The organism is Candidatus Limimorpha avicola, from assembly GCF_056978975.1.
The window spans coordinates 1-115343 of record NZ_DBMCYK010000002.1 but is presented as its reverse complement, the minus strand read 5'-3'; the positions used below and the strand labels follow the sequence as shown (position 1 = coordinate 115343).

92 protein-coding genes, 5 tRNA genes and 1 pseudogene (1 of these 98 running past the window's edge) are annotated in these 115343 nt (G+C 36.3%); 55 read left to right on the top strand and 43 right to left on the bottom strand.

From position 1 onward, the window contains the following. The 7 genes from ACZOVS_RS01660 to ACZOVS_RS01630 form a co-directional block, all read right to left on the bottom strand. Nucleotides 1–740: the 5' portion of a sodium/glutamate symporter family protein gene (locus tag ACZOVS_RS01660; protein WP_483995500.1), read on the bottom strand. It extends 694 nt beyond the left edge of the window; only the first 740 of its 1434 coding nucleotides appear in the window; it begins with the start codon at nucleotides 738–740; its stop codon lies off the left edge, out of view. A 641-nt stretch (nucleotides 741–1381) separates the two neighbouring features. Beyond that, nucleotides 1382–3397, bottom strand: coding sequence for an excinuclease ABC subunit UvrB (gene uvrB, locus ACZOVS_RS01655; protein WP_483995499.1), 2016 nt, complete (start codon nucleotides 3395–3397; stop codon nucleotides 1382–1384). Between the two features lie 25 nt (nucleotides 3398–3422). Beyond that, entirely contained in the window at nucleotides 3423–4541 is a 1119-nt protein-coding gene (locus ACZOVS_RS01650) for an endonuclease/exonuclease/phosphatase family protein (RefSeq protein ID WP_483995498.1), read from the bottom strand. Nucleotides 4542–4543: 2 nt separating this feature from the next. After that, nucleotides 4544–5449, bottom strand: a complete 906-nt coding sequence (locus ACZOVS_RS01645; RefSeq protein WP_483995497.1) for a rhomboid family intramembrane serine protease — start codon at nucleotides 5447–5449, stop codon at nucleotides 4544–4546. Further along, complete coding sequence (locus tag ACZOVS_RS01640; protein ID WP_483995496.1) at nucleotides 5439–6146, bottom strand: rhomboid family intramembrane serine protease; 708 nt, start codon at nucleotides 6144–6146, stop codon at nucleotides 5439–5441. Before ACZOVS_RS01640 ends, ACZOVS_RS01645 begins: the two co-directional genes overlap by 11 nt. Before the next feature lie 4 nt (nucleotides 6147–6150). Continuing rightward, entirely contained in the window at nucleotides 6151–7950 is a 1800-nt protein-coding gene (gene mutL, locus ACZOVS_RS01635; RefSeq protein ID WP_483995495.1) for a DNA mismatch repair endonuclease MutL, read from the bottom strand. A gap of 19 nt (nucleotides 7951–7969) precedes the next feature. Continuing rightward, a complete protein-coding gene (locus ACZOVS_RS01630; protein WP_483995494.1) occupies nucleotides 7970–8296 on the bottom strand; it encodes a hypothetical protein in 327 nt (108 codons plus the stop codon). Nucleotides 8297–8394: 98 nt separating this feature from the next. Here ACZOVS_RS01630 and ACZOVS_RS01625 point away from each other — a divergent pair, with 98 nt between their 5' ends. From ACZOVS_RS01625 to ACZOVS_RS01595, 7 genes are all read left to right on the top strand, one after another. Continuing rightward, the gene (locus ACZOVS_RS01625; RefSeq protein ID WP_483995493.1) at nucleotides 8395–8565 is read left to right on the top strand and encodes a cysteine-rich CWC family protein; all 171 of its coding nucleotides are present in this window, start codon (nucleotides 8395–8397) and stop codon (nucleotides 8563–8565) included. Nucleotides 8566–8676: 111 nt separating this feature from the next. Further along, nucleotides 8677–9699, top strand: a complete 1023-nt coding sequence (locus ACZOVS_RS01620) for an ABC transporter substrate-binding protein (protein WP_483995492.1) — start codon at nucleotides 8677–8679, stop codon at nucleotides 9697–9699. Next, nucleotides 9696–10730, top strand: a complete 1035-nt coding sequence (locus tag ACZOVS_RS01615; protein WP_483995491.1) for an iron chelate uptake ABC transporter family permease subunit — start codon at nucleotides 9696–9698, stop codon at nucleotides 10728–10730. The genes ACZOVS_RS01620 and ACZOVS_RS01615 overlap by 4 nt, the downstream gene beginning before the upstream one ends. Continuing rightward, nucleotides 10727–11476 carry an ABC transporter ATP-binding protein gene (locus tag ACZOVS_RS01610; RefSeq protein ID WP_483995490.1) on the top strand — a complete coding sequence of 250 codons (750 nt, stop codon included), beginning with the start codon at nucleotides 10727–10729 and terminating at the stop codon, nucleotides 11474–11476. The genes ACZOVS_RS01615 and ACZOVS_RS01610 overlap by 4 nt, the downstream gene beginning before the upstream one ends. Next, nucleotides 11473–13095 (top strand): amidohydrolase, encoded by a 1623-nt coding sequence (locus ACZOVS_RS01605; protein WP_483995489.1) that lies wholly within the window; start codon nucleotides 11473–11475, stop codon nucleotides 13093–13095. Before ACZOVS_RS01610 ends, ACZOVS_RS01605 begins: the two co-directional genes overlap by 4 nt. 6 nt (nucleotides 13096–13101) lie before the next feature. Next, nucleotides 13102–13518 carry an acyl-CoA thioesterase gene (locus ACZOVS_RS01600; RefSeq protein WP_483995488.1) on the top strand — a complete coding sequence of 139 codons (417 nt, stop codon included), beginning with the start codon at nucleotides 13102–13104 and terminating at the stop codon, nucleotides 13516–13518. Nucleotides 13519–13577: 59 nt separating this feature from the next. Beyond that, nucleotides 13578–14864, top strand: coding sequence for a hemolysin family protein (locus ACZOVS_RS01595; protein WP_483995487.1), 1287 nt, complete (start codon nucleotides 13578–13580; stop codon nucleotides 14862–14864). Here the strand turns inward: ACZOVS_RS01595 and ACZOVS_RS01590 are convergent. Continuing rightward, on the bottom strand, nucleotides 14846–15340 hold the full coding sequence (locus tag ACZOVS_RS01590) for a methylated-DNA--[protein]-cysteine S-methyltransferase (protein WP_483995486.1): 495 nt from the start codon (nucleotides 15338–15340) through the stop codon (nucleotides 14846–14848). The two genes, ACZOVS_RS01595 and ACZOVS_RS01590, sit on opposite strands and share 19 nt — an antisense overlap. A 187-nt stretch (nucleotides 15341–15527) precedes the next feature. Between ACZOVS_RS01590 and ACZOVS_RS01585 the strand changes: the two are divergent. The 4 genes and pseudogenes from ACZOVS_RS01585 (at nucleotide 15528) to ACZOVS_RS01570 (ending at nucleotide 19424) form a co-directional block, all read left to right on the top strand. After that, nucleotides 15528–17002, top strand: a pseudogene (locus ACZOVS_RS01585) (4Fe-4S dicluster domain-containing protein). 11 nt (nucleotides 17003–17013) lie between these two features. Then, nucleotides 17014–18423, top strand: coding sequence for an aldo/keto reductase (locus ACZOVS_RS01580; RefSeq protein WP_483995485.1), 1410 nt, complete (start codon nucleotides 17014–17016; stop codon nucleotides 18421–18423). A gap of 194 nt (nucleotides 18424–18617) precedes the next feature. Beyond that, nucleotides 18618–18691, top strand: a tRNA-Thr gene (locus tag ACZOVS_RS01575). Between the two features lie 52 nt (nucleotides 18692–18743). Next, complete coding sequence (locus ACZOVS_RS01570; protein ID WP_483995484.1) at nucleotides 18744–19424, top strand: alpha/beta fold hydrolase; 681 nt, start codon at nucleotides 18744–18746, stop codon at nucleotides 19422–19424. Here the strand turns inward: ACZOVS_RS01570 and ACZOVS_RS01565 are convergent. Together ACZOVS_RS01565 and ACZOVS_RS01560 are read right to left on the bottom strand one after the other, a co-directional pair. Beyond that, on the bottom strand, nucleotides 19421–20311 hold the full coding sequence (locus ACZOVS_RS01565) for a bile acid:sodium symporter family protein (RefSeq protein ID WP_483995483.1): 891 nt from the start codon (nucleotides 20309–20311) through the stop codon (nucleotides 19421–19423). The genes ACZOVS_RS01570 and ACZOVS_RS01565 overlap by 4 nt on opposite strands. Nucleotides 20312–20501: 190 nt before the next feature. After that, the gene (locus ACZOVS_RS01560) at nucleotides 20502–21626 is read right to left on the bottom strand and encodes a T9SS type A sorting domain-containing protein (RefSeq protein ID WP_483995482.1); all 1125 of its coding nucleotides are present in this window, start codon (nucleotides 21624–21626) and stop codon (nucleotides 20502–20504) included. A 248-nt stretch (nucleotides 21627–21874) separates the two neighbouring features. Here ACZOVS_RS01560 and ACZOVS_RS01555 point away from each other — a divergent pair, with 248 nt between their 5' ends. Beyond that, nucleotides 21875–23113 carry a M48 family metallopeptidase gene (locus ACZOVS_RS01555; RefSeq protein WP_483995481.1) on the top strand — a complete coding sequence of 413 codons (1239 nt, stop codon included), beginning with the start codon at nucleotides 21875–21877 and terminating at the stop codon, nucleotides 23111–23113. A gap of 188 nt (nucleotides 23114–23301) precedes the next feature. Continuing rightward, nucleotides 23302–23375, top strand: a tRNA-Arg gene (locus ACZOVS_RS01550). A gap of 90 nt (nucleotides 23376–23465) precedes the next feature. On the opposite strand, the gene ACZOVS_RS01545 is transcribed toward ACZOVS_RS01550, so the two are convergent. From ACZOVS_RS01545 to ACZOVS_RS01530, 4 genes are read right to left on the bottom strand one after another with little or no spacing between them, the layout of a single operon-like run. Next, a complete protein-coding gene (locus ACZOVS_RS01545) occupies nucleotides 23466–24629 on the bottom strand; it encodes a DNA recombination protein RmuC (RefSeq protein WP_483995480.1) in 1164 nt (387 codons plus the stop codon). 3 nt (nucleotides 24630–24632) lie between these two features. After that, nucleotides 24633–28001: an AAA family ATPase gene (locus ACZOVS_RS01540; protein WP_483995479.1), complete on the bottom strand. Its 3369-nt coding sequence runs from the start codon at nucleotides 27999–28001 to the stop codon at nucleotides 24633–24635. Continuing rightward, the gene (locus ACZOVS_RS01535) at nucleotides 28001–29242 is read right to left on the bottom strand and encodes a metallophosphoesterase family protein (RefSeq protein ID WP_483995478.1); all 1242 of its coding nucleotides are present in this window, start codon (nucleotides 29240–29242) and stop codon (nucleotides 28001–28003) included. The genes ACZOVS_RS01540 and ACZOVS_RS01535 overlap by 1 nt, the downstream gene beginning before the upstream one ends. Before the next feature lie 6 nt (nucleotides 29243–29248). Beyond that, nucleotides 29249–30853, bottom strand: a complete 1605-nt coding sequence (locus ACZOVS_RS01530) for an alpha/beta hydrolase fold domain-containing protein (protein ID WP_483995477.1) — start codon at nucleotides 30851–30853, stop codon at nucleotides 29249–29251. An 81-nt stretch (nucleotides 30854–30934) separates the two neighbouring features. Between ACZOVS_RS01530 and ACZOVS_RS01525 the strand changes: the two genes are divergently transcribed. Continuing rightward, on the top strand, nucleotides 30935–33253 hold the full coding sequence (locus ACZOVS_RS01525; RefSeq protein WP_483995476.1) for a glycoside hydrolase family 20 protein: 2319 nt from the start codon (nucleotides 30935–30937) through the stop codon (nucleotides 33251–33253). 10 nt (nucleotides 33254–33263) lie between these two features. Beyond that, nucleotides 33264–33743 carry an N-acetyltransferase family protein gene (locus ACZOVS_RS01520; RefSeq protein ID WP_483995475.1) on the top strand — a complete coding sequence of 160 codons (480 nt, stop codon included), beginning with the start codon at nucleotides 33264–33266 and terminating at the stop codon, nucleotides 33741–33743. 152 nt (nucleotides 33744–33895) lie between these two features. On the opposite strand, the gene ACZOVS_RS01515 is transcribed toward ACZOVS_RS01520, so the two are convergent. Further along, on the bottom strand, nucleotides 33896–36502 hold the full coding sequence (locus ACZOVS_RS01515) for an isochorismatase family protein (RefSeq protein ID WP_483995474.1): 2607 nt from the start codon (nucleotides 36500–36502) through the stop codon (nucleotides 33896–33898). Nucleotides 36503–36636: 134 nt separating this feature from the next. On the opposite strand from ACZOVS_RS01515, the gene ACZOVS_RS01510 reads away from it, so the two are divergent. From ACZOVS_RS01510 to ACZOVS_RS01495, 4 genes are read left to right on the top strand one after another with little or no spacing between them, the layout of a single operon-like run. After that, nucleotides 36637–37482: a prohibitin family protein gene (locus tag ACZOVS_RS01510; protein ID WP_483995473.1), complete on the top strand. Its 846-nt coding sequence runs from the start codon at nucleotides 36637–36639 to the stop codon at nucleotides 37480–37482. 51 nt (nucleotides 37483–37533) lie between these two features. Next, the gene (gene smpB, locus ACZOVS_RS01505) at nucleotides 37534–38004 is read left to right on the top strand and encodes an SsrA-binding protein SmpB (RefSeq protein ID WP_483995472.1); all 471 of its coding nucleotides are present in this window, start codon (nucleotides 37534–37536) and stop codon (nucleotides 38002–38004) included. 32 nt (nucleotides 38005–38036) lie between these two features. Then, nucleotides 38037–38534, top strand: a complete 498-nt coding sequence (locus ACZOVS_RS01500) for a thioredoxin family protein (RefSeq protein ID WP_483995471.1) — start codon at nucleotides 38037–38039, stop codon at nucleotides 38532–38534. 29 nt (nucleotides 38535–38563) lie between these two features. Continuing rightward, nucleotides 38564–40030, top strand: coding sequence for a hypothetical protein (locus ACZOVS_RS01495; RefSeq protein ID WP_483995470.1), 1467 nt, complete (start codon nucleotides 38564–38566; stop codon nucleotides 40028–40030). On the opposite strand, the gene ACZOVS_RS01490 is transcribed toward ACZOVS_RS01495, so the two are convergent. Then, nucleotides 40005–41708: a M23 family metallopeptidase gene (locus ACZOVS_RS01490; RefSeq protein ID WP_483995469.1), complete on the bottom strand. Its 1704-nt coding sequence runs from the start codon at nucleotides 41706–41708 to the stop codon at nucleotides 40005–40007. The genes ACZOVS_RS01495 and ACZOVS_RS01490 overlap by 26 nt on opposite strands. 161 nt (nucleotides 41709–41869) lie before the next feature. On the opposite strand from ACZOVS_RS01490, the gene ACZOVS_RS01485 reads away from it, so the two are divergent. Genes ACZOVS_RS01485 through ACZOVS_RS01475 form a run of 3 tightly spaced genes read left to right on the top strand, consistent with a single transcriptional unit; the run spans nucleotide 41870 to nucleotide 45967 of the window. Further along, a complete protein-coding gene (locus tag ACZOVS_RS01485; RefSeq protein ID WP_483995468.1) occupies nucleotides 41870–43798 on the top strand; it encodes an LTA synthase family protein in 1929 nt (642 codons plus the stop codon). Beyond that, a complete protein-coding gene (locus ACZOVS_RS01480; RefSeq protein WP_483995467.1) occupies nucleotides 43795–44685 on the top strand; it encodes a diacylglycerol/lipid kinase family protein in 891 nt (296 codons plus the stop codon). The genes ACZOVS_RS01485 and ACZOVS_RS01480 overlap by 4 nt, the downstream gene beginning before the upstream one ends. 1 nt (nucleotide 44686) lies before the next feature. After that, entirely contained in the window at nucleotides 44687–45967 is a 1281-nt protein-coding gene (locus ACZOVS_RS01475; RefSeq protein ID WP_483995466.1) for a mechanosensitive ion channel family protein, read from the top strand. Between the two features lie 3 nt (nucleotides 45968–45970). On the opposite strand, the gene ACZOVS_RS01470 is transcribed toward ACZOVS_RS01475, so the two are convergent. The 3 genes from ACZOVS_RS01470 to ACZOVS_RS01460 all read right to left on the bottom strand — a co-directional run bounded on the left by ACZOVS_RS01470 (nucleotide 45971) and on the right by ACZOVS_RS01460 (nucleotide 49362). Next, on the bottom strand, nucleotides 45971–46663 hold the full coding sequence (locus ACZOVS_RS01470) for a LytR/AlgR family response regulator transcription factor (protein WP_483995465.1): 693 nt from the start codon (nucleotides 46661–46663) through the stop codon (nucleotides 45971–45973). A 2-nt stretch (nucleotides 46664–46665) separates the two neighbouring features. Beyond that, nucleotides 46666–47745 carry a sensor histidine kinase gene (locus ACZOVS_RS01465; protein ID WP_483995464.1) on the bottom strand — a complete coding sequence of 360 codons (1080 nt, stop codon included), beginning with the start codon at nucleotides 47743–47745 and terminating at the stop codon, nucleotides 46666–46668. A 99-nt stretch (nucleotides 47746–47844) separates the two neighbouring features. Further along, nucleotides 47845–49362: a TrkH family potassium uptake protein gene (locus ACZOVS_RS01460; RefSeq protein WP_483995463.1), complete on the bottom strand. Its 1518-nt coding sequence runs from the start codon at nucleotides 49360–49362 to the stop codon at nucleotides 47845–47847. A 273-nt stretch (nucleotides 49363–49635) separates the two neighbouring features. Between ACZOVS_RS01460 and ACZOVS_RS01455 the strand changes: the two genes are divergently transcribed. The 7 genes from ACZOVS_RS01455 (at nucleotide 49636) to ACZOVS_RS01425 (ending at nucleotide 60488) form a co-directional block, all read left to right on the top strand. Beyond that, nucleotides 49636–50127: a lipocalin family protein gene (locus tag ACZOVS_RS01455; RefSeq protein ID WP_483995462.1), complete on the top strand. Its 492-nt coding sequence runs from the start codon at nucleotides 49636–49638 to the stop codon at nucleotides 50125–50127. Between the two features lie 309 nt (nucleotides 50128–50436). Next, nucleotides 50437–51777, top strand: a complete 1341-nt coding sequence (locus tag ACZOVS_RS01450) for a TolC family protein (protein WP_483995461.1) — start codon at nucleotides 50437–50439, stop codon at nucleotides 51775–51777. Nucleotides 51778–51807: 30 nt separating this feature from the next. Further along, entirely contained in the window at nucleotides 51808–52833 is a 1026-nt protein-coding gene (locus tag ACZOVS_RS01445; protein WP_483995460.1) for an efflux RND transporter periplasmic adaptor subunit, read from the top strand. 31 nt (nucleotides 52834–52864) lie between these two features. After that, the gene (locus ACZOVS_RS01440) at nucleotides 52865–55999 is read left to right on the top strand and encodes an efflux RND transporter permease subunit (RefSeq protein WP_483995459.1); all 3135 of its coding nucleotides are present in this window, start codon (nucleotides 52865–52867) and stop codon (nucleotides 55997–55999) included. 1 nt (nucleotide 56000) lies between these two features. Then, nucleotides 56001–56294, top strand: a complete 294-nt coding sequence (locus tag ACZOVS_RS01435; protein ID WP_483995458.1) for a PG0541 family transporter-associated protein — start codon at nucleotides 56001–56003, stop codon at nucleotides 56292–56294. 265 nt (nucleotides 56295–56559) lie between these two features. Then, complete coding sequence (locus tag ACZOVS_RS01430) at nucleotides 56560–58020, top strand: SLC13 family permease (protein ID WP_483995457.1); 1461 nt, start codon at nucleotides 56560–56562, stop codon at nucleotides 58018–58020. 11 nt (nucleotides 58021–58031) lie between these two features. Then, nucleotides 58032–60488, top strand: a complete 2457-nt coding sequence (locus ACZOVS_RS01425; protein WP_483995456.1) for an ATP-binding response regulator — start codon at nucleotides 58032–58034, stop codon at nucleotides 60486–60488. 2 nt (nucleotides 60489–60490) lie between these two features. Here the strand turns inward: ACZOVS_RS01425 and typA are convergent, their stop codons facing one another. After that, nucleotides 60491–62302 (bottom strand): translational GTPase TypA, encoded by a 1812-nt coding sequence (typA, locus tag ACZOVS_RS01420; protein ID WP_483995455.1) that lies wholly within the window; start codon nucleotides 62300–62302, stop codon nucleotides 60491–60493. A gap of 430 nt (nucleotides 62303–62732) precedes the next feature. Here typA and ACZOVS_RS01415 point away from each other — a divergent pair, with 430 nt between their 5' ends. Continuing rightward, a complete protein-coding gene (locus ACZOVS_RS01415) occupies nucleotides 62733–65432 on the top strand; it encodes a TonB-dependent receptor (RefSeq protein WP_483995454.1) in 2700 nt (899 codons plus the stop codon). A 35-nt stretch (nucleotides 65433–65467) separates the two neighbouring features. Continuing rightward, nucleotides 65468–66691 carry a hypothetical protein gene (locus tag ACZOVS_RS01410; protein ID WP_483995453.1) on the top strand — a complete coding sequence of 408 codons (1224 nt, stop codon included), beginning with the start codon at nucleotides 65468–65470 and terminating at the stop codon, nucleotides 66689–66691. Nucleotides 66692–66892: 201 nt separating this feature from the next. Here ACZOVS_RS01410 and ACZOVS_RS01405 read toward each other — a convergent pair whose 3' ends face one another. Next, on the bottom strand, nucleotides 66893–68254 hold the full coding sequence (locus ACZOVS_RS01405) for a hypothetical protein (protein WP_483995452.1): 1362 nt from the start codon (nucleotides 68252–68254) through the stop codon (nucleotides 66893–66895). A 571-nt stretch (nucleotides 68255–68825) separates the two neighbouring features. Between ACZOVS_RS01405 and ACZOVS_RS01400 the strand changes: the two genes are divergently transcribed. Continuing rightward, on the top strand, nucleotides 68826–70604 hold the full coding sequence (locus ACZOVS_RS01400) for an AMP-dependent synthetase/ligase (protein ID WP_483995451.1): 1779 nt from the start codon (nucleotides 68826–68828) through the stop codon (nucleotides 70602–70604). A gap of 294 nt (nucleotides 70605–70898) precedes the next feature. Then, a complete protein-coding gene (locus ACZOVS_RS01395) occupies nucleotides 70899–71480 on the top strand; it encodes a flavodoxin (protein ID WP_483995450.1) in 582 nt (193 codons plus the stop codon). A gap of 63 nt (nucleotides 71481–71543) precedes the next feature. On the opposite strand, the gene ACZOVS_RS01390 is transcribed toward ACZOVS_RS01395, so the two are convergent. The 3 genes from ACZOVS_RS01390 to ACZOVS_RS01380 form a co-directional block, all read right to left on the bottom strand. Next, nucleotides 71544–71948, bottom strand: a complete 405-nt coding sequence (locus ACZOVS_RS01390) for an A1S_2505 family phage non-structural protein (protein WP_483995449.1) — start codon at nucleotides 71946–71948, stop codon at nucleotides 71544–71546. 242 nt (nucleotides 71949–72190) lie between these two features. Continuing rightward, nucleotides 72191–72265: transfer RNA gene (locus tag ACZOVS_RS01385), tRNA-Pro, on the bottom strand. A gap of 9 nt (nucleotides 72266–72274) precedes the next feature. Then, nucleotides 72275–72361: transfer RNA gene (locus ACZOVS_RS01380), tRNA-Ser, on the bottom strand. A gap of 145 nt (nucleotides 72362–72506) precedes the next feature. Between ACZOVS_RS01380 and ACZOVS_RS01375 the strand changes: the two genes are divergently transcribed. From ACZOVS_RS01375 to ACZOVS_RS01350, 6 genes are all read left to right on the top strand, one after another. Continuing rightward, entirely contained in the window at nucleotides 72507–73601 is a 1095-nt protein-coding gene (locus tag ACZOVS_RS01375) for an alkaline phosphatase (protein ID WP_483995448.1), read from the top strand. Nucleotides 73602–73812: 211 nt separating this feature from the next. Then, on the top strand, nucleotides 73813–74073 hold the full coding sequence (locus tag ACZOVS_RS01370) for an RNA recognition motif domain-containing protein (protein WP_483995447.1): 261 nt from the start codon (nucleotides 73813–73815) through the stop codon (nucleotides 74071–74073). A gap of 101 nt (nucleotides 74074–74174) precedes the next feature. After that, nucleotides 74175–74248 (top strand) — tRNA-Arg (locus ACZOVS_RS01365). 480 nt (nucleotides 74249–74728) lie between these two features. Next, nucleotides 74729–75874: a DUF3078 domain-containing protein gene (locus ACZOVS_RS01360; RefSeq protein ID WP_483995446.1), complete on the top strand. Its 1146-nt coding sequence runs from the start codon at nucleotides 74729–74731 to the stop codon at nucleotides 75872–75874. Nucleotides 75875–75883: 9 nt separating this feature from the next. Further along, nucleotides 75884–76747 (top strand): dTDP-4-dehydrorhamnose reductase, encoded by an 864-nt coding sequence (gene rfbD / locus ACZOVS_RS01355; RefSeq protein WP_483995445.1) that lies wholly within the window; start codon nucleotides 75884–75886, stop codon nucleotides 76745–76747. Nucleotides 76748–76766: 19 nt separating this feature from the next. After that, entirely contained in the window at nucleotides 76767–78506 is a 1740-nt protein-coding gene (locus tag ACZOVS_RS01350; protein ID WP_483995444.1) for a phospho-sugar mutase, read from the top strand. Nucleotides 78507–78640: 134 nt separating this feature from the next. Here ACZOVS_RS01350 and ACZOVS_RS01345 read toward each other — a convergent pair whose 3' ends face one another. The 3 genes from ACZOVS_RS01345 to nth form a co-directional block, all read right to left on the bottom strand. Then, on the bottom strand, nucleotides 78641–79675 hold the full coding sequence (locus ACZOVS_RS01345; RefSeq protein ID WP_483995443.1) for a tetratricopeptide repeat protein: 1035 nt from the start codon (nucleotides 79673–79675) through the stop codon (nucleotides 78641–78643). An 8-nt stretch (nucleotides 79676–79683) separates the two neighbouring features. Beyond that, nucleotides 79684–80706, bottom strand: a complete 1023-nt coding sequence (recA, locus tag ACZOVS_RS01340; RefSeq protein WP_483995442.1) for a recombinase RecA — start codon at nucleotides 80704–80706, stop codon at nucleotides 79684–79686. A gap of 134 nt (nucleotides 80707–80840) precedes the next feature. Then, entirely contained in the window at nucleotides 80841–81494 is a 654-nt protein-coding gene (gene nth, locus ACZOVS_RS01335) for an endonuclease III (protein WP_483995441.1), read from the bottom strand. A 63-nt stretch (nucleotides 81495–81557) separates the two neighbouring features. On the opposite strand from nth, the gene ACZOVS_RS01330 reads away from it, so the two are divergent. Together ACZOVS_RS01330 and ACZOVS_RS01325 are read left to right on the top strand one after the other, a co-directional pair. After that, complete coding sequence (locus ACZOVS_RS01330) at nucleotides 81558–81821, top strand: putative signal transducing protein (RefSeq protein WP_483995440.1); 264 nt, start codon at nucleotides 81558–81560, stop codon at nucleotides 81819–81821. 116 nt (nucleotides 81822–81937) lie between these two features. After that, nucleotides 81938–83164 (top strand): hypothetical protein, encoded by a 1227-nt coding sequence (locus ACZOVS_RS01325; RefSeq protein ID WP_483995439.1) that lies wholly within the window; start codon nucleotides 81938–81940, stop codon nucleotides 83162–83164. 54 nt (nucleotides 83165–83218) lie between these two features. Here ACZOVS_RS01325 and ACZOVS_RS01320 read toward each other — a convergent pair whose 3' ends face one another. The 6 genes from ACZOVS_RS01320 to ACZOVS_RS01295 all read right to left on the bottom strand — a co-directional run bounded on the left by ACZOVS_RS01320 (nucleotide 83219) and on the right by ACZOVS_RS01295 (nucleotide 87063). Continuing rightward, nucleotides 83219–83515, bottom strand: coding sequence for a thioredoxin family protein (locus tag ACZOVS_RS01320; protein ID WP_483995438.1), 297 nt, complete (start codon nucleotides 83513–83515; stop codon nucleotides 83219–83221). A 215-nt stretch (nucleotides 83516–83730) separates the two neighbouring features. Next, nucleotides 83731–84135 (bottom strand): hypothetical protein, encoded by a 405-nt coding sequence (locus ACZOVS_RS01315; RefSeq protein ID WP_483995437.1) that lies wholly within the window; start codon nucleotides 84133–84135, stop codon nucleotides 83731–83733. Nucleotides 84136–84214: 79 nt separating this feature from the next. Then, nucleotides 84215–85150 carry a nucleotidyl transferase AbiEii/AbiGii toxin family protein gene (locus tag ACZOVS_RS01310; protein WP_483995436.1) on the bottom strand — a complete coding sequence of 312 codons (936 nt, stop codon included), beginning with the start codon at nucleotides 85148–85150 and terminating at the stop codon, nucleotides 84215–84217. A 68-nt stretch (nucleotides 85151–85218) separates the two neighbouring features. Beyond that, on the bottom strand, nucleotides 85219–85809 hold the full coding sequence (locus ACZOVS_RS01305; protein WP_483995435.1) for a DUF6088 family protein: 591 nt from the start codon (nucleotides 85807–85809) through the stop codon (nucleotides 85219–85221). A gap of 150 nt (nucleotides 85810–85959) precedes the next feature. Then, the gene (locus ACZOVS_RS01300) at nucleotides 85960–86541 is read right to left on the bottom strand and encodes a hypothetical protein (RefSeq protein WP_483995434.1); all 582 of its coding nucleotides are present in this window, start codon (nucleotides 86539–86541) and stop codon (nucleotides 85960–85962) included. Between the two features lie 9 nt (nucleotides 86542–86550). Then, nucleotides 86551–87063, bottom strand: a complete 513-nt coding sequence (locus tag ACZOVS_RS01295) for a hypothetical protein (protein WP_483995433.1) — start codon at nucleotides 87061–87063, stop codon at nucleotides 86551–86553. A gap of 431 nt (nucleotides 87064–87494) precedes the next feature. Between ACZOVS_RS01295 and ACZOVS_RS01290 the strand changes: the two genes are divergently transcribed. From ACZOVS_RS01290 to ACZOVS_RS01255, 8 genes are all read left to right on the top strand, one after another. Then, nucleotides 87495–88148, top strand: a complete 654-nt coding sequence (locus ACZOVS_RS01290; protein ID WP_483995432.1) for an ABC transporter ATP-binding protein — start codon at nucleotides 87495–87497, stop codon at nucleotides 88146–88148. 51 nt (nucleotides 88149–88199) lie between these two features. Beyond that, the gene (locus ACZOVS_RS01285; protein WP_483995431.1) at nucleotides 88200–90539 is read left to right on the top strand and encodes a tetratricopeptide repeat protein; all 2340 of its coding nucleotides are present in this window, start codon (nucleotides 88200–88202) and stop codon (nucleotides 90537–90539) included. 56 nt (nucleotides 90540–90595) lie between these two features. After that, a complete protein-coding gene (locus tag ACZOVS_RS01280; RefSeq protein ID WP_483995430.1) occupies nucleotides 90596–91876 on the top strand; it encodes an L-cysteine desulfidase family protein in 1281 nt (426 codons plus the stop codon). A 386-nt stretch (nucleotides 91877–92262) separates the two neighbouring features. Beyond that, nucleotides 92263–92958, top strand: coding sequence for a 4Fe-4S dicluster domain-containing protein (locus tag ACZOVS_RS01275; protein ID WP_483995429.1), 696 nt, complete (start codon nucleotides 92263–92265; stop codon nucleotides 92956–92958). A gap of 62 nt (nucleotides 92959–93020) precedes the next feature. Continuing rightward, the gene (locus ACZOVS_RS01270; protein WP_483995428.1) at nucleotides 93021–94088 is read left to right on the top strand and encodes a heterodisulfide reductase-related iron-sulfur binding cluster; all 1068 of its coding nucleotides are present in this window, start codon (nucleotides 93021–93023) and stop codon (nucleotides 94086–94088) included. A gap of 18 nt (nucleotides 94089–94106) precedes the next feature. Continuing rightward, nucleotides 94107–95162, top strand: coding sequence for an FAD-dependent oxidoreductase (locus ACZOVS_RS01265; RefSeq protein WP_483995427.1), 1056 nt, complete (start codon nucleotides 94107–94109; stop codon nucleotides 95160–95162). Then, a complete protein-coding gene (locus ACZOVS_RS01260) occupies nucleotides 95162–95491 on the top strand; it encodes a 4Fe-4S dicluster domain-containing protein (RefSeq protein WP_483995426.1) in 330 nt (109 codons plus the stop codon). Before ACZOVS_RS01265 ends, ACZOVS_RS01260 begins: the two co-directional genes overlap by 1 nt. After that, nucleotides 95491–97329 (top strand): heterodisulfide reductase-related iron-sulfur binding cluster, encoded by a 1839-nt coding sequence (locus ACZOVS_RS01255; protein ID WP_483995425.1) that lies wholly within the window; start codon nucleotides 95491–95493, stop codon nucleotides 97327–97329. Before ACZOVS_RS01260 ends, ACZOVS_RS01255 begins: the two co-directional genes overlap by 1 nt. 102 nt (nucleotides 97330–97431) lie before the next feature. Here ACZOVS_RS01255 and ACZOVS_RS01250 read toward each other — a convergent pair whose 3' ends face one another. Next, nucleotides 97432–99600, bottom strand: a complete 2169-nt coding sequence (locus ACZOVS_RS01250; RefSeq protein WP_483995424.1) for a RelA/SpoT family protein — start codon at nucleotides 99598–99600, stop codon at nucleotides 97432–97434. Between the two features lie 2 nt (nucleotides 99601–99602). Then, complete coding sequence (locus ACZOVS_RS01245; protein WP_483995423.1) at nucleotides 99603–99881, bottom strand: ATP-dependent Clp protease adaptor ClpS; 279 nt, start codon at nucleotides 99879–99881, stop codon at nucleotides 99603–99605. Nucleotides 99882–100179: 298 nt separating this feature from the next. Here ACZOVS_RS01245 and ACZOVS_RS01240 point away from each other — a divergent pair, with 298 nt between their 5' ends. From ACZOVS_RS01240 to ACZOVS_RS01225, 4 genes are read left to right on the top strand one after another with little or no spacing between them, the layout of a single operon-like run. Next, entirely contained in the window at nucleotides 100180–101703 is a 1524-nt protein-coding gene (locus tag ACZOVS_RS01240; protein WP_483995422.1) for an oligosaccharide flippase family protein, read from the top strand. A 53-nt stretch (nucleotides 101704–101756) separates the two neighbouring features. Continuing rightward, the gene (locus tag ACZOVS_RS01235; RefSeq protein WP_483995421.1) at nucleotides 101757–102752 is read left to right on the top strand and encodes a Wzz/FepE/Etk N-terminal domain-containing protein; all 996 of its coding nucleotides are present in this window, start codon (nucleotides 101757–101759) and stop codon (nucleotides 102750–102752) included. Nucleotides 102753–102760: 8 nt separating this feature from the next. Beyond that, nucleotides 102761–103717, top strand: coding sequence for a Wzz/FepE/Etk N-terminal domain-containing protein (locus tag ACZOVS_RS01230; protein ID WP_483995420.1), 957 nt, complete (start codon nucleotides 102761–102763; stop codon nucleotides 103715–103717). A gap of 9 nt (nucleotides 103718–103726) precedes the next feature. Continuing rightward, nucleotides 103727–105163, top strand: a complete 1437-nt coding sequence (locus ACZOVS_RS01225; protein ID WP_483995419.1) for an O-antigen ligase family protein — start codon at nucleotides 103727–103729, stop codon at nucleotides 105161–105163. Here the strand turns inward: ACZOVS_RS01225 and ACZOVS_RS01220 are convergent. From ACZOVS_RS01220 to ACZOVS_RS01185, 8 genes are all read right to left on the bottom strand, one after another. Beyond that, nucleotides 105153–106472: an FKBP-type peptidyl-prolyl cis-trans isomerase gene (locus ACZOVS_RS01220; RefSeq protein WP_483995418.1), complete on the bottom strand. Its 1320-nt coding sequence runs from the start codon at nucleotides 106470–106472 to the stop codon at nucleotides 105153–105155. The two genes, ACZOVS_RS01225 and ACZOVS_RS01220, sit on opposite strands and share 11 nt — an antisense overlap. A 199-nt stretch (nucleotides 106473–106671) precedes the next feature. After that, the gene (locus ACZOVS_RS01215) at nucleotides 106672–107715 is read right to left on the bottom strand and encodes an FKBP-type peptidyl-prolyl cis-trans isomerase (RefSeq protein ID WP_483995417.1); all 1044 of its coding nucleotides are present in this window, start codon (nucleotides 107713–107715) and stop codon (nucleotides 106672–106674) included. 2 nt (nucleotides 107716–107717) lie between these two features. Then, nucleotides 107718–108578 carry an FKBP-type peptidyl-prolyl cis-trans isomerase gene (locus tag ACZOVS_RS01210; RefSeq protein WP_483995416.1) on the bottom strand — a complete coding sequence of 287 codons (861 nt, stop codon included), beginning with the start codon at nucleotides 108576–108578 and terminating at the stop codon, nucleotides 107718–107720. Between the two features lie 14 nt (nucleotides 108579–108592). Then, nucleotides 108593–109876, bottom strand: coding sequence for an FKBP-type peptidyl-prolyl cis-trans isomerase (locus ACZOVS_RS01205; RefSeq protein WP_483995415.1), 1284 nt, complete (start codon nucleotides 109874–109876; stop codon nucleotides 108593–108595). A 4-nt stretch (nucleotides 109877–109880) separates the two neighbouring features. Next, nucleotides 109881–110432, bottom strand: a complete 552-nt coding sequence (locus ACZOVS_RS01200; RefSeq protein WP_483995414.1) for an FKBP-type peptidyl-prolyl cis-trans isomerase — start codon at nucleotides 110430–110432, stop codon at nucleotides 109881–109883. Further along, the gene (locus ACZOVS_RS01195) at nucleotides 110422–110877 is read right to left on the bottom strand and encodes an FKBP-type peptidyl-prolyl cis-trans isomerase (RefSeq protein ID WP_483995413.1); all 456 of its coding nucleotides are present in this window, start codon (nucleotides 110875–110877) and stop codon (nucleotides 110422–110424) included. The genes ACZOVS_RS01200 and ACZOVS_RS01195 overlap by 11 nt, the downstream gene beginning before the upstream one ends. 35 nt (nucleotides 110878–110912) lie before the next feature. Further along, nucleotides 110913–111935 carry a DHH family phosphoesterase gene (locus ACZOVS_RS01190; RefSeq protein WP_483995412.1) on the bottom strand — a complete coding sequence of 341 codons (1023 nt, stop codon included), beginning with the start codon at nucleotides 111933–111935 and terminating at the stop codon, nucleotides 110913–110915. Nucleotides 111936–112156: 221 nt separating this feature from the next. Then, complete coding sequence (locus ACZOVS_RS01185) at nucleotides 112157–112621, bottom strand: helix-turn-helix domain-containing protein (protein ID WP_483995411.1); 465 nt, start codon at nucleotides 112619–112621, stop codon at nucleotides 112157–112159. A 751-nt stretch (nucleotides 112622–113372) separates the two neighbouring features. Between ACZOVS_RS01185 and ACZOVS_RS01180 the strand changes: the two genes are divergently transcribed. Together ACZOVS_RS01180 and ACZOVS_RS01175 are read left to right on the top strand one after the other, a co-directional pair. Next, nucleotides 113373–114116 carry an META domain-containing protein gene (locus tag ACZOVS_RS01180; protein ID WP_483995410.1) on the top strand — a complete coding sequence of 248 codons (744 nt, stop codon included), beginning with the start codon at nucleotides 113373–113375 and terminating at the stop codon, nucleotides 114114–114116. Between the two features lie 160 nt (nucleotides 114117–114276). Continuing rightward, nucleotides 114277–114933: an AlbA family DNA-binding domain-containing protein gene (locus ACZOVS_RS01175; protein WP_483995409.1), complete on the top strand. Its 657-nt coding sequence runs from the start codon at nucleotides 114277–114279 to the stop codon at nucleotides 114931–114933. Nucleotides 114934–115343: the final 410 nt, after the last annotated feature.

Sequence of the window (115343 nt, the reverse complement as noted above, 5' to 3'; positions counted from 1 at the left end):
TTGTCAACAGACTCACTGTCAGGTATTTCATTTTTACTTTCATAATCAGCAAGAGTATTGACATGTTTATATTCAGTAGTGTTGACCTTCAATTTACCTTTTTTACGAAGAACATTCATGTAAATGACACCAACAACACTACCAACAATAAAACCCATAGCAGCGATAGACAATCCGAAATCGGCACCTGAGAAATTTATACCTTGTTGGGCTGCCTTTTCTGCATAAATAATTCCAAAATTTAGCGACTGTCCGGGTCCTTGACCATATCCCATAGGCAAAAGCAAACCGGCAGCATAGAAAATCTTACTTCCGAAATAAAACATCACCATGGTAATGACAAGTCCAACTATACCTTGAATTATATAAGTGTTCACCGTCAAGATTCCAGTCTCTATTACCGTCATGGTACTTGATTTAGACTCTATCTTATTATTCTTTAAAGCTAAAGCGACAAAACCTATACCCAAAGCATGATAAGTTATAATTTCCATCGACTGTTTATTAATCAAACCCGTCATACCCGGTATTGCTTTAAATATCAATAATAGGGCTCCACCAAGAAGAGCTGACGGCAGAAGACTTTTCCTTAAGAACGGCACTTGTCGTCTCAGAACATTTCCTAAAAGAAGCCCTATCGCAATAATTCCGATTTGTATAATCCAACTCCAAACTTCCGGTGTGGCAAACGACATCACCAAATTCGTTTTAGAGGCATCGCAAAGTATTATCAGATTCATGACAGTAGTGTTTTTTGCAAAGATAGTAAAAGTTTTTACTATTATAAACATTTTTAGGAAGAAATTACATTTTTAGAGAAAATTTAACAAATAAAAACAAATATAAGCCCTTGAAAGATATGAAAACCGAAAAAAACAACTAAAAAACGATTTGCTTTCAAGGGCGAGTGAAGACCCGACGCTGGGAACGTCATATTATTAATTAAACTGAAGCAAAAGTACATCTCTATCTGTAGAAAATACCGTCATCAACAAGTTATCGTTATTATATTTTAAGTTTTCGGAAAAATTCCTATATTTTTCGAACATTATCCGGTATTCTATGTTATAAAAAAAGAGCCGACTTTTGGGAATCGACTCTTTAGATTTTGGTCAAACATATTTTTCTCTTGAGAAATAAATGCACGTAAGACAAAAACAACAAAAATAACTCACATGCCGCATGTTTGATTCCAAAACAACCAACCAATTTCATTTGCAAAGATAAATTATTCGTACAACAAATTCATTAACAAATAAGTTAACGGTTGTATATTATAAGTTAACGGTTAATTTATTTACAAAATCATTTAAAAAACTTCACGTCTCATCGATAAATTCATCATTTTTGTTGATAAATGCCTTTAAAATTGCTAAAAACATCATTTTATTTTAAGACGTTCCTCTAAAGCGAGCATGATATCACGATATTTGGCAGCCGTCATAAAATCCAAATCTTTGACAGCTTTTTCCATTTTTTTCTTTGCATTGGAAATAGCTGATTTAATATCATTAAGAGAAGAATATGAGATATTTATATCTTCTGCAACAAGATTTGATTTCGACCCAACATTAGTATATTCAGCAGATTGTTGTTTTCCGAATGTCTCTGTCCAGGTATTGTCAATAGGTTTCACAATAGTTTTAGGTATAATGCCATGTTTGATATTATACTCAGTTTGTTTTTCTCTGCGTCTTTGTGTTTCATCTATTGTTTTACGCATTGATTCCGTTATTTTGTCAGCATACATAATAACCTTACTGTCTGCGTTACGTGCTGCACGACCGGCTGTTTGAGTAAGAGAACGTTCTGAGCGCAAAAATCCTTCCTTATCCGCATCGAGAATAGCAACAAGTTGAACTTCCGGTATATCCAATCCTTCACGCAAAAGATTGACGCCCACAAGTACATCGAAATCGCCTTTTCTAAGACCCATAATAATCTCAACTCTTTCCAAAGTATCGACATCGGAATGTAAATAGCGAGTCTTCACTTGCAAATTATTGAGATAGCGTGTCAATTCCTCCGCCATGCGTTTTGTGAGAGTTGTCACCAAAACCCTTTGATTATTAGCAATAACCCTATTTATCTCATTTAGCAAGTCATCTATCTGATTGAGGCAAGGTCTGACCTCAATGACAGGGTCGAGCAGTCCTGTAGGTCTAATAATCTGTTCGACATATACGCCTTCAGTCTTTTGCATCTCGAATTCCGCCGGAGTAGCACTGACAAATATTGTTTGACCTGTCAAAGACTCAAACTCGTCGAATTTCAAAGGTCTGTTATCCAAGGCAGAAGGGAGACGAAAGCCATATTCGACAAGCACCTGTTTACGAGATCTGTCGCCACCGTACATGCCTCTAATCTGAGGAACGGTAACATGACTCTCATCTATTATGGTAATAAAATCATCAGGGAAATAATCTATCAGGCAGAAAGGGCGACTGCCGGGACTTCTGCCGTCAAAATATCTTGAATAATTCTCTATTCCACTGCAATATCCAAGTTCCCTAATCATCTCAATATCATGATTTACTCTGTCCTCCAAACGTTTAGCCTCTTCTATCTTACCTATCTCACGATAATATTCCGTCTGTTTGAACATATCAAGTTGTATCTCATTGACGGCAGTCTTAATCTTGTCTTTAGAAGTCACAAAAATATTGGCAGGAAACAAAGTCACTGTTGACAACGATTCCATTCTTCTGCCATTGATTGGATCTATGGATTCTATTTCATCTATCTCATCATCCCAGAATATCACTCTGTAAGCAATGTCAGCATAACCCGGGAAAATATCCACAGTATCGCCTTTCACTCTGAATTTTCCTCTTGAAAATTCTATATCATTTCTACTATACAGCGAATTGGACAGTTGAAACAACAACTCATCTCTATTAATTTTTTGTCCCAATTCAATGTTTATCACATTTTTGCTAAAATCATCCGGGTTTCCAATGCCATAAATACACGACACTGAGGACACCACAATAACATCACGTCTTCCGGACAGCAAAGCCGAAGTTGCACTAAGCCGCAGTTTATCAATCTCGTCATTAATGGCAAGGTCTTTTTCAATATATGTATTGGTTTGAGGAATAAATGCTTCCGGCTGATAATAATCATAATATGACACGAAATACTCTACAGCATTTTCAGGAAAAAACTGTTTAAACTCACTATATAATTGTGCAGCAAGTGTTTTGTTGTGACTCAAGACCAAAGCAGGTCTGTTCAATTCAGATAGAAGTCCGGCTATTGTAAAAGTCTTGCCTGAACCCGTCACGCCCAACAAAGTCTGATAACGTTCCCCTTCAAGAATACCTCTTTTCAACTGTTCTATAGCCTGAGGTTGATCTCCGGTAGGTTTAAAATCCGATACGAGTTTGAAATTCATAACACATAAAAACTAATGTCATCAATCACTTTACGACATCACCAATAAGATTAAAAGTCATTACTATCGGATAATGGTCGGAAATTTTCTCTTTTATTATTTTAAATGATTGATTATCAATTTTATTATTATACCACACGTAATCAATTCTAAGAAAAGGGAGATTACCGCAATAAGTCTCCCCTATGCCTTTTCCTTTTTCAATGAAAGCATCGTGAAGTCCGGTACTACGAATTATATGATAAGTATAAGATATGGGGGTATCATTGAAGTCACCACACAATACAAAAGGCAACTCATCATCTTTAATATGACTCAGAATAAAATCGGTATCGGCTGTACGTTTTTTAAAGCCCATCATCAACTTTTTCAACAAAGACTTGCCATATACATCAGAACCATCGACATAGTTTTTTGCGTCATTGACAAAAGAAATCTCTTCCTTAGTTATAGAAAAAGATACAAGATGAACCATTTCTATCAAAAACGAACCTTTCTCTCCGGCATTTACAAGTTTCATAATACCGACCTTATTCTCATTATTAAATAAGGAAGTCTGTTGTATATCTTCCAAAGGATATTTTGAAAACAATATCTTGCCAACCAATTCTTCATTAAAATAAAAATAGTCGCATTTTATCTTTTGAGAAAACTCCCGAGCATTTTTATCATTCCAATATCCGCTTTCAATCAGACAAATGACATCCGGGTTCTGTTCATTAATAATCCTCACGAGATTATCTTTTACCTCTTCTTTAGTTTTTTCCTTTTTAATATCCATATAATTGCCCACATTATACGACATTATTTTAAACTCGCCTTCGGTTTTTTTTTCAAAAAAACTAAAACCAAAAGATTTCATGACACAAGGGACAGACAACATCAGGGCAAGAAGCGGAATCATGACAAACCTTCCGGCTCTAAGAAAAAGCAAGGAAACAAATACTATAATATTAACGATATAAACAGGCCAAAAAAGCAAAGAAAGACATGAAGTATAAACAAAAAGAGTAGGATCGACAAACGGATTGACAAGGCATACGAAAAGACATATAAGACACAATAATCCTATTATTACGAAAAAAGTAATGAACAATTTTTGAAAGAATGAATGTTCTTTTTTCTTTGTATTATTTGCCGGCATAATCAATACTTCTTACTTTGTTTAAACAAAAACTCTTTCTCAGAATCAGAAAGACTCGAGTATCCATATTTTGAGATCTTGTCGAGGATATCATCAATAGCCATCTGTTCTTCAGCTCTTTCTCTATTATATTGTTCATCGGTTTTAGGTCTTTTATTGTAATCAGGCGACTTAAAGGTTCCGGATTTATATCTTTTTTTATATTTGTGAGAATGAAATTTAAAAATAATATAAACATCAGTACCTTTCATCAGCAGCCAAGTATATAGGAAGCCCCAAAAAGCACCACCAAGATGAGCTATATGACCACCGGGATTGTTTCTGTTTATGCTAAGGAAATCCACCACCACCAAGATAATTGCCACCCATTTCATTTTTATTTTACCCAAGAACAATAAGTTAACGTCATAATTCGGTCTTATCGTAGCGGCTGACACCAGAACGGAAAGCACTGAAGCGGATGATCCCAATGCCACCGAGGCATATACGGCATCCTCAAAAACCGGGAAAGTATTATATGCAAGGATAAAAAACAGAGCACCCGTAAGACCACCAACAATATAAGTATAAACCAATTGCCGTTGAGACATGAACTGCAAAAAAATGACACCTCCGAAATACAGTACCAACATGTTGAAAAACAGATGACCAAAACCTTCCTGGAGAAACATGTAAGTAAATACAGTCCACGGACGGTGAGCGAGGGTGGCGAGATTGGCCGGCACAGCAAACCAGTCAAGCATCAACGAGGTGTTGTTTTTAGCGAAAAGCCATGTCAATACATTGACAAACATGACGACAATCCACACAACTATATTGATCAGCATAAGACGCGACAATGCTGATTTCTGTAAGAAAAAGCCTTTTATTCTGTCAAAAACATTATATTGAAACGGGTTATTCACCATAGTCGTAAAGTTTTCCTTTCTTTTTCCAATACAATATCAAAACCAAACCAAACAACATACCGCCTACATGAGCAAAATGAGCCACATTGTCGATAGAAGTAAAACCTGAAATCAACTCTAATATACCATAAAACAAGACAAACCATTTTGCCTTAATCGGAATAGCGAAATAGAGATAGATTCTCGAGTTGGGAAACATCATTCCGAAAGCGAGGAGGATGCCATAGACAGCGCCGGAGGCTCCGACGGTAGTCATCAGGTTGAGATACTCGTCCATGGAAACAATGGTATTCCCCATGTTAACATTATCATAACCCTGCAATGTAGTAATATATTGTATATACTGAACCAATTCCTGTGTAAGACCTGCACCTATGCCACACACAAAATAGAAAAGAAGGAAACGTTTGCCTCCCCAATAATTTTCAAGTGTATTGCCGAACATCCATAAAGCAAACATATTGAAAAACAAATGTGCAAAACTGCCATGCATGAACATGTAAGTAACAAGCTGAAAAGGTCTGAAGTCAGAAGCACCAATATAATGCAATCCAAGCATATCAGTAAGATCTATACCCCAAACCATTTCCATGGCAATAGTGGCAAGAAAAAACACACCGTTGATTATCAAAAGATTTTTAACAACATTAGGCAGTATTGAGAATCTTGTTGGTCGAAATTGGAAATTATCGTTCATAATATCAATTAAATCTTGTTTTTAATTCATCAGCAGTCAAAATGACATAAATCTTTTTGCCATTGGGAGCCACCTCAGGCACAGAGCAGGCAAACAAACTATCTACTATATTCTGCATCTCCTTTATTGTCAATGATTGTGATTCTTTAATGGCAATTTGAGATGACATGGTACGAGCAAGATTCAGTTTTCTATCAAACTGCAGATCATTCATATTTGTTTTATAATTCTCTAAAATCTTATCAATCAATGCTATAGTATCCATATCTTTAGAATCTGCCGGTGTACCGTTAATAATAAAAGTAGATACATTGACAGCATCAATTTGGAACCCCAATTTTTCAAGTTCAGGTTTCAATTCTTTAAGCAATGAAGCATCTTTGTTATTCAATGTCAAGTGCAAAGGGAACAATTCTTGTTGTGATGCACGTACTGAAGTCTCCATCTCCTTAAGATATTTCTCATACAATATTCTTTCATGAGCCAAATGTTGATTTATCACAAGGAGTCCTGATTTCATCGAAGTCACTATATAAGGTTGAAACTGAATATACAAGCTATCAGGAGTTTCAGTCGGAATGCTTTCTGCCGTCAAAGGAAGAGAAAAGTCTTCATTTTTATTCAAATCGTCATATAAAAGTCTCCAGTTATCGCCTTTGCTTTGATTTACAGGTTTGGTTTCCATAAAAGGATTATATAAATCATTATAATTTATCTTAGGCTGTATAGGTGATATTTTTTTATCGCTGACCAAAGCAAAGTCTATGCCTGTCTCATTAGGATTATCGGTAAAATCAATAGTAGGCGACAAATTGAACTGTCCAATCGCCTTGCGCACGGCTGAATGCATTATGGCATATATCAGTTTGACATTTTGGAAGTTGACTTCAGTTTTCGTAGGATGTATATTGATATCTATCTCTTTAGGGTCTATTTCAATATTTAGGAAATATCCCGGAAAACAATCCTGAGGTATCAATTCCTTATAAGCATTTTCCACCGCATGATGCAGATAAGAATGTTTTATAAAACGTTTATTGACAAAAAAATACTGTTCACCTCTTGTTTTTCTAAGAAATTCCGGTTTCACCACAAAACCTTTTATGGAGACGTTTTCTGTTTCTTGTGAAACAGACAAAAGTCGTTGGTCATAGTCTTTTCCCATCAACCCTACTATACGTTGTTTCAGAGAGCCTTTGTTAAGATGATATATTTTTTTGTCATTGCTTGTCAACGTAAAAACGATATCAGGGTGCATCATGGTTATTCTGAAGAACTCTTCTGTAATATGGCGCATTTCCGCCTCGTTTGTTTTCAAGAAGTTACGTCGAGCCGGTACATTAAAAAACAGATTTTTCACTGTAAAACAGCTACCTTTGGACATAGGTTTAAGTGTCTGGTCTTTAACCAAGGAGCCTTCTATCAGCACTTTGGTACCGAGTTCATCCTCTTCGCGTCGAGTCATCAACTCCACCTGTGCCACTGCCGCAACACTGGCAAGAGCCTCACCACGGAATCCCATGGTTCTAATGGCGAACAAGTCGTTTGCTTCTTTTATCTTTGATGTAGCATGACGTTCAAAACAAAGGCGTGCATCAGTATCAGACATGCCGCAACCGTTATCTACAACACATATCATGGTACGTCCTGCATCTTTGACAATGACGTCTATCTGAGTAGCACCGGCGTCAACAGCATTCTCCATCAATTCCTTAACAACAGAAGCAGGACGTTGTACCACCTCCCCCGCAGCAATCTGATTGGCAACAGAATCCGGTAATAACTTAATTATATCAAGAGACATAGTTTTAACTTCAATAATGCTATTTGGCACTCAACTTAAAAAACATGTTGACAAAATTTTCCACCAAAGGAGTCGCCAAAATAAAATACATAAGGAGAAAAATAATGACGAAATACACTAAAAATCTTATCCTTTTATAACGAGTGCCGGGCTTTTTCATCTTGTCATCTTCATCAGATGTTCCCCAAGAAGAACGCATCTTAAGCCTAAGTTTCTCACGATCAGATAATTGAGCGTCAGCACCCAACGCCGCTTTTCTTTTCTCCCAAGCCTCTTTCTCAGGATCATAATACCGCGGCTTATATTCGAATTTACGTGGTTCCGGTCTGTGAAATATATAAAACATATATCTATTATTTTAGTCCACAAAGATAAACATTTTTTGTATTTTTGCTCCCGTTTTAAATCCTTTTTATGTTTTAACATCATTTATTCAACAACATCATGCAGAAAACATGTCCAAAATGCAATAAAATATTTGAGTGTCAACATAATAGCACTTGCTGGTGTTGTCACTATTCATTACCGGATTCAATGAAAGAATATTTACATGCCCACTATGATGATTGCATTTGCGAATCTTGTATGTTAAAACTACTTTCTAAATTTTCATGAATTATGAGAAATTTGCATTTTGTATTTTTATCTTTCATTCTACTTTTATCATCATGTAGTAATAATAATACAAAACAATCTGTAAATGATAAAATTGACAATAATAATTTAATGTATTACTCTAAACTTGTTCATTTAGAAAAATATAAAGAAGGGTATGTTGTTGACATTAAAAATCCATGGTTAAAAGATACGCTTCTCGGTCATTTTTACATATACCCTGACAGTTTAGAATTACCGGAAAATCTTGAAAATAAAACTGTAATACGTACTCCAGTAAAATCCGCGGTGACATATTCATCCACACAATGGTCTGTATTTTTAAAACTTGATGAAATATCTCGTGTCAAAGGCATTTTGGAGAGCAATTTTACCAACAATAAAACCATAAAACAATTAATTGCAGACGGCAAAATAACAGATGTGGGATCTGAAGTCAACATAGATATAGAAAAAATCATTCATTTACAACCAGATATAATATTATATACGCCTTATCCAAACTCTTATGAAAATGTTTTGTCTTTAACAAATGCCATAGCATTTCCTTTCGCCGATTATCTTGAAAACGATCCTCTTGGACGTGCCGAATGGCTCAAAATAATCGCTGTAATTGTCGGAAAAGAAGATGTTGCAGAACAATGGTTCAATGGCATTGTGGAACGTTACAACTCATTAAAAGACAATTGCATTGACATCAACAACAGACCTGAAGTTTTTTCAGACCTTCCTTTTGAAGGACAATGGTACGTACCTGGAGGAAGAAGTTATATAGCCACTTTATTTAATGATGCCGGAGCCAATTATGTATGGAAAGACAACCAATCCTCCGGAAGTGTGCCAATCGACTTCGAATCTGTACTTATCAAAGCCGCTCATGCCGATTTCTGGCGTGTCATCAACTCTACAAATACACCTTTTACATACGATAAATTATTGGCAGAAAACGAGTTGTACAAACTTTTCGATGCTTTCAATAAAAAACAACTCATAGTTTGCAATATAAAAGAGACAGAGTATTTCGAACAATCACAATATCAACCTGACATATTGTTAAAGGATTTCATTTATCATTTTCATCCCGAAATAATAGAAGAAGATTATGAACCCGTATATTATAAACTATTGAAATGAGAACCAATATCATAAAAATATCCGGGATAATAATATTGGGAATTATGCTATTCATTCTCAACATGTTCATAGGCTCAGTCATAATACCGACAGATGAGTTTGTGGAAATATTATTAAATCCATCGGACAAGATAAATCCTATATATACCATTGTTTACAATTATCGCCTGCCGCAATCTGTCACTGCGTTGTTAGCCGGTGCTGCACTTGCAATAGCAGGACTTTTGATGCAGACATTATTCCGCAATCCGCTTGCAGACCCTTCCATGTTGGGAATCAGCAGCGGTGCGGGTCTTGGCGTTGCAATGGTGGTACTTGTCTCCGGTCTTGTCACCGGCTCTGCCATGTCCACGACAATATGGTTTCCAACCATAGGCATTTCACTATCAGCATTTTTAGGTGCTATCGCAGTTTTATTCGTCATCATGTCATTTGCCAACAGAGTGCGAAATATGTCAACATTGATAATAATAGGACTTATGATAGCCTATCTCACCGGTTCCATTACCGATATCCTTAAATATTTCAGCAACAAGGAAGACATTCATGCATTCGTGATATGGGGACTCGGCAGTTTCTCTGCAGTAGGCAGTTCAAAACTGCTAACTTTCAGCATCATTGTGACAACAGGTATCATCATGGCTTTTATCTTGTCGAAAAATCTTAATATAATGCTTCTCGGTGACAGTTATGCCGAAAATTTAGGACTCAACATCAAAAGAAACAACATCATGATAATACTCATTTCCGGATATCTCACTGCTGTAGTGACAGCTTTTTGTGGTCCCATTGCTTTTATTGGTCTTGCCGTGCCTCATATAGCAAGATTTCTTTTCAGAAGCAGCGACCACAGGATTCTGATACCTGCTACAGCATTGATAGGTATGGACCTTGCTCTGTTTTGCAATATAATAGCAAGATTGCCGGGTTTGGAAGGCAACCTTCCTGTAAATGCCGTGACAGCACTGATAGGTGCTCCTGTCGTGATCTGGGTTATCTTCGGCAAGACATCAAAACATGAAGAACAATGACGGAAATTGTATTAAAGACACGGGATTTATCGATAGGTTATGGCAAAAAAGTACTTAACAACGCCATTAACGCCACTTTGGAAAAAGGCGACTTTACAGCTCTTATAGGTCCTAACGGAGCCGGCAAATCGACATTGTTCAAGACTTTTTCAGGCACAATAAAACCTATTAATGGCGACATTGTCATGTTTGGAAAAGATATCAGGTCCTATACCCCCAAAGAACGTGCATCCTTGTTGTCCATAGTATTGACTACACGCCCTGATGAGATGTTTATGAAAGTGTACGATGTAGTGAAAGCAGGCAGATTTCCTTACACGAACCTGTTCGGAAAACTTCAGGAAAAAGACAGAAACATTATTGAAGAATCACTTGAAATAGTTGGTATTAAAATATTGAAAAACAGATATTTTAACACATTAAGTGATGGCGAAAAACAAAAGGTGATGATAGCAAAAGCCATAGCTCAGGACACTCCTCTTATATTACTCGACGAGCCCACTTCGTTTCTTGACTATCCAAGCAAGATAGAATTGTTCAACATCATGAGAATGCTCACTGAAGAGAAAAGAAAAACCATATTGTTCAGTTCACATGATTTGGAATTGTTGTTACGTTACACAAAAAAACTCTGGATACTTTCCCCCGATAAACCGTTTATATCAGGCAACCCGGAAAGCATGATCAACGACGGCATCATAAAAGAATATTTCAACCTGAAATCAAATGAATATCTAATAATATGAAAGTCAATATATTAATAATAACAACGGCATTAATCATGACAATGACATCATGCAAAGAGAAAGCAGACCTTATTTTAATTAATGGCAACATTTACACTGTTAACGACAACTTCGACAAAGCTACAGCCTTTGCAATAAGAAACGGCAAGTTTGTTTGCATCTCGAATGACAATGATATTTTAGAAAAATATACAAGCGATAATATCATTGACATTGAAGGCAAAAGTATTTATCCGGGATTCATTGACGGACATTGTCATTTTGCCGGATACGGAGAAAACAAAGTGCGTTATGCCGATTTACGCGACTGTCATTCATTTGATGAGGTTATCGAGCGCCTGAAACGGCATCAAAACGATTCGGAATGGCTTTTGGGGCGCGGCTGGGACCAAAATCTTTGGGAAGAAAAGGTTTTTCCAAACAACGAGATGATAAACAGCATTTTCCCAGATAAAAAAGTACTATTGACTCGAATTGACGGACACGCTGTTCTCGTATCTGACAACGTAATCAGCATGATGAATTTCGATAACGAAAATATTGACAATAATCAGATTGTCAAAGATAAAGACGGCAATTGCACCGGCATTTTACTTGACAATGCTGCCGATATGGCTAAAATGCTCGTGCCGCCTCTATCGAAATCTGAAAAAATCAAAGCATTGAAAATAGCAGAACATGACTGTATTGAACTTGGACTTACAGGTGTCACTGATGCAGGATTGGACATAGAAACAATAGAACTTATCGACAGTCTTCAAGAATGTGGCAGTATAAAAATGAAAATCAATGCGATGATAAATTCCGACGATGAAACCATGGATTATTTCATGAGTAAAGGCATCATTAGCAAAGAAAGATTAACTGTACGGTCAGTCAAGATTTACGCCGATGGAGCATTGGGGTCTCGCGGCGCCAAACTCATTGAGCCTTACCATGATGCTCCTGACACCGACGGTTTTATAGTTTTTAATGATGACTTTTACGACAATGTATGCAAAAAAGCATACGACAATGGTTTTCAGGTATGTATCCACGCCATTGGAGATGGCGGCGTAAGAAAATCCATAGATATTTATTCCAAATATTTAATAGGTCATAATGACCTCAGATGGAGAATAGAACATTCTCAAGTAGTACATCCAAATGACCTGAATCGTTATAATGAATACAACATTATACCTTCCATTCAGGCAACCCATTGCACTTCAGACATGCCATGGGCAGAAGAAAGACTTGGAGAACGAATCAAGACAGCATATATCTACAAAGACTTGCTTAAGCAAAATGGATGGATTATCAACGGTACAGATTTTCCGATAGAACAAATAAATCCTCTATACACCTTTTATGCATCGGTATCACGCAAAAATATTAACAATAAAGATATTAAAGGCTTTCAGTTAGAAAATGCTTTAAGTAGAGAAGAGACATTGAAATCAATGACCTTATGGGCAGCAAAAGGGTCTTTTGAAGAGAAATTCAAAGGCAGTATAGAGTGTGACAAATATGCCGATTTTGTAATTTTGGAAAAAGACATTATGACAATAGACAAAGACGAAATACCATACGTGAAAGTAAACAAAGTATTTATTAATGGTGAATGTGTAAAACAATAAAATATCATGAATGAAGACAAGTATATATACGAGCTTATATTAAAAGTAAGAGATTACGAATGTGATCAGCAAGGAATTGTAAACAATGCGAATTATCAGCATTATGCTGAATTTGCAAGACATGAATTTTTGGAACAGGAAGGAATTAGGTTTTCAGATCTTCACGAGCAAGGCATAGACCCCGTTGTCGCGCGCATTACATTGTCATACAAGACGCCATTACGCGGAGGCGATGTATTTGCATGCAGATTGTACATAAAAAAGGAATGCTTGAAATACGTGTTTTATCAAGACATATACAGATTGCCTGACAACAAGTTATGTTTAAAAGCAGTTGTAGAATGCGTATGCCTGATAAATGGCAAGATGAAAGAGTTTAAAATTTTTGATGACATATTTGAAAAATATAATAGACAACAATAAGTTCAACAAAATAATATTAGCATTTTTACGTTTAACAATAATAACAACCTCAATTTTTAATGGAAATTATTATCATCCTTGCGCTGATACTGCTTAACGGACTGCTCTCCATGTCAGAAATAGCCCTTGTATCAGTAAGAAAAAGTAAATTGGAAGCAGAATTAAAAAAAGGCAACAACAGTGTAAAGACTCTTTTCAACCTTATCGACAAGCCGGACCATTTTCTGTCAATGATACAAATTGGTATTACCTTGATAGGTATATTGACAGGTATGTTTTCCGGAGAATCCATAGCCGACAAACTTGGCGAATATCTGACAAGATTCAATATCTCTCCTGGTGTGGCTCTCAACATCGCCAAAACAATAATCGTTGTCATAGTGACTTATCTAACACTTATCTTAGGAGAACTCGTTCCTAAAATAATAGGTATGAATCGTTCTGAAAGTATAGCAAAAATCGTTGCCAAACCTATCAAACTGTTGTCTGTTATAGTATCTCCCATTGTATGGATTCTTTCAAAAAGCACCAATGCAGTAGTAAAACTTCTCGGTATAAAGAATAATGAAAACAAAGTTACTGAAGATGAGATAAAAGCTATTGTAAATGAAGGCTATAACGGAGGTGAGGTACAAGAAATGGAACGTGATATCGTGGAACGTGTCTTTCATCTCGACGACCTTTCCGCTTCGTCGGTTATGACACACCGCAACAATTTGGAATGGATAGACATCAATGACGATTTGGACAGAATACTTACACATACTGCAAAGACAATGTTCAGCATCTACCCTATCTGCAACGGTTCTCTCGATAATATCATTGGTGTAGTTTATTTAAAAGATCTATTCAGATTAAACCTTGAAAATAATTTATCTTTAAAAAGCATCATAAAACCATGTAATTTCATTCCTGAAAACAATAGTTTATATAGGGTTCTTGAATCTTTTAACCGTCAAAATGTAAAATACGGCATTGTCATAGATGAGTATGGAACCATCAACGGCATAGTGACATTGAAAGATATTATGGAAGTATTGTTTACCGAAGTATTCGAAGAAGATGTCAATCATCACGTAATACGTCGTTCCGACGGCACTTTGCTCGTTGACGGACAGTTGGCATTTTACGATTTCCTTAATATTCTTGACATTGAGATCGACAATGAAGATATGCAATACAATACCGTAGGAGGTCTTGTTCTCGACATCTTGGAACATATTCCAACAGAAACAGAAAAGATACATTGGAAAAACTATACCATAGAGGTTTTGGACATGGATGGAGCAAGAATAGATAAATTATTGGTATCCAAAGACAAATCAGATCAAACCGACTCAATCTGAAGCAAATAACGTTTTTTGTCTTCGCCACCGGCATAACCTGTAATTTTGTTGTTTGTCCCCAATACTCTATGACATGGTATTATCAAAGAGATAGGATTACGCCCGACAGCATTACCCACAGCACGTGCCGACAAGGAAGAGACAAAACCGAGTGATTTGGAAATATCACCGTATGTCATTGTTGATGAATAAGGTATGTTTTTTATTATATTCCAAACATTCTCTTGGAATACAGTACCTGTAGTCCGGATTTTGGGAGTGAAATCAGGATTGTTGCCGGAGAAATAAATATCAAGCCACAACATGGTATCGTCAAAGACAGGAAGATTTCTACGCTCAGACTTACCGGCTATTGTTGAACCAAAATATTTTTGTCCTACAAACCATAATCCTACAAGAGCAATTCCATCACTCGCCATTACAATGTCACCAATAGGAGTTTTGCAATTATTTGTAAATAACCCGTTTTTATACATTATGACACCACTATTTCAGTGCAAAAATAATCATAACAAACGTTAAAATCAAATAAAAAAACAATCACTGACAATAATTAAAAAAAATCACCATTATAGTGAACATACAACTCTAAAAATTACTATATTTGTAGATTTTTTGACTAAACCGTTTTGAGTAAATTACTGTTTTGATAAAGATAAAATTATGTTAAAGAAAATTCGTGTCACATTAGCCTGTTTTTTTTTCTTGCCATTAACTTGTTAATATTGGACTTTAGCGGTATTTTGCACAGTTATCTGAGTTGGCTTGCCAAGATTCAATTGTTGCCTGCTATTCTTTCCCAAAGTTTCATTATTGTCATATCATTGATTATATTGACATTACTTTTTGGAAGATTCTATTGTTCAATAATATGTCCATTAGGAGTATTTCAAGATTTATTTTCCTGGATAAGCGGTAAGGTCAGAAAAAAACGTTTCTCATACAAAAAAGGAAACAATATTGTAAGGTATATCATCTTAGTTGTTTTCGTACTATTGATTGTTTTAGGGTTAAACTCCATTGCAATTCTTATAGCGCCATATAGTGCATATACACGAATGGCGTCAAATATTTTCACTCCAGTATATCAAGGCATTAACAATATTTTAGCATATTTCGCCGAACGATTCGACAGTTATGCCTTTTATACCAAAGATATATGGATTAAAAGCATACCTACATTTGTCATCGCTGTTATCACATTCATCATCATTGTGACAGTATCATGGAAAGGAGGACGTGCTTATTGCAATACAGTGTGTCCGATAGGAACATTTTTAGGGTTTCTTTCAAGATTCTCATGGTTCAAAGTCAACATTGACGCAAATAAATGCAACACTTGCGGATTGTGTGAGAAAAACTGCAAAGCCTCATGTATTGACAGTAAAAATCACACAATAGATTATTCCCGTTGTGTGACATGTATGGACTGTATTGGCAGATGTCATAAGGGAGCCATAAATTTTTCCCATCTAAAGAAACAGGAAAATATAAAAGATACAACTGTCGATGAGTCACGCAAGACTTTTCTTGCCACATTAGCAGTACTTGCGACAGGAACAGCCATCAAGGCTCAGGAGAAAATTGTCGATGGAGGACTTGCCGTGCTTGAAGACAAGAAAATACCTGAGAGGAAGAACAAAATCAAACCTGCCGGTTCCCTCAGCAACAAAAATTTTGCACAACGCTGTATAGGATGTCAGTTGTGTGTTTCAGCATGTCCCAATGATGTACTGAGACCATCGACGGATTTGATAACCCTGATGCAACCTGAGATGTCCTACGAGCGAGGTTTCTGTCGTCCTGAATGTACTGCATGTTCCGAAGTATGTCCCACAGGAGCCATCATAAAGATTGACAAGCTTGAAAAATCGTCCATCAAGATAGGACGTGCAGTGTGGATAGGACGCAACTGCGTACCGCTTACTGATGGAGTGGAATGCGGCAACTGTGCAAGACATTGTCCTGCCGGAGCCATTCAAATGGTGCCTTCCGACCCGGAAAACACCTCATCCGTAAAAATACCCGTGATAAACGACGAGAGATGTATAGGTTGCGGCTCATGTGAATACAGATGTCCTGCAAGACCTTTCAGTGCAATTTATGTAGAAGGAATAGAACAACACAGAACAATATAAAATCAAGAGAAATGAGTGACAACAATATATCGAGAAAAGACTTCTTGAAAGTTTTAGGAGTTGGAGCTGCCGGTGCATTGGTGATGAATAGTTGCAAAGACAGAAACGACAGTAGTTCTCCATTAGTATTTTCTGAAGATGCCAATATGGGAGAAATGACATACCGCACCAACAGACACAGTAAGGACAAAGTCTCCATTTTAGGCTTTGGGTGCATGCGCTTCCAAACTATACCGGATCCCAATTCTGCCAATAACAATATTGTTGACCAAGAGATGGTTAACAAGCAAGTGGACTATGCAATGGAACATGGCATCAATTATTTCGACACCGCTCCGGCCTATTGCAGAGGCACATCGGAAGGAGTAATAGGGAAAGCACTGAAACGTTATCAGAGAGATAAATTCTTCATAGCAACGAAACTATCCAATTTCAGTCCCTCGACATGGAGCAGAGAGGCTTCATTGAATATGTATCACAACTCTTTCAAAAATCTGCAGGTAGATTATATTGACTATTATCTTTTGCATTCTGTCGGCAATGCGAGCCAGGATGCAGACGGATACCACACATTCAAGAAGAGATATATTGACAATGGTGTTCTTGATTTTTTGTTGGAAGAAAGGAAAGCAGGAAGGATACGCAACCTGGGATTTTCATTTCATGGAGATGTAAGAGTTTTTGATGAATTAGTGAGAAACAATGATAAATATCAATGGGATTTCGTACAGATTCAGATGAACTACGTTGACTGGAAACATGCTCATGATATCAATCCTGTCAACATTAATGCAGAATATCTATATGAAGAATTGACTAAACGCGATATTCCTGTCGTCATCATGGAGCCGCTTTTGGGAGGTCGCCTTGCCAATCTTCCGGATTTTCTCGTAGCACAGCTGAAACAGCAAAAACCAGAAAACAGCGTAGCTTCTTGGGCATTCCGATTTTGCGGTAGTTACCCCAACGTTCTTACGGTACTGAGTGGCATGACATATATGGAACATCTGCAAGACAACACTAAGACATACTCCCCACTCGAGCCATGTTCCGAAAAAGAATTAGCACTTCTCGAACAAATTGCAGAGACATACCTTAATTACCCAATAATACCATGCACAAGTTGTCAATATTGCATGCCATGCCCATACGGAATAAACATCCCCGAAATTTTCGTTCATTACAACAATTGCGTCAATGAGGGCAACATCCCTGAAAAATCAAGAAGCGAGAATTATGACAAGGCAAGAAGAGCCTTTTTGATTGGATATGACAGAAGTGTCGAGAAATTCAGACAGGCTGACCATTGCATAGGCTGCAGACAATGTGAGTCGCATTGTCCTCAAAGCATAAAAATATCGGAACAACTGCATCATATAGATCATTTGGTTGAACAATTGCGGCAAAACAATATCCTTTGAAGTTAAACTTAATTTCATGATGAAAGGATATTATATTTTCTTTTATCAAAGACACCATTACATCTATTAAGAACAGGTGATGTCTTTGTTATAAAAACAGACAATTATAAAAATAATATTTTACTTGCAATGTATCGATAAAACATGTAATTTTGCAGTGCTTTATCCGAAAGGGAAAAGTTCCATGACAGAATGCCGGTGTAGCTCAGTTGGCCAGAGCACGTGATTTGTAATCTCGGGGTCGGGGGTTCGAATCCCTCCACCGGCTCTTTTATATTAAACATCAGATAGAACAATCATTTTGATTGTTTTTTTATTATATGGATATACATCTTTATCATATCGACAAAGGGAAAGGCAAGCCATTGATATTATTGCATGGTAACGATGAAGACCACACCTATTTCAAGCATCAGATAAAATTTTTCTCCGAGAAATGCCGAGTCGTGGCAATTGACACAAGAGGACACGGAATGACAGAGCGAGGCAACGCTCCTTTTACACTGAAACAATTTGCAGAAGATTTAAGAGATTTTATGGATGAGAAAGGCATAGACAAAGCCGACATTCTCGGATTTTCCGACGGCGCAAATATTGCATTGGAATTTGTTCTGAAATACCCGGATAAAGTCAACAGACTGATCCTCAATGGTGGTAATTTATATCCTCATGGTGTCAAAAACAGAATACAACTACCAATAATAATAGCATATACAATAAGCAAACTTTTCAAAAAAAGGAATATAAAAGCCTTACGCAACAATGAAATGTTGGGGCTAATGGTCAATTATCCAAATATCAAGCCGGAATCTTTAAAGCAGATAACACATGAAACACTTGTTATTGCCGGAGATAGAGACATGATAAAAGACAAACACACAAAACTGATATTCAACAGTTTGCCAAATGCAGAATTAAAAATTATCAAGGGAAATCATTTTATCGCAAGCAGCAATTACCAAGAATTCAATACTGCTGTGGCAGAGTTTTTACATTATTAAGATTTTTTATAACGCCACAGTTGCCAGCTGTTGAAAACATTTTGCCATACTGAATACAATGCCGGGAACAGGGATGCCAAAGGATTGAGATAAGTCGTTGCCATCCAAATGCCTATAGCAGTATTTTTCTGTCCTAAAAGTTGTCCGCCGGCCACGACATCACCATAATGTTTGCCAAGTTTGCGTCCGACACCGAATTGTATCACACAGAAAATCAGAGAAAACACCGCAATCCATAGTATTATATCCAAATCATCCTTTTTACTCAACATCAAAAAGTCTATGGTTTGTCCTATGGTAATACACAACGCCATTGCCCATAAATAAAATGATAATCCGGAGAATTTGGCAATCCTATCACTTTCTTTTTTAAAATACTGTTCCAATATCCAAGCCACAAAAAATGGCAAAGCAATCACACCACCAATTTTTTTGAGAATAATCAAGAAAGAAGTCCAAAAAGGCATATCTTGATGTACACCAATAAAAGAAAAATATATTGGAGCCACGACAGCGACCATAAGATTACCCATAATGGCATAAGTGGTAAGTGTCTCTTTGTTGGCACCGAGCATTCCGGCAATTACGACTACTGAAGCCGCCACAGGACAAAGAACACCAACAAGCACACTTTGGGCCACTATCTCATCAAATCCAAGCAGTTTTAAGATAAAATACATTCCAATGCTCACTGTTATCTGAAACATTATCAAATAAATATCCATAAAACACATCCTCAAATTTTTTAATTTCACTGCCACAAAATTCAAAAACAGGATACAAAACACCAAATATGGCACGACTACTTTCAAAACCGCACAATATTTGTGAAAAAACAAGCCAAATATGATGGCTATTGGAAGAATATAAGGTCTGATTTTTTTCATCTCTATTATATTAAACAGATTATCAACATGATACAAATAATTATCATGTCAAAAATAAAAGGTATAAAATTAATAAATTATAAGAGACCAAATCAAAAGAAAGAGCAAATTATTTCTTTCAGATATAACAAATAAGGTGTACCAAATTTTCTCTTTGATACACCATTCATAAAATCTATCATATAAATCATTATCTTCTCACAACAAGTTTGCCTGTCGATGTTTTTCCATCATTGAACATTTTAACAATATATATGCCGTTGGCAAATTCTGTGACATCTATATATCTTGAGCCATTCACAGCACCGGAAAACACTTTGTTACCAAGCATATTATAAATCTCAACATTTTCGACATCTTCAGATTGAATCATAAACGACGAAGATGCCGGATTGGGATAACATATTAATGAGAGTTCATTTTCATCCACATAGGTAGTGTTTATTTCTTCATAAGAATATATATAATCCCAGGCATGTACCAATTGCTGAACATCATTTTCAAGATAATATTTCTCTGATACAACTGCATTGTTCATAAATGGAAGAACAGGGAAATTACCTTCTGGATTTTCAAATAAAACTACATTTCCAATATTAATATTCAAATCATAGTTATATTCACTTTTCTCGACAACGACACCATTATTAATAACTTCATGTACAATACAGTTGCCATATTCATCGTAAGTCCAACGGTTTGTTGATGTTGGAGACCAAAAAGACCCCATCCAATAAGAATCTGTACGAGACAATCTATTACCTTGATTATCGTATTCATAATCGATCTTCCAACTGTTTTGGAATACACCTGAGAAATCCTGGTCATAGCCAATTTCTTGAATTACGTTATTATCTTCATTATATGTAAGTTCGCACTTTTGATATATTCCTCCAGCAAAATCAAGTTCCCAATATACCATATTGCCATTGTCATCATAAGAATAATAATATGTGCCACCCAATTCAAAAGAACCACCAAAATTATTATAATTAGTACGTGTTATTCTTTGATTCAAATCATTGTAAGAATATTCAATATAATTAACAAAAACATATTCACCATCAATATATTGATGCGTCTCAATTTTTATTAAATTGCCATTGTCATCATAGAATATGTATCTATCAAACGAAGGTTGTCCTTCCTCTTTATATTCTACAATACCAACATGAAATGATTCATCAATTTGATAAATCACTTCTTCAAAGTCATCACTTGCCCTTACATTACTTAGATAATACATGTAATCATTCTGAGCGAAAACAGGCATTGCAAATACTGCTGCCATGATAAGTAAGTAAAATTTCTTCATATTATTTGTGTTTAAATTTTAGCAAATTTACGAAAAATATTAATAAAACAAATATTTACATCAAATTTTATAAAAGTGATATTAAGTCAACCCTGAATGCAAATCATAAAATTGAACAAATTAAAGCATTTGAGGGAATAAAGCCATAAAAAGTTTGGCTATAACATATAATTATTAAAAAAGCCAGTATTTTTGCAAAATGCAGAGACAAATTAAAAAATATATTATCTTTACAAAAAATTTGAGATATGAAGTGTAAAACTAAAAATGATTACGGGCTACCACTCGAGAAATCTTTAAGTAAACAAATTTACGATGCTTTACAGGGTGAAGTTGTTGAAAATATTATTGAACTTGCCAAGATTCCTAGTTTTGACAATTACCATAGAAGCATATTAGAAGGTCATAGTTTCAAAGTTGAAGAAGAAACACTGCCTCGGTACTACAAGATTTTCAATGAAATAAAAGACAAGCTTAAATTTGACAAACCTGTAGATTTCTATATCACCGGAGATTCCTCTGTCAATGCTTTCGCTATTGCTTCACAAGGAGAAGATCCCAACATTATCAATGTAAATTCATCACTGATACAACTGATGACAGAAGATGAATTGCGTTTTGTGATAGGCCATGAAATGGGACATCTCATCAATGAAAATGCAAGTCTCGTAAAATTAATTGAGTTTATTTATCCTGAAGGTTCTTATCCGCCTGTTACCTTACAATACAAAATCAGGTTGTGGCAACAGTTGTCGGAATTAGTTGCTGACAGATTCGGGTTCCTTGCCATGCCTGACATTTCCGTCTGCATCTCAGCATTTTTCAAGATGTCGTCAGGACTTGATTTTGAAAAAATGCAGATGAACGTAGAAGTATTGCTTGAAGAAAACAACAAAAGATTAGAATACTTCAAAAACGACAAAGGCATCAACTTTGCAACTCACCCAATCAATCCTATCAGAGTTCAGGCTCTCAACATGTTTTCAAAGAGTTCATTTTTTGTCAAAGGCGGAATGAACAAAAAGGAATTGCAGGCTGAACTGGATGAGTTGACAAGTATTCTATTGAAAATCAAGAGCAGTGAATTGGATGTTTACATGTCGCAATTTATTGCAACTGCAGGTATTATCATTTCCAATGCAGACAACGGCATGCACATAAACGAATATGAGTTTATATTAAACGAACTTTCATGTTTCCATATTTTCCCAAAAGACTATCTCGAAACAATTGCGAAACAGGATGTCGGAAAATTATTTGAAGAGTCCGTAACAAAGATCATGCAGACTAATCCGGATGCGCGTGACAGCATGCTTCAGTATATGATAGCTCTCGTTATGGCAGATAAAGAAATAAAGGCATCTGAAGTCGATTTGATTTTAAAGATTGCACAGAATCTTTTAGGATATCTTCCAATAGAAACAGCTCAAATCTTTTCACAAATGATAAGAGGAAGTTACAGCCCAAATCTCAACTCATTATGTTGAGTTTACAACTTACAAATAAACCTCATCATCATCAATATATGCAATATATTGATTTTAGAATTTTCGCACAGACAAGACAAATGTATGATGAGGTTTATTTATTAAATTCAAAAAAACAGACATGTAATTTTTTTTATTTTTTTATTTGCATTATTGAAAAAAGTAGTATCTTTGCAGTCGAAAACGCTGGACTAGTAGCTCAATTGGATAGAGTATCTGACTACGGATCAGACGGTTGTGGGTTCGACTCCCGCCTAGTTCACATAAGACCGTTAACCACGGTCTTTTTTCATGTCTCGACAATAACATTATCAACTACTGTAAATCAGCAATTTAACTATCATCAACAGTTTTATCCTAAACTTTTGATATGTTCAGCAGCATTTACAACACTTTGATTTCCATTATACAACTTCTTCCCTGCTTCATCATAAATCTTAGATAATGAATCTATCCTTTTCCCAATTTCTTCATACTTGGCAATAAAATCGTCAATACGCGTAAGCAATTTTTTCACCTCCTCAAAAACCCGTTGTTGATTCTTGTTCTGGACAAACTGTGTCCATACAAAATAAATGACTCGCAAAACAGCCATCAAATTTTGCGTACCTGTTATAAATACGCCTTTGTCGAATGCCTCCTGCCATAATTTGGTATCATTATCCAAAGCCAACCGCAGAGCCGACTCGTTTGGGACATACATTATTACATAATTCAAACTCTCCTTGGGAGTTTTGATATACAAAGAATAGTTTTTGACATTCAATTCCTTGACATGTTTACGTATGCTATTGATATGGGATTGTAACAAAGACTGTCGTTTTTCGTCATCATTTTCATCACAATAATCGCAATATGCGGTCAACGAAACCTTTGAATCAATAATAAGTTCCTTATTGTCGGGGAAATGCACAATTACGTCAGGTATCATTCGTTTACCATTATCTTCATTGTGAATAGGATTACCTTTACTGTCGCGCATCAAATACTGTCTTTCGTAATGCACTCCAACTTTCAATCCTGAACTTTCCAAGACACTGTCTAACATAAGTTCGCCCCAATTACCCTGAGTCTTCGAATCGTTTTTCAAAGCCTTAGCCAATTTATTGGCATCATTGCCAATATCTACGGTTTTCTGCATAAGGTTTTCAATAGCCTTCTCCAAACTCGCCTTATTCTCCGAATTATTTCGAATGCTGTCAATCATAGTACGGTTCATGCCATCTATACTTTCTCTCAAAGGTTTCAAAATAGCACCTATCTGCGACTCATTCTCTCTTGTAAGTTCAACACGTCTTTGTCTCAATAAAGAGTCTGTCATCTTCTCCACTTCAAGCCTAAGTGTATTCAATTGAATTTCAAACTGTTCATTTTGTTTATCTAATTCCTTTTCCGACTGAAGCCTTGTCATCTCAAGTTCTTTGGCGAGGGCAGCATTTTTACTTTTCATAAAGATAGCCGCAAGGAGGGCGCCAAATAAAAAGCACACCACTCCACATATTATATAACCAGACATATATTATGATTTAACAATTGACACTACACTTGACGAGTTGCCTTTTTTAACAAGTTGAATCTTGGCAGGCACTCTGTCACGCAACATTTCCACATGTGATATTATCCCAACCTGACGACCAAGCCGATTTAGATTTTCCAAAACACCCATCACCATATCAAGTGAGTCATAATCAAGAGAGCCGAAGCCTTCGTCAATAAACAACATGTTTACACTGAAGCCTGTATCATTCAAGGCAGCCAATCCCAAGGCAAGAGCAAGAGAAACGATGAATGTTTCCCCGCCTGACAATGAACTTGCAACACGTTCAATACCACCCATATTCTTGTCAACCACCATAATAGCCCACGAATTCATTGAACAGGAAAACTCATAACGACTGCTTATTTGTTTTAAGAAAAAGTTGGAACGCTCGAGTAAGATTTTCAGAGTATATAACTGTGCCACTTGACGGAAATTATTCGATTCTGTAGTGCCTATAGTATCAGCAAGATTACGCCAAAGTGCGAACTGCTCTTCTTTGACCTTATATAATTCCTTGAGTTTCAGTGCCTCAATTTTATTTTTGGCATTATTGTCTATTTCTGCCTTAATACACATCTTCTCTTCAACTAAATCGTTGCTTTTCTGTTTAAGACGTTCACTCTCACTATTAAGATACTCAACAGAGATATCCATAGGCAATGTCATCAATTTATGATGTTTTTGTAATTCATTGTATTTCAATTTATAAGAATTTTCAGCCCTATTAAAGGCATCTTCCTTATCTCGCAAATATCTCTCATATTCACTGATATTGCTGATATTATAAAGAAAATCAAGTCTTTCTTCATTTATATTCAAATTATTATTATTTACAAAATCCCTAACCGAAGAAAGGCTCGATTCATATTGTCTTTTCTTGTCGCCAATAAAATCGACAGATGATTTTGTTTCATAATACAGAGTCGAAAAATCTGAAACAAGATTTCCTACTTCAAACGATGCCTTATCAGCGACATTTACAGACCATTCAGATATTAAAGAAGTTATTTTTTCAATATATTCGATACACTGTCTGTTAATAGATTCATATTCATCGATTTTTTTCCTTACAATATCATAATTCTCTTTCACTTTAAACCATTTCTCAGCATTATCTTCCAAAATTTGCATATATCTTGATTCATCTCTTTTCCATTCATCCAACCAGTTATTGTGTGTCAGATATTTTCCTGCTTCCAAAATCTTGCCATCAAACAAACTCTCCTTACCCATCTTGTCCTTTTTAAGAGAATCAATCCTGTTGGAAAGGATTTCAACATTCTTGTTTATTTCAAGAATTTCCTTTTCGAGATTGTTGACTGCATGTTTTTTTTCATCAAGTTTATCACGAAGAGAATTAATACCGTTCTGTAAATCTCGAGCTAAAGATAATTGATTAAAAATATTTTCAGATTTGAGTTTATATTTATCCACCTCTACCATATGACTGTTTATCACATTTTTTATCTTTTCGATATCATAAACAGGTTTATTGTCACATAAATCATCAAGTCTTTTTTCAAATTCCGAAAGATTCTTTTTATTAATTTTTAAGACATCTTGCAAAGATTTCAATTCAGCCTCCATTCCGTTCTTTTCCTTAAAAGCAGCCAAATAAATATTTCTTGCATCATTTCTTTGTTTTTCAATAGTATCAAGTAAAGAATCCACAATACTTTCATCTTTATACTTATGTTCGAGACTTCCGCAAAGAGGACATGGCTCACCATCTTTAAGTTTAGCCCTGTATTCTTTCATCCAATCTTCTGCCAGCACCCGCATATTGTTAAAAGTATTATCGACATTTTTAAATTTGTCTTCAGCCTGAGCAAATTTGCTGCAAACATCCGGAAAAATAGTTTCACAATTAAGTAATTCTTTCTCTTTATCAGATATTACATTTTTAAGAGTAAAATATTGATTCAATGTATCGCAAATCTTTTCAAGTTTGGCAATTCTGTCATTCTTCTGTCTTATTGTATCATTAATATTTTTATACTCATTATTCAGAGATTCAATATTAAAAGAAGAGAGTTTAGTTTCATTTTGTCTCAAATTATCATTCAACAAATCATAATCATCTGAAGATTTACGTTTCTCTTCCTCCTTAGAAACTCTCAAACTAATCTTGTCTTTTTTGTCATTCTCATTGTCAGATATTTGTTTACTCAATTCCATGATATTTTTTTTGGCAGCAGATGCATCATTCAACAGAGCAATTACAAGGTTGATATTATTATAAAGAGACTCATCAGTTTCATGTTCCTTTATATAAACTTCTAATTTTTCCGATTCAAGCGAGAGAATATTTTTTTGAATTTTAAAAGCATTAAAAGAAGACAGTTGTTTCAAGAAACGAGACCTCAACAACATTATTTCCTTCTCACGATCGAGGATTTCATTTTCCACTTCTTCAGAGCGTCTTTTAAGTTCTCTGACCTGTTCAGTAGCCTTGTAATCCCGAATAATGTCGCGTGTCTTAATTGTCACGTCACTATTCAAACAATTCCGGGCCTCTTCATATTGAGATTTATATTCCGACAGTTCATGCTGCAATTTTAGAAAGTCAGCCATCCACTTCAAAGCTGAATCATTTTCTTTGATTTTAACAGACAATTCTTGCAGCATAACTTCGAGTTGATTCTGTTTAACCACCAAATTATTTTCTTCTTCCTCTGTGATAATTCGAGCATCGATGGTATCAAGGCTTATCTTGGCATTATTTCTCTCCATCTCGGCTTTTCTTCTCTCTTCCTTTATGGCGTTAGCGATATGGGAATATATTTCTGTTCCTGTCAAAAGCTCCAATATTTCTGTCTGCTTATTTTTTTCAGAATTAAGAAAGGTGCTGAACTGCCCCTGAGCTAAAAGGACAGAACGCAAAAACTGTTCATAATTCAAGCCAATAATACTTTTGATGGTATCATTAACAGAATTTATGTTATCAGCTATCACTTCTCCATCAATTTTAGAAAGCAGACGTCTGTTATTCATACTATATTTATCGTTGCGGGATTTTCTAATTCTCCACAGCGCCACATAAGTCTGATTTGCCACAGTAAATGTCAATTCCGCCTTACATTCCGAAGTTCCTTTTCTCAAGATATTAGCCGTACTGTTGACTTTTGATTGTCCATTTTCAATATATTCAGTGCTTAGAGTATTTTCATAACGAGGGGATTTATCAAACAAAGCAAGAGTTATGGCATCCAAGATAGTACTTTTCCCGGTACCTGTTTCACCACAAATCAAGAACAAAGGTTCATGAGCAAGGATACCTTCATTAAAACAAATCTCCGCTTTTTCTATAGAGTTAAGATTTTCTATCGTTACCTTTTCTATCTTCATTATTTCTCTAATTTTTCCACTCTTTCACATATCTCTTTAAAAATCTTTTTCATAGCATCGGGCATAGGAGTATTATTTCTCTTCTCATAATACTCACAACCAATGTCAAAAGGAGACAATGCCTTAAAGTCTTCCAAAGTGTGAATTTTCGTATCATTTTCATTATCATTCAATTCTCTGCTATATGTCTTGACAAGACAAAACATAGCATTTCGTCCATCGAATCTTTTCAACAATTCGTATGTCTGATATTGATTAAGAGGCATTTCAACAGCTACATGAAGTCTGACATAACATTTTTTATCCAAAATATCATCAAGTTGTGACATCACCTCCTGATAAGAATGTGCCTCTGCGAAAGTAGCAGGTTTATTTGGAAAATCTATAGTTGGAACAAGACTTTCGAGGTAATGCTCTGATATTTTGGTTGTTTTATTTGAGATATCAACTACGGAAACGGAATGCTTATAATTCTCATCGAAAGACATGTTGAAAGGAGAGCCTGCATAGCGAGCATTTGTCAGACCTTTAATATATTGTGGGCGATGAATATGACCGAACGCCCAATAATCTACACTTTTAATTTCATTAAGACAAGTTGCATCAATGATTTCCTGCCCACCGATGACACCATTATCATGTCCTTGAATATCAGCTCCAAACAAAGGAAGATGTCCCATAGCCACAACAGGTTGCTCGTCATTATATTCCTCATGATTTCTTAAAGAATTCAATATACTTGAATAAAATGATGCAACACGTTCAGAATAAGAATTATTACCGTGTTGAGGATAATTGCCTATATTAATAAAAGGTACAGCAAGAACCCACCCGACGAGATTATTGTCTTTATGTATGGGAACTATCAACTTTGAAGCATCGAAAGAAATGTCGCCATCAGGAATAAAAGCCACAAATCCGACTACATGAACATTAAAAGCCTCTAACAACACTTTAGGAATTTCAATACGAGACGGAGAATCATGATTGCCGGCAGTAACAACAATCTGCAAGTCGTCATCGACATGTGACAAATCCACCAATGTTTTATAATACAACCGTTGTGCTGCGAGCGACGGCATTGGATTATGGAAAATGTCGCCGGAAACAATAAGAGCATCCGGTTTCTCATTCTTTATCAACGATTTAAGCTGTTCAAAAAAACATTTATGCTCATCATCTCTATGATAATTATAAAACACTTGACCAATATGCCAGTCGCTTGTATGTATTATCTTCATTATCAATTATCTTTTAACAACATAACTATCATAAAACGCCGCACCTGAAGAATAACAGCCAGCAGTTTGAATCTCGTATTCATCAATATCGGAAAACCATGACACGGTTATTCCATTATTGTCATTTCCTACTATAAAACCGCCTTTGACTTTCCAATTAATTGTCACCACGTCAGTCATATCGACACTAAAGAAACTGTTATCATCATAAACATTGACAATAACAGCCGGATTATGCACTATATCATCATAAAAGAAATCTCGTATCTCATTTTGTATCAAGTAGAAGTCGTCATTAAGTTTTCTATTGTAATCAAGATGCAAAGCATGTCCGCGGCCATGGAACACATTAAGTTTATGTCTCAATCCCATAGCTTCAGCCATATCATCGATACACTCAGAGCCATAAATCATATTGAAGAAAAGCCTGTTCATTTTTCCTATTAAATTAAAAGGATAATCATAATTAATAGGCAAGATAGAATCCGCATCACCATGGAAAGAAATTATTGAAGCGTTAGCATTAGAGATTTGATTTATATCGCTGACACCACCCCACATATTGGCGACGCCTTTGATATTAAAGTCAACATTCAATTTATTACCGGAAGACTCGAGGTCTCCCAAATCGTGACCAAGCATTACTTTATATGAGGACCTCGGACGATTATCATTACGCATGAAAGCGATATTAAGAGCTATTATCGAGCCTGCGCTACTACCACCCACAAAAAGTTTTGAGGTATCTATTCCGTAAATGTCAGCCTGATGAACCAAATAACGCATGGCAGCATGACCATCTTGCGTTGCCTCATAAGCAGTACGTTCTATGGAAATTGTATTGGCTTTAAATCCCATCCTGTAGTTTATAGATGCACAGACATAACCTAATGAAGCAAAATAATTGCACCATTTTTTCATTGCCAAGGATGCCTTATCACCTATAAAAAATGCACCGCCATGAATGAGCATCAAAAGTGGTCTGTTTTTAATGGTGTCATCGTCAGGCAGATATACATCCATTTTCAAGTCTATGTTTTTTTTATTTATAGCATCAAAAATACCGCGTTTAAGTACATCTCCAATATTTATTGTGTCATCAGCCATAGAATCCCAATATCCCCTAACATTGCCATAAATGACATTTTTTTTCACATTAACGTCGTAACACGGACGTTTATATCTACTATCATCATAAATAACAAATTGAGGTTCAATATATTTATATATTTTATACTGTACTTTTTTATTTTCACCTTCGGGAATATACCAACCTACGAAAATATTATTGCGCTTGTCATATTCATATTTCAATTTAACTTTTTTATTTCCAGGAAACTCAACATACATATTTCTCTTATGGTATTCCAAATTAAAAGGTAACATTTCCATAACAGGTTCATCATCAACCTCGTAAAGCCTTCCATCAAGATTAGAACCAAAAACTGTATCAACCTTTATATAATAACGAATTCCGTATGACTGATCTGTAAAAACATAATCTCCTTTTTCTATTGCAACATCGATTTGTCTGTCACAAGACACAAAAACAAAGAGAAAAAATATTAAAATCAGATATAATTTCTTGTATATCATAGCAATTCGTATCATATAGTTTTTGATGTAAATTTACAAAAAAAATGTCAATATGTCAAGAAAATAATTAAATTTGCCCTAACAAAATTATATATCATGAAAATCAGAACCATAGTATTTTTGACGATAATGCTCATATCATTGTCTGCTTGTAATAAAACAACACCAAAAGCCGATTACGGAGTTGTTCCATTACCAAAAGAAATAAAAAACAACGACGGACAATTTATTTTAAATGAAAAAACCATCATTTCCTACCAAAGTTCAAAACCGGAACTTGTTAATGAAGCAAATCATTTAAAAAATTACGTTGAGGATATCACAGGCTTTGAATTAAATATCATTGACAACGAGGATATTGTAAGTAATGCCATCAATCTATCACTAAGAGAAGGTTTTACTGACAATGAAGCCTACAGAATAACCGTCACTCCCCAAGCTGTTGCGATAGAAGCAAGTGATGCAGAAGCCGCCTTTCATGCCATTCAGACCATCAGAAAGAGTTTACCCGTCGGCTATGAGAAGCAAGACATAGCATTACCATGTGGAGAAATTTACGATTATCCACGATTCGGGTACAGAGGTCTTCATGTGGATGTCAGTCGTCACTTCTTCCCTATCGATTCCATAAAAGAAATTATAGACATTATGGCTTTGCACAATCTGAACAAGTTTCATTTTCATCTTACCGACGATCAAGGATGGCGGATTGAGATAGATAAATATCCAAAATTGACAGAGATTGGCAGCATGCGATCAGGTACCAAAATAGGCAAGACTGATAAATTCGATACCATCCCACATGGTGGTTTTTATACCAAAGAAGAGTTGAAAGATCTTGTAAAATATGCTGAATCCAGACACATTGACATAATACCTGAGATAGACCTTCCGGGACACACCTTGTCGGCACTTGCCGCCTACCCTGAGTTCGGATGCACCGGAGGACCTTATGAAGTTTGGAAAGATTGGGGCATCACTGAAGAAGTTATATGTCCCGGCAACGAAAATGCCATGGTGTTCTTAGAAGATGTACTTGAAGAAGTGATGGAAATATTCCCAAGCGAGTTTATTCACATTGGAGGTGATGAATGTCCTCGTACAAGATGGGAAGAATGTCCGAAATGCCAAAACAAAATCAAAGAATTGGGATTGAAAGATGATGAGAATCATTCTGCTGAAGATTATCTGCAAAGTTATGTCACCAGAAGAATGGAGTCATTTATCGAGAATCACGGTCGCAGGATAATAGGTTGGGACGAGATTCTTGAAGGAGAAATAGCTCCAAATGCCACAGTCATGAGTTGGAGAGGAAGTATTGGAGGCATGGAAGCTGCCAAGATGCACCATGACGTTATCATGACACCTAACGACAGGCTTTATTTTGATTATTATCAGACACTTATGCCGGAAGTAGAACCTTTGTCAATTGGAGGATACAACCCTATAAGAAAAGTATATGATTATGAGCCAATACCTGAAGAACTCACTTCAGAAGAGGCCATCCACATACTTGGCGCCCAGGCCAATGTTTGGACGGAATACACCAACAACTACAGTTTGTTGTTGTACAGAATACTGCCTCGTCTGAGTGCACTTTCGGAGGTACAATGGTGCTTACCGGAGCAAAAAGATTACTATGATTTTGTATCACGTCTTTATCGTCTCTCGAAATTATTTGACTTGTATGGATGGAACTACTCCACATTTGTGTTCGACATTGACGCTCAAATAGTACCGCAATTTGAAAATAAACGTATTGCCATAATCCTGACAAAATATGGTGATGGAGATATTTATTATACTCTTGACGGCAAGACACCTACCGTCAACAGTACAAAATACACTGACACTGTTTACATAGACAAAAATTGTGACTTCAAAGCTATTCTGATAAGAGAAAACAGCAACGGTAACCTTTTTCATACCAATTTCGACTTCAGTTTATCCTCAATGAAACCTATCACACTGAAAACCATGCCGCACAAATCATATACTTTCGACGGTCCTAATGTACTTATCGACGGGTTGAGAGGCAGTATGAACTACAAAAGCGGCAGATGGTTGGGATTTTTCGGCGAAACAATAGATGCCACTATAGACTTGGAAAGTAAAATGACTATCAGCAAGTTGAAATTCAACTGCAATATCAATGTAGGAGATTGGATTTACAATGCAAAAAATGTTATGATACGTGTTTCCGATGATGGAATAAATTTCAAAGAGATTGTGAACAAAGACTTTGATATTCTTCCATTAAGTTATCAGCCTGGAATATTGCCAATAGAAATTGATTTCGATGCTGTTAATACACGTTATGTCAACATTATCATTGAACCTTTCCAATTACCTGAAGAACATTCCGGATTCGGTTATCCGGCATGGATTTTTACAGACGAATTAGCAATTTATTAATTTTTATGTCATGAAAAATTTCTCGATACGTTTTGCGCAGCCATCTGAAGCAGGATTAGTTCTGGATTTTATTAAAAAACTCGCTACATACGAAAAGATGTTAGATGAAGTCGTTGGAGACGAGGCATTAATTTATGACTCTGTTTTTGTCAAGAAAAATGCCGAAGTAATATTTGCCTGTGAAGATAACGAAGTTATAGGCTTCGCCCTGTTTTTTCACAATTTCTCGACATTTGTCGGACGCAGCGGGCTCTATCTTGAAGACTTGTTCATACTTCCGGAGAAAAGAGGGCTCGGATATGGCAAGGCACTACTGAAACATTTAGCAAAAATTGCAGTAGAACGCAATTGCGGGCGTTTTGAATGGGTATGCCTCGACTGGAACGAACCTTCTATTAAGTTTTACAAGTCTTTAGGAGCCAAACCTATGGATGAATGGACCATTTACAGGCTCGATGGAGAACCATTAAAAAATCTTGCCAAAGACTGATAGTGACAACATGAATTAAAATTACCCCAAAAGCCTCAGTCAGACAATTGGAGTAATTTCATATCAATACAATTAAAAATGCCTCCACTTGTTATTTCCGACAATTGGAGGCATTAAAATATAAATTGTCAAAATAGACAGACTACAAAAACTTATTCTATAAAGGTCACTTTATTTTCCAACTCTTTTAAAGTCTCCACATGACCATTTTTGTCAACATAACCCAAACCATTAACGAGCAATTCAATATTAGATCCGGCATTTAAGAACTCCAACAATGTATTCTTAACACAATACTCTGTTGCTATACCGCTTATTATCAAATCTTTGCCTACACAATCTTTAAGTAACACTTCATTTATGTTAACTGATTCGAAACCGGAGTATTGTTCTTCGTTGCGGGTACGTCCTTTTCTAAAAATATTCCTATTTTCGTCAGGACGGTTTGAAGGATTGATGACATCTGTATAAAAACTTTTATGTATTTCAGCACCTCGTGTACCTTGAACACAATGAGACGGCCAAATGCCTCCTTCATTAATAAAGGAAGAATGGTCTGAAGGGTGAGAATCACATACATAAACGACTTTCTCATCAGGATGAGCATTGATATATTCAATAACTTCCTCCACGGCATTTTCAGCATTGCCGCATGCCATGGAGCCGTCGATAAAGTCATAAAGCATGTCAACCACAATATGGACAGGAGCCTGATGATTTTCTTTAAGGAAAGAATACTTCTCGCCATAATCGAGATGTTGTTGCAAAAAGTCATCAGGATATTCCACTTTATAATCCACGACTTTATCATTTTTGACAACAGGTACTATGTCAGGATTGATAAAGCCTCCATAAGGTTTAAGGTTGAGGGCATCATAACGTTCTTTCACTTCTTTATGAAGCACGGGATCGATTTTAACAGCATAAGTCTCCACAAGATTTTTACCTGCCTCATAATCGCCTTCCGACTTGATACGTTGAATCTCGGCAAGAAGCTCGCCAAATAAACCACGTAACTTTTCAAAATCGTTAATGACGAAATATGTCTTTCCGTCTTTGACTTTTTTCTCGATGACATTATCTTTCTTTCCATGTTCGTAGCACCATTCAGAAATGAGTTTACGGTCTTGCATGTGAGATTCAGTGACATTCTTTCCAAGTTCGATACGGGCGAGTTGACTCAACAAGCCATTGCGTATAAATCCGTAGTATTCAGCCTTATAACATTCTGAGTCAGGCATGATGCCAAGTTCCACAAGTTTTGGGTCGGCACAATAATAAAGACCGAACAAGTCGGCACGAGCCTCTTCGAGAGTAGAACTGTATTCTTTCAAAGAATTGGGCAATGTAGTCGGCAGCAGTTGGCCGGAGCCATGGCCGAGACATTCATGCAAGTCGGTATGAACCACATCCGAATGGGCTCCATATTTTTTACAAATATCTATTTCTTCCTGAGAATAAGCAAATTCAGAGAGCACACTCTTAGGAGATTCGTTGGCTGCCTTGTCGTAAGCATCCATCAGATTGGTTATTGTCACCGATTTAGAGCCATAGTCACGACGAATCCAATCGGCATTAGGCAAATTTATTCCTATGGGAGGAGAAGGGAAACAATCGCCGGCCAAAGTCGTCACTATGATACCTTTGGCACTCACCCCTTTACATTCTTTTTTCTTAAAGCGCTCATCAACAGGAGAATTATCCTCAAACCATTGAGCATTCTGACTTATAACCGAAGAACGTTTTGTGGCGTCAAGATCTTTAAAGTTAACTACAGCTTCCCAGGTAGCCTTCATTCCCATCGGATCACCATAATCCTCAATAAAACCGTTGACAAAATCTATTCTTGAAACAGAATCCAAGACCCATGCGATATTATATTCGTCCCATGTCTTAAGGTCTCCTGTTTTATAATAGTCAATCAAAAGCTCGGTATATTTTTTTTGAGCATCATTTTCTGCCACTGCATTAGCCTTTTCGAGCCAATACACTATCTTCTGCAAAGCAGGACCGTAAAGACCGTCCACCTTGTAAACCTCCTCTTTCAATACACCGTTTTCTTTAATAAGCCGACTATTCAAACCATAGGAAATTGGTTGTGCATCATCAGGGTTCCTTTGAGCATCATAAAATTGTTCCACCTCCTGTTTGGTAATAAAGCCCTTATACATATTGACAGAAGAATTTACAATGATGTCATCTTCATTGCTTCTCCTTGTTTTGTACAAATCTTTATCAAAAATAACAGGAGTAATGAATGCAAGAAAATCATCTACCGTCTCATTCTTGGCAAGAGGCAGTAAAGATGTGTCGGAATTTTTCACAAGTTCTGCAAAATATTCCTGAGAAATTTCCGGAAAGAATTTATCCTCCGCATAATGATGATGAATCCCGTTACTAAAGAATACGCGCTTGGCATAAACGACGAAGTTATTGTAATCTTCGCAAGCGCGGTTACCGTTATAAGATTCTAGTATTGCCTCCAAAGTCTTACGAATTGTAAGGTTATACTTAAAATTCTGGTCAGCGATGATATCACGACCACATTTTGCAGCCTCACCCAAATAGTACAGGTATTCTTTTTGCTGAAGCGTCAAACCGTCCCATTCAGGGATTTGATAACGCATGATTTTAATATCTGCAAACTCATCGACAAGATACTTAAAACCTTGATTTTGACAGCTATCAGCTTGCTTCTTAGGATTAGAACAAGCAGTTAGCATTCCAAAGACAGATAAACACATGATTATTTTTTTCATTTTTTTAATGTTATTACAGATTGCAAAAATAGTTAGAAATATTAAAGTTTTTACGCATATCTGAAAAAAGATTAGTATTTTTGTACTTTGAAAGAACAGAGAAAACAATTATTAACCAACAACGAGACAAAAATATGCAATATCAACAGCAAAATCAGGAAAATCCGTTAAAGAAATACACTCCTATTATTATTATAGCATGTGTTATATTGTTGTTAATTATCTTTTGGAGTCGCATCACGGTGACAATACCCGCCGGACACGGAGGTGTGTTGTTCAGATTATTTGGCGGTGGTGTTGACACGAGCCGTACATACGAAGAGGGATTCCATTTCAAAGCGCCATGGAACACCATGTACATTTATGAGACAAGACAACAGGAGATATCCGAAGAAATGAGTGCGTTATCATCCAATGGATTGGAAATCAAAATTGAATTTTCGACATGGTATCAGCCGCAGTGGGAAGACCTTGGAGTATTACATGCCAAAATAGGAACAGATTATCTGTCTAGAGTCGTTGTTCCATCCATGCGTTCAGCAGCAAGAAGTGTAGTAGGACGTTATACACCGGAACAGATATATTCCACCAAACGTGACGCCATACAGGAAGAAATCTTTGTAGAGACAAAAAAACTTTTGGACGAAAAATACGTTCAGTTGAATCAGGTTCTTATACGTTCCGTTACCTTGCCTACTACTATAAAATCAGCTATCGAAAGCAAGTTGAAACAGGAACAGGAGGCTTTAGAATATGAATTCAAGTTGGATAAAGCTGCTCAAGAGGCTGAACGCCAGCGTGTTGAGGCTGAAGGGAAAGCTGCAGCCAACAATATAGTAAGTGCAAGTATCAACGACAAGATATTACGTGACAAAGGTATAGAAGCAACATTAAAACTTGCTGAATCACCTAATGCAAAAATTGTAATCATAGGAAACAGCAATGACGGTATGCCGTTGATTTTAGGAGATATAAAATAAAATACACAACGAAGCCGTGAAATATAAAACACGGCTTTTAAACATTTCATCATGAGTAAAAATAAGACACAACCGAATATTCACATAAAAAACAAACGAGCTTCGTTTGAGTATTTTCTCATAGACAGACTCGTTGCCGGTATTGTGTTGACAGGAACTGAGATTAAAAGTATCAGAGCGGGAAAAGCCAACATTACTGATGCATATTGTACCTTTATAAAAGATGAATTATATGTCATCGGCATGCACATAGCAGAGTATTCTTATGGTACATACAACAACCATTTCCCGAAAAGAGACAGAAAACTGCTTCTTACTCAAAGAGAACTGCGCAAACTGAAAGCCAAAGCCAATGAGAAAGGTTATACTATAATACCTGTAGATCTGTTTATCAACGATAAGGGTCTCGCCAAATTGGATATAGCTTTGGCAAAAGGAAAGCATTTTTATGACAAAAGAGAGTCTTTAAAAGATAAAGACAATAAAAAGGAAATAGAAAAAATACGTTATAAATATAATTGATTATGAATAAAATATTGTCAATATTAACATTAATGTGTATAATTTTACCATTCAATGTCAATGCTCAGAAAATCAATTGGCTGACATTTGAAGAGGCTATAGAACTCAACAAGGCAAATCCAAAAAAGATTTTCATAGATGTATATACAGACTGGTGCGGATGGTGTACTAAGATGGATCAGACCACATTTACGGATTCTGAAGTCGTGGAATATATGAACGAAAATTTTTATCCCGTAAAACTTAACGCTGAACAACAGGAACCTATTGAATACAACGGATATACATTCAAGTTCATCCCACAAGGACGTAGAGGTGCACACCAGCTTGCAGCATCACTTTTACAGGGCAAGATGTCATATCCATCTTATGTTTTTATGAATGAAGAAGAAAAACTGATAACCATATTGCCTGGCTACATGAAAGCGCCTGAATTTATCACAATATTGGAGTTTATTGGCTCTGATTCATTCCTTTCAATGCCTTTTGAAGAGTTCAAAAATAAAAATACGGATACAATAAAACAATAAGTATCCCGTAATCTTATAAAATAAGATACATGACAATACGTTTCAGGATATTATTAGCAATGTTTATAATTGCCCTTGGTATCAGTTCATGCAGAAAAGAATTATCATTCAGTGAAAACAGTGCTTTCAGCATAATCTTGTCAACCGATACCATTACATTCGATACTGTATTCACCACACTCGGTTCTTCTACAAGACAATTGATGGTTTATAACAATAATAAAGAAAACATCAAAATCAATTCCATAAAACTTGGTAATGGCAGTTCGTCATTTTTCAGCATCAATGTCGATGGAGAACCCGGTACAAGTTTCTTTGACAAGGAAATATATGCCGGTGACAGTTTGTTTATTTTCATCAAAGTAACTATTGACCCTGTAAATCAGAATAATCCTCTTTTCATTGAAGATTTCTTGGTTTTCAACACCAATGGCAATATCGATACCGTACATCTCACTGCATACGGACAAGACGCCAATTATATCATTGCTGACAGAACACTTGAAGGATTTCCTAAATTCAAAGTGGTTGCTGACAGTCTTGAAACTGCATATTGGACTGCCGAGAAGCCGTACGTCGTTTACGGTCATGCACTTATCAATTCATACGGGACTCTTGTCATAGAAGCCGGAGCAAGAATATATTTCCACAACGGCAGCGGGTTGTGGGCTTGGAGCGAAGGACAACTTATAGTAAACGGGACCATTGACAATCCTGTAGTATTTCAGGGTGACAGATTGGAGTCTTTCTATCAGGACAAAGCAGGACAATGGGACAGAATCTGGCTCATGGAGGCAAGAGAAGGCGGCGGTCATTATATCAACTACGCCATAATAAAGAACGGTTTCATTGGAATACAGGCTGAACGTTTTCTTAAAGACAACAAAGCGCCTTTGACAATCACCAACACCATCATCACCAATCACACCGGAATGGGTATTTACAGCCATAATTATCATATCAGTGCCTCCAATATCGTTGTGGCGAATTGCGGAAATTACGGCTTGGCATTGACAGGCGGAGGCTGGTATGAATTTACACACGGGTCTTTCCTGAACTACTGGTCCGCTTCAACAAGAACTACTCCAAATGTCTATCTTTCAAATATTTATACAGATCCCATGACCGGGAATCTGTATGCATACGGATTCGAAATGAAAATGAACAACAGCATAATGTACGGCAGCAAGGAAGAGGAATTCAATACTGATTTTTATCCGGGGACAGACAGCATATATACTTTCAACAACAGTCTTGTTAGAACACAATGGAAAAGCAATGTCTTCAACAATTGCCTGTTGAACAAAGACCCTAAAATTCTGGACTACGAAAATTACGACTATCATTTAGACACATTATCACCGGCTATCGGACTTGGCGACCCTTTGTATTCCACCGGAATACTGCAAATGGACCTTGATGGCATATCAAGAGGCAATTCTCCTGATGCAGGAGCTTATCAATATGTTCCTACCGAAGAACCGTCAACTCGGTAACAGTCTCATTTCCGACATTGTCTGTGATAACAATTTTAATTTTGTTAGTACCTTTCTTGGTATATTCGTCTATTTTATAGGACAAAAAATCTTTTTTTGCATCATAGTCAGTAAGCACCCAATGGTCATTTACGTACATGTTATATGACTTTATACCCGATTCTTTATCAATGATTTCCATATACAATGATGTATGTTTGGAGACGTCCCATTTTTCACCGAAGTTAATTAATCGCAATGTAGGAGCGACAGTATCGACGGACAATGCATATATTCCCAAACTATTGACCGAGCATTGCATCTCTTCATTTCTCATTACACCACCGCAAGGAATGAATTTACCTGTTTTGTCAATCTTTACTACATACAGATTCTTATTTCCTACATATTCTTTTTTCGGACGCAGTCGCAACTTGATGTATTTATGAACAGGAATATATTCCGAACCAATAAGATAAGCATAATCGGAAACGATATCACCTATAGAATCAATCTGTTTGGCTTTTATGTATTCATCCCGATAAAAACATTTTTCGGGTATTTCAGCATTAAAGCCATCGAGAGATACCGTCATCTCACAACCGTCAAAAACTCTATAATAACTTCTATCAGGCTGTGGTTTGGGTTTAACTTTTTCATATTCCGAGCCTTTAACCACAAAATCAAGTATTGAAGCATTGCCATGATAATCTTTCACTACAAGATGCATATTTATCATATCACCTTCTTCGACATAAATAGATCCATTTTTCTCACTACTCATTCTTAATATATTAAACGGATCACGTTCAGTTCTCACATAATACACTTTATTTTTTATGTAATGGGAATAATCAGTAAGACTGTTTATGTAACGTGTTTCATCGTATGAATAAGAATCTGCATAAAAAGAAAAAAGCAGTTCATCATCGGCAAAAAGCTCTATGCTGTAAACACCGTTCTTATTGGGTGTATCATTTGCCCTGTCGAATGCAGAGATGCCGAATGCGATGGCACCTTGTGCTGCAATAACATCGTTTTTCAATGATAATTTCCCATTTTTTTTCATAACATCAAAAAAGCAAACAGTATCTCTCCCATTTACCAATGCATCATTCAAAGGATATACAGCCAAAGAAGACAAAACAGGTTTGATATCATCTTTCACTTTAAGACCAAAAAAAAGTGGATTGACAGGTTCCTCTGTCTTTGTATAACGCAACTCATAATGAAGATGAGGACCTCCGGAACTGCCGCTATTACCGCTACGACCAAGATAATCACCTTTTTTTATTACAATCTCATTTTCTTTCAATATAATATTTTGTCTGAATGACTGTGTTTCATATTGTTTCTCTCGCACATACTCTCCTATCTCATCATTAAAACACTGCAAGTGAGCATAAACAGACATAAAACCGTCGTTATGTGTGACATAGATTGCCTTGCCATAACCGTATGGCGACACTGATATACGACTGACATACCCATCGGCGACAGCAAAAACCTCCTTTCCTTCCACTCCTCCGGTTTTAATATCGACACCGGCATGAAAAGCATTGCTGCGTAACTCACCGAAAGTAGCCGACAGATACACCGGTATGCGTAAAGGCGATGGATATTGTGGAAATTCATTATTTTCTTGAGCATTGACAATCAACATCACACACAACAAAAAAGTCAACAATACATATTTCATAAAAAACTATTTTTTTGCAAAGTTAACGATAATATCACTTCGGTTATTTCAAAACAGATTAAAAACAAAACGCAATTTACTTTTTTCCAACAATAAAATCCTAAATGACATTGTTTGGTAAAACCTTTTTTATATTTTTGTAAATCAATTTCGAATTTGTGATGAAGAAAAAAGAAGTATCTCTATTTAAGCTTTTTGCTTTGAGATTAAGCATAATGTTGCTGATATTGGCAATCAGTCGATGGCTTCTATATGTATTTAACAGTCAAAATTTCAACAACTTATCTTTTATAGAATTATTAAGACTATTTTTTATCGGATTACGATTCGACATAAGCACCTTAGTAATATTCAATATCCCCATTATTATATTTTATGGATTACCATTAAAACTGAAATATAACAAAGTTTACAAAAAAGTCGTTGACATAATATATATTATCGGAAACTCCATTGCCGTAGGACTAAACCTCATCGATGTAATATATTTTCGTTATATAGACAAAAGAATGACATCGGAGTTATTCTCTTTCATAACCGATAATGGCGAAAATCAAGGCAGTCTTGTTATACAATTTGCCATTGACTTTTGGTATATGTTATTAATTTTCATAATATTCACCCTATCAATCATTTTATTGACACGCAAGACACAATTAAAAAAGCCATATTTAATAAACAATATAACATGGTATATCAGCAACAGCATAAGTTTTTTAATATTAGTTTTCTGTTCGGTTATCGGTATTAGAGGCGGTTTTCAGTTAAAACCTATCAATATTCTTGCTGCTGCACGGCATACAAGTATCGAAAACGTGCCATTAGTGATAAACACCCCCTTTTCCATCATAAAGGGCAATTCAGGTAATATACTGAAAAAAATAACATTTTTCTCAGATGAAGAGATAGAATCCATGTACACTCCCAAGCATGAGAATCCAAAGCGTAACAGATTTGTAAAAGATTTTGAGACAAGACCAAATTTCGTAATAATCATATTGGAAAGTTTTGGACAGGAAGTTATTGGATTCTACAACAAAGAGATGGATAACAATCTTACACCGTTTTTAGACAGCATATTGAGCAATAGTTTGGTTTTCGACGGCATGGCGAACGGGAGAAAATCCATAGAAGCCTTACCATCAATATTTTGCGGGATTCCATCACTGATAGGAATAGATTATCCATCTTCCCGTTATTCAGCCAATCATGTAGAAGGGATAGGATTCTTGTTAAAACGTCAAGGTTATACAACAGCATTCTTTCATGGAGGCAACAACGGGACCATGAGTTTTGATGCCACAGCGGCAGCCGCCGGATTCGATTATTATTATGGAAGAACCGAATATAACAACGACAATGATTTTGACGGCAGATGGGGCATCTTTGACATGCCGTTCCTACAATATACGGTTAAACAATTAGACACTCTCAGCAAGCCTTTTATTTCTGCTATATTCACATTGTCGTCTCACCATCCTTTCAAACTGCCGAAAAATTATTACATCACAGACAAATCCATAGAAACAGATTTTGAAAAAACAGTACGCTATACCGATGATGCGTTGAGAGCCTTTTTTGAAACTGCAAAACAGAAAGAATGGTTCGACAGTACTGTTTTCATCATCACTGCAGACCATGTCAACCCGGAACATCTTTATGAAAATTACATAAACCCACGCTGTACTTACAGAATACCATTGGCATTTTACAGTCCTTGTCTCATTGAACCATTTGCAAGCAATGAGATAATGCAGCAGGCAGACATAAACATATCCATAGCAGGTCTTTTGAATCTCAATGATTCAATTTTCAGTTTTGGGAGAAATGTATTCGATACTATAGAAAAACCTTCTTTTATAAGTTATCTTAACAACATTTATCAATATTCTGATGGACAATATCTGATGCAAACCGATGGAGACAACATCAAAGCCATATACAACATTATTGAAGACCCGTTGTTAGAGAATAACATATATGATGATACTGACAGCATCAAGTGGCAACAACTTGACAAATGTTTTAAACTGCATTTGCAACAATACAATAATAGAATGATTAACAATAAATTATATATCAAGAGATGAAAAAGAAGATACATTTTATTGTCAATCCCATATCCGGTCGTCACAACAAGGAAACATTTCCCGATAAAGTTTCCAAGCTAATCAATAAAGAGTTATTTGATTATTATATCACTTTCACCGAACATCCCGGTCATGGTGAAGAACTTGCAAAAAAGTCGGTTTCCGACGGCATAGACATTGTAGCAGCTGTAGGAGGAGACGGCACCATCAATGAGATAGCCAGATGTCTGATAGACACTGAAGTGGCTTTAGGCATTATACCTTTCGGTTCAGGCAATGGATTAGCACATCATCTGCGACTGCCTCTAAATGTTGAAAAGGCGATAAAGGAAGTCATCAACAACGGTTTTGTCACCAAAATAGACACTGCCACAATCAATGGCAGGCATTTTGTAAGCATAGCAGGAATAGGATTCGATGCTCTCATTGCCGACTCATTCGCCAAAGATCCAAACAGAGGATTGAAGACATACCTCAAAATCATCACCGAAGAATATCCTTATTTTGAGCCGGAACATTACAAACTGACATTCGACGATGCCACTACAATAGACTGTTCACCACTGTTCATATCATTTGCCAATTCAAATCAATTTGGATTCAATGCTGCCGTCAGTCCAAAAGCATCATTGAACGACGGATTCCTGGATGTCTGTGTATTTCGCAAGCCATATCTTATCGAAGTGCCGTTTGTTGCCGGAATGCTTATGACACAGAGAATAGACAAAAGCAATCATGTCGATATTTATAAAGCCAAGAAAATAAATGTAGTACGTAAAAAAAACGGCATAGCCAATGTAGATGGAGAAGTCGTTGAAATGGAAAAGGATATAGAAGTAAAAATAAAGGAGCTAAGTTTAAATGTTTTGATTCCAAGAATGTTTTAATATGATAAACAAATACATACAATTTCTCATCAAGATAGGAGAAGAATTCAAATATTCTACCGAAACGGCAACCATAATAGCAGAACTCATCACCTTTTTAACGATATTGGCAATATCAATATTAGTATTCTTCTTATGTAAACTGATTATCAACAAAGGTGTCACATATTTAAACAGAAAGACCGACAACATATTCGTAAAATTAGTTGTCAGTAACAAAGTGTTCACACGTTTGTGCTTATTGGTACCCACGTATATCATAAGAGAGACTGCCATAGATGCGATGCCCACCCTGACAAGACTGCAACATTTCGTCATAATATTGACAAGGATATATGAAATTTTCGTATATACCAGAATTATCGACTCCATATTGAATGTAATACACGGTGTTTACAACAGTTATGAGATGTCGAAAAGCAAGCCGATAAAAGGGGTAATACAGGTATTGAAGTTCTTTGCATATATTATATGTGTGTTACTCATTTTAGCGGTATTGACAAACAAGCAATTATCAAACATTTTGATAGGATTAGGAACACTTTCGGCTGTACTTATGCTGGTATTCAAAGATCCCATTTTAGGGTTTGTCGGAAGTATTCAACTAACCATCAATGACATGCTGCGTATTGGAGACTGGATAGTCATGACGAAGAACAATGCCGACGGAGAGGTACTTGATATCGGTCTCACTACTGTCAAGGTACAAAACTGGGATAATACCATTACTACAATACCGACATATTCGCTTATTTCTGAGTCGTTTACAAATTGGAGAGGAATGTCTGAATCAGGCGGACGACGAATAGCACGTTCCATAATAATAGATGCCGACACTGTAAAATTTTGCACTCCTGAAATGTTAGAACGTTTTAAGAAATATCAACTTGTGGAACGATATATTTCCGACAAAGAAGCAGAAATAACATTTTACAACAAAGAAAACAATATAGATACCAGCAATCTTGTTAACGGACGCCGTCAAACAAACATTGGCATCTTCAGAGCATATCTGAGAGAATATCTCATGTCGAATCCCAACCTTAACCATAACATGACACTTATGGTAAGGCAACTGACGCCTACGGAATACGGAATACCTATTCAAGTTTATGCTTTCAGTGCGAACAAAGAATGGAAAGCATACGAAAACATACAGAGCGACATATTTGACCATATTTATGCTGTAGTGCCTATGTTTGACCTTAGAGTATATCAAAAACCGTCGAGCAATACAATCACACGTTTAGGCGAAGAAACAATAGATAATCTAAAACATTGATAATCAAGAAAGTCTTTCGATAAGTTCATCTCTATAACTTGCTCCTATCGGAATCTTGTTGCCGGCCACCGTTACTGTAGTTTTATCTATATCCTCTATATATTTTAAAGATACTATGTATGACTTATGAACACGAATAAACATATCCTTAGGCAAGGTATCCTGAAGGTTTTTCAAAGAATATAAAGCCGTAATCCTTCTTGTAACAGTATGGAAAGTTACATATTCATGCTGACCTTCAATAAAATACAAATCTGCAAGATTAACTTTGTAAAGTTTATAATCGGCTTTCACCATAATATAATCCGATATTTCAGACACTTGATTATCCTCATTGTGACAATAATCCATAGTCTTAGTAACAGCCTGCAGGAAACGCGGGAAATCGAAAGGTTTAAGCAGATAATCGACGACACCTAGAGAGAAAGCATCGACGGCATATTCAGAATATGCCGTAGTAAGAATCACAGCCGGCGGATTCTTCAATGACTTTAACATTTCCATACCAGTGAGATCCGGCATCTGAATATCAAGAAGTAAGATATCTACCTTCTCATTATGCAGAACCTCCATTGCCTTAATTGCATCAGAACATGTATCTACAAGATACAGAGACTCTACCTTCGAAACATATTCCTGCAGTAATTTTCTTGCAAGAAATTCATCATCAACTATCAGTACATTATATTTTTTCATAATCACTTACCTCCTATCACAATAGTAACTCTATACTTATTATCATTATTTTTTATTTCAAAAGAATAATCATTACCATAATACAAATTAAGACGACGTTTTACATTCTGCAAACCTATATTGCTGTCAACTTTTTTCACCTGAACACCGGCAGGTATTATAACATTGGATTTCACAGAATTTTCTGCCACAAAAGTAAGATAACAACCTTTCTGTACCAATGAAAAATAGACATACCCATCCGGGTCGTTTTCCAATCTGCTATGTTTAAAACTATTTTCAATAATAGGTTGAAGTATCATAGGCGGCATTTTAAAACCACAATTCTCTATTTTCTTGTCAAATTTCACATTGGCGTCTCCTTCTATTCTAAGTAACTGGAAATCAATGTAGTTTTCTATATATTTTACTTCTTTTTCTATAGAAATATTATCTGCCTGACAATCCACCATGACATAACGTAACATTTCGGATAATTTTAAAACGCTTGCCGGGGCACTGTCATCGTGAGTATATGCCAAAGAATATATGTTATTCAATGCATTAAATAAGAAATGTGGATTTATCTGAGATTTAAGATAACGCAATTCCATATCAAGTTTCTCGCTTTTCAATTCATTCATGATACGACTTTTTTCTCTATCAGATATTTGAAGATTCGTAATAACACTAACTGCCACAACGGCCGTAAAAAGGATCAACCTGATAAGATATGGTACCACAAACTTCTCCGGAGCATTCTTTGGTTGAGGCAACTCGTATGGCAGGAAATTCTTCATTATAGATACCATGTTAAACTCAAAAAACACACTAATCCATGCCGTACCAAGCACCAGAATGAAATTCAAAAAATAAAACATTGCAACTTTCTTTCTTTCCAGAAAATATTTCACCAATATTTTAGATTCGATAAAGCTCATTAAAATAAGTGTAGCGGTGACAAAAGAAGCATGAATAATAGAAAACAGCAGACCTTCCCCCCATAAAAGCAGCAAAAAAAACAAAAATACCACACACCAAGCTATAATAATATTAATCTTGGTGTTATTAACATTTATTTTGATTTTTTTCAACTTAAACATTTCAGCCTTTGTATTTCAATGCAAAGATAAAACAAGGAATAATACAAAGGTAAACAATTCAACAAATACAAAAATAAAATCACCCAAACATTATTATTGTTATTTATTTTTCCAGAAAGCCGGAGTAAAGAGAATCAATACAGTAAAAATCTCAAGACGTCCTACAAGCATCAGGAATGACATAAACCATTTTGCCACAGCAGAAAGTTCATCGAAGCCGGCAGCGAACCTTCCTATGCTAGGACCCATATTGCTTAAAGCCGTAATAGTGTTAAAAATACTCTCATCGAAATTGCACCCTGTCAATATCAGAACTATCACACTGAATATACATAAGAAAAGATAAAAAAACAAAAAATTGAGGACTCTGGCCAATTGTTCATCAATGATTACCTCCTTTGACATTCGAACCGTAAAAACAGCATTGGGATGCAACATTTTTTTAATTGCGTTATTGACAGATTTAAGACAAATAGCAACACGAATGATTTTGATACCGCCACTTGATGAACCTGCACAAGCCCCACTTACCATTATTAATAAGGTAGGTATCATAAACAAGCCACCCCATGCGTTAAAGTCGGAACAGCTCGACTGAAAACTCGTTGAAGATATTACAGAAGAAACATAAAACAAAGATGTGCGGAAACGGCTTTCAAAATCTTGTGGGTATGCTGATATATCTGTATATACGGTATGAACATCGGGAGCTATATAAAAAAGTCCGATAAACAAAGAGACACATAACACAAAAATGCCAATATACCAACGCAGTTCCTCATTTTTAGCAACTTCACCCAAATGACCTGTGATAAGCAAATAATACAAAGAAAAATTCACACCTGAAATCAACATGAAGAAACTGCCGACATATTCGAGATAAGGCGAGTTCCAGTAACCAAAACTCTCATTATGAGTGCTGATACCTCCCGTTGCTATTGTTGACATGGCATGACATACAGCATCGAAGAAATTCATCGGTCCCATATAATAGAAAAAAGCACACATCAATGTAAGCATGATGTATATACCCCACAATCGTCGTGCTGTCATCATCATTTTGGGATGTAACTTTTTAACACCAATACCTGACATCTCTGCAGAGAAAAGCATTACATTGTTGGAACTACGATTTATGGCGGGTATGATAGCCAGGAAAAGCACTATGATACCTAAACCGCCAAGCCATTGTATCATACTTCTCCAAAACAGTATTCCGTGAGAAAGGTTGTCTATATCTTCGACTACAGTGATACCGGTAGTAGTAAATCCTGAAATGGATTCAAAAAAAGCATCAGTAATACTGTTAATAGTCCCTGTCATGAGAAAAGGCAACATTCCGAATATGGAAAACAATATCCATGTAACCGTCACTATGATAAAAGAATCCTTCATCGTCAGATTTGAGAGATAAACACGACCTCTTTGTTTGTCATGCTTTTCTCTACCGGCTGACAGAAGAATAAATCCAAAAATGCCGGTCACCATGGTAGAAGCCAAAAACGCAGCAACATCTGTTTCACCATATTGGTAATGGTAATAGAATGCCACTAAAGAGGTCAGAAACATAAAAAATGCCTCGAACAACAAAAAAACGCCATATATCTTAGACTTCATATTCCAGCATCTTTTGAGCAGTAAAAGTACAATATTTTTGTCATATCCATAAAAAAAGATTCAACCATTCACAAATAATAATTATTTTATTGATTACCAATACAAATACTGTCAATATTACTATTTCTTCAATTAACTCAACAAATTTTTATTATAAAAAATGTTAATAAGAATCATTAAAAAATATTTATCTACATATATTTCTATTACTTTTGTTAAAAAAATATATTTATGAACAAAATAAATTATTTTATGTTTTAAAGAAAAAAAGACATGAGAACTTTAATTATTATGATTTTATTTAATTTTATTAGCACACAGGAAATTACATTTAACGACAGTACCACATATATTGATATTGCCAAATATCTCGGAAAGTGGTATGAGATAGCGAGATTGGATCATTCATTTGAAAAGAATATGGAAAAAGTAACTGCAGAATATATTTTGCAACATGACGGAAGCATCAAAGTTATCAACAGCGGATACAGAAAGGGCAAACATAAAGTTGCTGAAGGAAAGGCAAAAACCACTAACACACCGGGATTGTTAAGAGTGTCATTTTTCATGAATATATATTCCGATTACCGTGTATTGTATATTGATGAGAATTATGAATATGTACTTGTTGGAGGAAGTTCGCCACGTTACTTGTGGATACTGTCGCGCAAGCCTCAGCTGTCGGAAGAAATAATAGCCTCTTTGATTGAAAACGCGAAGGAAAGAGGCTATAATACGGAAGATATCATCATGGTGCACCAATAACGACAAATCTATTATACATTTATTAAAAAGACCCATCAATTTGTAAGATACTTAAGTATTAACAAACAAAGTATCGAATACAAAATGACTTGGTCTTTTTTTATTTTTACCTCCATTAGATAAAAAATAAAGCTGCCGAAAAGTAATTTAAGACACAGGAAAATTGAAATGAAGCAAAAGTAAGTTGAGACAACATTTTATTTTGTTGAAATGTTGAGTTATAGATATTTAACGACAAGCTTTTTTTATACTTTTGCAGAAAATAACTTTTGTAGAAATAATTTTAAAAATATTCAAACAACACAAAAAATGTTTAGGCACAATAGATTAGTTTTAATTGTTTTGTTTGTACTTTTAGTGTTAAGACAGGGCAATGTCAATGCACAAAACGAAAAAGTCGAACTAACGTTATCAGAAGCCATAGAAATAGCACTTAATGAAAGCAACAGTGTTAAGATGGCTGATTTTACGATAGAGAAAACCGGTTATGCTAAAAAAGGCACATACGCCTCTCTTTATCCCAACATTAATGTATCCGGAGATTATCAAAGGACTATCCAGAAACAAGTTATGGCAATGGATTTTGGAGGGCAAGCCATGGATATTGAAGTTGGAAAGGCGAACAATATATCGGCAGGATTATCTGCCACCATGCCACTTGTCAATGCACAATTGTGGAAAAGTCTCAAGCTGTCGGCACTCGATGTTGAGGTTGCCGTAGAACAGGCACGTTCGTCACGTATCTCCATGGTATCGCAAGTCAAACAATCGTTTTACGCTGTTTTGCTTTCCAAAGAAGTATATTATGTATATAAAGAGGTGTACGACAACGCCGCCAAAAACTTTGAAGATACCGAAAGAAAATATAAAGTCGGTGAGGTATCTGAATATGATTATCTCAGGTCTCAAGTAACATACAAGAATGCTGAACCTAACGTTTACAGTTCAGAATGTGCTGTAGAACTTGCCATCTGGCAGTTAAAAGCCGTTATGGGCATCGACCTTGCCACCGATATTGACGTAATTGGCAGTTTAGACGAATTTACTGATGAAATGTTGTCGAGCAGTCTTGTTTATGATAGTATCAATATTGAAAACAACAGTGACCTTAAACAGTTGGACATACAAATGTCCATGATAGATGAGACCATCAAGATGGTTAAATATCAATATATTCCGACTTTGTCCGGCTCTTTTGCATATAATTTCATGGCAATGGGAGACGATTTCGACATAAAATGGAATCCATACTCAGTCGTTGGCATAAGTCTTAATATTCCAATATTCGATGGTTTTTCCAAGCACAACAGTATCAAGCAATATAAAATGGAAAAGAATATCTTAAATCTCACCATTGAAGATACAAGACGTAATCTCAACATTGCAATTAAGAACTACAACGACCAGATGGGTACATATATCAAGAACTATTCTGCAGCAGAATCCACATTGGCTGTCGCTCAGAAGAGTTACGACATAGCAGAAAAAATGTATGAATGCGGTAAAGCCACATTATTAGAGCTTAACGATGCCCAATTGGCACTCACTCAGGCTCAACTAACTCTTAATCAAGCCATTTACGATTTCATGGTAGCTAAAGCATCATTAGATGAACTAATGGGTGTAGATTATGAATCCAATGAAAAATAACCAAGAAGAAAAAATTAAACAAATATTAAAATGAGACGTTTCAATTTATTTTTAATCGCATCAATGGTATTATTGATAACATCATGCGGAGAAATCAAAACAAAAAACAAATCGGTTAATACTGTAGTAGAAGAAGACATTCCCGTAGTAACTGCCGTAAAGGTGCACAAAGAAAACATAGCACAAACAGTATTATACCCTACCATCATAGAAGCTGAAATTGTAAACAACATAGCACCTCAGACATCGGCAAGAATTAAGGATATATTTGTCGAAGTAGGAGACCATGTCAAAGCCGGACAGCGTTTGGCAAATATGGATGATGCCAATCTTGAAAAAGCTCGTTTACAGGTTGTTAATGATTCTCTTGAATATGGACGTACCAAAGAATTATACGAAATAGGCGCATCATCACAATCTGATTTTGACCTTATCACTCTATCGTACAGTGTATCACGCAAAAGTTATGACAATCTTTTGGAGAACACCAGATTGAACAGTCCAATAAATGGCATTGTCACTGCACGAAACTATGATAAAGATGACATGTATTCTATGGCTGAACCTATTTTTGTTGTACAACAAATAAAACCGGTAAAGATGTTAATCAACATACCGGAAAGTAAATTCACACAAATAAAGAAAGGCATGAAAGTAGATATCACTTCCGAAGTATATGATGATGTCGTCTTCGAAGGTAAAATAAATCTCATCTATCCAACCATAGATCCCAACACACACACTTTTACAGTAGAAGTCATCGTAGAAAATAAAGACGAACGTTTACGTCCAGGAATGTTTGCAAGAGTATCTGTCAATTATGGGGATGCTCACAATGTAGTGATACCTGACAGAGCCTTGCAAAAACAAATAGGTGCAGGAGACCAATACGTTTATGTTTTAAACAATGACAATACTGTAACTTTTACCAATGTAGAAGTAGGACGCCGTTTAGGTGACAAATATGAAATTCTTAGAGGTTTGAACGACGGTGACATGGTGGTGACTACAGGACAATCAAAACTGAGAAACGGCATCACTGTAGAAGTCAAATAACATTAAAAAGTACAAGTAAAAGAATCCAACAATGAGTTTATACAGATCATCAGTAAATCATCCAGTGACAGTATCTTTGGTATTTGTCACCATAGCGATACTTGGTATCTTCTCTCTAAGACAACTTGCCATAAATCTTTTACCTGATATGGGTGAAAACACCATCATGGTAATGACTACATATTCAGGAGCAAGCGCAGCCGATATTGAGACCAACGTATCAAAACCATTGGAGAACGTGTTGAACAGCGTTAGTGATCTTAAACATATCACTTCATCTTCAAAAGAAAATGTTTCCATCATATACCTTGAATTCAACTACGGTATCGATATAGACAAAGCCACCAACGATGTTCGAGACAAATTAGACATGGTAAGAACAGATCTTCCAGACAATGTAGGAAATCCGACAATATTTAAGTTCAGTATTGAAGACATGCCTGTAATGATGCTTTCTGCAAGTGCTAAAGAGAGTCTTAGTGGATTGGACAAAATATTAGACGACAAACTTGCAACACCATTGGCACGTGTAAATGGTGTAGGTACCGTTTCTGTTGCCGGTGCCCCAAAACGTGAGATTCAAGTATTTGTTGATCCCAACAAATTAGAAGCATACAACTTAACTGTCGAATCCATTTCATCCGCCATTGCAAGTGAAAACAAAAACACACCTGCCGGAACTATAGACATTGGATCTAATACTTATTCAGTACGTATAGAAAAAGAATTTGATGCTGCCAAAGAGATGCTCGACATTGTGATAGGCAGTTTCAACGGAAAACCCATTTACCTTCGTGATGTCGCAAAGGTAATAGACGGTGAACAGGAACGTCTGCAAAAGGTCTATACTAACGGTGAGCGTGGTGCGAGTATCACTATACAAAAACAAACCGATGCAAATGCCGTGCAAGTTATCAGGGGTGTCAAGAAAGAATTGAAAAGAATTGAGAGTTCGCTGCCTTCCGACATCAAGATAAACATCATCAACGATACTTCGACAAATATCATCAACACTATCAACTCATTGAAAGACACCATCTTTACTACATTTATACTCGTCATGTTGGTAGTATTTGTTTTCCTTGGCAGATGGAGAGCGACAATCATCATAGTACTGTCAATACCAATCTCTTTGGTAGCATCAGTGATATATTTGTTTGCTACCGGCAACACTTTGAATATTATCTCCATGAGTGCATTGAGTATAGCCATTGGTATGGTTGTGGACGATGCCATCGTGGTATTGGAGAACATCACCACGCATATCGACAGAGGTGTAAAGCCAAAAGAAGCTGCTGTACATGCCACACAAGAGGTGTCTATCTCTGTCATTGCATCAACATTGACAATGTTGGCTGTATTTTTGCCCTTGACAATGATAAAAGGTACAGTTGGTGTATTTTTCAACCAATTGGGCTGGATAGTAAGTATCATCATGATAGTATCCACATCAGCAGCTTTGACACTTGTACCTATGATGTGTTCCCGCATGTTGAAACAAAATGCCAATAACCACTCATGGCATGACGTAATATTCAAACCGATCAATAAGGGTCTCGATGCCATTAATAGAGGATACGGACATCTCATCAACTGGGCTGTGACACATCGTCTCGCAGTCATATTATTAGCTATTGGCATATTCGCCGGCACATTGTTCTTGACATTACCCAATCTAAAGACAGGATTCATGCCGACAATGGACCAGGGACGTCTGTCTATCAGCATTGAACTTCCCATCGGTACAGGTGAAAATGTAACTGATGAATTGGCTGCAGAATTATCAAAAAAATACATGGATTCAATACCGGAGATAGAGTTTTTGAACTACCGTTACGGCGTTGCTGACGAAGATAATGCTTTTGCCTCTATGCAAGACAACGGAACGCACATAATATCCATGAATATCAGCGTTGGAAGCAAGATGGACAGAACACGAAGCACTCAGGAAATCGCAGAATGGATAAGAAAAGACCTGAAAAACAATCCTGAGATAAAGAAATACGATGTTTCTGAAGGAAGAGGATTTGCCGGTAGCTCAAGTGTCGAGTTGGAAATCTACGGTTATGACTTCGATACATCAGACAGATTGGCAAAAGAACTTGCTGATATGATGAACAACACCGAAGAATTCTCACAGGTACTTATCAGTCGTGACGAATATACACCTGAATACCACGTTGATTTTGACAGAGAAAAACTGATGCTCAACGGCATAGACCTCACTACAGCATCCTCATTTGTCAGAAACCGCATCAACGGTTCTATCATGTCATATTTCCGTGAAGACGGTGATGAATATAACATCAGAGTGCGTTATGCACCTGAATTCCGTACAAGTGTAGAAGATATCGAAAACATTGTACTATACAATTCACAGGGACAAGCCATAAAAGTAAGTGAAGTTGCCAGTGTTATTGAAGGAGCGACTCCTCCTACCATTGAACGTAAAGACCGCGAACGTATTGTCACTATTACCGGTATTGTTACTAAAGGATATGCACTTAGTGAAGGTGTGCAAAAAGCAGAATCATTCATTAAACAAGCAGACATACCTACAGAATTTATGGTAAAAATTGCAGGTAGTTATGAGGATCAACAAGATTCTTTCAGCGATTTGTTTACTCTGTTATTTCTTATAATAATTCTCGTTTATGTTGTGATGGCAGCTCAATTCGAGTCTTTGACTGACCCATTTGTCATCATGTTCTCAATACCTTTTGCAATCACCGGTGTATTGATTGGTTTAACCGTTCATTCCATGGCATTGGATATAATGGCTTTGATAGGTGTATTGATATTAGCCGGTATAGTGGTGAAAAACGGTATAGTGCTTATAGACTACTCTATCTTGTGTTTAGACAGAGGTATGGATGTCAATACCGCCATAGTAACTGCCTCAAAACAGCGTCTGCGTCCTATTTTAATGACTACATTGACGACGGTATTAGGTATGATACCTTTGGCAGTTGGCAATGGTGAAGGTGCAGAAATGTGGAACGGACTCGGTATCACTGTGGCCTGGGGTCTTTCGATGTCAACATTGATAACATTGGTTCTCATCCCTACTCTATATGCAATTTTCGTTTCAAGAAAAAAGAAAAGGGAAGCAAATAAGGCAAAACGTTTAGCATTAAAACAATTAGAACAATCAAAACAATTATAAAATGACAGGAATATTTGTAGCATATAACCAGGCATATTATGATGAAATCATCTTATTGCTTGAAAAACATGGCACAAGAGGATATACAAGTTGGACAGAAATCTCCGGACGCGGAAGCGACAAGGGTGAACCCCATCTTGGAACACATACTTGGCCCACATTCAATGATGCGCTTATTACCTTTGTCGAAGACGACAAGGTCGATGACATAATGGATAGTCTTCACAAACTCGACTGTGTCTCAGAAGAACTTGGTCTGAGAGCATTTGCCTGGAAGATAGACAAAACCGTTTGAAAAACATCTTCAATTATTAAAAATTTTTCTCATACATTTTATTTATAAAGGATTTCTTTTTTGTAAGAAATCCTTTTTCTTTAATATAATGTACAAAGTATATTTTAACTTCAAATAAACCGAATATCATTTAACAATTCATAAAATTATTTGTTTAACCTCAAAATAATCAATAAGAAGCAGAAATACGACAATATTTTTAACATTATTTGACAAAATAAGTTAACTTTGCGATAATTTATAGACAAAATATAGAATATCAGATATGACCTCAAATAAAAAAACAGCAATCGATTATGGCAAAATTGTAAAGATTCTTATTGCCATCACTGTATTTCTAGTGTTATGGAACATCCCGTCAAGTCTAATTGGATTACCTGATATAAGTGTCATAGAGCATAGAGTAATAGCAATTTTCGGGTTTGCCTTTATCATGTGGCTGACTGAAGCCATACCTTCTTGGACCACATCGGTATTAATAGTGGTAATATTACTATTGACATGTTCAAACAGTTCCATATCAATATTTTACGATGTAGCTCCCGGTAAGACCTTAGGCGAGCCCATACCATACGCAAGTATCATGGCCTGTTTTTCCGACCCTATAATAATGTTGTTTTTAGGAGGATTCATTTTAGCTTCAGCTGCATCGAAATTGGGTATAGATGTGCAACTTGCCAGATTGTTTTTCAAGCCATTTGGAAAGAAATCCGAATTCGTACTGTTAGGATTTCTTTTAATCACCGGTCTCTTCTCAATGTTTATCAGCAATACGGCCACTGCTGCCATGATGCTGACATTCATGGCACCTGTATTGAAACAATTGCCTGAAGACGGCAAAGGACGTATAGGCATAGCATTGGCAATACCTATAGGAGCCAACATAGGAGGCATTGCAACTCCAATTGGCACCCCGCCCAATGCCATAGCTTTGAAATATCTCAACGACCCTGAAGGTCTTAACATGAACATAGGTTTTGGAGAATGGGTTAGCGTGATGTTGCCATATACTCTTATAATGCTGTTTTTTGCTTGGATATTATTGATAAAACTATTTCCGTTCAAACAGAAAACCATAGACCTCACCATAGAAGGGGGTGCAAAAAAAGGCAAAGATACCATAATAGTATATATAACTTTAGTAATAACAATATTATTATGGGTATTAGACAAATTGACAGGTATCAACTCCAATGTTGTTGCAATGATACCTATAGCTGTATTCTGTGTGACCGGCATATTCACCAAAGACGACTTAAAAACCATCAATTGGAGTGTGTTATGGCTTGTTGCCGGAGGATTTGCTCTGGGAGTTGCACTTTATAAAACAGGATTGGCAAATGACCTCGTAAAAGCCATTCCTTTTAATACGTGGTCCCCCATCTTCATTATAATAGGTACCGGTGTGTTGTGCTGGATGGTTTCCAACATAATATCACACACTGCAACAGCTACACTGTTATTGCCCGTCATGGTGGCTGTTGGAATCGGGATGCAAGATATCTTGGTAGGTTTTGGCGGAATACGGACCTTACTTATAGGTGTCACTTTAGCATCATCACTCGGCATGATATTGCCAATCAGCACCCCACCCAATGCCCTTGCTTACGGTACCGGTTTTATCAAGGTGCGTCACATGGAGATAACAGGTGTAATCATTGGGGTCGTGGGATTGGCATTAGCATATCTGATGCTAATAACATTAGGAAAAGCCGGGTTGTTTTAATAGTTTAATGTATGGATAAAAAGGGTACAAAGAACAAGAATTACAGAGTCAGATTCAGGTGGAATGCTATCGCCATATATATTTTTTGTGCCTTTTCATGCGTTGCCGGTGTATTGTATATCAACAGCCTGAAAGACAGTATCAAATCACAGAGAGAAAACATACAACGCAACGACAAAGTACTCGAATTTACAAATGAACTCATAAGCGAAGTCAATGAAGCACAGTCCGCAGCAAATTTATTCACCATAACGGATAACAAGCAGCATCTCGAGGATTTCAACCAAAGCATAGAAAAAATTAAAAGCATTAATGATTCAATCAAATATTATTACAACGACAGTACTGTAAACCAGATTCTGTTGTCAGACATCATTGAGTTGCTTAATATGAAAAAGGTGATAATTATTGAGATGTCGAACCAATATAACAGTTTCAATCCTTACAATGAGATTTTCAACTTAGTCAACAACTACCAACCGGAGGTCAAGACTCAAAAAAACATAAGCATACAAGAGCAAGATACAATTATATACAAACCACAGAAAAAAAACTTTTTTCAAAGAATAGGAGATGTTTTTTTACCTGACAATTCATTGGACAGCTTGGTATTGGTATCTAAAACCACGATAGACACCATTGAAAATATCGAAAAAGATAATACCATAGATATACTGCAAGACATCAAGTTATATACGGAGAAAGGAAAGTCTGAATATATTGCAATGGTACAGAATATTGAGAAACAATATGATGAGCTAATGGCTGCAGATCAAAAAATAGCGGAAGAACTTGCGGACATTTTAATAATACTTCATCGGCAGACGTTATATTCAATTTTGGAAGAAGTCCAGAAAAGCGAGGCTCTTATCGATAGAAATATCAACTACGCCATAATCGGAGGCGTGATGGCATTGATTCTGATATTGACATTCATATTTTTTATATTCAATGACGTAGAAAAAGTATCAAAAGCCCAAAAGGCAACCGAAGAAGCAAAGAAAAAAACAGAAGAAATAATGGAAAGCCGTCATAAATTGCTATTATCAGTATCACATGACATAAAAACTCCATTATCTTCCATAATGGGCAATATCGAATTATTACAAATGGACAACAACGAACTTAATAATAATCAACGAATTATCTCCATAAAACGTTCATCTGAGCATATTCTTGAGTTATTGTCCAATCTTCTCAACTATTCAAGTCTCGACCAAGGAAAACAAGTTATATCCCGTACCGAGTTTAATATCTCAAAAATGTGCGATGACATAAAAAACATGTTTATGCCAATAATCGAAAGCAAACATTTGTCGCTTCACTATCATAAAAAGATAGCAGACGACATGTATGTCATTTCAGATGCATTAAAAATAAAACAAATATTATGTAACATATTATCCAACGCCACTAAATACACAATAGAAGGTGAAATACACTTCGGTGTTTACAATAATGACAATAAAATGATTTTCAGCATTATAGACCAAGGTGTTGGAATACCTGAAGAGAGAATGAATGATATTTTCAAACCTTTCAGCAGGATAGAAAAGAATAGCGAATTAAGCGAAGGTTCCGGTTTCGGATTATATGTCGTAAAAGGCATGATAGAGTTACTGAATGGGAAAATATCCGTTAAGTCCAAAGTCAATTACGGAACACATATAGAAGTTCAGATACCGGTCAAGATTTCGGACGGCTCGCACAACACAGAGGAAACCACTGTTGTTGTATGCGACAAAAAGCATTTGAACATACTTATAATAGATGATGACAATAGTCTGCTCACTGTCACCAAGGCAATGTTGGACAAACTTGGACATCATTCCGATATATGTTTGACATCAGTAGAGTTCAACAAATATTTGGACAAACTTGACTTTTATGATGTAATATTGACAGACAGAGAAATGGGCACATACAGTGGCAATGACGTTCTTAATATCATCAAAAACATTAACCCTGACAAGAAGGTTATTTTAATGACGGCACGTTCTGAATACAATCATCGCAAGACATTGGCAGAAGGCTTTGACGGGTATTTAGAGAAACCTTTTTCTATCAATGACATAGCCACCATTCTAAATTGTCCTGTAACTGAAGAGGAAAAACAGCCTTCTGTTTTCGCTGACGAGTTCCCTGAATTATGCTCCATTTTCGGTGATGACGAATCAATACAAAACATTTTACAGGTTTTCGCCGATACAACGGCAGATAACCTAATAACCTTTAACACGGCAGTAAACAATGACGACTATATGGCGGCATGCAATTTATGTCACAGGATGAGCCCAATGTTCGTACAATTGGAAAAGAAAGAAATGGCAGCATTTCTTAACGAAATGGATATTGCAGGAAAAGAAAAACGTGATCCCCTGCCCGATTGGAAATCACGTTCTTTGGAATTTATAAATCAAGCCGATGACTTCTTAAATCATCTTTATGAGAAGTACGGCATCACATAGAATCATTCTTCAATACGTTTATTAGCTCTCTTGCGTTCTATCTCATCAAGGATGATCTTTCTCAGACGCAAACTCTTAGGAGTAACTTCAAGATATTCATCATCACGAATATATTCCATATATTCCTCCAATGAAAAACGCAATGGTGGTGTCAATACTATTTTCTCGTCCGAACCTGAGGCACGCACATTGGTAAGATGCTTCGTTTTATTGACATTGAGAACAATATCATTAGAACGAGTATTCTCACCTATCACCTCTCCTGCATAAACATCTTCATTAGGCATGACAAAAAAAGTTCCTCTGTCCTGAAGTTTCCACAAGGCATAAGGAACAGCCTGTCCTGTTTCCATGGCTATGAGAGCACCGTTGTTACGCGTTTGCATCTCACCTTTCCATGGCTCAAAATCTTTAAAACGGTGAGACATGACAGCTTCGCCTTCTGTTGCCGTCAACATATTGCTTCTAAGACCAATGAGACCACGAGAAGGAATTTCAAAATCGAGGTTCATGCGGTCGCCTTTGGGTTGCATATTAATCATCTCACCTTTACGAGAGGATACCAATTCAATGACACGACCTGCAAAATCTTCCGGCACCTGAACTGTAAGCATCTCAACAGGTTCACATTTTCTTCCGTCAATCTCTTTGATTATGACGCGAGGCTGTCCGATTTGAAATTCATAACCTTCGCGGCGCATCGTCTCAATGAGAATACTGAGATGCAGGATACCTCTTCCGAAAACCATAAAAGAATCCGGTGAATCTGTTTCTTCAACGCGCAAAGCAAGATTTTTCTCTGTCTCTCTGTAAAGACGGTCACGAAGATGTCTGGAAGTAACGAATTTACCTTCTTTACCAAAGAAAGGAGAATTATTGATAGTAAATAACATACTCATAGTAGGCTCATCCACTTGAATAGTAGGCAAGGCTTCCGGATTTTCATAATCGCATACAGTATCCCCAATCTCGAAGTCGTCAAGTCCCATAATTGCAACAATATCGCCAGCATTGACAGGCTTTTTAGTCCTTTCCTTACCTAGGCCTTCAAAAGTATATAATTCCTTGATTTGAGACTTTTTGACAGTTCCGTCTCGTTTCACAAGAGACACATTCATTCCAGCCTGCAACACCCCACGTTTCAATCTGCCAACAGCAATACGACCGACATATGAACTGTAGTCTAAAGAAGTAATCAACATCTGAGGAGTTCCTTCTTCAAACTTAGCTTCCGGTATAGTCTCGAGAATCACATCAAGAAGATAAGAAACATCATTAGTAACATGAGTCCAATGGTCAGACATCCAACCTTGTTTTGAAGAGCCGTAAACTGTAGGAAAATCCAATTGGTCATCATTAGCGCCGAGGTTAAACATGAGGTCGAATACTGCTTCCTGAGTCTCTTCCGGAGCACAGTTGGGTTTATCAACCTTATTAACGACTACTATGGGTTTAAGTCCTAACTGTATAGCCTTCTCCAACACAAAACGGGTTTGAGGCATAGGTCCCTCAAAAGCATCCACAAGCAAAATAACACCATCTGCCATATTAAGCACACGCTCCACTTCACCACCGAAGTCAGAGTGACCCGGAGTATCTATTATATTGATTTTTACACCTTTATAACGTACCGATACATTCTTTGATAATATGGTGATACCTCGTTCTCGCTCCAAGTCATTGTTATCCAATATCAATTCTCCGACATTTTGATTATCTCTAAACAATTTTGATTGATAAAGAATCCTATCTACCAAGGTCGTTTTACCATGGTCAACATGAGCGATTATAGCAACATTACGAATACTTTGCATATTAGTATTATTTTGATTATCAATATTTTATCACCATTTAAAAGAACTTGTCCCATTCTTCCGAAAAACGGGTGCAAAGTTACATTTTTTTATAGATATGATTTATGATTTTTTAATTTTTTTAGAATATAAAATAAGAGTCAAAATGATGCTCACTGAAATACTACAAATGAAACTAATCATTAAATATTCGAATTCTAACCATGACATGAAAAATTAATCAAAAATGCCATCTTTTTCAGTTAGAACAAAAAAACTTACATAATTTTGATGGATTTTTACATAAAAACATATCAAATCAATTATTTATCAATGATATAAGTTTAAATTCTTAACAATTTTTAATCATTCATTAACATCATCTTCTAATAATTGTATCAGAAACGTAACATCGTTTATCTTTTTTTGCACTGTCAAACAAAGATATGAAATGCGAGCGATTTACATCAAAACAACTTTTCTTATTGCCTTAATGCTTTACCTCTGCACGATTAAAGCTGCATCAATAAAAGGAACCGTCAAAGATAAAAACAGCAAAGAAGCCTTAATAGGTGTCACTATACAGATAGAAGGCAGTAATATCGGCACTGTCACTGATTTGGATGGCAATTATGAATTAAAAAACTTGGAATCAGGGATTTACACCTTAATAATACGTTATGTGTCGTATAAAACCGTAAGAAAGGAAGACGTAAATATTACAGGTGACATTACAATGGACATAGAGATGGAAGAAGATGAAAAACTCTTATCAGAAGTTGTAATTGTTGCGAGAAGAGATAATGAGAGTGAGATAACTTTGTTAAAGAGCAGACAGGAGGCCAATGTTGCTATTGAAAACATGGGAGCCAAAGAGATGAGCAGAAAAGGCATCTCTACTGTTGCCGACGGCGTAAGAAAACTGCCCGGAATATCCATAGCACAGTCAAGTCAACTGATAGTTAGAGGATTAGGCGATCGTTACAGTCTTACTGCATTAAACGGAATGCCAATAGCCTCCCCTAATCCGGACAACAAACTTATTCCATTAGACCTCTTTCATTCATCTACCATCCAAAATATCACTGTAGTAAAAGTATTTGAAGCCGGCAATTTTGCTGATTATTCCGGTGCCTACATAGACATCAACACCAAAGATTTTGCAGAAGAACCGTTTTTAAATCTGTCTTTCAACATTGGAGGAAGGATAAATACAGTCTTCAACGAATTTTATCAAAGCGACAAAACAATGGGATTATGGAATACGAACAACTTGTCTCAAGAAATAAAAGACATGACATATCAACAGTTTGGAGAATATGTAAAAGAAAAAGACCCTTTTGGCTCGACATTCAACATTAAACATACCGGAACATTACTCCCGGAATTTGGAGGGTCAATAAGTGCCGGAAGAGAGTTCAAAATAAAGTCCGGTAAATTAGGCATTGTTGCATCTTTAAGTATTGGAAACGAATACAACACCACTCCACAGGTTTACAAAGCCACATATAATGCCCAAGGTGCATTGATGAATGAGTTTACATCAGACAGTTACACTCAGGAACTCAACATGGCATCATTATTTAATGCAGGTTTTGCAATAAACAACGACAACAATATCAACTACACATTATTTTATGCAAGAAACGCAAATGACAATTATAAATTCAGAAGAGGAACAGACGATGAAGGAAACAGGTTGATCGGAAGCAACAGCGTATTACATGTTAACAAGCTGTTAACAAACCAAATACGTGGGACGCATTCGTTAAACAGCCGTTATGATATAAACTGGAGCGGTTCTTTCAGCAGCACCGGCAGCGATGAACCTGACAGACGACAGGTGATGTACAGAGATTACGACAGTATCTTTACATTGTTTTCTTTAAACCAACAGGAGACTATGCGATATTTCGGAGAATTGGATGAACATGAAGCTGTAGCTGACATCAGAATCAACGATAAAGGAACACATAAAATCAAGACAAACGCCGGTGTAAGTTACAAAATCAAAAAACGTGATTACACTTCGACAAGATTTTACTATAACACCAACAATTTGAATGTCACATTGCATGACATAAACGAACTATACAATACTGATGCCTTTCTCAATCATGAGAACATAGCAAACGGCAACATTATAATCACCAAAGACTATCAGCCTCGATTCGATTATTTTGCCGGTTCTGACGTAATGGCTGCATTCGGTGAAGCCGTTTACGACATAAACATACAATGGCAGTTATCTGCCGGCATTCGTTTCGAACATTCAGAACAATGGGTAAGATATTGGAACGATGCTTCCGTTGAGAAAATGTCAAATCTTGACAGCAACGACTTTTTCCCGTGTTTCAACATAAAGTACAATATATTCAACAACAGTAACATAAGATTTTCTTTCTCACGTACTGTGACACGTCCCGGATTTATCGAAATGGCACCGTTTCTTTACAAAGAATCTTTTGGCAGCAATGAGATAAGAGGTAATGAAAACATCGAAAACGGCTACAATTACAATATCGACTTACGATACGACATATATTCTGCCGACAACAAAAACATGTTTTCTATCACCGGATATTTCAAATGGCTTGAAAATCCCATAGAAAGAGTCCAGGAACTTGCCGGCGGTTCGGCTGTAAACACTTTTCTCAATGCTGATGACGGTATTGCAGCAGGTGTGGAAATAGATTTGAGAAAGACTATCTTAACCGCATTCTCATTAGGTATCAACGCCTCATTGATATATACCAATGTCATATTGCCTGAAAACGGTGTCTATACTGATTACAGCAGATTTCTTCAAGGTGCATCGCCATACCTTCTCAATGCCGACATTTCATACAACAAACAATTATCGGAAAACAAGATTCTACAAATGAGTCTTATGTACAACTTACAGGGACCAAGGATACATACTGTCGGCATAAACGGAATTGAAAATGTGATGCAGGAAGCGGTAAGTACAATAGATTTCAATGGCAACCTTAGAATAAACAAATATTGCTCCATAAAACTGAAAATAAAAGATTTGTTCAATACCAACATCAGATTTACACAAAAAATCAAAGGCAGCGGAGAAATAAAAGAAGTGGAAAATTATCAATACAAGACGAAATTTGAAATAGGAATAGGAATAAACATTTAATAAAAAATCATTAACTCATTTAAATCATTAAACTTATGAAAAAAAGATTATTCAATGTAGCGACAATAATCATCGCTTTAGGTATGACAATGTTAACTTCATGCAACAACAAAAAAGACGATCCTACACCTGTAGTTCCCGAAGAGAAAACTCTCAGTGGAGAATTAACAGTCAACAAGACATTAAAAAGCGGCAATATTTATAAGCTGTCAGGCGGGTATCATGTAAAAAGCGGCGTTACACTTACCATAGAAGAAGGTGTCACAATTGAAGCCATAGACGACAACATTGTAGATTATATTTTGGTTGAGCAAGGAGCTAAAATTGAGGCTACTGGCACAGCAGAAAACCCTATCATCATGACATCGGAGAAGAAAGAATACGGAGCATGGGGAGGTTTGCATATATGCGGCAAGGCGCCTGTCAATGTCAGTGGTACAGCTATTTCCGAAATCGGTGATGCCACATACGGAGGAAACATTGTCGATGACAATTCCGGAATATTGCGATATATAAGGATAGAATATGCAGGATATAACTTCTCAGAAGAAAAAGAAGCCAACGGATTCACCTTTTATGGAGTCGGCAATGGCACTACAGTGGAATATCTGCAAGCTTACATGGGTTCCGACGACGGTTTCGAATGGTTCGGCGGTACTGTAAATGTCAAATATCTCGTCTCTTTCGGTAACAGCGACGACTCTTTCGACTGGACTCAGGGATGGTGCGGCAAAGGACAATATCTTGTAGCATACCAGCCGACAAAAGACATCTTGGGTTATGACTGCGATGCCTTGATAGAAGCTGACAACAGCAGCGACAACTTCTCAGCCACACCTGTCTCCCACCCTGTCTTGTCCAACCTCACCCTTGTAGGAAACAATTCTGCTGACGGGAAAAGAGGCATACGTCTTCGTGCCGGGACAGAAGCTGAGATTTATAACACTATCGTAAAAGGCAAACCGATGTGTATCACTACAGAAACCAATGAAACGGAGACGAGCCTTATCAACGGCATCTCCAAACTTGAATATATCACTCTTGAGAACACCATTACAAGCGAAGACAACGGTTATTCTGAGACGATGTTCCTTGCCGACGGGACTAACAGTATAAATGCCGACATCACTCTCAGCAATTGCTATGTAGGCACATTAGGCAACGGCAAAACACTGTCAGACGACTTTTTTGACAACGCCGCCTATCAGGGTGCAGTACCTTCCGATAACGATTGGACTAACGGATGGACATTGAAATAATACTATTTGATATCAATCATCATTATTATTTGACATTAAAAACAAAGCCATTTTGTTCTTGCGACAAAATGGCTTTATCTTCAAAAAAAATACACGACGTCATAATATGTGCGTACATATTTTATCCCTCAAGATGATTATCAAGTAACTTATCAGAAGACCTCTTTCAATATCGTCTTTTCTGCATGACTTTTCAAGAAATTATCCTTTAGCTTCCATTCTCGTATATTCTTCTTTTACGGTATAGGTTCCTAATGGAATAGTTTCGGACTCCAGAACTTTCTGTGATTTTTCGTCATTGCCGTGTCCGCATTTAGGACAGGAATACTGTTTCGTAAGAGGTTGTATTAAACTACGTATCTCATATTCTCTGTATGTAACCTCATCCACATAACTGTGTTTCATTACTCCTACTTTTACGTATTCGTTCCCAACTTTCTCGAGTTTGTATTCCCAATAACCGGAAGTTGTATGTTTTATATTGCGGCGTGCTATTTCATGACTGTTTCTTTCTTTTGTGATAAATTGTTTGCCAAATAATGTCCCGATATGCTCGTGATATATCAAATTCTTACAACGTGGGCATCGGAGTCCGCTGAAAAATGCCCAAAACAACAGGCAACTTACAAACAGCAATATACCGGTAACAGGCACTACCGGCATCCACATCACACCTTGAAGCCTTAACATGGAACACCATAAGACAGGTCCCGCGATTATCAGGAAATAAATTATAAGATTGACAAGAAAATTAGGCATCCAGATAAGCGGATAACGCATCCATAATATTATAATAAAAAGAAAAACAGGTATAAACCCAATAAGATACGTCCAAACCAAATTGGTAAACCAATTGTCGAAAGGCGAAAAAACCTGAAATTCCTTGGTAGAAATAAGAGGTGATAAAATGTCAATTTCAGAATTATGAATAAATCCTCGTCTGTAACGCCAGAACTCCAAACTATAATCAGCAACTGAGCCATCGGAGTCGAATGTAATCACCGGTCTTAGCTGCGTCCCTAAAGAATCAATTACATAAAACCCGAATTCTCCAATGATATTTTTACCCGAAGGTCTCAGATATTCAGCATTTATATAGTCTTTCTGCAACGATTGTAAAGTTGTCAGTGTATCTTCCATCAGTTCTTCAAATTTATTCTTGGTTATAAAATATGAACTTCTACCTCGTCTGTCAGGGAGAGTCAATTCATCTGAATTGTCAAGAATATCGGACGCCTTCACAAAACCTCTGTTTTTACCGTCAGTGGTCTCAGCCCAAAGAAGACTTCCTTGTCTTGCCAAAAGTTTTAATGATTCTCCGGAACGTATTTTCAAACTGTCGATATTGTTTTCAAGACACCCGGTCTTTAAATATGCTGTTTTTGCAACTTTAACAATTTGACCTTCCGACGATTCATTTTTTGAAAAAATCATTATAACGACCAAAGGCAAGGTAAGTGCAAGTCCAATAATAGCCTGCCATTGTAACGGAAGATTAAAAAAGAAACGTAAAGGCCAAAAAATGAAATCCTTGAAAGAATTAATCTTAGGAATGTATTTCATAACATGTCATTTTGATTAATAAGATGTACAAATATATATAGAATCAGTGAATTTTTAACCCAATTGAGAGAAAAAAATGAATAAATTTAAATTTTTTGATTTTTGGCACATAAGATCTGTAAAACAATAATTAAAATCCTTTTTAAGCAAACCTGAACTATCCTCATTCAAAAATACCCACCAAATAATACATCTTATACCGGCAAATATTGTAAAACCATCCCAATAGGGTGATTTTATGCATAAAAAGACTCATTATCTTTAAAAATAAAAAGATATTTTCAGATAAAGAAGGTATCAATACCTTCACGAAGAAAGTCAACAAATCATCTGTCACAGCATTTCTCAAGAGCATCATTCACCCCATATAAACCATTTTCGTCCCACACATGTAAATTTTCACCCCTAAAACAGGCATCTTCACCCCTAAACAAAGAAAATAATTTTAATTTCACCCCTAAAATAGGCATCTTCACCCCTAAATCAGCATTTTTACCCCATTTTCTTTTAAAAACGTCCCAATTTACAACATGTTCGCATTCGTTGCTGTTATTTTGTAAAAAAAATTGCCATGAAGGAAAAAAGGATTTTTGACTTGTTGACGAGGTATGTGCAGACCTATCCGGAACAGAAAGTCGCTCTTGCCAAAAAACATAACGGTAATTGGAAGACTTATTCTATCAACGAATATATTGAAAGAGTCAACCTGTTAAGTTACGCCTTAATAGAATTAGGTATTGAGAAAAATGACAAAGTAGCCATAATATGCAGCAATTGTCCGGAATGGAACATGCTCGACATGGCAATAATGCAGGTCGGTGCCATTACTGTACCAATATATCCTACTGTAAGTAACAACGATTATAAATACATCATCAACAACAGTGAGGCCAAACTCATTGTCATAGAAGGAAATTCAGTTATCAACAAACTCAACAGCGTTATTAACGAAGTCCCTTCTCTGAAGATGATATATACATTGACTGAAGAGAGCACATATCCACACTTCAGAGAACTGCTGCAACTCGGAAAAGACCATCCATCCCCGGATGTTCTGCAGGCACGTAAAGATGCGGTAAGAAGTGATGAATGTGCCACAATAATATACACTTCAGGCACCACCGGAACGCCCAAAGGAGTGATGTTATCTCATTCAAATATACTAAACCAGATTGACAATTTATATCATACACCCTCAAGAGACTCCAAACGTGCCTACAGTTTCTTGCCGATATGTCACTCCTACGAGCGTACCCTCGTGTTTCTCTATCAATATCTCGGCATGTCTATCTATTATGCTGAAAGTTTAGCCACAATACAAACGGAGATGAAGGAAATTCAGCCTACCATGATGACATGTGTGCCACGTCTGCTCGAAAAGATATATCTGAAAGTCAAACAGACAGGCAAATCGCAGAAAGGTATAGCAAAACACATTTTCCTTTGGGCAGTCAACCTGGCAAAACAATACAAGATAGAAGATTCAGACAGGTCCTGGTGGTACAATTTCAAATTACGCATAGCTGACAACCTCGTTTTCAAAAAGATACGCAAAAATCTCGGTGCGGAACATTTCGACATCATCGTTTCCGGCGCTGCAAGCATACAACCCACCATAGTAGCTTTCTTTTCTGCTATCAAAATGCCTGTCTTTGAAGGATATGGCATGACTGAATGTTCTCCTGTGATAGCCGTCAGTTGCAGAGGTCCTCATGGACGTGAGGCCGGTGTCGTGGGATTACCTTTGCCGGGTGTCGAGATTCGCGTCACAGAACAAAACGAAATAATCTGCAGAGGCCACAATGTCATGATGGGTTATTACAAAGATCCTGAACTTACCGCTTCTGTAATTGACAGCGATGGCTGGTTTCATACCGGTGACCTTGGAGAGATAAATCAATACAATCAAGTACGTATCACAGGCAGACTGAAAAACCTGTTCAAAACTTCTTTAGGAAAATATATCAATCCTGACCTCATAGAAGGCCTGTTCTCCGAATCCGGATTCATTGAGAACATTGTTGTATTCGGAGAAAACCAAAAATACGTTGCGGCTCTTATAGTGCCTGATTTTTCATTCCTCAAGATCTGGTGCCAAAAACACGAGATTCCTTTTACAAAACCGGAAGAAATGATAAAAGTGAAAGCTGTAAAAGACCGCATTGCTGCCGAGATAAAGAAATTGAACACCTCCTTGGGCGACACTGAGAAAGTAAAACGCTATGAACTGATTGCAGATGAATGGACTACTGCCGACGGCTCTCTCACTCCTACTCTGAAAGTAAAAAGAGATGTCATAAAAGAACGCTATAAAGAATTGATAGACAGAATGTTTTACGAATCTAAATAATAACCGATACGCCAAAAACTTCCAAGACCTCAAAAGAGGTCTTTTTTAATCCTTCTCCCTCACATCCCTGTTTATTGTAAACAAAACATGTCACAATGATTGAAAAACAATTGTCTATTTTTTCATAATCGGCAAAATTCTAAAACAAACTTTATTTGAATTGCAAAACAACATTATAACTGAAATTTACGTTATCTTTGCATTATAAACAAAACATCATTCTACGGTAAATAATATATGTTTAATAAACAACATAGAGTAACGTCCATTCATCAATCTTAAAATGACATAACCATGAAAAAAATCATCTCATTATTAATAATTCTTGTGTCTGTCTGTTATACTGCATATTCACAAGAAGAAAACGGAAATAACGAAATCAACAACAATAGCACTATGAAAAAACGTATTTTAATAACCTATTTTTCCGCCACAGGAACGACAAAAAGAGCGGCAGAACGAATAGCAGGCATAACAGGAGGCGATGTTCATGAGATAGTTCCGCAACAAATTTATACAGATGCTGACTTGAATTGGCATAACAGACAATCGCGCAGCTCATTAGAGATGAATGACGAGACCTCTCGACCTGCAATAAAAGACAATAACTCCAACATTTCAGACTATGACGTGATACTCATAGGATTTCCTATATGGTGGAATTTGCCACCGCGTATTATCAACACTTTCATCGAAAGTCATGACTTAAAAGGAAAGAACATTGCGTTATTTGCCACATCAGGAGGCAGCAGCATTACCAACAGCGTGTCGCAGATGAAAAAAGATTATCCGTCACTCGATTGGAAAGAAGGGTTACTTGTCAACAACATAAATGAAAAATCAATAAATTCATGGATTGAGAAAGTGTCCAAATAATGACATTCAAAGGCGTTCACAAATCCATGTACAGCATATCATTATATGTATGCCTGTGTAAGATTATTTATGCATTGATTTCTCAATAACATCAACGAAACTCTTTGGCAGCACTACATTTTTCATGTTGTAGGCTGCACTGAACAGAGGAGCTATCTCCTCATCTTTAAAACCGGCAATGCCGCAACCCACACGAGTTACAAGAAACACCAAGTCGTTGTGAACTGCAGCAAAGCGGATAAAATCATCGACATAAGGTTTTATTGCGGCAGGTCCGCCATGCATGGTAGGTATGCCATACGAGCGACCTTGCAGCCCTACGCCTTGCCCCCAGACAGCCCCGAACAGATTCAGTGCCACTCTTGCCGCTCCACCTCCATGTCTGCCGGAAAGATTACTCCCAAAGACGAATATCTCATTGTCTTTCAATGTAGTAATATTTTCCGGAGTATATCTTCTCTCTTCCATAACTTTTATTTTTATCATCAACAAAATTACAAAATAATATTTACTTTATCAAGTATCTGATATAAAAACTTATTATAATATTGGAGTTCGACAAAAATACAAGCATAAAAATTCATTGCTCTCAAGTAAAAATCGCTTTATAAAGGCTGTCAAACAATAAAAAGGTTTACAGCATCATATTTATTACAAACAAAAAAGACTGCCTAAACTTTTCAGACAGTCTATTTTGAAACTTTATCGAGTCGGGGTAGCAGGATTCGAACCTGCGACCCCCTGCTCCCAAAGCAGGTGCGCTAGCCGGACTGCGCCATGCCCCGATCTTTATGCGGAGAAGGGGGGATTCGAACCCCCGGTATCTTGTTAGATACGACAGTTTAGCAAACTGTTGGTTTCAGCCACTCACCCACCTCTCCAGTGGTTCGTTTTGCGTGTGCAAAGATACATATTATTTTAATATAACCAAACATTTTCTCGTTTTTTTTATTTTTATTTCCTTTTGCATAATAAAAAAAAGATACTTATCTTTGCTAATTATTTAAAACTTGATTAAGTATCAATATGAAAAAATATGTTTTTTTAGAATTTGCATTATTATCTGCAACATTACTTTTTACTTCATGCAACAACAGAGGTACTGTAGTAAATAATAATGATTGTCAAGACACTTCAAAAGTTCGCAATGTCATTTTGATGATTGGAGATGGCATGAGTCTGCCTCAAGTTTATGCAGCTATGATGACTTCTGAGAACACCACATCATTTGAACGTTTTCCTGTAACAGGCATTTCGATAACAAAATCTTTCAACAAAGAAATCACCGATTCTGCAGCAGGAGGAACAGCAATAGCGACAGGAGTGAAAACCAATAACGGTATGATAGGTATGTCGGCTGATAGTATTCCTGTGCCAAGCATCCTTGATATTCTTGCCGAAAAAGGGAAAAAAACAGGTATCGTTGTGACATCATCCATAACACATGCCACGCCGGCATCTTTTCTCGCTAAAAACATAAATCGCAACAATAATGAAGAAATTGCAATGGACATTGCCAATAATGAGCATCTCAATATCATAGTTGGCGGAGGCAGAAAATATTTTGAAACAAGAAAAGACAGCATCAACTTATTTGATAAAATGACTTCCGAAGGATGGAAAATATTTGATTATCTTCCGGAAGGTTATTCAGATGATAAGATAGCCGTCATTACATCTAAGAAACACATGGAATCGGCAAAGATAAGAGGAGACATTCTTCCACAATCCGTTGACTTCGCATTGAAATCATTAAGCAATGATGATAACGGATTCTTTCTAATGGTTGAAGGTTCACAAATAGACTTTGCCGCTCATGACAATGATTCTGTTACAATGATAGAGGAACTTCGCGATTTCGACGAAGCAATCAATATAGCACTTGATTTTGCTGAAAACAATGCCAACACCTTGGTTATTGTCACTGCAGACCATGAAACCGGAGGACTTACCATGATAGATCCTAACGGAAAATATACAGCAACGGATTTCCACTGGACAACAAAAAGTCATTCTGCATTACCGGTCCCGGTATTTGCTTTCGGTAGCGGTGCTGAAAATTTCTCAGGGATAATGGATAATACGGACATAATGAAACGTATTCTAAAATTAATTGAATAAACAAGATTTCACTAAGTTTTTAGATACATTTACGTATAACTTCAATTCATGAAAATAGTTGAAAAATCTATAGTTTTTCAACTATTTTAATTTTTGATTAAAAAAATTTGATTTTTTTCTTGTTTTTGAAAAAACAATCTTTATATTTGCAGTGGAATATATTGAGAATGTGTTATACATTCCTTTATGGTCGAATTAAAGTGTGTATATTATGAAGATTTTTGTAGCCAAACTAAGTAGTAAAACGACCAGCGACGATTTAAAAAATTTGTTCGAGCGTTTTGGGAGAGTAACCAATGTAAAGATAATAATGGACCACGAGACAAAGCGCTCAAAGTGTTATGGTTTTGTTGATATGCCTAACGATTCAGAGGCATACGTTGCTGTTGTTGAATTAAATGAAATGGAATTTCAAGGCAATATTATTAACGTTAAGAAATCCAAACCACAAATAGTAGCCAAAAGACAATAGCAAGTATTTGTTAATCAATTATCATTTTATTTTTTAAAAATTTTGCACTTTTATGTGCCATTTTCGGAAAAAGTAGTATATTTGCACTCGCAAACGGTGCTGGTTCTGTAGCTCAGCTGGATAGAGCAACAGCCTTCTAAGCTGTGGGTCCTGGGTTCGAATCCCAGCGGAATCACTTTTTAAGCAGGTCTTTTGTTAGATCTGCTTATTTATTTTACTGTCCAAACTTTATTTATAATCCCATCCAATTCTGATTTAGAACAGCATCCAATTTTTCATACTTCAAAATAAGAATAAGACAAACAAAAAATATCCGACATCGCATTCTGTAATCTTTAACAACAATAGAAATGATTTCGTTTAAATGTAAAATATCTTACAATACGTCAACATCAAATTTAAATAAACTTTAGCATACAAGTGCTCAAAATATCATTTTACATTCTTGCTGCCAATTTTTTTTATCAAAGAATATATTTTCCATATAATATTTTTGCATTTTCGATGTTAAAAACATAGAAGATTGAGTAAAACAAAGAACCATTAAAATTTTTAAGAATCATTGAGTTCTTTTTTTTTAAATTACCAATCATTTTATTAATTTTGCAGCGCAAAACGAGCTTTTTTTTATTTTGAAATGTCAATTTATTAAGGTGTGATAGTCAGATTTAGATGCATTACTGTTATTTTGTTTTTATTTGCGTTGTTGTTTTCATTGAATAGCAAAGCACAAGACAGTGTCGTATTAAATGTTCCATACACTATAAAAACCGACACAATCACACGTATAGACACAACATACGTTATCGACACCATTATAAAGCCTGTTCAATATATTAAAATCGACACTATTTTTTTTCAATCAGATCATGATACAGTAACTAAGGTAAAAACCAAAAAGGAACTTCAGAAAGAGGCGATATCACATAAATTTGAAGGTAATATAGGACTGACATTAAATCAATTAGCGATAACACACTGGGCTGCCGGAGGCGAAAGCAATTCCAGCGGCAAAGCAAATTTCAATTTCAAATACACTTACAACAGACGTCTTTTCAATTATGTCATTTCGGGAGTTTTCGGATACGGATTAAGTACATACGCAAGAGATAAACGAGTAGAAAAAACCGAAGATCGTTGCGAGATTTCTACTACAATGTCTCATAACAACAAGAAAAATCTTACATTCACATCCATAGGGGCACTAAAAACACAATTTGCAAAAGGTTACACTTATCCCAACGATTCAGTTCCTATATCAGGATTTTTTGCACCTGCCTACCTCACCATATCTGTCGGTTATACATACAGTTTTAAAGGTATCGCTTCAATATTTATAAGCCCAGTAGCCGGAAAATTAACTTTTGTTAACGATCAGAAGCTAGCTGACGAAGGTGCTTTCGGCGTTGAGGCGGGATATTGGAATATAGTAGAAGGCGACAGTATTTGGATACCAGGAAAAAGATTTCTTAGTGAGATAGGCATTAACATTTTAATAAAATACAAACAAGATTTTGGAGAAAAATTCAGTATTTTTTCCAACCTCAACCTGTACAACAACTATATGGACCATAATAAATCCAACAGATGGAACATAGATGTGGATTGGGAAACAGGTATCAGATTCTTGATAAGCAAACAAATATCAACAGTGATTAATATTCATCTCATTTATGATGACAATATTAAATTTACAGTCACTGAAATAGAAAACGGAGTCGAAATTACTAAACAAAGACCAATTTTACAGTTTAAAGAATCACTTGGTATTAGTTTTTTATATAAATTTGCGACAAAATAATACTAAGAGATGACAATTTTAGTTACAGGCTGTAAAGGACAATTAGGTTCAGAGTTTAGGAAAATTGCATCTTATTCATCAGATTATCAATGGATTTTCACTGACTATGACACCCTTGATATCAGTAATGAAAATGATGTCATTAAATTTTTTCAAACACATTCAATAGGCATCTGTATAAATTGTGCTGCTTATACAGCTGTTGACAAAGCCGAAGATGATTATGACAAAGCTCATAATATCAACACTATAGCTGTTGGAATATTAGCAAGATGCTGTAAATTGCATAATACCGTTCTTTTCCATATTTCCACCGACTATATCTTCGATGGAAATAACGACACTCCCTATACAGAGACTGATATTGCGAATCCCATATCAGTATATGGTAAAACAAAAGTCGAAGGTGAAAATGTCATCAAGAAAAGCGGTTGTTATTATGTAATCATGCGCACGTCATGGCTTTATTCTTCAACAGGTAACAATTTCGTAAAAACCATGTTGCGTCTTGCCGAGGACAGACGCTCAGTAAACGTAGTGAATGACCAGTACGGCAGTCCCACCTGGGCATTTGACCTCGCTAATACTATAATGTTTATTATTGGAAGGAATGCCGACAAAGAGATTCATGAGATATTCAATTATAGCAACGACGGTATCATCAGTTGGTATGAATTTGCCAATGCCATATTTAAAATAAGCGGCAAAAACTGTAAGGCCATACCTATCACCACGGAAGAATTTGGATCCAAAGCGGCCAGACCAAAGTACAGCGCTTTCAATAAAAACAAAATAAAAAGCTATACCGGACTGTCGATACCATTCTGGCGCGACAGTCTCATCAAATGTATAGAAGAATTAAACCGAAAATAAACTTAAAAACATACAAGACATGAATGCTTCAGACCCTAAAATTATCGAGAGAGCAAAAAGCTGGTTATCAGACCAATATGATGAAGATACCAAGAAAGAAGTACGTAATATGCTCGAAAATGACCCGGCAGAACTTCAAGAGTGTTTTTACCGCAACCTTGAATTTGGAACAGGCGGATTAAGAGGCATAATGGGTGCCGGTACCAATAGAATGAACGTTTATACTGTCGCAATGGCGACACAGGGACTTGCCAATTACATAAAAAAAATGTTCCCTGATGTGAAACAGCCTCAAGTTGCCATCGCATTCGACTGTCGTAACAACAGCAGTAAATTTGCCAAAATATCTGCTGACGTAATGACTTCCAATGACATTAAAGTTTTTCTTTTTGAGTCATTAAGACCGACTCCTGAATTGTCTTTTGCCATCAGAGAACTGAAATGTCAGGCAGGCGTAGTTATTACGGCATCGCACAATCCTAAAGAATATAACGGTTATAAGGCATATTGGAATGATGGCGGTCAACTCGTGAGTCCTCATGACAAAAATGTCATTGCCGAAGTTGAGAAAATCACTGACTTTTCCATGGTTAAAACGGATGCAAAACCGAAACTGCTGGAGATGTTAGGAGAAAAATTCGACAATATTTATATCTCTAAAGTATTAAGCCTCTCATTGTCACCCAAAGCAATAAAAAATCAGAAAAAATTGACTTTGGTATATACACCTATACATGGCACCGGCGGACAAATAGTACCCAAAGTGTTGAAGGAAGCCGGATTCAAAAAGATATTTACTGTTGACGAACAAATGATTGTCGATGGAAATTTCCCGACAGTAGTATCTCCAAATCCGGAAGAACATGCAGCTTTGACCATGGCAATAGAGAAGGCATATAGCGTTGATGCCGATGTGGTACTTGCAACAGATCCAGATGCAGACCGCGTGGGTGTGGCAGTTCGTGACGAGAACAACGAATTCGTCTTGTTAAACGGAAACCAAACCGCAAGCCTCCTCACCTATTATATATTACGCCGTTGGAGAGAACTCGACAAATTCAAAGGAAATGAATTCATTGTAAAAACGATAGTAACAACAGACCTGTTGACCAGGATTGCCAACAAATACAATGTCAAGACATACGACGTGTTGACAGGATTCAAATTCATAGCAGACAAGATACAAAACAGTCCGGATGAAAAATTTATCTGTGGCGGAGAAGAGAGCTATGGATTCCTTGTAGGAGACTTCGTAAGAGATAAGGATGCCGTTATCGCCTGTCTCATGGTAGCAGAAGCAGCCGCTTGGGCAGCTGAAGAAGGCAAGACCCTATATCAATTGCTTAAAGAGATATATCTCGAGTTCGGCTTTTATAAAGAAAAACTCGTCTCATTGACAAAAAAAGGTATTAGCGGAACAGAAGAAATAAAAGAAATGATGCGACTTTTCAGGACTACACCTCCCAAATCATTGCTTGGTTCCAGAATAACTGAGATCAGAGATTATAAACTCGGCACTTGCAAATATACAATTTATAATGTGGACACCATCATCAACTTACCAAAATCAGATGTGTTGCAATTTATTACCGAATCAGGAACAAAAGTCAGCATACGGCCTTCCGGAACTGAACCTAAAATAAAGTTTTATTTTAGCATAAAAGGCGAATTGCATAATATAGAAGACTTTAATGTCGTAAATCAGGATATTGAGAACGACCTCGACAAACTATCAAGAATATTCACTGATATGGAATAATCCTTGAATATCATAACATTGAAAATATAAAATCCCATAAGTGTTTACTTATGGGATTTTATTATAAAAACATTATGGAAAATTATAATTACAAATCATCAGTCAGGAACTGCAATACATTGAAAAACAAATAATTATTCTCCCATTCTTTGCAATGCATCAACAGCCAGCTGATAATCGGAGTTTTTCTTTAATATGTTAAGATAAACATTCTTTGCCTTTATATAATCTCCTCTGTCTTCATAAATCCTCCCAATATTATATTGTGCATCCAAGTTGTTAGGATCATATTCTAGGACTCGATTGAACAACTCCAAAGACTTATCATAATCATGAAGATATACCAAATTTACATAGCCCTTATTGTAAATGCAATAATAATTGTCTGGCATAGCATTCAGTATAGTATCGTACAAAGCCAAAGCCTCTTCAGGTTCTCCATTATCTTGCAAAAACAAAGCCAAATCATAATGTATGGAATAATTGTCTGGCATAATCCTTATTGCATTATGATAAAAATCCTTTGCCAGCGGATTTCTTTGGGCATCATAGATATGAGCAAGTTGTATGACAGGGTCAAAAAACGTATCATCCTGCAAACGTGATGTCATAAAATTTTTAATAGCAAGAGCAGTATCATTCTTTGCAAGACAAATCATACCTCTCATAAAATAAGCCTGAGGATTGTATTTGTTAAGTTCCAACGCCTTATCAAGATAAGCCGATGACATCTGCATATTGCCCTGTAAAAAACTCAACTCTGCGAGTTTTATAATCGGTCTCGTATCAAGGGGAGCATATTCATTAGCCTTGTTAAGTGTAAGCAAAATATTATTCTCATCTCCGAGTTCATAATAAATATCAGCCAACACCAAAAGAGCATCAATATTCTTACGGTCTAACGACAATGCCTTGTTGATATCTCGAATAGCATATCCTACCTGCTCATTATATAAATACAGTTTTGCCCGTTGAATATAAAGTTCCACATTAGTACTGTCTTTAACAATAGATTCATTAATAGTTTCAATTGAAACATCATTTGAATCTGCGGTAACATTCATTACAGTATCGACCGCTGTTGTCGTTTCCGTTTTCTTTTTGCCAACATTATCAGAGCAATTGAACAGAAACAGTGTCAATATAAAACAAAGCAACAAATTTCTCATAACATCAATCACAATTCTTGGTCTGAATTATTCAGTGCTTCCATTATCTTATCATGTAGTTCATCGCACAACTCCGGATTTTCTTCGAGCAGACGTTTCAAAGCATCTCTACCTTGACCGAGTTTCGTCTCATTATAACTAAACCAGGAGCCGCTTTTCTTAATGACATTCATCTCAACACCGAGGTCTATTATCTCACCTATCAAAGAAATACCTTCCCCATAAAGTATATCGAACTCAGCTTTTTTAAAAGGAGGAGCCACTTTATTTTTCACGACTTTAACTTTGACTCTGTTGCCGAGAATATTCTCTCCATCCTTAATCTGGCTTACCTTACGAATATCTATTCGCACCGAGCTATAGAATTTCAGGGCATTTCCACCTGTTGTTGTCTCAGGATTACCGAACATGACACCAATTTTTTCACGTAACTGGTTGATAAAGATACATACAGCTCCTGTTTTACTTATAGAAGCGGTAAGTTTTCTCATCGCCTGAGACATAAGACGAGCCTGAAGACCCATTTTGCTGTCGCCCATCTCTCCTTCAATCTCGCTCTTAGGTGTCAAAGCGGCAACTGAATCAATAACTATGACATCGATAGCACCGGAACGTATCAGATTCTCAGCTATCTCAAGAGCTTGTTCTCCATTATCAGGTTGAGACACCAACAAATCATCTATGTCAACGCCGAGTTTCTTAGCATAAAAACGGTCAAAAGCATGTTCAGCATCAATAAAAGCAGCAATGCCACCCTGTTTTTGTGCTTCCGCAATGACATGTAGAGCCAATGTCGTTTTTCCTGAACTCTCCGGTCCGAAAATCTCAACAATTCTTCCCTTGGGCAAGCCACCAACTCCCAAGGCATAATCCAAACCTATGGAACCGGTTGAAATGCTCTCCACTTTTTCCGACTTATGATCGCCAAGTCGCATAATGCTTCCTTTACCAAAGGACTTCTCTATATTTCCCAAAGTAGCTTGCAGAGCTTTTAATTTCTCCTGACGTAGTTTCTCAACATCTTCTTCCATATTCTTCTACTTAATTAATTTAACTTTATTTTCTTAACGACAAGTAAACCGTTATCTTTCATAAAACCTGAATTTCTCTTGTCACGCAACAAAGATAACATTTTTTACAGTCGGTTTAACCATTTTTACAATTTTTATGATTTCGTCTTCGCATAATATTCACATATCCCATTTATTCCGCAAGTCTGACATTCAGGATTACGAGCCTTACACACATATCTGCCGTGCAAGATAAGCCAATGATGGGCTTTTGACAACAGTTCCTGCGGTATATGACTTACAAGTTGTCTTTCACAATCTAAAGGATTTTTTACATTTGATGTCAAACCTATACGGTTGGAGACTCTGAAAACATGAGTATCCACCGGCATGGCAGGCTTATCAAAAGCAACGGCAAGTACCACATTGGCAGTTTTACGTCCCACTCCCGGCAATTTTTGTAAATCATCAATATTATCAGGCACTTTACCTCCAAAATCACGAACCAATGTCTTTGCCATTCCAAGAAGATTCTTAGCCTTATTATTGGGATACGAGATAGATTTGATAAAAGAAAAAATCTCATTCTCATTGGATATCGCCATATCTTCGGCAGTAGGAAATCTACTGAACAAAGCAGGTGTAGTCATATTGACACGCTTATCAGTACATTGCGCCGAAAGTATCACTGCCACAATAAGTTGATAAGGATTCTCATATATTAATTCCGACTCTGCCACAGGCATTGTTGCAGAAAAATACTCAATAAAACGGTTATATTTTTTTTGTAAATCCTTACTTTTTTCCATTTTTTAATAAAATTTTGAACAAAATTATACATTTTTTATTATATTTGCTAAAAATTAAACGCCATGGAAAAAGATTTAATCAACCTGTTTGTGGGATCCGACATTGAGGCATCTTATATTGCATCATTACTTGAAGAAAACGGAATACCATATATATTACGCAACACCATGAACGAAGGTCTTGTTGCCGGATGGGCATCAGCAAATCCCGATTCCAGCAGCACGTTGTTGGTTGAAAGCGACTATTTTGACAAAGCAAAATCATTATTAAACACCTATAACGATACCATGTCACAATCAGAATCAGATCTTGATGAAGACAAATAACAAATGTATTCGTTTGTTGATTTTTTGATGTTTTTTATTGATTTTTTACAGATACAAATATATTTAGTCTTTCGTGGTATAGTTTTTTTTAAGATTTTTGCAAAAAAATATTAAGGATGGCACAGTATTCCTTATCTGAAATTAAAACAAGAAGAGACATTAGACAATGGCTTGATTTCCCTGCTAAATTATACAAGGGCGACAAATATTATGTAAGACCTCTTGACAAAGAAGTTGAACAAGTATTCGACAGAAAACAGAACAAATTGTTTCGTCACGGTGACGCAGCAAGATTTTTATTGAAAAACGAGAAAGGCAAAATAGTAGGAAGAATTGCTGTTTTTTATGATGAAAAGACATCAGCCACTTATGAAAAAGAAGAAAACGGACAACGTACCGGAGGCTGTGGATTTTTCGACTGCATTGACGATCAAGAGGCTGCCAACATACTCTTCGATACAGCAAAAAAATGGCTTGAAGAACGCGGTTTTGAAGCCATGGACGGACCTGTCAATTTCGGTGACCGTGACTATTTTTGGGGTTGCTTGGTTGATGGCTTTACCGACCCTATCTACAACATGCCGTACAATTATCCTTACTATAGCAAACTATTTGAAAATTACGGTTTTAAAGACTATTTCAAACAACTTACATACAGACGCGAGATGACCGTCGGAGGTTTTGACCCTATTCTTCACGAAAAAGCCAAACGGGTATATGGAAATCCTGACTATACTTTCGAGATAATAGATAAAAGACAGATAGACCGTTATGCCGATGACTTCCTTACCATATACAATAAGGCGTGGGGCGTCATACCGGGAACTACAAAACTATCACGACAGCATGCTGTCAATCTTCTCAATCAGCTGAAACCCGTACTTGACCCAAGACTAATGCACTTTGCATACTACAAAGGCGAACCGGTGGCGTTTTTCCTTATGATGATAGACCTCAACCAGATTTATAAAGGACTTAACGGCAAAGACCATTTTTTCAACAAGTTGAGGATATTCTGGCGAGCCAAAGTGGCTAGAGTATGCGACCGTGCAATATCATTGGTATTCGGTGTGGTTCCGGAACATCGTTCCAAAGGCTTGGAAGCCGGACTGATATGTTCTCTCGAAGCTCAGGCTGTCAAGAGAAGGTTCAAATATAAAGACCTGCAACTCAACTGGATAGGTGACTTCAACCCTCCTATGCTGAAAATTGCTGAAAGTGCCGGCGCAAAACTGTACAAGACTCATATCACATACAGATATCTGTTCGACCGCAACAAACCTTTCACCAGAGCAAAATTACAGGGCGTGAAAAACAAAGACAAATCAAATAATAATACTTAATATCAACAATCAGAGGCTGAACAAAACAGCCTCTTTTTCATATACTTATATTATTTATACCATATCAAGCAAACTAACAAGTTCATTTTTTGTCGCCACGCCTTTTTTTATCCACAACAATTCCCCGTCTTTAAAAAGGAAAAGTGTTGGAACAGAATGTATCTTATATTTATGCGCTAAGGTCTTATTGATATCAATATCGACTTTTGCAATGCGTATCTTGTCTTTAAAATGTTCCACAACTTCAAAAAGTTCGCCTGTCTGTCGTTTGCAATGACTGCACCATTCGGCAAAAAAATCTATCAAAACAGCTTGTTCTCCATTAATTAAATCAGAAAATTTAGTCTTCATGTCTGTTGTTATATGTTTATCTTGTATTCTCTTTGATAACAACGATGGCATTCAAAAGTTTCAACCATAATAAAATCCTTAACGAGTCTGTGGAAAAATTCTCAAACTGCCTGTTTGTTATGGTATTATAAAAATCCATTTAAGATGTAATGAACACAATTATAACCGAGCAACAAAATTTCTATTCTTCTAATGATAATAAGGTTTTTAAATTATTATAAATCATCAATAGCTGAGGAACGGACTGCATCAGTGTTTATCTTACCATAATACATCAGCGAAACAAAATATTTTCCATAATCCCCTTTCTGTAAAGACAATTTAATATCGCCTTTCGGAGTCTCATACAAGGTGTACCAAGTACATCTATCCATAGACAACTCAAACAGCTTATCATTGTTAGTTTTAGGAACAGGCGAGCCATGGAATTGCTCTACCACCTCTGTTGGAACACCATACTTCTGTGATAACATGGATTTAAGAAGATTATAATTTTGTTCAAGAGAACTCCAAACATTACATTCAGGAAACAAACTCGACAACACTATTAATAGCCTGACGAATATCATCAGCATCTGTTTCTCCTTGTCCTTCACCGGTACAGGAACATAGCAATTCATTAGTGTCAGCAGAAATGAACTGAATTATAATTTACATAACAGTTAACATAATCATTTACTTCTTCCAAACTTTCAACAATTATTTTTCCCATTTCAATGCTCTGAATCTATCCTGCAAGTCCCGTAAGCGTTCCATAATCTCATCGAAAGATGGTGCATCGGCATATATGAAGCCGATTTTCAACTGCTTATAGTCCTCTCGTAAAACATTTTCTATACTTGAAGGAGGAAGAAAAGATATTGTATGTGGAAGATGACGCGTATAATCCAACCCACTCCATGCAGTGAACTTTTTACGATGTGCTACAATATCTTCGTATAATTGAATATTCTTCATCGCTTCCATTGCAAATGAGTGGTCCATCATCTTTACAATATCATACATGTGTCGCGTAATACGTTCGATATGTGTACAGCCGTTTGGACGGTTGAATTCCTCATGTAAAAGAAAAACCTTTTCCAAGAATGTCCGTCCGGGCACTACGGTAGGAACTGTAAATATCGGAAATGAAAACTCTTCACTCGGATAGGTCTCTTCTATCATCGAACGCATTTCTATCTCTTCCGATGGTTCCATGAGTGAACGACAACTTATCTCAACTTTGACTCGTTCAGATATATATTTCATTTTTGTTTGCAGCACTGAATTATACTCAACAAACAGGACTACAGGGTCAAGGTCGCTGACAGATGTCTCCGGAATTATAACCTTACAACATTCTAACAACTCAAACTCTTTTAATCTGTTCTCAACATCGAGCACAAAAATGCTATCGATGAACTTTTTGGAGTCTTTTCGTAATTTAGTCCGCCGGCTTTTAGTCGCAATATCTGTGAAGCCAAAATATTTAGGATCTATTGCAAGGTCAATATCTTCAGAGAACCTTTCTATCAAACCCCAACCTTTGCTAAGACTCGTTCCTCCTTTGAATACAAAAGCTGCAGCATACGGCAAAGAAAATATGGCGCGTAACACCATACTGACCCAATAGTCCTTTTCTACGGCATTATCCACAATCCCTTTATCCTCAGCAACATTAGCTAATATTGTAAGTCGCTCTTCTTATGTGAGCATAGTCCAATTCATAATGCAAGTCTTTGTTTAATCCATTGTGGGGCAATGCTGTAATCGTATTTGATTTCATCAGGACTGCCATATTTCTCAATGGCTTGTTTTATGATAGCAACCTGTTCATCTGTCACGTTATCTTTCCCTAATTCTTTCATGGCAGCGACTATAAGTGGGAACAAGTCCGTCTTATAGGCAAAATTGCGAGGTGCGCTGCGCTTGAATATGATTTTTCGGTTTCCGATAGTAAGTTCTCGTGATGTGGCATCTGTCAAATAGACAGCATTCATCGTAACCTGCGTGGACAGTCCCAATTTGTTCAATGCAGTCAATCCACTGGGTATAATACGAGCCTTATCCTTTTCTGCAATGGCGTATGCTATATCTTCAATAGACGGACGAAGTACACCGAATTTATTACGCAACGGATATAAATACAGACCTTGTGAAAGACGAATGAGTACTCCCTCTTTCTCTAATCGAGAAAGTGCACGAGTAACTAACCCGTCATTATTCAGATGTGCAAAATCACTCACCATATAAAGCCTGTTAGGTCCGTTTCTGTCTATGATGCTCCGTATTTCCTTTGTCAGTATTGTCTTCATATCCACTATGATTCATGATGCAAAGATACGATTTTCTATTAAAATAACGATAAAATGTCCGAAATTATTAAAGAATTTCGGACATTATGAGACAGATTCAATAAAGTTATTAGAAATTATAATCAATCGTTTACAACAACGAGTAAATTATTATAAATCATCAATAGCTGAGGAACGGACTGCATCAGTGTTTATCTTATCATAATACATCAGCGAAACAAAATAGTCCCAATCCCTTTTTTGTAAAGACAATTTAATATCGCCTTTCGGAGTCTCATACAAGGTGTACCAAGTACATCTATCCATAGACAACTCATATAGCTTATCATTGTTAGTTTTAGGAACAGGCGAGCCATGGAATTGCTCTACCACCTCTGTTGGAACACCATACTTCTGTGATAACATGGATTTTAGAAGATTATAATTTTGTTCAAGAGAACTCCAAACATTACATTCAGGAAACAATACACATATTTTACTAACAACATTAATTGCATCAAGCGTATATATCAAAACATTACAATCTTTAAAACCGGCAAAATCACCTTGCAGAACTGCATAATCAATCCCTCCCTCCAAATACTCAAACCCGGCACTTTTCATTTTCTTGACATACTCGCTTAACGTTCCATCAATTGGAACACCCTTAAATGTCAAATGTTCAGTATCATTTTGAGCAAATGACACTAAAGTTACAACTAATACAAAAAAAGTAACAATCGATTTTTTCATGATACTAATTTAAAACTGATTATCATTATATTCAAAAAACAAACTCGACAATGCATTATTAATAGCCTGACGAATATCATCAGCATCTGTTTCTCCTTGTCCTTCACCGGTACAGGAACATAGCAATTCATTAGTGTCAGCAGAAATGAACTGAATTATAATTTCCATTGTATGTCCCAAACCTCGTGCTCTTTTACCAATTTCACCATAGTTTACAACTATAGTCTCATGAGACAATTCTGATTTCAATTCAGGTAAAATTATAAATCCTTCCTTAATCAAAATTCCCGAAATAACATCACTTGGATTAACGCTTTTAGTTGTTGATAAACCATAAATTCCATACATACCACCAAAAGTTCCACCGCTACTAGAAGTCAATTCTTTCGTTGGTATAATATATGCATATTTATATTTTTCAATAGAGGCATATTTCATAACAACAGGTGTCTTAAGTGGGGCACAAGCTGTAAATATTATCATCGTAATGACAACAAACAACATTTTATTAATAATTCTCATACGCATTTTATTATAAAAAAACTCCTATACATTTCAAAAATCGCTATTTAACCAAACATGAAAACAATATTGCAAATTTATTTCCAACTGTAAATACCCACATCTCAAACTACATGTCAAGCATTTCGCGTTTTTATTTTTTTAATATCTTAAATATTTTTCTTAATTTAACTGCAAAGTTAAAAAATAAAAACAATTTTCATTCATAACAAATAAAAAAAATAAACAATACGATATTACATACATGATATTGAGCATTTTTGTCTTGGCTGAGTAATCATGTCATGGTTTTCTATTCGTTCATATTTTTTACATTTTTTAAGAACAGCAATCTGTTATTATAACATTGATATCAAGTCGTCTGTCGTCATTTCTTCTCATTTTGATGAAATTATTCTGAAGATTTTATGTATTTTTGCAAAAAAATTAATATGATTCAGGCAAAAGGCATTTTCAAGTCGTTTGGCAATGTACAAGTCTTAAAAGGCATTGACATTGACATCACAAAAGGTGAAATCGTCAGTATTGTAGGAGCGTCAGGTGCCGGAAAAACCACGCTGTTGCAGATTCTCGGCACTCTCGACAAGGCTGACAAAGGGGAACTATTCATTGAAGGTGTCAATGTCAACAGCATGAATCAAAAAACTCTTGCGGCATTTAGAAACAAAAAGATAGGTTTCGTGTTTCAGTTTCATCATTTGTTGCCTGAATTTACCGCTATCGAAAACATTTGCATTCCGGCATTCATTGCAGGGACATCTAAAAAACAAGCATACGACAAAGCCATGAAACTACTGTCATACATGAATCTCACCCAACGTGCCGACCATAAGCCGTCCATGTTGTCAGGCGGTGAACAACAACGTGTTGCAGTAGCGAGAGCCTTGATAAACAGTCCTGCCATAGTTCTTGCCGACGAGCCTTCCGGTAATTTGGACTCACAATCTGCAGCAGACCTTCACGAGCTGTTTTTCAACCTCAGAAAAGAAACAGGTCAGACTTTCGCCATAGTGACACACAACAACGACCTTGCCAAAATGGCAGACCGCAGCATACTAATCAAAGACGGTATAATTGAATCTTAACTCATGCAATAATAAATCTTTTTAATCGTTTTAAGAAAAATAATTTCATCTATGCAGAAAGGGCTTTTTATCATAAGTTTATTGATATCGCTAATATTTTGTCTATCATCCAATAATATATCTGCACAGGAAGCAGAGCCCACATATCAGTCTCTCATCCAATCCGGCGATAAGGAATTCGGCGCAAAAGAATATATCAAAGCCAAATCTTATTACCAGGAGGCATTACGTCAAAAACCTGACGACGCCACAGCAAAAAACAAACTTAACAAAACACTGCAAATGATTCGCCAACAGAATCAGAAAGAAGAGGTGTTTTACGGTTACATCGACACCGCGGATGCCCTTTATGAAAAAGGTGACATGGAAAAGGCTCTTGAGGAATACAACAAGGCTTTGTCAATACTTCCAAACGACTCATACGCCTTGGAGAGAAAAGCTGCCATAATAAATATTTTAGAACAGGAAAAAGAAAAAATAGCTGCTTTCAACAATACAATGTCTATTGCCGACAAACTGCTGTCAGAAGAACGCTATGCAGAAGCGACATTGCAATATGAAGCTGCATTGCAATTATATCCCAACAACAATAATGCCAGAAACAAGTATGAAGAAGCTAAAAATAAAAAAGAAATATATGACAATCAAGTAGATAACTTTGAGAAACTTGTTGCTGAAGCACAACAACTAACATTAAGGAAACGTTACGGCGAAGCTATCTCAAAATATCAAAGCGCTCTTGAAATATTTCCTGAAGATGAAGACACAAAAAATGAAATTGCAAGATTAACGGTAGAAAAATCCATATCCGACAGATATAATATTGCCATTGCACAGGCTGACAGTCTTTATCAGGAGAAATCGTACGAGAAGGCTCTTGCCATGTATCAACAGTCCATGACAATAATACCTGATGATGCATATTCCACCGGAATGATCAACCGTATCAACGAGACCCTTAACAGTGATGAATACAAGGCATTGCAAGATTATCGCATTATAATAGAAGCGGCACAGGGATTTGAAGCCGCCAACGACCTGAACAACGCATTGGCAAAATACAACGAGGCTCTCGTCGTAAAACCCAATGACGAATATGCAACAATGAAAATTGAAAGTATAAACACCACATTGGAAAACATTAGAAATCAGGAAGAATTGGATGCGAGATATTTTGCCCTTATCGATAAAGGTACCGACTCTGAAAACAACAATGACCTGCAAACAGCATTGTCATTCTATTCTCAAGCCATAGAATTGAAACCCAATGGTGTGGAAGCTCATGAGAAAAAAGACAATGTAAATAGAAAGATAAAGACTCAGGAATCACAATTGGCATTGGAAAAACAACAGTTGGAAGAAAACTACAACAAAGCCATTCAGGAAGGCGACAAGAATTTTGAAGAAGGCAAATTCAATGATGCCATACTCTCCTATCAGCATGCCCTTGAACTGAAATCAAATGAAACATACCCTCAACAAAAAATTGCAGATGCCCAAAATCAATTGGCTGCCATTGCATCCGAGGCAGAACGTCAGGAACGTATCAACCACCTGTTAACTACAGCAGAACAGTATTTTACAGACAAAGAATATGAAAAGGCCGAAAGTACTTACAGAGAGTTGTTACAGTTAGAGCCTGACAACAGCACTGCTTTAAGTCAAATCAAAGTCATTGAAGATCTTTATGCAGAGATAGCAAGACAGAAACAGCAAAACTATGATGCTGCAATGCTCTCAGGCAACAATTTCCTGAATGTGAAAAACTATCCTGACGCAATAGAACAATTCACCATAGCATTGGAGAACAAACCCGGTGACGAAACTGCCAATCAGCAGCTGACTTTGGCTGAACAACTCAACCAATCAAGATTAAATGCACTTGCTCAAGAATTTCAACAACTCATCTCAAGTGGAGACACTCAGTTTGAAAGCAAAAACTATGATAAAGCCATAGACTTCTATTCCAAAGCCATTGCTCTCAATACCGGTAACAGCTATCCCTCCGACATGATAAAGAAAATCGGACAGATATTGCAAGAAAACAAGTTGGCTGAACTCATCACTTCTCCCGTAACTCTCGATGTCAACATGGTAAAACGTTTTAGCTTTGATGCTGTCGATGTCACGACACGTCGTAACAACTATATCTTTATAAAGGCCAAGAACCTCGGCACTGAAAGTTTCACCTTATATATCTCATACGGCAAGGATGGCTCCAAGAACGGAGGTTTCATGGTGACTGTCCCCAACAATCAGGATATAAACGACTTCATCGTCCGTATCGGCTCACAGTACAAATGGTTCAGTGAAGACAACAACTGGATAGAGTTTACAGCAGAACACGGCAGTTTGGAACTGACCACCATAGAAATAAGTAAAAGTAATTAAATTATTTGTTATTTCAATAAATAACTTTAATTTTGTGGGTTGAAAAATATCATTTTATGAAAAAAAGCGACCCACGTTACAATCAATACATTAGCATATTAAATGAAGAACTTGTCCCTGCCATGGGATGTACGGAACCTATATGTCTTGCCTATGCGGCAGCGAAATCGAGAGATATATTGGGCGAACTTCCGGACAAAGTGGAGATACTTGCAAGTGGCAACATAATAAAAAATGTAAAGAGTGTCATTGTCCCCAACACTAACAGAATGAAAGGTATCAAAGCCTCTGTCGCAGTTGGCATAGTCGCCGGTAATGCAGAAAAAGTGTTAGAGGTCATTTCTGAAGTTACAGACAAACAGAAAGAAGAAGTTCTGCTATTCCTGAAAAACACTCCTATTACAGTAAAACATATTGATTGTCAAGAACAGTTGGATGTAACCATCATAGTTTACAAAGGAGAGCACAAAGCTCTGGTAAGAATATCCGGATTCCATACCAATATTGTTCTCATGAAAAAAGACGACACTGTATTATACGAGTGTGCTACCATCAGCAAACCTGACAAGAAACTCACTGACAGAAGCATACTATCGATAGAAGGCATAATAGACTTCGCCGACAGTGTCGATATTGAAGATGTCAAATCTTTACTTGACAATCAGATAAAATGCAACAAGGCCATCTCTGAAGAAGGGTTGAGAAACGAATGGGGAGCTAATATAGGAAGTATCCTGCTCAAAATGTACGGCGATGATATTAAGATCAGAGCCAAGGCATGGGCTGCCGCCGGCTCCGATGCAAGGATGAACGGCTGTGAACTGCCTGTAATAATAAACTCCGGCAGTGGCAATCAGGGTCTTACTGCCTCTCTCCCGGTCTTGGCATACGCTGAAGAATACAATATTGACAAAGAACGGATGTATCGAGCCTTAGTTGTTTCAAACCTTACTGCCATACACCAGAAGACAAGAATAGGACGTCTCTCGGCTTACTGCGGTGCTGTCAGCGCCGGCTGCGCATCGGCATGCGGTATAGCATATCTCCTCGGCGAGGACTTCAATATTATTTCACAAACCTTGTCCAACTCAGTCGCAATTGTTTCAGGCATCATCTGCGACGGCGCCAAGTCATCATGCGCCGCCAAGATAGCAGCAGCAGTAGATGCAGGATTGACAGGCTATTATATGAGTAAAAACAACAAATGTTTTGAACCTGGCGACGGTATTGTCGGTAATGATATTGAAGACACTATCAAAAATGTCGGTATGCTCGGCAGTATTGGAATGCGCGAGACTGATAAGGAAATCATCGAAATAATGACAAAAAACGGATGATTGTTTAATCTTCCATAGTCTTAAACATAACGCTTGATATTGCAAACCGGATGTTTTTGTCATTTATGTGTCTTTGATTTTCAGTAAAGAACGACTTTCAAATAAAACGTTCTTAAAATTCATGATGAAAATGAGCATTCCCTATTCCTGCATAACTATGCAATTGTTCATAACTTTTTAAAACTTTTAATAAAATTCATATGATATATTGCATACTTTTGCAAATTAGTAAAAGGTTATACTATAAAACATGATACTTGTTAAAGATAAGGAAGTCATTATAATGCGAAACACATCCGTTTAAAAAGCGAACTAAATAAATGGAAATGACGATTTGCAACAATTGTAAATGATAATAAAAACCCGTTAGAATAAAAAGGAAAAAAATGGGAAAATTATACGATAAACTAACACAAGATTACCGTGTTAAAGAAGGCTTAAAAGCCTGCATAAATTGCGGAACATGTACAGCAATCTGTCCGGCGGCGGAGTTTTATCAATACGATCCTCGGCAGATTGTAGATATTGTACAGAGTAAAGATGATGCAGAAATTGAAAAACTGTTGAAAAGCGAAACCATCTGGTATTGCGGCGAATGTATGTCGTGCATAACAAGATGTCCAAGAAAAAATGCGCCGGGATTGGTTATCATGGCATTACGCAACCTTTCTTTGGAATTGGGCTTTTTCATCGAGTCCGAGAAAGGAAGACAACAATATGCCATCAATAAATCCCTGTGCGGCAATATATTGAACTATGGATACTGCATATATCCGAGAACATTTACATCTGCATTGCACCCGGAGGCAGGTAAAATATGGGAATGGCAAGAAAAGCATTTTGAAGATGTTTATTCACGTTTAGGTGCAAATCTCGACGGAAACGGCAGGGGCGCTTTAAGAAAAATTCCTCAAGAAGATTTGGATGAGCTTAAACGAATCTTTGATGTGACAGGCGCCACCCAAAGACTTGAATCTGTGGAAAAAATATCTATGGAGAAGGCAAAAGAAATGGGACTAACAGAAGAGGAATATTTTATGAAAATATTTACTCAAACAGAAAAAGACCATCTAAACCATTAACCCCTGCCAACAAAATAAAACAATGTCAGAGTACAAAAATAATTAAGTAAAAGAACAATAATATGATATACGAAGGTAAACAAAAAATATGGTCCGATTATCAAAAGGATATTCCCGATGACCATTATTTTTATGTAAGAAGTTGTATTAGACAGAGCATCTTCCCTGCTTCAGAAATGGTATTTTTAGACATTACCAGAAACAAATTACAAAAAGATTTCTTTGAAACAGAGCATCATACGACATGTGGCGGTATTGCATACCACTCAGACGCCATTCCGCAAGAGACAGCAATGACAATCATTGCCAGACAGTTTGCCCTAATGCACAAATACGGTTATGAGAATTATGTATGCTCATGTATCACCTCATTCGGATTATATACTGAAACTTTGGAAACTTGGAGAGAATTTCCTGAATTAGAGGCGAAGATAAAGGAAAAATTATGGGAATCCTGCAAATTGGAGTTTGCAAAGCCAAAATATCTTGCACATGCAAGCGATATTATTTACAAATTCCGCAATCAGATAGCGCAACAGGCAAAATTCAAATTAATAAACAAAAAGACAGGCGAACCTCTCAGAGTGGTAGAACATATTGGCTGCCACTACTCTAAAATGTTCCCGTCAAAAGGCTTTGGAGGGGCAGAATATCCTTATGTCCTTGCCGGCATGATTGAAGCCTGGGGAGGTGAAGTAATAGATTATCCGGAACGTCGTCACTGCTGCGGTTTTGGATTCCGTCAATATTTCGTCCAAACCAACAGAGGTTATTCTCTTTCAAATACACACAAAAAATTCGAATCCATGGAGCCTTACAAACCGGATATGATTATAACCAACTGTCCTGGATGCCCTTATTTTCTTGACCGTTGGCAATATGTCATCTCAGAGACAGAAGGCAAGACATACGGTCAGGACGGTCACGGAATTCCTGTATTCACTTACGAAGAAGTTGCAGGACTTGTTCTTGGCTATGACCCTTGGGATCTCGGATTACAGGTTCACCAGGTTGGTGTGGAACCTTTATTAGATAAGATGGGAATCCCATACAATCCTGAAAATAAATTCAAAGGATTAAACAATAAAGATCTTGGAAGACCGGAACTTCCATCTTGCGCAAGTCTGTAAGTTCAAATAAAAACAGATTTGTACAAAAACTATATTAAAAACGCCAATATACATCGTATGAGTAACAACGTAATAATTATAGGAGGTGGTCCAAGCGGGTTGGAGGCCTCTGCCCAACTTTACAAAATGGGTTACAACGTATTTTTGATTGAAAAAGATTCACAATTAGGAGGACATCTTGCAAAATGGGACAGGCTTTTTCCTGACGGCATTGAAGCAAAAACCATTCTTGATAACATTCTTGAAAACATTAATGGAGTAAAGTATTTTCTTAATACTGAGGTTGAATCCATAACCCTTTTAGATAAAGAGTATAACGTAATACTTTCAAACGGGACTACTATTCCTGCAACAGCAATTCTTGTTGCATGCGGATTTGACCTCTTTCCTGCAGAGAAGAAAGAAGAATATGGCTATGGAATCTATGACCATGTAATTACAAATGCAGATTTAGAGAATTGGTTCAAAACAGGATTAGACGACAGAATAATAAAGAACCCCAAAAGAATTGGTTTTGTACATTGTGTCGGTTCCAGAGACGAAAAAGCCGGCAACAGATACTGCTCAAAGGTTTGCTGCGCCACTGCCGTAAAACAGGCGTGCGAAGTAAAAGAGGCATTCCCTGATGCAGAAGTAATATGTTTCTATATGGATTTGAGGATGTTTGGCAAAGGATATGAAGATTTATATCTTAAAGCACAAAAGGATTATGGAATAAGATTTATTAGAGGGAGGGTATCTGAAGTAGCAGAAAATATTGACAAACAATTAGTCATAAAAGCCGAAGATACCCTTAGCGGCAAACCTGTAAAAGTCACGCTTGACTTGCTTGTCCTAATGGCCGGAATGAAAAACTGCGTTTCATCTTCCAAGATTTCTAATTTATTTTCTCTGAAGACAGATGAATATGGATTTTTTACCGGTAAAGACAGCATATATAAATTACAGGACAGCAACAAAGAAGGAATTTTCCATGCAGGTGCATGCAGTGGACCCAAAACATTGCCGGAATCATTGCATGAAGCAAGAGCTGCGGCATTAGCTATCGACAACTACATAAAAAGTTTAGAATAATGACAGGTTTTGGATATTCATTGACACCAAGTTCCAGAATCAATCTCGATGATAAGGATAAAGAGAAATGGAACAAGTTGATCGACCTTGAGCCCGATGTACTTAAATGTATGGCTTGCGGCTCATGTACAGCAAGTTGCACTGCAGGAATTTTCACAAAAACAAGTTTGAGAAGTGCCATTCTTTATTTGCAAAACGGTTTGGAAAAACAAGCAATGGAGTACGTGAAGTCGTGTCTTTTGTGCGGAAAATGCTTTATGGTATGTCCACGAGCAATCAACACAAGACATTTATTACTATCTATAAGTAAAATTTATACAGTAAAATAATGGAAGAAAGAATTGCAGGCGGCTACGACCCTTTCGTGCTGCCGTTCATGATAGGAATGATATTTATACTTACGTATCTGCTTATTGCACTCATACGTATAATATGTATTATGCCGAAAAGCGACAGAAAGAGACTTGGTCTTTCGTTGTTAAAACCTAAAATAATATATAAAAACATCAAAGATATTTTTGGAGACTGCCTGCTGCATTTGAAGATATTCAAATGTAATCCTCTTCTTGGATATATGCACGCCAGTATTGCATTTGGATGGTTTATGCTTATTGTCATAGGTCATATTGAGGTAGCACTCTTTACTCCGCAAAGAAACGGCATCCCCTATTATCCTTTGTTCTACAGATATTTTGTTGCAGAGCAAACCCCAACGCCAAAAGGTTCTTTATTTTTCTTTTTAATGGATTTTTTCCTTCTAATTGTTCTAAGCGGCATAGGTCTTGCAATGTTCAAACGCATACGCTCAAGTGCCTTAGGAATGAAACGCACCACAAAACCATGCGTTGCAGACCGAATAGCTCTCTATTGCTTATGGGCAATATTTCCGTTAAGACTTCTTGCCGAGGGTCTTACAGCCGAAATCAGCGGTGGAGGCTTCCTTACAAAATCGACAAATACTCTTCTTGCAAACTTCTTTGGAAATGATATAAACGTTCTTCCGATGTGGTGGGCATATTCAATAGTGTTAGGACTCTTTTTCCTTGCGCTCCCATTCAGCCGTTACATGCATATTCCAACTGAACCGTTATATATACTTCTAAGAAACGCCGGCATAAAACCATCACATCCTCGTAAAGGAATTGCAGAGGCGGAAATATATTCCTGCTCCAGTTGCGGTATCTGCTTAGACGCCTGCCCTATGAACACACAAAAGAAAAACCTTAAATATTCTTCAGTATATTTCATTCGTTTTCTACGCAGAAACAATACACAAAAAACAAACGAAATTGCAGATAAATGCCTTATGTGCGGCAAATGCGTGGCTGCCTGTCCTGTCAGCGTTGACTCTTGTGCACTTAAACAAAGCCAAAGATCTACTATAACCAACAAATTGCCGTACAATTACAGTTTCCTAAATGATGTTACCATAAACAGTGAAACACATATTTCGGACATTAATGCTCAATCGGGAAGCGACAACAATAATGTACTTTATTTTGCAGGCTGTATGACACATCTTACCCCAGCCATAATCAAATCCATGACAAGCATTTTTGAGACTGTTAAAGAGAAATATGTTTTTGCCGATAAAGAGGGAGGCATTTGCTGTGGCAGACCGCTTATACTTGCAGGAAGGACGGACGCCGCCAAAGAGGTTATTGAGAAAAACCGTGAACTTGTTCGGAGCAGCGGATGCAAGACCATTGTTCTCTCCTGCCCCATCTGTATGAAAGTTTTTAAGGAAGAATATAATTTACAGGGAGTTACAATTCTTCACCACACACAGTACATTAACAACCTTATTCTGCAGGGACGTCTTAAACTCAACAAAAGCGAAGAGAGCTTTGTATATCATGATCCTTGCGAACTTGGCAGAGGCTGCAATATCTACAACGAGCCTCGCAATGTAATATCAGCAATAGGAGAACTTAAGAAGGCTGATAAAGAAAAAGATAAAAGCATTTGTTGCGGAGGAAGTCTTGGCAGTTTAACACTTGATTATGCAGATAGAACACAGATTACACGAGAATCACTACAAGCACTGACAATCGAAAATCCAGACAAAATTGTAACAGCTTGTCCGCTTTGTTTGAAAACATTTGGAGACCAATCTGATACACCGGTAATTGACATTGCACAAGCTGTTGCCGATAACATAAAATAATTCTTTTAATAATAAGTCAAAAAGCTTGCAGCAGCAAGCTTTTTAATTTAATGACCTAAAAAAAGTCATCCTTGAAATGAAATAACAACAAAAAGGCAATCATTACGTCCTTTGTACATCTATAATATTACGCAACGATTTGATATTACGAATCAGAAGGTCCAACATCTCGGTATCTTTTACTTCCAGTAAAAAACGTCCCTCAAAAAAACCATTCTTACTGTCAAGATTTGCATTAAGTATATTGACCTCCATCTGCTTAAATACACCTGTAATATCATTCAAGATTGCAAAAACATCATAAGCAGTAACTCTAATATATGCCTTAGACAATCCGGATGAAGATGTATCCCAATTAATATCGATAACTCTATAAGGATATTGTTTCTTGATAGCTTTAAAATTACGGCAATCAGTCCTATGTACGGTAATACAACCGGCGACACTTACGAAACCTTTCACAGCATCGCCGGGTATTGGGTTACAGCATTTTGCCATTTTATATGCCATATCGCTCATATTACCATCGATAACAATAGATGCATCTCCGACATTAGAAGATTTTTCCTTGACATCATGATTTTCCACCTTCACGGTTTTGTTCTTCTCTTCAGCATAAGTCATCAATACACCTTTTAGCTGAAGCATATCTATTTTCTCCGTTGCTATCAGGTGAAACAGTTCGATTGATTTGTCAATATTATAGTATTTAAGAAGATAATTCAACAATTTATCGTCATAATTAATCTTCCAATTTTTCAATTTACGATGAAAAATGGCACTGCCGAGTTCAGCCTCTTTCATCTCCTGATCTCTAAGATAGCGACGTATTCTGTTTTTCGCTCTTTCTGTTGTAGCAATAGACAGCCATTCCGGACGCGGAAACTGTTTCTTGTTAACTATGACTTCGACAGTGTCGCCATTGGAAAGCACATAATGTATTGGGCGAATACGTTTGTTGATATAAGCACCATTACAATGCAACCCAACCTGAGTATGAATCTCAAATGCAAAATCCAACACTGTAGAACCCACCGGCAATTGTTTCACCTCATTTTGCGGTGTCAATACAAAAACCACATCAGACCTCACCTTGCGTTCCAATCTATCATCAGGCAATTCGGTCAATTCTTTTTCTGTCTCCAGAACATCACGAATCTGGTTAAGCCAAGCATCTGTAGAATATGACTTGCCACCTTTGTAATGCCAATGTGCTGCACAACCTCGTTCAGCAACATCATCCATACGTTGTGTTCTTATCTGAACCTCTATCCATTTGTCTGCATTTTTTACCGTGATATGCAAAGACTCATAACCTGTAATTTTAGGTTTAGTAACCCAATCACGCATACGACCCGGCTTAGGCTCATAAATATTGGTTACTAAAGAAAACACCTTCCAACAGTCATCAATCTCCGACATAACATCGCTATTCTGTATTATTATGCGTATAGCAAAAAGATCATACACCTGATCAAGCGGCACATTTTGAGCTTTCATTTTAGCATATATGGAGGGGATTGACTTAGTTCGCCATTTAATCACAGCTTCTATTCCTTCTTTTTCCAATGCCTCACGAATCGGTTTCATAAAAGCTTCCATGAACACCTCTTGTTCAGCCTTTGATTCCTTGATACTTCGACTAATAAATTCAAATTCATCAGGATGTTCATATTTCATGACTCTTTCTTCGAACTCCTGCTTAATGTTATACAAGCCCAAGCGATGCAATATAGGTATCACCAAATATTTAGCCTCTATATAATATTTGTTAAGACCATCTTCATTAAGTTCTCCTTGATTTCGCAAATAATACAAATTATGCGCTATCATTAACATGATAACGCGAATATCTTCCGCCATGGAAAGAAACAGTCTTACAAACTTGTCCGGTTGAAGTGCTGCCTTCTCTGTATCGACAACAACCATTTTTTCATAGCCATCAACAATATTGGCAACCACATCTCCAAACTGTTCTTTTATTTCATCAATAGTAACACCGAAGCGCGTAATGCCATGAAAAAAAGCAGCAGCTACCGATTTGCTTCGCAAACCCAACTCTGTACACACTATCTCCGCCACATCGATGACATGCAAAATAGAAGGCTTTCCATTGTAACGATAATCGCCATTACGTTTAGACAAAGCAAAACGAAATGCCTTTTCAATATACAACAGTCTTTCTTCGGATATTGTATGTTTTATCGAATCGATAAAGCTATTATATCTCTTTTCTATTATCTCTATTTCCTGCTCGTTATAATTCTGCATATCTATTGTATATTAACATACAGATGATGATTCAGCAAACTAATGTAAAATGGTTCAAGATAATCGTACGTGCCGGACTTTACAATACATTTACCTTTGTAATGTGTAATCCATGCACATGTCTCCGCCTGTTCATAAGTATGCTCACATACTTCAACCAGTGTCTCTATCACATAATCAAAGGTATGTATATCATCGTTAATGAGAATCAGAGATCTATTCCCCTCAATGACTGTATCTGTAGAATAATCATTCAAATATTGTCCCTCGCGTTCGGTCATTTTTTTACAAAAATAATAAAAGTTCTTAATAAAACAAACCTAAAAACTTTCATATTATAACTTATAACAATTGTAAATAGTATCACAAAACGAAAATATTTCATCAAAAGCAATAAAAAAATCTACAAACCGTTATTTTTCCGATATTAGAGAACGAATTAAATATATGGGCGATAGTTACTTTTTATAAGATTACAAAATAATATTTTCAATCTTTACATAAGTTTGATAAAATCATTAAATTTGCCTTGTTTAATTCATCATTCTATAATGTTGGGATAAAAGGTATCTTTTTTTAATGAATAATCGTTTTTTTAAAAATATTATCTTCCTGCTGTTCGTCAACCTGCTGATAAAGCCTTTTTGGATTCTTGGGATAGATCGCAGTGTACAGAATATCGTTGGAGACACCTCATACGGCATTTTTTTGGCTATCAGCAACTTCTCCTATTTGTTCTATATCATATTAGATATGGGACTTACCAATTTCAATAACAGGAACATAGCACAGAATCATCAATTGCTGTCGAAGCATTTTATAGGTATCTCGCAAGCAAAATTGTTTCTGTCTCTAATATATTTCATTGTAATTTTTTCCATAGGTTGGCTGATAGGTTACAATGGAGAACAGATGAAATTACTTGCTATTGTCGGTTTCAACCAAATGTTGTTATCGTTTATACTGTATTTAAGATCTAATATATCTGCATTGTTACTTTTCAAAACAGACAGCATTTTATCGGTACTTGACAGAATGCTGATGATATTCATCTGCGGATTCTTGTTGTGGTCAGGACTTTTTCCGCGTTACAATTTCAACATTTACTGGTATGTATATTCCCAGACGGTATCATATCTGATAACTATGGCAATAGCATTATTCATAGTTTTACGTCATACAAAGAAACTAATCTTTCGATTCAATCTGCCTTTTATCATAGTAATAATAAGGAAAAGTCTTCCATACGCTTTACTAATTTTACTTATGTCATTTTATTTCAGACTTGAGCCTGTATTAATAGAAAGAATCTTGCCACCAGATATAGCCTCATTCCAGGTAGGTATTTTTGCTAGAGCCTACAGACTATTCGATGCAGGAAACAATATCACCAACCTGTTCAATGTTATCCTTTTACCATTGTTTGCAACAATGATAAAACAAGAAGAGGACGTTCAAAGTCTTGTCAAACAATCACTTGGACTTATTATATCAATGACCGTTCTTATCTGTGTATTGTGCATATTTTACAGCAAAGACATCATGCATTTATTGTATGGGATGCAAGAATATGAGACGACAGAGATATTCAACAAGCGTATTGAAGAGTCGTCACATATTTTCCAAATTTTGATGACAAGTTTTGTATTTATCTCAATATCATATATTTTCAACACTCTACTCACCGCCAACGGAAGCCTGAGAATATTGAACATTGTAGCTGCATCTGCTGTTTTAGTAAATATAGTTCTGAATTTTATTTTCATTCCCAACTTCAAAGCCATAGGTGCCGCTTATACAAGTCTTTGTGTGCACAGCACAGCTTGTGTACTACAATATTTCATAGCGAGAAATAAATTCTCTCTTAGAATAAAAGTCTTCTTTTGGTTGAAAGTTTTGATTTATATTATTTGCATAGTTACAACAACACTGTTTACGACAAAATTAAATCTGACATGGTATTATTCTTTCACAATTGCTCTTATAATAGGTATAGGATGGGCAATAATCACCAAATTATTAGACATAAAGGATTTGAAAGACTTGCTTTTTTCAACCTTGGCTAAAAGGCAAAATGAAACAAAAAAGCAACAAAAATATTGACCATATCATAAAATTTACTAATTTTGAGCGATTTTTTACGAGAATCTGGGGAGATGGAATTTTTTAACACAAAATGTATCGTGAATCTGTTATTAAAACATAAAGTCAGCATAATTGTGATTATAATAATTGCAGGAATGCTTTCCATTATTTTTTCTTCAAGTTATTTCATCACCCCCCTTTACAAAGCCACTGTGATATTATATCCAACCACAACATATTCAGTATCGAAGGCTATCATGAATACCAATGAACTCATTTATGTCGATCCTCTTGAAATTGGTGAAGAAGCCCAAACAGATCAAATGATACAAATCCTGAGTTCTAATATAATAAGGTCTAAAATAATTGAAAGATTCAATCTTTTCGAACATTATGGATTATCATCTGCAGTAAAATTCAGGAATCATAAAATGAACAAGCAATTAGACAGCAAAATCAGGATTCGCAGGACTGAGTACAATGCAGTAAAAATCTCAGTATTGGATAGCGACCCTCAATATGCTGCAGATATTGCAAATGAGATGGCAGCCCTCTTTGACACCACTTTATACGAATTCCAAAGGGATATAACTGCGAAAGCATTGGAAATAGTTGAAAATGAATATAATACAATAAAAGATAATATAAGCAAACTTCAAGATTCTCTACATAGTCTTGCAAAAAATGGTATTTATGACTATGATTTACAAATAGAATCTCTTAACAATCAACTTGCTGCAGAAATAGCAAAAGGAAGCAAAAACGGTGTAAATAACATCAAAAAAGAGATAAATGACATCGTGCCTTATGCCGGGATTGTCAACAGAATAAAGAAAGAAATTCAGGAACAAGAAGATGCTTTGGCAATAATCAAGACCAAATATGATGATGCAAGAATAAATGCCACACAAAGTATTCCGCATAAATTTGTAATAGCATCAGCCACTCCCGATGACAAGCAAGCATTCCCATGTCGTATAGTCATAGTTTTGATAACCATGTTATCTACATTCATAGTTTTGCTTTTCTCATTAATATTTATTGAACGTATTTACAGAACAAAATAGCTTAAGTAATGGACAAATATTTTGACAACACACCGCTGGTTAAAGTAATTTACAAATGGAAATGGCACATAGTAATAATAACTGTCATTGCTGCAATCTTGGGAGCTGTATTCTCAGGGCCGAGATTTATAACACCACTATATAAATCGGAGGCTATATTATACCCCAGCAATGTGTCGGCATATTCTGATGAAACTTTCTCAGAACAAATGCTCCAGATTTTGCAATCAAACGAAATCATGGACTCTTTAGTTGAGAATTTCAATCTTCTCGAACATTACGGAATATCAAAAGAATATAAATACTGGAAAACAGTACTGATAGACGAATACAGAAATAAAGTGACAATAACGAAGACACCTTACGATGCCGTTAGCATCAAAGTAATGGATAAAGATCCTCAATATGCCTGCGACATGGTCAACGATATTATCCGTCTTTACGACCAAAAAGTCGGTACTATGCACAGAATAAAAAGATTGGAAGTTGTCAACATGTATAAACGACAGTTGCTGGAAAAAGACAGATACCTTGACTCATTAAGGAACAGACTTACAGAGATTGCGACAGAATACGGTATTGTCAGTGTTGAAGAACAATCAAGAGAGATAGCAAAGGGTTATTTGAAGACTTCGGACAATAACAGAGTCGTCAACAATGACGGAGTCGAATCATTGAAATCCAACATGGAAAAATATGCTTCTGAAGTGACAACATTGAATGAACTGATAAAAGCAGAAAGTATAACATACAGTACAGCTAAATTGGATTATGAGCAAGAGTTAAGATTCTACAATGCAGATATGACATTTTCCAACATTGTAAGCGAGCCGTATGTTGCAGACAAAAAATCATTTCCAATCAGATGGATTGTTGTAGCAATAAGTGCATTATCGGCATGTGTATTGTCTATGGTAGTAGTATTCATCATAGAAAACAGAAAAGCTTTGTTTAAACAAAAATAATTATTTGCTTTGTCCAAGACCGTCAAAACCGCAATACTTTATCTTATAGCAGCAATTTTTGTTGCCATAGGGTTGTATTTTGTGGTACATAAAAACAATTACATTTTTTTCGCACTGCCTGCAGTTTTAGGAATATTGTTACTTTACATTTTCTCACTTGATAAAGTATTGTTGCTAATTGCTTTTGTAACGCCTTTATCCATTAATATGGAAGATTCGGGACTTGCACTTTCCCTACCTGCCGAACCCATGTTGTTCGGTGTTTTGATAATCTTCCTTGCTAAATTACTTTATGAAGGAAAGTTTGACAATAAAATAGCATCGCATCCAATATCCATTATCATTTATGCAATGTTCACCTGGATGATATTCACTACTATTACGAGTGAAATACCCTTAGTATCGATAAAATACATCATATCAAGATTATGGTTCATTGTACCTGCATATTTTTTGTGTGCAGTCTTTTTCAAAGACATCAAAAACATAAACCGTTTTGTATGGTTTTATATTGCAGGTTTGATTATTGTCATAATTTATACCACAATACATCACTTTTTAAATGATTTCAGCGGTCAATCGGCACACTGGGTGATGAAGCCATTTTACAATGATCACACTGCATACGGAGCAGCATTGGCCATATATATTGTATTCTGCGCAGCATATATCATTTATCCAAAAATTAATAGAGCAAAAAGAACTACTGCATTTGTCGCATTCGTATTACTGTCTGTAGCAATAATATTATCATTTTGCAGGGCATCCTGGCTTAGCATAGTAGCAATGACTGGAGTATTAGTATGTGTTCTTTTAAAGATAAAATTCAGATGGATTTTTATTGCTGCAGTCATTATGATAGGTCTGTTTTTCACCTTTCAACATCAGATATCTATCATACTCGAGCGTAATGACCAAGATGCAAAAGGCAATATCGTTGAACACATACAATCCATATCCAATATATCTACAGATGCTTCTAATTTGGAACGTATCAACAGATGGAATTCAGCAATACGCTTGTTTCAGGAGAGACCTGTTTTCGGTTGGGGACCCGGAACATATCAATTTGTATATGCACCGTATCAGTTATCCAAAAACAGAACCATTATAAGTACTAATGCCGGTGATGGAGGTAATGCTCACAGCGAGTACATAGGCGCCCTTGCCGAGATGGGTATTATTGGCTCCTTATTGGTTGTCGCTTTAGTCATAGTAGGTGTATATAAAGGTCTTACCACATACAAAAGAGCAAAAAACAAAGAGTCGAAAATACTTGTACTTGCCGCCACTTTGGCAATCATCGGATACTTCACTCACGGTGTCTTGAACAATTTCCTCGATACAGACAAACTTTCAATACCTATATGGAGTTGTTTTGCCATCATTACGGCAATAGATTTGTTCCATGCAGATAAAAAAGACGTATCCGAAATTACCGAGTAACAGCAACAAGTTCTATATCAAAAATAACAGTAGAATTTCCGGGAAGTTTTTCATCTATAGCTATATCACCGAATCCTATTTGCGAAGGAACTATTACCCTGGCCTTTCCTCCAACTTTCATCATTGTCACTGCCTCTTCTATTCCGGGTACCATTTCATTATAACCTAATACAAACTTCATTGGTTTCCCCGAGTCATAACTCGATTCAATAATTTTATCCTCAATATTATACATTATATAATGTATTGACACTATATCACCTTTAAAAACAGACTCGCCATCACCCTTCTTTTGTTCCAAGAAATATAAACCGCTTTCAGTAGGTTCAACGGCAATATTATGCGATTTGACATAATCAGCTATTCTGCCAGGTTCCTCTGCGAGACGTTTCATATTGTCGGCATTTTCCTTTTCCAACATCATGTCGAGTTTATTCTCATATTCCTGTATTGTCATAATATCATCAATTTTAATGACAAGATAAAATGAAGTATAAGGAAGAATAGCATTCCTTACTCCCACACTGTCAAAAGCTAAAGAAGAAGGAATGACAAAAGTACCCTCACCTTTTTCCTTCAACATGCCAACAGCCTCGTTAAAACCCTTACCTAAAGCCATATCGTCGTATGCCATGGAAAAAGGCTCACCTTCAAGATAATCAATAATTGTATCACCATCCAAAGTAGAAAGCATAAAATTGACATTTATGACATCTTCAGAAGTCACTGCACGGCCATTACCCTGTTTTATGTCAATAACAATAAGGCCATTATCAGTAACAGTATAGTCCGGATTTGAATAATAAGACGCCAAAAGGACATCATCTCTTTCTTTCATTATCGCCACTTCTTTTCTATACTCTTCCTCAACTTCTTTTTTTGTCAATACCTTATTCAACTTCATATCGACATACATTACAGTTTCGGGAGAAATATACTCAGGCAAAAGTTCTCCGAGCGCTTTTTCGAACAAAGAGTCTATTCTGAAAGCAACAGTTGCGGAATCACCTTCTCTCATATTTAAAAGACCTGACATCATATCGCCTACAAAAGAAGGTTCCATTATCTCGACAGAAACACTTTCACCATAATCTACAAAAGAGTCAAACAACAGAGAATCACCAATTCTTTGAGTAATATCGACCAAAACGAAATCGCCCGTTTCCGGCTTTATGCCATTGCCTTTAGAATGGAATCGCATATATGCTCCATTATCCATTTTATCAAAGCCCGGATATTCATTCCTATTACATGACAACATCGCTGTCATACTGCATAACAGCAAAAAAACAAACCTTATTTTCTTCATTTCATTCATTAAATTATAAAAACACTCCGGAAAATGTCTTCTTGAAACAAAAACCATAATCATTGTATCAACAATGTATTTGCTGTTGTCCGATAATAATTATCTGTAAAGACAAAAGAAACGACAGCATCTATCTTAATGAAATCTGCTTCAGTCAAAAAAGAGATCAATACAGCCGATCAGACAACAGCAAAGAACATTATTTTGTTTTTCTATCAATATCAATCATTTCTATCTCATAGATAAGATTTGCAAAAGGAGGAAGCCCATCAAACGACACTTGACCGAAAGCGAGATGAGAAGGTACGAGGAATCTCATCACCGAGCCTTCTCTCATTCTCAAGAGGGCCTCATCAATACCACGAGGTATATCAGTTCCCAAGTCACCTACAGTCCATACAACAGGAATATTATTAGTTCTCGTTGATTTATAGACAGTTCCATCAAGTTGAGTAGCTGTATAATGAACAGTCACCACATCACCGGTACGAGCCGGTTCACCATAACCATCAAGAATAGGAATGACGATCAAACCTGACGCCAGAGGCTGTTGAGTTATATTGTTGTCATGAACATAAACCATAAACTCATTCCGAGACTCTTCCGACAATGATTTCATTCTGTCATAGACACGTTTATTGAAATCAACACGATTTTCTTTAGACAAAATGCCAATATCGAAACGTATGACATCACCATCTCTCAACGGCTGTGGAGGGGTTTGTTTCATCATCAAGGAAAACGTCTGGGCAGCAGGAACCACAAAAGAAGCAGAATCGCCGACGCGCATCATCTTAAGCCCTTCATAAAAATCACCATCAAATTTAGATTCCTCAATCGGAATCTTGAAATTATTTGGATATGATGATGTAGTAAACAACAAACGTTTGTTGAGATAATAATTCATCTCAACTTCGACAGCATCATTTTCTGTCAACAACTCACCTTCATTCCCCTGACGATGAAACTTATACAACAAGCCTGTCGAAGTCTTTTCAAAATCGGAATAATCTTCATCGTTAGTGGGATTATATACTTGAGCCTCCTTCATCAATTCCCCTAAATCAAGAACCTTGGGCTCTTCAGTCTCACCATTTTGATTTTCCGTTACACTCAAAGTGTCAACATTTTTATTCTCCTCAGAAACATTATTCTGTTTCCGGTTATTATTCTTACTGTCAGAACTATCAGTACAAGACAATAAAAACAAAAATGAAGCAACAATGATTAATAACTTACGCATAATTATTCAAAATCGACTAATTCAACATCAAATTCCAAAGTTGAGAAAGCAGGGATAGGGCCACTACCGGTAGGACCGTATGCCAAATAAAACGGTATATACAAAGTACCTTTTTCACCTTTGGACATCAGTTGAATACCTTTATCCCACCCCGGTATTACACGACCTTCACCGAGAACGAACTCAATGGGCTCTCCGACCTCATAGGAAGACTCCAATTGTTTTCCATCGGTAAGTCTCAAGACATAATGAACTTTTACCGTATCTCCGGGTTTTGGACTATTGCCATCACCCATTGATGAAGAGACGTAATAGAAACCGGCAGGCTGAGGTTCTGTATCTATACCTTTATTTTTCAAATACGTCTTAAGGTCGTTGTCTGCTTGTGCAGTTTCCTCCGGATATGATTCTTTTATCATATTGATTCTATTGTTGGTAAACACTTCTATACTATAGAAATCCAACACTTTAACATCGAATCTCATCACATCGTCTGTCTTAAATTGAGGAGGCATCTGAGGCAAATTGAAAAAAGTATGGAATGTTGAATCTATGCGAACTATAAAAGATGCAGAATCACCTTTGTGCATCATTGCAAGACCTTCGAAAATATCACCTGCAAAAAGCGGCTCAATACAAGGCAAAATATCCACTGTATTAGGAATTATCACGGTTGTATCATTGACAGTACAAGCAAACTGCAATTCAATCAAATCTCTTTGTTGAGGTGTAGCTCCTTCATTCTGCACATAAAATTTATAGAACAATCCATTGTCATTCTTTGTATAACCATCATAACCTTTTTCACTACAGGAGGCAAATAAAAACGTAATGCCAAGTAATAATAAACTTAATCTTTTCATTTTCTATAATTTAATTATTTAACATCTATTAATTCTATTTCATATATCAAATTGGAGTAAGGTTTTATCACGCCGAGAGAATAATCTCTATAAGCAAGTTCTTCCGACATTACAAAACTTGCCTTCTCTCCCTCTGACATAAGCGACACTGCCAAATTCCATCCCGGCAACACATCGCCTTTACCCAAAACAAATTCAAAAGGCTGATTTCTGTCATAGCTTGAGTCAAAAACTGTGCCATCAATAAGTTTTCCAATATAATGGACCTTAACATTAGAACCATTTACCGGACGAGATCCATTCCCATTTATCAGTCTCGTATAAGTCAAACCATTGAAAACCAAATTGTCTTTAAGATTATTATCAATGACATAACTGTCGAATTGCTGTTTTGCCATCAATTTAGCCTTTTCTTTATTCTCCTTTTCTTCTTTTTTAACCATTTCCTCGCTTTCGATATTCACGAGTTCCACATCAATGCGAAGGGGAGTAAAAGCCGGCACCAAATCATTACCTTCTTCACCAAGAGCCTGATTATAAGGGATAATAAGCGTAGCCTTACCCCCCTTACGCATATTCATGAGGCCCTCTTCCATCCCGGGAAATATCTGATCTGCTCCTATAACTATTCCCACCAAAGTATCGAGTGCAGTATCGAATATCTGGTCATTCAAAAACATAGCAACATAATGAATCTGAGCCTTTTCTCCTTTTTTCACCTTATTTCCTCTACCTCTTTTTGTTTCAATATAATATACACCTGAAGCCGAAGGTTGAACCATAATACCATTATTCTCTACATAACTTTTAACGAGAGCATCAGCAGCAGCTATCTTTGCCTGACGTATATTTTCCAATTCGAGAGCAAACTCCTGTTTATTCATGAAGTCGTTAAGTTTAAGATTAATTGATATTCTCTCCTTTGGAGATATGTTTTGCGGCAAAGATTCCTTGCCAAATAACTTCAAAATAGTATCGACAGGAAACAGGAAAGACGCAGAATCACCCTTATGCATCAACCCAAGCCCTTCGTGAAGACCTCCGTTATTATCTTCTTTCAAGATGATCCTAAGATCTTTAGTCTGACTATCAGAATGGTAAATTACAGAATCATCTACAGAATAACTCAATGAGACCATCAAGACATCTCCGACATTAGGTTTTTCCGCATCATTATTACTCATATAAAAACGATACGAAAGCCCTGACTTTGAAGTCTTGTAACCGTCATTCACTCCAGAACAACCTATAACAAACAAGACAAAACAAATCAAAAAACACAAATCAAATCTACGCATAGCTTTATTTAGATAATTTTTCAACAACTTTAAGATTATAAATAAGTGTAGCTTTAGGAGGTATTTTATGTCCGTCGCCCAACAAGCCAAAGGCAAGGTGTGAAGGTATGATGACTTCTGCAACATCATTGACATGCAGCAGGAGCATAACCTCTTCGAGACCGCTTTCAACACCGCCTTTCCCCACCTGAAAGACTTTTGGACCATCTTCTTTCGAACTATATACCACATCACCTGTCAACAAACGTACCCTATATTCTAAAGTAACGATATCACCTTTATTAATAGAGACAGTATCACCATGTCTAAGAACGCAATAGCGTAGTCCCGTACCTGTTCTTATCATATCAAGCCCTCTGCGCTCCACATAATCCTCAATATATTCAGACTCCTGACGCACAATATATTTGTTTACTTTTTCAAGACTTGACTTACGGTCAGATGTATTGCCGGAAACAGTCCGAGACGTTGTATCATCATTACATGATGCCCATGACAGCAATATGAAACAAGACAGCAACAAGTCAACTATATATATATAAACTCTATTTATCATTAGTTCCTTGACAATCAATCAATTCAACATCAAAAACGAGATTAGAATAAGAGGGCACAGGACCAACACGTCTGTCCCCATAAGCCAAATAGTATGGTACGACTATACGAGCCCTAGCACCTTTATCCATCATAAGCACAGCTTCTTCAAGACCTTTAATAACTTGATTTTTAGACAATTGAAACACCATTGGTGTTCCTCTGTCATAAGAAGAGTCGAACACTTCACCATTAAGAAACATACCTGTATAATGGATAGCGACTTTAGCATCTTTCAAAGGAGTGACACCATTCCCGTCACGCTGTTTGATAAACAGCAAACCGGAAGCGGTAGGCTTTACATCTATCTCATTTTCAACAATATATGATGCCAACTCCAATTCAGCATCCATTCTGTGAGTTGCTGCTGTTTCGAAAGAACAAGAAAACAGCGACAGTAACAACATCGATAAGAATGGATATATATATTTAATCTTTAAAATCATTTATTTAACATAGTTTTATATTCCGGTAAAATCGAAACAAGTTTTTCAACAGCTTGCTCTAAAGAACAGTCCAAAGTACCGCCGGCAGCATTAGTATGTCCTCCGCCGGAAAAATATTTCTTTGCCAACTCATGTACAGAAAAATCTCCTTTCGAACGAAACGACAAACGTATAACTCCTTGACGTTCAGTCAATAATACTGACATCTTAACATCACTTATCGACAAAGGATAATTCACTATACCTTCAGTATCACCAACCTTATAATCAAAGGAATCGAGTTCATCTTTGCTGAGAGTTATAAAAGCAGTATTGTATTCATCTTTGACAATCATCTTGTTACTGATAGAATAACCCAACAGACGAAGTCTGTTTTCAGAAGAATTATCATATACCATACGATGTATCAAAGGATAATTCAGAGTAGAAGACATCAACTTACCACATACTTCAAAAGTATATGGATGATATATTGAATGAGCAAAAGAACCGGTGTCGGTCATTATACCTACGAGCAAACATGTTGCTATATCATCATCCATGTAGTAATCGAAGCCATGATAATCAATAAGTTCAGCAACAAGTTCAGAAGTACTCGAAGTATATTCTTCAGATAAACAAGCCAAAAAAGCATCTTTATCAGGACTCAAATGATGGTCAATCAATATTTTAGGAGTATTCTTACAATGACATAAATCGTTGTGCATCAAGCCAGTCCGTGATGCCATATTAAAATCCAAGAAAAAAAACAAATCAGCATTATTAAATAGTTCTACTGCCTTTTCAGAGTCCTTATCAAAAATAATAACATCCTCAATCCCTGGAATCCACGACAAAAACGAAGGAAAATCATTAGGAAGGACAACATTAACATTGACGCCCAACTTCCTGAGAAAGAACGATAATGCCAACGTCGAACCGACTGCATCGCCATCGGGGTTCACATGTGAAACAACGACTACATCATTATAGTTTGTCATTATTTCTCTAAACGATTTGAAAAACAATTGTTTAGACATTTATTTGTTTTATTATTTTAAATAACAAAATTACGTATTATTTTTAACTAAAACAAATAAAAAATTTTTTTTTACCCCAACAGTTTGGATATTTCGAAAAACAAAACCGATAATATATATAATATGTTGAACATCAATAATATATAACATATCACCAAAAGAAGAAATAAGAATACATCTTCATCTATGAGATAAATATTGAAAAATCATCATAAAAAGTACTAATCATTTTTTCTAAGATTAAAGACCTCAAATGAATTATCATCATATACGAATATCATTTTAACAGGTTCAGAAAGAGGATTTTCAAGTTTAACATATTTATTATCAAGGTTTTTATTTTCATTTTGAGTATCTGTTTTCTGCAAGTCGGCATCGAACAAATCCGGTTGATCATCAGGAACTGATACTGAAATATCAGGAGCATTTGAAGGAGTAGATGGCAGATTATTACCAGGGGAAGGGTCATTCACTGTAATAGGGCGTTTACCCATTATTATCCAATCGAAACTATATTCCGGGAAGACCTCTTTTAGTTTAATGAGAAAGTCCAAACTTGGATTATTTCGACCACTCAACAAATGTGAAACATTAGAAGGCTGTATATGCATCATCTCTGCAAATTGAGTTGCTGTAAGATTTTTAGATCTCAAAATATGAGACAAACGGTCTTTCAATAATTCCATAATTCATTCCTTTTATAAATTCATTCAAGACAAAACAAGGGTATCAATAACTTCAAAATTTTCAATTTTATGTTTTTGAACGTTACAAAAGTAAAAAGAAAAATCTTACAAAAGTAACTTTTTTCGATTTTATTTTTGTAAATTTCATCATCCATAGACAAATCTTCATTATTTTTATTTAAAATGGATTCTAATTTATTTTTTATCAAGACTTTATAAAATTTTTTAACATTAAACAACGAATTGTTAAAACTTTTTAAGTTTTTAAAGTAAAATTTTAAATTTTATAATATATTTTATTGTTTTTATGATATTTATGTTAATTTTTGTTTACAGAATAAATGATTTATATTTGTAAAATGTTTTACAACTGTAATTAAAAATTCATATTTATTTTACAAAATGGTAATTATATGATTGTTATATATTTATATAATTGTTTTTTATTTATGTAAAAAGGGTGTTTTGATATTATCTTTATTGTTTACAATTGTAAATATTGATTATGAGGCATTAAGTTTCTGAATTTACGTGTTACATTCACAAAAAAACAGAGTGTCTTAAATCGCTTAAAACAGGCTTAAAATACCTTAGTTTATCATCTTCCCTATCCCATCATAAATGAATAAAAAATTCTATCTTTTTTCAAAAAATACAAAAATTTCTATTCACCTTAAACAATTATCATGATCCGGCGTTAGAAAGAAAAAACAATATGACTAACATGAATACAAAAATCAAACACATTTTAATGGCAGTTTTGATATGCCTTACATTCTCCTATTGCACCAACGTTAACAAAAATGACAATTTAGTCGTCATGGAAACATACGACCCCAACGACAGCACCATGGTAATATGGGAAGGTATTTATTCTGGCATACTGCCAATAGATGACTGGGACGAATTTGCTGCCATCTGGTTATATAATGATTCAACATACCTTATGATGACAGCAGAACAAGACTCAAAAGGAGACGTAAATGTAACTGAAGGTTTTCTGACATTCAACGACGAAGTGCTACAGATCTCAACAAACGACACTACCTATTATTATTACATAACCACGGAGTCGTTAATACCGTTGACAGCAGAACTTTCATACAACACTCCTATTATCAAGGAAAAATACACAATGCGAAAAAGAGGAGGCATAACCGATACCTATTGGCGTCTTAAAGAATTAAACGGAAACAACATAAGCATGACGGGGTTGAGTGAAGATCCTTACATGATGATAAGTTCCGATTCATTAAACATTTACGGAAGCAGCGGCTGTAATGATTTCAGAGTGAGATGCAGAATTAGAGAAAAAAACAACATCGAATTGGAAAAAGTAGCTATGACGAGAAGAGGCTGTCGTAATCAACAACTTGAAAACAATATCGTCAATGCATTATCAAATACAAACACATACGATATAGTTTCCGACACTCTGATATTTTATAACGGAAACACTCCCGTTGCATTATTTGTCGCAGATTACCTACAATAAACAAAATTTATTATCAATCACTCTTGTGATGCAGTTCAATGAGCTGCATCACATTTTTTTTAAATAAAGTAAGTATATATAAAACAGAGCAATGCAATCATTTTGTACCCTGTGCCACAATAACCGATAATTCATTATATTTGCAATCAAAACTCCAACAGTGGAAAACAAAAGAAAAAAAAACGATCACATACAGAAACTCATTGCAGAGGGAGAACATCAGATGTTGGATTTCAAGTTCGAAATATCTGACAGCAAAAAGATTGCAAGGTCATTGGTAGCCTTTGCAAACACTGACGGAGGTAGATTATTGATTGGCGTAAAGGACAACGGAGTCATTTCCGGGATACGTTCCGAAGAAGAAAAACACATGATTCAGACCGCAGCTGAATTGTATTGTCAGCCTCAAGTAGATTATTATGTCAAAGAGTGGGAAATAAACGGCAAGACTGTATTGGAAGTGATAGTACCAAAAAGCAAAAAATACAAGCACAAAGCACCAGACCATTGCGACAAGTACAAAGTCTATATCAGAGTAAACGACCAGAATCTGTTGGCAGACACCATATTATTAAAAATATGGAAACAGCAGAAAAACAGTAAACCTGTGCAGATGACATTCGATGACAATGAAATGTTAATGTTGAAATATTTCAGTGAAAACAAGACATTCACACTCGAAAATTTCATGAAAGACACAAAACTAAAGAAAAAAGAAGCTGAACAGATTCTTGTCAACTATATTTTAATTGGAATGCTTACAATGACAATAACGGAGAAGGTAACCTATTTCGCACTGCAAGAGGATGAAAAATAATAAAAACATATATCGGAATATCAATAATTATGTTGTTTCATTCAGGAAATAATATGCTGCATAACATTTTACTAAAAAACAAGAAAAAATTTTAGCAACAAGAAAAAACCGTCTCATCAGAAGCCTTCTGAAAAGATATTTTTAATTTTTTGAACAAACATCGTCCAATTTTTACGATTCACTAAACAAGCTATAATATAGCAATAATAACATTTTTGAAAAAATGATAAATATTAATTAAGTCATCACATCAAAGTTTTTCCTTCTTTGATTATCTTTTCAATGATTTCGTATCTTTGCTCTTGTGTAAAATTCATGTTTTGTTTTTTAAAAAATTTAACTACTACAAAAATATTAAACTTTGAATTTTACACACTTTTTGGGACAGTATCGAAAGTATCCAATTTTCC

Excerpts from the sequence above, each read along its gene's own strand:
- ACZOVS_RS01405 (WP_483995452.1), bottom strand. The coding sequence starts at position 68,254 with ATGAAATACATTCCTAAGATTAATTCTTTCAAGGATTTCATTTTTTGG.
- ACZOVS_RS01540 (WP_483995479.1), bottom strand. The coding sequence starts at position 28,001 with ATGAAGATAGAAAAGGTAACGATAGAAAATCTTAACTCTATAGAAAAA.
- ACZOVS_RS01195 (WP_483995413.1), bottom strand. The coding sequence starts at position 110,877 with ATGTTGTTACTGTCGCTGTTTTCTTGTTCTTTCGAAACAGCAGCAACT.
- ACZOVS_RS01330 (WP_483995440.1), top strand. The coding sequence starts at position 81,558 with ATGGAAAAAGATTTAATCAACCTGTTTGTGGGATCCGACATTGAGGCA.
- ACZOVS_RS01570 (WP_483995484.1), top strand. The coding sequence starts at position 18,744 with ATGGATATACATCTTTATCATATCGACAAAGGGAAAGGCAAGCCATTG.
- ACZOVS_RS01650 (WP_483995498.1), bottom strand. The coding sequence starts at position 4,541 with ATGCCGGCAAATAATACAAAGAAAAAAGAACATTCATTCTTTCAAAAA.
- ACZOVS_RS01260 (WP_483995426.1), top strand. The coding sequence starts at position 95,162 with ATGACAGGTTTTGGATATTCATTGACACCAAGTTCCAGAATCAATCTC.
- ACZOVS_RS01530 (WP_483995477.1), bottom strand. The coding sequence starts at position 30,853 with ATGATACGAATTGCTATGATATACAAGAAATTATATCTGATTTTAATA.
- ACZOVS_RS01370 (WP_483995447.1), top strand. The coding sequence starts at position 73,813 with ATGAAGATTTTTGTAGCCAAACTAAGTAGTAAAACGACCAGCGACGAT.
- ACZOVS_RS01410 (WP_483995453.1), top strand. The coding sequence starts at position 65,468 with ATGAAAAAAAGATTATTCAATGTAGCGACAATAATCATCGCTTTAGGT.
- ACZOVS_RS01440 (WP_483995459.1), top strand. The coding sequence starts at position 52,865 with ATGAGTTTATACAGATCATCAGTAAATCATCCAGTGACAGTATCTTTG.
- ACZOVS_RS01630 (WP_483995494.1), bottom strand. The coding sequence starts at position 8,296 with ATGTTTTATATATTTCACAGACCGGAACCACGTAAATTCGAATATAAG.
- typA (WP_483995455.1), bottom strand. The coding sequence starts at position 62,302 with ATGCAAAGTATTCGTAATGTTGCTATAATCGCTCATGTTGACCATGGT.
- ACZOVS_RS01350 (WP_483995444.1), top strand. The coding sequence starts at position 76,767 with ATGAATGCTTCAGACCCTAAAATTATCGAGAGAGCAAAAAGCTGGTTA.
- ACZOVS_RS01255 (WP_483995425.1), top strand. The coding sequence starts at position 95,491 with ATGGAAGAAAGAATTGCAGGCGGCTACGACCCTTTCGTGCTGCCGTTC.
- ACZOVS_RS01270 (WP_483995428.1), top strand. The coding sequence starts at position 93,021 with ATGATATACGAAGGTAAACAAAAAATATGGTCCGATTATCAAAAGGAT.
- ACZOVS_RS01210 (WP_483995416.1), bottom strand. The coding sequence starts at position 108,578 with ATGAAAAGATTAAGTTTATTATTACTTGGCATTACGTTTTTATTTGCC.
- ACZOVS_RS01465 (WP_483995464.1), bottom strand. The coding sequence starts at position 47,745 with ATGTTTAAGTTGAAAAAAATCAAAATAAATGTTAATAACACCAAGATT.
- ACZOVS_RS01495 (WP_483995470.1), top strand. The coding sequence starts at position 38,564 with ATGACAATACGTTTCAGGATATTATTAGCAATGTTTATAATTGCCCTT.
- ACZOVS_RS01600 (WP_483995488.1), top strand. The coding sequence starts at position 13,102 with ATGAATGAAGACAAGTATATATACGAGCTTATATTAAAAGTAAGAGAT.
- ACZOVS_RS01490 (WP_483995469.1), bottom strand. The coding sequence starts at position 41,708 with ATGAAATATGTATTGTTGACTTTTTTGTTGTGTGTGATGTTGATTGTC.
- ACZOVS_RS01290 (WP_483995432.1), top strand. The coding sequence starts at position 87,495 with ATGATTCAGGCAAAAGGCATTTTCAAGTCGTTTGGCAATGTACAAGTC.
- ACZOVS_RS01275 (WP_483995429.1), top strand. The coding sequence starts at position 92,263 with ATGGGAAAATTATACGATAAACTAACACAAGATTACCGTGTTAAAGAA.
- ACZOVS_RS01250 (WP_483995424.1), bottom strand. The coding sequence starts at position 99,600 with ATGCAGAATTATAACGAGCAGGAAATAGAGATAATAGAAAAGAGATAT.
- ACZOVS_RS01395 (WP_483995450.1), top strand. The coding sequence starts at position 70,899 with ATGAAAAAAATCATCTCATTATTAATAATTCTTGTGTCTGTCTGTTAT.
- ACZOVS_RS01455 (WP_483995462.1), top strand. The coding sequence starts at position 49,636 with ATGAGAACTTTAATTATTATGATTTTATTTAATTTTATTAGCACACAG.
- ACZOVS_RS01535 (WP_483995478.1), bottom strand. The coding sequence starts at position 29,242 with ATGAAGATAATACATACAAGCGACTGGCATATTGGTCAAGTGTTTTAT.
- ACZOVS_RS01430 (WP_483995457.1), top strand. The coding sequence starts at position 56,560 with ATGACCTCAAATAAAAAAACAGCAATCGATTATGGCAAAATTGTAAAG.
- ACZOVS_RS01555 (WP_483995481.1), top strand. The coding sequence starts at position 21,875 with ATGAAGTGTAAAACTAAAAATGATTACGGGCTACCACTCGAGAAATCT.
- ACZOVS_RS01590 (WP_483995486.1), bottom strand. The coding sequence starts at position 15,340 with ATGTATAAAAACGGGTTATTTACAAATAATTGCAAAACTCCTATTGGT.
- ACZOVS_RS01625 (WP_483995493.1), top strand. The coding sequence starts at position 8,395 with ATGCAGAAAACATGTCCAAAATGCAATAAAATATTTGAGTGTCAACAT.
- ACZOVS_RS01220 (WP_483995418.1), bottom strand. The coding sequence starts at position 106,472 with ATGAAGAAAATAAGGTTTGTTTTTTTGCTGTTATGCAGTATGACAGCG.
- ACZOVS_RS01400 (WP_483995451.1), top strand. The coding sequence starts at position 68,826 with ATGAAGGAAAAAAGGATTTTTGACTTGTTGACGAGGTATGTGCAGACC.
- ACZOVS_RS01480 (WP_483995467.1), top strand. The coding sequence starts at position 43,795 with ATGAAAAAGAAGATACATTTTATTGTCAATCCCATATCCGGTCGTCAC.
- ACZOVS_RS01205 (WP_483995415.1), bottom strand. The coding sequence starts at position 109,876 with ATGCGTAGATTTGATTTGTGTTTTTTGATTTGTTTTGTCTTGTTTGTT.
- ACZOVS_RS01315 (WP_483995437.1), bottom strand. The coding sequence starts at position 84,135 with ATGAATTGCTATGTTCCTGTACCGGTGAAGGACAAGGAGAAACAGATG.
- ACZOVS_RS01295 (WP_483995433.1), bottom strand. The coding sequence starts at position 87,063 with ATGAGAATTATTAATAAAATGTTGTTTGTTGTCATTACGATGATAATA.
- ACZOVS_RS01285 (WP_483995431.1), top strand. The coding sequence starts at position 88,200 with ATGCAGAAAGGGCTTTTTATCATAAGTTTATTGATATCGCTAATATTT.
- ACZOVS_RS01280 (WP_483995430.1), top strand. The coding sequence starts at position 90,596 with ATGAAAAAAAGCGACCCACGTTACAATCAATACATTAGCATATTAAAT.
- ACZOVS_RS01450 (WP_483995461.1), top strand. The coding sequence starts at position 50,437 with ATGTTTAGGCACAATAGATTAGTTTTAATTGTTTTGTTTGTACTTTTA.
- ACZOVS_RS01325 (WP_483995439.1), top strand. The coding sequence starts at position 81,938 with ATGGCACAGTATTCCTTATCTGAAATTAAAACAAGAAGAGACATTAGA.
- ACZOVS_RS01605 (WP_483995489.1), top strand. The coding sequence starts at position 11,473 with ATGAAAGTCAATATATTAATAATAACAACGGCATTAATCATGACAATG.
- ACZOVS_RS01215 (WP_483995417.1), bottom strand. The coding sequence starts at position 107,715 with ATGCGTAAGTTATTAATCATTGTTGCTTCATTTTTGTTTTTATTGTCT.
- ACZOVS_RS01510 (WP_483995473.1), top strand. The coding sequence starts at position 36,637 with ATGCAATATCAACAGCAAAATCAGGAAAATCCGTTAAAGAAATACACT.
- ACZOVS_RS01645 (WP_483995497.1), bottom strand. The coding sequence starts at position 5,449 with ATGGTGAATAACCCGTTTCAATATAATGTTTTTGACAGAATAAAAGGC.
- ACZOVS_RS01435 (WP_483995458.1), top strand. The coding sequence starts at position 56,001 with ATGACAGGAATATTTGTAGCATATAACCAGGCATATTATGATGAAATC.
- ACZOVS_RS01185 (WP_483995411.1), bottom strand. The coding sequence starts at position 112,621 with ATGGAATTATTGAAAGACCGTTTGTCTCATATTTTGAGATCTAAAAAT.
- ACZOVS_RS01485 (WP_483995468.1), top strand. The coding sequence starts at position 41,870 with ATGAAGAAAAAAGAAGTATCTCTATTTAAGCTTTTTGCTTTGAGATTA.
- ACZOVS_RS01470 (WP_483995465.1), bottom strand. The coding sequence starts at position 46,663 with ATGAAAAAATATAATGTACTGATAGTTGATGATGAATTTCTTGCAAGA.
- ACZOVS_RS01580 (WP_483995485.1), top strand. The coding sequence starts at position 17,014 with ATGAGTGACAACAATATATCGAGAAAAGACTTCTTGAAAGTTTTAGGA.
- ACZOVS_RS01190 (WP_483995412.1), bottom strand. The coding sequence starts at position 111,935 with ATGTCTAAACAATTGTTTTTCAAATCGTTTAGAGAAATAATGACAAAC.
- ACZOVS_RS01235 (WP_483995421.1), top strand. The coding sequence starts at position 101,757 with ATGGAATTTTTTAACACAAAATGTATCGTGAATCTGTTATTAAAACAT.
- ACZOVS_RS01180 (WP_483995410.1), top strand. The coding sequence starts at position 113,373 with ATGGCAGTTTTGATATGCCTTACATTCTCCTATTGCACCAACGTTAAC.
- ACZOVS_RS01525 (WP_483995476.1), top strand. The coding sequence starts at position 30,935 with ATGAAAATCAGAACCATAGTATTTTTGACGATAATGCTCATATCATTG.
- ACZOVS_RS01595 (WP_483995487.1), top strand. The coding sequence starts at position 13,578 with ATGGAAATTATTATCATCCTTGCGCTGATACTGCTTAACGGACTGCTC.
- ACZOVS_RS01560 (WP_483995482.1), bottom strand. The coding sequence starts at position 21,626 with ATGAAGAAATTTTACTTACTTATCATGGCAGCAGTATTTGCAATGCCT.
- ACZOVS_RS01425 (WP_483995456.1), top strand. The coding sequence starts at position 58,032 with ATGGATAAAAAGGGTACAAAGAACAAGAATTACAGAGTCAGATTCAGG.
- ACZOVS_RS01545 (WP_483995480.1), bottom strand. The coding sequence starts at position 24,629 with ATGTCTGGTTATATAATATGTGGAGTGGTGTGCTTTTTATTTGGCGCC.
- ACZOVS_RS01515 (WP_483995474.1), bottom strand. The coding sequence starts at position 36,502 with ATGAAAAAAATAATCATGTGTTTATCTGTCTTTGGAATGCTAACTGCT.
- ACZOVS_RS01240 (WP_483995422.1), top strand. The coding sequence starts at position 100,180 with ATGAATAATCGTTTTTTTAAAAATATTATCTTCCTGCTGTTCGTCAAC.
- ACZOVS_RS01415 (WP_483995454.1), top strand. The coding sequence starts at position 62,733 with ATGCGAGCGATTTACATCAAAACAACTTTTCTTATTGCCTTAATGCTT.
- ACZOVS_RS01320 (WP_483995438.1), bottom strand. The coding sequence starts at position 83,515 with ATGAAGACTAAATTTTCTGATTTAATTAATGGAGAACAAGCTGTTTTG.
- ACZOVS_RS01475 (WP_483995466.1), top strand. The coding sequence starts at position 44,687 with ATGATAAACAAATACATACAATTTCTCATCAAGATAGGAGAAGAATTC.
- smpB (WP_483995472.1), top strand. The coding sequence starts at position 37,534 with ATGAGTAAAAATAAGACACAACCGAATATTCACATAAAAAACAAACGA.
- ACZOVS_RS01375 (WP_483995448.1), top strand. The coding sequence starts at position 72,507 with ATGAAAAAATATGTTTTTTTAGAATTTGCATTATTATCTGCAACATTA.
- ACZOVS_RS01610 (WP_483995490.1), top strand. The coding sequence starts at position 10,727 with ATGACGGAAATTGTATTAAAGACACGGGATTTATCGATAGGTTATGGC.
- ACZOVS_RS01300 (WP_483995434.1), bottom strand. The coding sequence starts at position 86,541 with ATGAAAAAATCGATTGTTACTTTTTTTGTATTAGTTGTAACTTTAGTG.
- ACZOVS_RS01565 (WP_483995483.1), bottom strand. The coding sequence starts at position 20,311 with ATGAAAAAAATCAGACCTTATATTCTTCCAATAGCCATCATATTTGGC.
- ACZOVS_RS01520 (WP_483995475.1), top strand. The coding sequence starts at position 33,264 with ATGAAAAATTTCTCGATACGTTTTGCGCAGCCATCTGAAGCAGGATTA.
- ACZOVS_RS01345 (WP_483995443.1), bottom strand. The coding sequence starts at position 79,675 with ATGAGAAATTTGTTGCTTTGTTTTATATTGACACTGTTTCTGTTCAAT.
- ACZOVS_RS01200 (WP_483995414.1), bottom strand. The coding sequence starts at position 110,432 with ATGATAAATAGAGTTTATATATATATAGTTGACTTGTTGCTGTCTTGT.
- ACZOVS_RS01445 (WP_483995460.1), top strand. The coding sequence starts at position 51,808 with ATGAGACGTTTCAATTTATTTTTAATCGCATCAATGGTATTATTGATA.
- rfbD (WP_483995445.1), top strand. The coding sequence starts at position 75,884 with ATGACAATTTTAGTTACAGGCTGTAAAGGACAATTAGGTTCAGAGTTT.
- ACZOVS_RS01615 (WP_483995491.1), top strand. The coding sequence starts at position 9,696 with ATGAGAACCAATATCATAAAAATATCCGGGATAATAATATTGGGAATT.
- ACZOVS_RS01460 (WP_483995463.1), bottom strand. The coding sequence starts at position 49,362 with ATGAAGTCTAAGATATATGGCGTTTTTTTGTTGTTCGAGGCATTTTTT.
- ACZOVS_RS01390 (WP_483995449.1), bottom strand. The coding sequence starts at position 71,948 with ATGGAAGAGAGAAGATATACTCCGGAAAATATTACTACATTGAAAGAC.
- ACZOVS_RS01245 (WP_483995423.1), bottom strand. The coding sequence starts at position 99,881 with ATGACCGAACGCGAGGGACAATATTTGAATGATTATTCTACAGATACA.
- ACZOVS_RS01620 (WP_483995492.1), top strand. The coding sequence starts at position 8,677 with ATGTATTACTCTAAACTTGTTCATTTAGAAAAATATAAAGAAGGGTAT.
- ACZOVS_RS01305 (WP_483995435.1), bottom strand. The coding sequence starts at position 85,809 with ATGAAGACAATACTGACAAAGGAAATACGGAGCATCATAGACAGAAAC.
- uvrB (WP_483995499.1), bottom strand. The coding sequence starts at position 3,397 with ATGAATTTCAAACTCGTATCGGATTTTAAACCTACCGGAGATCAACCT.
- mutL (WP_483995495.1), bottom strand. The coding sequence starts at position 7,950 with ATGTCTCTTGATATAATTAAGTTATTACCGGATTCTGTTGCCAATCAG.
- recA (WP_483995442.1), bottom strand. The coding sequence starts at position 80,706 with ATGGAAGAAGATGTTGAGAAACTACGTCAGGAGAAATTAAAAGCTCTG.
- ACZOVS_RS01230 (WP_483995420.1), top strand. The coding sequence starts at position 102,761 with ATGGACAAATATTTTGACAACACACCGCTGGTTAAAGTAATTTACAAA.
- ACZOVS_RS01500 (WP_483995471.1), top strand. The coding sequence starts at position 38,037 with ATGTGTATAATTTTACCATTCAATGTCAATGCTCAGAAAATCAATTGG.
- ACZOVS_RS01640 (WP_483995496.1), bottom strand. The coding sequence starts at position 6,146 with ATGAACGATAATTTCCAATTTCGACCAACAAGATTCTCAATACTGCCT.
- nth (WP_483995441.1), bottom strand. The coding sequence starts at position 81,494 with ATGGAAAAAAGTAAGGATTTACAAAAAAAATATAACCGTTTTATTGAG.